Origin of the sequence: Paracidovorax wautersii (genome assembly GCF_031453675.1) — a bacterium.
Taxonomy (GTDB): Bacteria; Pseudomonadota; Gammaproteobacteria; order Burkholderiales; family Burkholderiaceae_C; genus Paracidovorax.
On the sequence record NZ_JAVIZX010000001.1, the window covers coordinates 4,316,262 to 4,423,503 of the forward strand.

122 protein-coding genes and 3 pseudogenes (2 of these 125 only partly in view) are annotated in these 107,242 nt (G+C 68.3%); 75 read left to right on the top strand and 50 right to left on the bottom strand.

The genetic code is table 11. The annotated features are described in order from the left end of the window. The 15 genes from QE399_RS19475 to QE399_RS19540 form a co-directional block, all read right to left on the bottom strand. Positions 1-290 carry the 5' portion of a hypothetical protein gene (locus tag QE399_RS19475; protein ID WP_309831405.1) on the bottom strand. It extends 94 nt beyond the left edge of the window, so the window shows 290 of its 384 coding nt (coding positions 1-290); its start codon is at positions 288-290; its stop codon lies beyond the left edge, outside the window. A gap of 294 nt (positions 291-584) precedes the next feature. Next, a complete protein-coding gene (locus QE399_RS19480) occupies positions 585-1,178 on the bottom strand; it encodes a hypothetical protein (RefSeq protein ID WP_309831407.1) in 594 nt (197 codons plus the stop codon). A 206-nt stretch (positions 1,179-1,384) separates the two neighbouring features. Continuing rightward, entirely contained in the window at positions 1,385-2,050 is a 666-nt protein-coding gene (locus QE399_RS19485; protein WP_309831409.1) for a hypothetical protein, read from the bottom strand. After that, positions 2,040-2,213, bottom strand: a complete 174-nt coding sequence (locus tag QE399_RS20820; RefSeq protein WP_473094001.1) for an NrdR family transcriptional regulator — start codon at positions 2,211-2,213, stop codon at positions 2,040-2,042. The genes QE399_RS19485 and QE399_RS20820 overlap by 11 nt, the downstream gene beginning before the upstream one ends. After that, positions 2,210-2,761 (bottom strand): recombination protein NinG, encoded by a 552-nt coding sequence (locus QE399_RS19490; protein ID WP_309831410.1) that lies wholly within the window; start codon positions 2,759-2,761, stop codon positions 2,210-2,212. The genes QE399_RS20820 and QE399_RS19490 overlap by 4 nt, the downstream gene beginning before the upstream one ends. Then, positions 2,758-3,216 carry a recombination protein NinB gene (locus tag QE399_RS19495; RefSeq protein ID WP_309831412.1) on the bottom strand — a complete coding sequence of 153 codons (459 nt, stop codon included), beginning with the start codon at positions 3,214-3,216 and terminating at the stop codon, positions 2,758-2,760. Before QE399_RS19495 ends, QE399_RS19490 begins: the two co-directional genes overlap by 4 nt. Beyond that, positions 3,209-3,340 (bottom strand): hypothetical protein, encoded by a 132-nt coding sequence (locus QE399_RS19500; RefSeq protein ID WP_309831414.1) that lies wholly within the window; start codon positions 3,338-3,340, stop codon positions 3,209-3,211. The genes QE399_RS19495 and QE399_RS19500 overlap by 8 nt, the downstream gene beginning before the upstream one ends. Then, positions 3,337-3,627: a hypothetical protein gene (locus QE399_RS19505; protein WP_309831417.1), complete on the bottom strand. Its 291-nt coding sequence runs from the start codon at positions 3,625-3,627 to the stop codon at positions 3,337-3,339. The genes QE399_RS19500 and QE399_RS19505 overlap by 4 nt, the downstream gene beginning before the upstream one ends. A 225-nt stretch (positions 3,628-3,852) precedes the next feature. Continuing rightward, positions 3,853-4,050 (bottom strand): hypothetical protein, encoded by a 198-nt coding sequence (locus QE399_RS19510; RefSeq protein ID WP_309831419.1) that lies wholly within the window; start codon positions 4,048-4,050, stop codon positions 3,853-3,855. Continuing rightward, a complete protein-coding gene (locus QE399_RS19515) occupies positions 4,047-4,184 on the bottom strand; it encodes a hypothetical protein (protein WP_309831421.1) in 138 nt (45 codons plus the stop codon). Before QE399_RS19515 ends, QE399_RS19510 begins: the two co-directional genes overlap by 4 nt. Then, on the bottom strand, positions 4,181-4,963 hold the full coding sequence (locus QE399_RS19520; RefSeq protein ID WP_309831423.1) for a hypothetical protein: 783 nt from the start codon (positions 4,961-4,963) through the stop codon (positions 4,181-4,183). Before QE399_RS19520 ends, QE399_RS19515 begins: the two co-directional genes overlap by 4 nt. Further along, positions 4,957-5,823: a helix-turn-helix domain-containing protein gene (locus QE399_RS19525; RefSeq protein ID WP_309831425.1), complete on the bottom strand. Its 867-nt coding sequence runs from the start codon at positions 5,821-5,823 to the stop codon at positions 4,957-4,959. Before QE399_RS19525 ends, QE399_RS19520 begins: the two co-directional genes overlap by 7 nt. Then, entirely contained in the window at positions 5,820-6,098 is a 279-nt protein-coding gene (locus QE399_RS19530; protein ID WP_309831427.1) for a hypothetical protein, read from the bottom strand. Before QE399_RS19530 ends, QE399_RS19525 begins: the two co-directional genes overlap by 4 nt. Further along, the gene (locus tag QE399_RS19535; protein ID WP_309831429.1) at positions 6,098-6,295 is read right to left on the bottom strand and encodes a hypothetical protein; all 198 of its coding nucleotides are present in this window, start codon (positions 6,293-6,295) and stop codon (positions 6,098-6,100) included. Before QE399_RS19535 ends, QE399_RS19530 begins: the two co-directional genes overlap by 1 nt. 58 nt (positions 6,296-6,353) lie before the next feature. After that, positions 6,354-6,563 (bottom strand): hypothetical protein, encoded by a 210-nt coding sequence (locus tag QE399_RS19540; protein WP_309831431.1) that lies wholly within the window; start codon positions 6,561-6,563, stop codon positions 6,354-6,356. Positions 6,564-6,690: 127 nt separating this feature from the next. On the opposite strand from QE399_RS19540, the gene QE399_RS19545 reads away from it, so the two are divergent. Next, on the top strand, positions 6,691-6,930 hold the full coding sequence (locus QE399_RS19545) for a hypothetical protein (protein ID WP_309831433.1): 240 nt from the start codon (positions 6,691-6,693) through the stop codon (positions 6,928-6,930). 80 nt (positions 6,931-7,010) lie between these two features. Here QE399_RS19545 and QE399_RS19550 read toward each other — a convergent pair whose 3' ends face one another. Continuing rightward, positions 7,011-7,265 carry a transcriptional regulator gene (locus QE399_RS19550; RefSeq protein ID WP_309831435.1) on the bottom strand — a complete coding sequence of 85 codons (255 nt, stop codon included), beginning with the start codon at positions 7,263-7,265 and terminating at the stop codon, positions 7,011-7,013. Here QE399_RS19550 and QE399_RS19555 point away from each other — a divergent pair. The 4 genes from QE399_RS19555 to QE399_RS19570 all read left to right on the top strand — a co-directional run bounded on the left by QE399_RS19555 (position 7,264) and on the right by QE399_RS19570 (position 9,577). Next, on the top strand, positions 7,264-8,025 hold the full coding sequence (locus QE399_RS19555) for a S24 family peptidase (protein WP_309831437.1): 762 nt from the start codon (positions 7,264-7,266) through the stop codon (positions 8,023-8,025). The two genes, QE399_RS19550 and QE399_RS19555, sit on opposite strands and share 2 nt — an antisense overlap. A gap of 65 nt (positions 8,026-8,090) precedes the next feature. Then, positions 8,091-8,657: a UDP-N-acetylglucosamine acyltransferase gene (locus QE399_RS19560; RefSeq protein WP_309831438.1), complete on the top strand. Its 567-nt coding sequence runs from the start codon at positions 8,091-8,093 to the stop codon at positions 8,655-8,657. Between the two features lie 2 nt (positions 8,658-8,659). Beyond that, positions 8,660-9,109: a glycine zipper 2TM domain-containing protein gene (locus tag QE399_RS19565; RefSeq protein WP_309831440.1), complete on the top strand. Its 450-nt coding sequence runs from the start codon at positions 8,660-8,662 to the stop codon at positions 9,107-9,109. A 39-nt stretch (positions 9,110-9,148) separates the two neighbouring features. After that, on the top strand, positions 9,149-9,577 hold the full coding sequence (locus QE399_RS19570) for a thermonuclease family protein (protein WP_309831442.1): 429 nt from the start codon (positions 9,149-9,151) through the stop codon (positions 9,575-9,577). A 7-nt stretch (positions 9,578-9,584) separates the two neighbouring features. Here the strand turns inward: QE399_RS19570 and QE399_RS19575 are convergent, their stop codons facing one another. From QE399_RS19575 to QE399_RS19585, 3 genes are read right to left on the bottom strand one after another with little or no spacing between them, the layout of a single operon-like run. Next, positions 9,585-10,232 carry a hypothetical protein gene (locus QE399_RS19575; RefSeq protein ID WP_309831445.1) on the bottom strand — a complete coding sequence of 216 codons (648 nt, stop codon included), beginning with the start codon at positions 10,230-10,232 and terminating at the stop codon, positions 9,585-9,587. Beyond that, positions 10,229-10,909 carry an SOS response-associated peptidase gene (locus QE399_RS19580; protein ID WP_405043982.1) on the bottom strand — a complete coding sequence of 227 codons (681 nt, stop codon included), beginning with the start codon at positions 10,907-10,909 and terminating at the stop codon, positions 10,229-10,231. The genes QE399_RS19575 and QE399_RS19580 overlap by 4 nt, the downstream gene beginning before the upstream one ends. A gap of 9 nt (positions 10,910-10,918) precedes the next feature. Further along, positions 10,919-11,101, bottom strand: a complete 183-nt coding sequence (locus QE399_RS19585; protein WP_309831448.1) for a DUF3606 domain-containing protein — start codon at positions 11,099-11,101, stop codon at positions 10,919-10,921. A gap of 542 nt (positions 11,102-11,643) precedes the next feature. On the opposite strand from QE399_RS19585, the gene QE399_RS19590 reads away from it, so the two are divergent. Beyond that, on the top strand, positions 11,644-11,856 hold the full coding sequence (locus QE399_RS19590; RefSeq protein ID WP_309831450.1) for a hypothetical protein: 213 nt from the start codon (positions 11,644-11,646) through the stop codon (positions 11,854-11,856). 559 nt (positions 11,857-12,415) lie between these two features. On the opposite strand, the gene QE399_RS19595 is transcribed toward QE399_RS19590, so the two are convergent. Continuing rightward, positions 12,416-12,670 carry a hypothetical protein gene (locus tag QE399_RS19595; RefSeq protein WP_309831452.1) on the bottom strand — a complete coding sequence of 85 codons (255 nt, stop codon included), beginning with the start codon at positions 12,668-12,670 and terminating at the stop codon, positions 12,416-12,418. A gap of 444 nt (positions 12,671-13,114) precedes the next feature. On the opposite strand from QE399_RS19595, the gene QE399_RS19600 reads away from it, so the two are divergent. The 12 genes from QE399_RS19600 (at position 13,115) to QE399_RS19655 (ending at position 18,931) form a co-directional block, all read left to right on the top strand. After that, positions 13,115-13,324, top strand: a complete 210-nt coding sequence (locus QE399_RS19600; protein ID WP_309831453.1) for a hypothetical protein — start codon at positions 13,115-13,117, stop codon at positions 13,322-13,324. Between the two features lie 194 nt (positions 13,325-13,518). After that, positions 13,519-13,689, top strand: coding sequence for a hypothetical protein (locus tag QE399_RS19605; RefSeq protein ID WP_309831455.1), 171 nt, complete (start codon positions 13,519-13,521; stop codon positions 13,687-13,689). 61 nt (positions 13,690-13,750) lie between these two features. Next, positions 13,751-14,239, top strand: coding sequence for a hypothetical protein (locus tag QE399_RS19610; protein WP_309831457.1), 489 nt, complete (start codon positions 13,751-13,753; stop codon positions 14,237-14,239). 8 nt (positions 14,240-14,247) lie between these two features. Then, on the top strand, positions 14,248-14,421 hold the full coding sequence (locus QE399_RS19615) for a hypothetical protein (RefSeq protein ID WP_309831458.1): 174 nt from the start codon (positions 14,248-14,250) through the stop codon (positions 14,419-14,421). After that, on the top strand, positions 14,421-14,624 hold the full coding sequence (locus QE399_RS19620) for a hypothetical protein (RefSeq protein WP_309831461.1): 204 nt from the start codon (positions 14,421-14,423) through the stop codon (positions 14,622-14,624). Before QE399_RS19615 ends, QE399_RS19620 begins: the two co-directional genes overlap by 1 nt. A 7-nt stretch (positions 14,625-14,631) precedes the next feature. Continuing rightward, positions 14,632-14,859, top strand: a complete 228-nt coding sequence (locus QE399_RS19625; RefSeq protein WP_309831463.1) for a hypothetical protein — start codon at positions 14,632-14,634, stop codon at positions 14,857-14,859. Further along, positions 14,856-15,173, top strand: coding sequence for a hypothetical protein (locus QE399_RS19630; protein ID WP_309831465.1), 318 nt, complete (start codon positions 14,856-14,858; stop codon positions 15,171-15,173). The genes QE399_RS19625 and QE399_RS19630 overlap by 4 nt, the downstream gene beginning before the upstream one ends. 115 nt (positions 15,174-15,288) lie before the next feature. Continuing rightward, the gene (locus QE399_RS19635) at positions 15,289-16,323 is read left to right on the top strand and encodes a coiled-coil domain-containing protein (RefSeq protein ID WP_309831467.1); all 1,035 of its coding nucleotides are present in this window, start codon (positions 15,289-15,291) and stop codon (positions 16,321-16,323) included. 11 nt (positions 16,324-16,334) lie between these two features. After that, a complete protein-coding gene (locus tag QE399_RS19640; RefSeq protein ID WP_309831468.1) occupies positions 16,335-17,141 on the top strand; it encodes a hypothetical protein in 807 nt (268 codons plus the stop codon). Then, positions 17,141-17,803, top strand: a complete 663-nt coding sequence (locus QE399_RS19645; protein WP_309831471.1) for a hypothetical protein — start codon at positions 17,141-17,143, stop codon at positions 17,801-17,803. The genes QE399_RS19640 and QE399_RS19645 overlap by 1 nt, the downstream gene beginning before the upstream one ends. 47 nt (positions 17,804-17,850) lie before the next feature. After that, complete coding sequence (gene ssb, locus QE399_RS19650) at positions 17,851-18,339, top strand: single-stranded DNA-binding protein (protein WP_309831473.1); 489 nt, start codon at positions 17,851-17,853, stop codon at positions 18,337-18,339. 10 nt (positions 18,340-18,349) lie between these two features. After that, a complete protein-coding gene (locus QE399_RS19655) occupies positions 18,350-18,931 on the top strand; it encodes a hypothetical protein (RefSeq protein ID WP_309831475.1) in 582 nt (193 codons plus the stop codon). Here the strand turns inward: QE399_RS19655 and QE399_RS19660 are convergent, their stop codons facing one another. After that, the gene (locus QE399_RS19660; RefSeq protein WP_309831477.1) at positions 18,932-19,144 is read right to left on the bottom strand and encodes a hypothetical protein; all 213 of its coding nucleotides are present in this window, start codon (positions 19,142-19,144) and stop codon (positions 18,932-18,934) included. A 130-nt stretch (positions 19,145-19,274) separates the two neighbouring features. Between QE399_RS19660 and QE399_RS19665 the strand changes: the two genes are divergently transcribed. Next, a complete protein-coding gene (locus QE399_RS19665; RefSeq protein ID WP_309831478.1) occupies positions 19,275-20,192 on the top strand; it encodes a DNA cytosine methyltransferase in 918 nt (305 codons plus the stop codon). Between the two features lie 7 nt (positions 20,193-20,199). Here QE399_RS19665 and QE399_RS19670 read toward each other — a convergent pair whose 3' ends face one another. After that, entirely contained in the window at positions 20,200-20,406 is a 207-nt protein-coding gene (locus tag QE399_RS19670) for a hypothetical protein (protein WP_309831480.1), read from the bottom strand. A gap of 59 nt (positions 20,407-20,465) precedes the next feature. Between QE399_RS19670 and QE399_RS19675 the strand changes: the two genes are divergently transcribed. The 10 genes from QE399_RS19675 to QE399_RS19720 all read left to right on the top strand — a co-directional run bounded on the left by QE399_RS19675 (position 20,466) and on the right by QE399_RS19720 (position 25,676). Further along, a complete protein-coding gene (locus QE399_RS19675; protein ID WP_309831482.1) occupies positions 20,466-20,720 on the top strand; it encodes a hypothetical protein in 255 nt (84 codons plus the stop codon). Next, positions 20,713-21,549: a hypothetical protein gene (locus QE399_RS19680; protein WP_309831484.1), complete on the top strand. Its 837-nt coding sequence runs from the start codon at positions 20,713-20,715 to the stop codon at positions 21,547-21,549. Before QE399_RS19675 ends, QE399_RS19680 begins: the two co-directional genes overlap by 8 nt. After that, complete coding sequence (locus tag QE399_RS19685; protein ID WP_309831486.1) at positions 21,539-21,763, top strand: hypothetical protein; 225 nt, start codon at positions 21,539-21,541, stop codon at positions 21,761-21,763. The genes QE399_RS19680 and QE399_RS19685 overlap by 11 nt, the downstream gene beginning before the upstream one ends. Then, complete coding sequence (locus QE399_RS19690; RefSeq protein WP_309831488.1) at positions 21,760-22,791, top strand: hypothetical protein; 1,032 nt, start codon at positions 21,760-21,762, stop codon at positions 22,789-22,791. The genes QE399_RS19685 and QE399_RS19690 overlap by 4 nt, the downstream gene beginning before the upstream one ends. A 107-nt stretch (positions 22,792-22,898) precedes the next feature. Continuing rightward, positions 22,899-23,201 carry a hypothetical protein gene (locus QE399_RS19695; protein ID WP_309831490.1) on the top strand — a complete coding sequence of 101 codons (303 nt, stop codon included), beginning with the start codon at positions 22,899-22,901 and terminating at the stop codon, positions 23,199-23,201. 105 nt (positions 23,202-23,306) lie between these two features. Further along, positions 23,307-23,594 carry a hypothetical protein gene (locus tag QE399_RS19700; protein ID WP_309831492.1) on the top strand — a complete coding sequence of 96 codons (288 nt, stop codon included), beginning with the start codon at positions 23,307-23,309 and terminating at the stop codon, positions 23,592-23,594. Then, the gene (locus QE399_RS19705; RefSeq protein ID WP_309831494.1) at positions 23,567-24,091 is read left to right on the top strand and encodes a hypothetical protein; all 525 of its coding nucleotides are present in this window, start codon (positions 23,567-23,569) and stop codon (positions 24,089-24,091) included. Before QE399_RS19700 ends, QE399_RS19705 begins: the two co-directional genes overlap by 28 nt. Further along, on the top strand, positions 24,088-24,375 hold the full coding sequence (locus QE399_RS19710) for a hypothetical protein (protein WP_309831496.1): 288 nt from the start codon (positions 24,088-24,090) through the stop codon (positions 24,373-24,375). The genes QE399_RS19705 and QE399_RS19710 overlap by 4 nt, the downstream gene beginning before the upstream one ends. 60 nt (positions 24,376-24,435) lie before the next feature. Beyond that, complete coding sequence (locus QE399_RS19715) at positions 24,436-24,642, top strand: DUF4224 domain-containing protein (RefSeq protein WP_309831498.1); 207 nt, start codon at positions 24,436-24,438, stop codon at positions 24,640-24,642. Between the two features lie 8 nt (positions 24,643-24,650). Continuing rightward, positions 24,651-25,676: a site-specific integrase gene (locus QE399_RS19720; RefSeq protein ID WP_309831500.1), complete on the top strand. Its 1,026-nt coding sequence runs from the start codon at positions 24,651-24,653 to the stop codon at positions 25,674-25,676. Positions 25,677-25,941: 265 nt separating this feature from the next. On the opposite strand, the gene QE399_RS19725 is transcribed toward QE399_RS19720, so the two are convergent. The 3 genes from QE399_RS19725 to QE399_RS19735 all read right to left on the bottom strand — a co-directional run bounded on the left by QE399_RS19725 (position 25,942) and on the right by QE399_RS19735 (position 28,532). Next, complete coding sequence (locus QE399_RS19725) at positions 25,942-26,289, bottom strand: hypothetical protein (RefSeq protein WP_309831502.1); 348 nt, start codon at positions 26,287-26,289, stop codon at positions 25,942-25,944. 949 nt (positions 26,290-27,238) lie between these two features. Continuing rightward, positions 27,239-27,463, bottom strand: a complete 225-nt coding sequence (locus tag QE399_RS19730; protein ID WP_309831503.1) for a hypothetical protein — start codon at positions 27,461-27,463, stop codon at positions 27,239-27,241. 145 nt (positions 27,464-27,608) lie between these two features. Further along, entirely contained in the window at positions 27,609-28,532 is a 924-nt protein-coding gene (locus QE399_RS19735; RefSeq protein WP_309831504.1) for a LysR substrate-binding domain-containing protein, read from the bottom strand. A 154-nt stretch (positions 28,533-28,686) separates the two neighbouring features. On the opposite strand from QE399_RS19735, the gene QE399_RS19740 reads away from it, so the two are divergent. The 7 genes and pseudogenes from QE399_RS19740 (at position 28,687) to QE399_RS19770 (ending at position 37,006) form a co-directional block, all read left to right on the top strand. Further along, the gene (locus QE399_RS19740) at positions 28,687-29,880 is read left to right on the top strand and encodes an acyl-CoA dehydrogenase (RefSeq protein WP_309831505.1); all 1,194 of its coding nucleotides are present in this window, start codon (positions 28,687-28,689) and stop codon (positions 29,878-29,880) included. Between the two features lie 275 nt (positions 29,881-30,155). Further along, positions 30,156-31,428, top strand: a pseudogene (locus QE399_RS19745) (CaiB/BaiF CoA transferase family protein). Positions 31,429-31,598: 170 nt separating this feature from the next. After that, the gene (locus QE399_RS19750; protein ID WP_309831507.1) at positions 31,599-34,037 is read left to right on the top strand and encodes a membrane-bound PQQ-dependent dehydrogenase, glucose/quinate/shikimate family; all 2,439 of its coding nucleotides are present in this window, start codon (positions 31,599-31,601) and stop codon (positions 34,035-34,037) included. Between the two features lie 220 nt (positions 34,038-34,257). After that, entirely contained in the window at positions 34,258-35,217 is a 960-nt protein-coding gene (locus QE399_RS19755; RefSeq protein ID WP_309831509.1) for a chemotaxis protein, read from the top strand. 119 nt (positions 35,218-35,336) lie between these two features. Continuing rightward, positions 35,337-35,657: an antibiotic biosynthesis monooxygenase family protein gene (locus tag QE399_RS19760; RefSeq protein ID WP_309831511.1), complete on the top strand. Its 321-nt coding sequence runs from the start codon at positions 35,337-35,339 to the stop codon at positions 35,655-35,657. A gap of 155 nt (positions 35,658-35,812) precedes the next feature. Further along, positions 35,813-36,286: a hypothetical protein gene (locus QE399_RS19765; protein WP_309831513.1), complete on the top strand. Its 474-nt coding sequence runs from the start codon at positions 35,813-35,815 to the stop codon at positions 36,284-36,286. Between the two features lie 27 nt (positions 36,287-36,313). Further along, entirely contained in the window at positions 36,314-37,006 is a 693-nt protein-coding gene (locus tag QE399_RS19770; RefSeq protein WP_309831515.1) for a DUF4124 domain-containing protein, read from the top strand. Between the two features lie 24 nt (positions 37,007-37,030). Here QE399_RS19770 and QE399_RS19775 read toward each other — a convergent pair whose 3' ends face one another. Continuing rightward, positions 37,031-37,984: an NAD-dependent epimerase/dehydratase family protein gene (locus QE399_RS19775; protein ID WP_309831517.1), complete on the bottom strand. Its 954-nt coding sequence runs from the start codon at positions 37,982-37,984 to the stop codon at positions 37,031-37,033. 68 nt (positions 37,985-38,052) lie between these two features. Between QE399_RS19775 and QE399_RS19780 the strand changes: the two genes are divergently transcribed. Next, positions 38,053-39,117 (top strand): CDP-6-deoxy-delta-3,4-glucoseen reductase, encoded by a 1,065-nt coding sequence (locus QE399_RS19780; protein WP_309831519.1) that lies wholly within the window; start codon positions 38,053-38,055, stop codon positions 39,115-39,117. Positions 39,118-39,191: 74 nt separating this feature from the next. Here QE399_RS19780 and QE399_RS19785 read toward each other — a convergent pair whose 3' ends face one another. Continuing rightward, a complete protein-coding gene (locus QE399_RS19785) occupies positions 39,192-39,542 on the bottom strand; it encodes a four-helix bundle copper-binding protein (RefSeq protein ID WP_309831521.1) in 351 nt (116 codons plus the stop codon). A gap of 232 nt (positions 39,543-39,774) precedes the next feature. On the opposite strand from QE399_RS19785, the pseudogene QE399_RS19790 reads away from it, so the two are divergent. After that, positions 39,775-40,748: pseudogene (locus QE399_RS19790) on the top strand (Bug family tripartite tricarboxylate transporter substrate binding protein). A gap of 203 nt (positions 40,749-40,951) precedes the next feature. On the opposite strand, the gene folK reads toward QE399_RS19790, so the two are convergent. The 4 genes from folK to hda all read right to left on the bottom strand — a co-directional run bounded on the left by folK (position 40,952) and on the right by hda (position 44,626). Further along, a complete protein-coding gene (gene folK / locus QE399_RS19795; RefSeq protein WP_309831523.1) occupies positions 40,952-41,494 on the bottom strand; it encodes a 2-amino-4-hydroxy-6-hydroxymethyldihydropteridine diphosphokinase in 543 nt (180 codons plus the stop codon). A 27-nt stretch (positions 41,495-41,521) separates the two neighbouring features. Then, entirely contained in the window at positions 41,522-43,153 is a 1,632-nt protein-coding gene (gene pcnB, locus QE399_RS19800; protein ID WP_309831525.1) for a polynucleotide adenylyltransferase PcnB, read from the bottom strand. Beyond that, positions 43,150-43,851, bottom strand: coding sequence for a histidinol-phosphatase (locus tag QE399_RS19805; RefSeq protein WP_309831526.1), 702 nt, complete (start codon positions 43,849-43,851; stop codon positions 43,150-43,152). The genes pcnB and QE399_RS19805 overlap by 4 nt, the downstream gene beginning before the upstream one ends. 76 nt (positions 43,852-43,927) lie before the next feature. Beyond that, positions 43,928-44,626, bottom strand: coding sequence for a DnaA regulatory inactivator Hda (hda, locus tag QE399_RS19810; RefSeq protein WP_309831528.1), 699 nt, complete (start codon positions 44,624-44,626; stop codon positions 43,928-43,930). A gap of 340 nt (positions 44,627-44,966) precedes the next feature. On the opposite strand from hda, the gene purM reads away from it, so the two are divergent. The 7 genes from purM (at position 44,967) to QE399_RS19845 (ending at position 50,589) form a co-directional block, all read left to right on the top strand. After that, positions 44,967-46,031: a phosphoribosylformylglycinamidine cyclo-ligase gene (gene purM / locus QE399_RS19815; RefSeq protein WP_309831529.1), complete on the top strand. Its 1,065-nt coding sequence runs from the start codon at positions 44,967-44,969 to the stop codon at positions 46,029-46,031. A 14-nt stretch (positions 46,032-46,045) separates the two neighbouring features. Further along, positions 46,046-47,131 carry an AI-2E family transporter gene (locus tag QE399_RS19820; RefSeq protein ID WP_309831532.1) on the top strand — a complete coding sequence of 362 codons (1,086 nt, stop codon included), beginning with the start codon at positions 46,046-46,048 and terminating at the stop codon, positions 47,129-47,131. Between the two features lie 288 nt (positions 47,132-47,419). After that, positions 47,420-47,980: an isochorismatase family protein gene (locus QE399_RS19825; protein ID WP_309831534.1), complete on the top strand. Its 561-nt coding sequence runs from the start codon at positions 47,420-47,422 to the stop codon at positions 47,978-47,980. Beyond that, positions 47,977-48,636, top strand: a complete 660-nt coding sequence (locus QE399_RS19830; RefSeq protein ID WP_309831536.1) for a DJ-1/PfpI family protein — start codon at positions 47,977-47,979, stop codon at positions 48,634-48,636. Before QE399_RS19825 ends, QE399_RS19830 begins: the two co-directional genes overlap by 4 nt. Beyond that, a complete protein-coding gene (locus QE399_RS19835; protein ID WP_309831538.1) occupies positions 48,609-49,610 on the top strand; it encodes a GlxA family transcriptional regulator in 1,002 nt (333 codons plus the stop codon). Before QE399_RS19830 ends, QE399_RS19835 begins: the two co-directional genes overlap by 28 nt. An 83-nt stretch (positions 49,611-49,693) precedes the next feature. Next, a complete protein-coding gene (locus QE399_RS19840) occupies positions 49,694-50,197 on the top strand; it encodes a GAF domain-containing protein (RefSeq protein ID WP_309831540.1) in 504 nt (167 codons plus the stop codon). Continuing rightward, positions 50,194-50,589: a histidine kinase gene (locus tag QE399_RS19845; protein WP_309831541.1), complete on the top strand. Its 396-nt coding sequence runs from the start codon at positions 50,194-50,196 to the stop codon at positions 50,587-50,589. The genes QE399_RS19840 and QE399_RS19845 overlap by 4 nt, the downstream gene beginning before the upstream one ends. A 49-nt stretch (positions 50,590-50,638) precedes the next feature. Here the strand turns inward: QE399_RS19845 and ppk2 are convergent, their stop codons facing one another. Next, positions 50,639-51,553 carry a polyphosphate kinase 2 gene (ppk2, locus tag QE399_RS19850; RefSeq protein WP_309831543.1) on the bottom strand — a complete coding sequence of 305 codons (915 nt, stop codon included), beginning with the start codon at positions 51,551-51,553 and terminating at the stop codon, positions 50,639-50,641. Between the two features lie 148 nt (positions 51,554-51,701). Here ppk2 and QE399_RS19855 point away from each other — a divergent pair, with 148 nt between their 5' ends. Further along, complete coding sequence (locus tag QE399_RS19855) at positions 51,702-52,760, top strand: transporter (RefSeq protein WP_309831545.1); 1,059 nt, start codon at positions 51,702-51,704, stop codon at positions 52,758-52,760. A 290-nt stretch (positions 52,761-53,050) separates the two neighbouring features. On the opposite strand, the gene QE399_RS19860 is transcribed toward QE399_RS19855, so the two are convergent. Both QE399_RS19860 and murJ read right to left on the bottom strand, forming a co-directional pair. Continuing rightward, the gene (locus tag QE399_RS19860) at positions 53,051-53,905 is read right to left on the bottom strand and encodes a SirB1 family protein (RefSeq protein WP_309832210.1); all 855 of its coding nucleotides are present in this window, start codon (positions 53,903-53,905) and stop codon (positions 53,051-53,053) included. Between the two features lie 90 nt (positions 53,906-53,995). Next, positions 53,996-55,564 carry a murein biosynthesis integral membrane protein MurJ gene (murJ, locus tag QE399_RS19865; protein ID WP_309831547.1) on the bottom strand — a complete coding sequence of 523 codons (1,569 nt, stop codon included), beginning with the start codon at positions 55,562-55,564 and terminating at the stop codon, positions 53,996-53,998. A 133-nt stretch (positions 55,565-55,697) separates the two neighbouring features. On the opposite strand from murJ, the gene rpsT reads away from it, so the two are divergent. From rpsT to QE399_RS19885, 4 genes and pseudogenes are all read left to right on the top strand, one after another. Continuing rightward, on the top strand, positions 55,698-55,997 hold the full coding sequence (gene rpsT, locus QE399_RS19870; protein WP_092940402.1) for a 30S ribosomal protein S20: 300 nt from the start codon (positions 55,698-55,700) through the stop codon (positions 55,995-55,997). Between the two features lie 418 nt (positions 55,998-56,415). Further along, positions 56,416-58,113, top strand: coding sequence for a malate dehydrogenase (quinone) (gene mqo / locus QE399_RS19875; protein ID WP_309831550.1), 1,698 nt, complete (start codon positions 56,416-56,418; stop codon positions 58,111-58,113). Between the two features lie 100 nt (positions 58,114-58,213). Then, a pseudogene (locus QE399_RS19880) lies at positions 58,214-59,155 on the top strand (MATE family efflux transporter); the annotation flags it as partial. Between the two features lie 55 nt (positions 59,156-59,210). Then, positions 59,211-59,597, top strand: a complete 387-nt coding sequence (locus tag QE399_RS19885; protein ID WP_309831552.1) for an MATE family efflux transporter — start codon at positions 59,211-59,213, stop codon at positions 59,595-59,597. Positions 59,598-59,632: 35 nt separating this feature from the next. Here QE399_RS19885 and QE399_RS19890 read toward each other — a convergent pair whose 3' ends face one another. After that, positions 59,633-59,965 (bottom strand): DUF3579 domain-containing protein, encoded by a 333-nt coding sequence (locus tag QE399_RS19890; RefSeq protein WP_309831553.1) that lies wholly within the window; start codon positions 59,963-59,965, stop codon positions 59,633-59,635. A gap of 227 nt (positions 59,966-60,192) precedes the next feature. On the opposite strand from QE399_RS19890, the gene QE399_RS19895 reads away from it, so the two are divergent. The 3 genes from QE399_RS19895 to QE399_RS19905 are packed head-to-tail and all read left to right on the top strand — an operon-like array spanning position 60,193 to position 63,026. Next, positions 60,193-61,389, top strand: coding sequence for an aspartate aminotransferase family protein (locus QE399_RS19895; protein WP_309831555.1), 1,197 nt, complete (start codon positions 60,193-60,195; stop codon positions 61,387-61,389). A 23-nt stretch (positions 61,390-61,412) separates the two neighbouring features. Beyond that, positions 61,413-62,333, top strand: a complete 921-nt coding sequence (gene argF / locus QE399_RS19900; RefSeq protein WP_309831557.1) for an ornithine carbamoyltransferase — start codon at positions 61,413-61,415, stop codon at positions 62,331-62,333. A 27-nt stretch (positions 62,334-62,360) separates the two neighbouring features. Then, positions 62,361-63,026 (top strand): HD domain-containing protein, encoded by a 666-nt coding sequence (locus tag QE399_RS19905; RefSeq protein WP_309831559.1) that lies wholly within the window; start codon positions 62,361-62,363, stop codon positions 63,024-63,026. Between the two features lie 21 nt (positions 63,027-63,047). Here QE399_RS19905 and QE399_RS19910 read toward each other — a convergent pair whose 3' ends face one another. Genes QE399_RS19910 through QE399_RS19920 form a run of 3 tightly spaced genes read right to left on the bottom strand, consistent with a single transcriptional unit; the run spans position 63,048 to position 65,551 of the window. Then, complete coding sequence (locus QE399_RS19910) at positions 63,048-63,311, bottom strand: FeoB-associated Cys-rich membrane protein (protein ID WP_309831561.1); 264 nt, start codon at positions 63,309-63,311, stop codon at positions 63,048-63,050. A 6-nt stretch (positions 63,312-63,317) separates the two neighbouring features. Then, a complete protein-coding gene (feoB, locus tag QE399_RS19915) occupies positions 63,318-65,237 on the bottom strand; it encodes a ferrous iron transporter B (RefSeq protein WP_309831562.1) in 1,920 nt (639 codons plus the stop codon). Next, the gene (locus QE399_RS19920; protein ID WP_309831564.1) at positions 65,234-65,551 is read right to left on the bottom strand and encodes a FeoA family protein; all 318 of its coding nucleotides are present in this window, start codon (positions 65,549-65,551) and stop codon (positions 65,234-65,236) included. Before QE399_RS19920 ends, feoB begins: the two co-directional genes overlap by 4 nt. Before the next feature lie 236 nt (positions 65,552-65,787). On the opposite strand from QE399_RS19920, the gene QE399_RS19925 reads away from it, so the two are divergent. Continuing rightward, the gene (locus QE399_RS19925) at positions 65,788-66,108 is read left to right on the top strand and encodes a YkgJ family cysteine cluster protein (protein WP_309831566.1); all 321 of its coding nucleotides are present in this window, start codon (positions 65,788-65,790) and stop codon (positions 66,106-66,108) included. A 20-nt stretch (positions 66,109-66,128) separates the two neighbouring features. On the opposite strand, the gene QE399_RS19930 is transcribed toward QE399_RS19925, so the two are convergent. Then, a complete protein-coding gene (locus QE399_RS19930) occupies positions 66,129-66,623 on the bottom strand; it encodes an Lrp/AsnC family transcriptional regulator (RefSeq protein ID WP_309831568.1) in 495 nt (164 codons plus the stop codon). Between the two features lie 124 nt (positions 66,624-66,747). On the opposite strand from QE399_RS19930, the gene kynB reads away from it, so the two are divergent. The 4 genes from kynB (at position 66,748) to QE399_RS19950 (ending at position 71,337) form a co-directional block, all read left to right on the top strand. Beyond that, complete coding sequence (gene kynB / locus QE399_RS19935) at positions 66,748-67,392, top strand: arylformamidase (RefSeq protein WP_309831570.1); 645 nt, start codon at positions 66,748-66,750, stop codon at positions 67,390-67,392. Positions 67,393-67,643: 251 nt separating this feature from the next. Beyond that, positions 67,644-68,924 (top strand): kynureninase, encoded by a 1,281-nt coding sequence (kynU, locus tag QE399_RS19940; protein ID WP_309831572.1) that lies wholly within the window; start codon positions 67,644-67,646, stop codon positions 68,922-68,924. A 19-nt stretch (positions 68,925-68,943) separates the two neighbouring features. Continuing rightward, entirely contained in the window at positions 68,944-69,855 is a 912-nt protein-coding gene (gene kynA, locus QE399_RS19945) for a tryptophan 2,3-dioxygenase (RefSeq protein WP_309831573.1), read from the top strand. A gap of 249 nt (positions 69,856-70,104) precedes the next feature. After that, entirely contained in the window at positions 70,105-71,337 is a 1,233-nt protein-coding gene (locus tag QE399_RS19950; RefSeq protein ID WP_309831575.1) for a glyoxalase superfamily protein, read from the top strand. 149 nt (positions 71,338-71,486) lie between these two features. Here the strand turns inward: QE399_RS19950 and QE399_RS19955 are convergent, their stop codons facing one another. Further along, a complete protein-coding gene (locus QE399_RS19955) occupies positions 71,487-72,539 on the bottom strand; it encodes an adenosine deaminase (protein WP_309831577.1) in 1,053 nt (350 codons plus the stop codon). Between the two features lie 216 nt (positions 72,540-72,755). Here QE399_RS19955 and QE399_RS19960 point away from each other — a divergent pair, with 216 nt between their 5' ends. From QE399_RS19960 to QE399_RS19970, 3 genes are all read left to right on the top strand, one after another. Further along, positions 72,756-73,262: a sigma-70 family RNA polymerase sigma factor gene (locus QE399_RS19960; RefSeq protein WP_309831578.1), complete on the top strand. Its 507-nt coding sequence runs from the start codon at positions 72,756-72,758 to the stop codon at positions 73,260-73,262. Further along, on the top strand, positions 73,241-74,230 hold the full coding sequence (locus tag QE399_RS19965; protein ID WP_309831579.1) for a FecR family protein: 990 nt from the start codon (positions 73,241-73,243) through the stop codon (positions 74,228-74,230). Before QE399_RS19960 ends, QE399_RS19965 begins: the two co-directional genes overlap by 22 nt. A gap of 112 nt (positions 74,231-74,342) precedes the next feature. Beyond that, a complete protein-coding gene (locus QE399_RS19970; RefSeq protein ID WP_309831581.1) occupies positions 74,343-76,865 on the top strand; it encodes a TonB-dependent receptor in 2,523 nt (840 codons plus the stop codon). A 79-nt stretch (positions 76,866-76,944) separates the two neighbouring features. On the opposite strand, the gene QE399_RS19975 is transcribed toward QE399_RS19970, so the two are convergent. From QE399_RS19975 to QE399_RS20000, 6 genes are all read right to left on the bottom strand, one after another. Then, positions 76,945-78,105 (bottom strand): BMP family ABC transporter substrate-binding protein, encoded by a 1,161-nt coding sequence (locus QE399_RS19975; RefSeq protein ID WP_309831583.1) that lies wholly within the window; start codon positions 78,103-78,105, stop codon positions 76,945-76,947. A 79-nt stretch (positions 78,106-78,184) separates the two neighbouring features. Then, positions 78,185-79,105, bottom strand: a complete 921-nt coding sequence (locus QE399_RS19980; RefSeq protein ID WP_309831585.1) for an ABC transporter permease — start codon at positions 79,103-79,105, stop codon at positions 78,185-78,187. Next, positions 79,105-80,184: an ABC transporter permease gene (locus QE399_RS19985; RefSeq protein WP_309831587.1), complete on the bottom strand. Its 1,080-nt coding sequence runs from the start codon at positions 80,182-80,184 to the stop codon at positions 79,105-79,107. The genes QE399_RS19980 and QE399_RS19985 overlap by 1 nt, the downstream gene beginning before the upstream one ends. Beyond that, on the bottom strand, positions 80,174-81,769 hold the full coding sequence (locus QE399_RS19990) for an ABC transporter ATP-binding protein (RefSeq protein WP_309831589.1): 1,596 nt from the start codon (positions 81,767-81,769) through the stop codon (positions 80,174-80,176). Before QE399_RS19990 ends, QE399_RS19985 begins: the two co-directional genes overlap by 11 nt. 82 nt (positions 81,770-81,851) lie before the next feature. Beyond that, positions 81,852-82,781: a LysR family transcriptional regulator gene (locus QE399_RS19995; RefSeq protein WP_309831592.1), complete on the bottom strand. Its 930-nt coding sequence runs from the start codon at positions 82,779-82,781 to the stop codon at positions 81,852-81,854. Positions 82,782-82,991: 210 nt separating this feature from the next. Then, positions 82,992-83,639 carry a flavin reductase family protein gene (locus QE399_RS20000; RefSeq protein WP_309831594.1) on the bottom strand — a complete coding sequence of 216 codons (648 nt, stop codon included), beginning with the start codon at positions 83,637-83,639 and terminating at the stop codon, positions 82,992-82,994. Positions 83,640-84,601: 962 nt separating this feature from the next. Between QE399_RS20000 and QE399_RS20005 the strand changes: the two genes are divergently transcribed. The 4 genes from QE399_RS20005 to cobJ are packed head-to-tail and all read left to right on the top strand — an operon-like array spanning position 84,602 to position 88,194. After that, positions 84,602-85,981, top strand: a complete 1,380-nt coding sequence (locus QE399_RS20005; RefSeq protein WP_309831596.1) for a precorrin-3B synthase — start codon at positions 84,602-84,604, stop codon at positions 85,979-85,981. Beyond that, a complete protein-coding gene (locus tag QE399_RS20010) occupies positions 85,981-86,610 on the top strand; it encodes a precorrin-8X methylmutase (protein WP_309831597.1) in 630 nt (209 codons plus the stop codon). Before QE399_RS20005 ends, QE399_RS20010 begins: the two co-directional genes overlap by 1 nt. Continuing rightward, positions 86,600-87,361: a precorrin-2 C(20)-methyltransferase gene (gene cobI / locus QE399_RS20015; RefSeq protein WP_309831599.1), complete on the top strand. Its 762-nt coding sequence runs from the start codon at positions 86,600-86,602 to the stop codon at positions 87,359-87,361. Before QE399_RS20010 ends, cobI begins: the two co-directional genes overlap by 11 nt. Beyond that, the gene (gene cobJ / locus QE399_RS20020; RefSeq protein WP_309831601.1) at positions 87,355-88,194 is read left to right on the top strand and encodes a precorrin-3B C(17)-methyltransferase; all 840 of its coding nucleotides are present in this window, start codon (positions 87,355-87,357) and stop codon (positions 88,192-88,194) included. The genes cobI and cobJ overlap by 7 nt, the downstream gene beginning before the upstream one ends. Here cobJ and QE399_RS20025 read toward each other — a convergent pair. Further along, entirely contained in the window at positions 88,140-88,922 is a 783-nt protein-coding gene (locus QE399_RS20025; RefSeq protein ID WP_309831603.1) for a cobalt-precorrin-6A reductase, read from the bottom strand. The genes cobJ and QE399_RS20025 overlap by 55 nt on opposite strands. Here QE399_RS20025 and cbiE point away from each other — a divergent pair. The 8 genes from cbiE (at position 88,921) to QE399_RS20065 (ending at position 99,497) form a co-directional block, all read left to right on the top strand. After that, on the top strand, positions 88,921-90,114 hold the full coding sequence (cbiE, locus tag QE399_RS20030; protein WP_309831604.1) for a precorrin-6y C5,15-methyltransferase (decarboxylating) subunit CbiE: 1,194 nt from the start codon (positions 88,921-88,923) through the stop codon (positions 90,112-90,114). The genes QE399_RS20025 and cbiE overlap by 2 nt on opposite strands. Then, positions 90,111-90,584, top strand: coding sequence for a cobalamin biosynthesis protein (locus tag QE399_RS20035; protein ID WP_309831606.1), 474 nt, complete (start codon positions 90,111-90,113; stop codon positions 90,582-90,584). Before cbiE ends, QE399_RS20035 begins: the two co-directional genes overlap by 4 nt. Continuing rightward, positions 90,581-91,429, top strand: a complete 849-nt coding sequence (gene cobM / locus QE399_RS20040) for a precorrin-4 C(11)-methyltransferase (RefSeq protein WP_309831608.1) — start codon at positions 90,581-90,583, stop codon at positions 91,427-91,429. The genes QE399_RS20035 and cobM overlap by 4 nt, the downstream gene beginning before the upstream one ends. Beyond that, a complete protein-coding gene (gene cobF / locus QE399_RS20045) occupies positions 91,426-92,241 on the top strand; it encodes a precorrin-6A synthase (deacetylating) (protein WP_309831610.1) in 816 nt (271 codons plus the stop codon). Before cobM ends, cobF begins: the two co-directional genes overlap by 4 nt. 171 nt (positions 92,242-92,412) lie before the next feature. After that, complete coding sequence (locus tag QE399_RS20050; RefSeq protein ID WP_309831613.1) at positions 92,413-94,080, top strand: xanthine dehydrogenase small subunit; 1,668 nt, start codon at positions 92,413-92,415, stop codon at positions 94,078-94,080. Next, positions 94,077-96,530, top strand: a complete 2,454-nt coding sequence (xdhB, locus tag QE399_RS20055) for a xanthine dehydrogenase molybdopterin binding subunit (protein WP_309831615.1) — start codon at positions 94,077-94,079, stop codon at positions 96,528-96,530. The genes QE399_RS20050 and xdhB overlap by 4 nt, the downstream gene beginning before the upstream one ends. Before the next feature lie 141 nt (positions 96,531-96,671). Beyond that, entirely contained in the window at positions 96,672-98,108 is a 1,437-nt protein-coding gene (locus tag QE399_RS20060; RefSeq protein WP_309831618.1) for a chloride channel protein, read from the top strand. Between the two features lie 123 nt (positions 98,109-98,231). Beyond that, complete coding sequence (locus QE399_RS20065; protein WP_309831620.1) at positions 98,232-99,497, top strand: putative Na+/H+ antiporter; 1,266 nt, start codon at positions 98,232-98,234, stop codon at positions 99,495-99,497. Between the two features lie 113 nt (positions 99,498-99,610). Here QE399_RS20065 and QE399_RS20070 read toward each other — a convergent pair whose 3' ends face one another. The 3 genes from QE399_RS20070 to QE399_RS20080 form a co-directional block, all read right to left on the bottom strand. Beyond that, the gene (locus QE399_RS20070) at positions 99,611-101,689 is read right to left on the bottom strand and encodes a sensor domain-containing diguanylate cyclase (RefSeq protein ID WP_309831621.1); all 2,079 of its coding nucleotides are present in this window, start codon (positions 101,687-101,689) and stop codon (positions 99,611-99,613) included. A gap of 288 nt (positions 101,690-101,977) precedes the next feature. Next, positions 101,978-102,601, bottom strand: a complete 624-nt coding sequence (locus tag QE399_RS20075) for a Crp/Fnr family transcriptional regulator (protein WP_309831624.1) — start codon at positions 102,599-102,601, stop codon at positions 101,978-101,980. Between the two features lie 313 nt (positions 102,602-102,914). Continuing rightward, complete coding sequence (locus QE399_RS20080; protein ID WP_309831626.1) at positions 102,915-104,270, bottom strand: glycerate kinase type-2 family protein; 1,356 nt, start codon at positions 104,268-104,270, stop codon at positions 102,915-102,917. A gap of 89 nt (positions 104,271-104,359) precedes the next feature. Here QE399_RS20080 and QE399_RS20085 point away from each other — a divergent pair, with 89 nt between their 5' ends. Then, positions 104,360-106,264, top strand: coding sequence for an EAL domain-containing protein (locus QE399_RS20085; RefSeq protein WP_309831628.1), 1,905 nt, complete (start codon positions 104,360-104,362; stop codon positions 106,262-106,264). 108 nt (positions 106,265-106,372) lie between these two features. Continuing rightward, positions 106,373-107,242 carry the 5' end (the start) of a DNA mismatch repair endonuclease MutL gene (mutL, locus tag QE399_RS20090; RefSeq protein ID WP_309831630.1) on the top strand. The gene runs 1,134 nt beyond the window's last position, so 870 of the gene's 2,004 nt are visible here — the first part of the coding sequence; it begins with the start codon at positions 106,373-106,375; its stop codon lies beyond the right edge, outside the window.

Below are 107,242 nucleotides of genomic sequence, written 5' to 3' on the forward strand. Positions count from 1 at the left end.
CCTTGGCCGATTCCTTGAATGATCAGCGCCTGCTCCAACAACGCGAGGATTGTTCTGGCAGCAGTCACAACGTCCGACTCAGAGTGGTCAGCCTGATTTGTGAGTTTCTCCCTCGCCGCAGTCCAATCTGCTTTCATTTGCGGATTGGCGCCGATCACTGCATAGGCTTGAGATTGCTCCAACTCATCCAGCGCACGAGTGGTGCTTGCATTGCTTGGAAACTGACCAGTTTCTCCGCCCTCGCTAGCCGAGACGATTACTTTTATTGCGGCAAGCATCTTTCCCCCCATTCAAAAGATGCATTTATAGCGCCCTTCGCGGCATCAGTATCTAGCCATGAGCCATGGGGATGCGGGTGGCGGCAGCGGGGATGCGGGGTGTGGTCATGTTCTGGCGCCCATCGGGCTACGGCTTGCGCCGCTGGAGCCTGCCGTCTCTGTGGTGCCAGTCTTGGCCGCAACAGCTTGCGGCGGAGAGCGCACCCGATGCCCGCAGGTGCCCAGCGCTGGCTTACTGAATGAGGCGGAAATTAAAAAGCCCGCAGGGCGAACCGTGCGGGCTGCCGCTTCTACCGACTTCGCTATCTAGGCCGTGGCTGGTAATGGGAAATCTATCTTGATGATCGTTCGCTCCGGCGGAGTTGCTCGGACATGAGCATTCAAAGCCTTCATGCTCTTGGCCAACTGCGCAGCCGTCACAGCGAACTCCGCCTCATAAAGATCGCGCGTCCGCTGCGATGCCCAAGCCAAATCTCTTTTCAGAAACTTGAGCCCATCCCACTCGTGAAGCCAATCCGCGTTCTGGTCACTACTCCTGAGTTGAACGAATGCGACTCTTCGCCCCATTCCAGCCACCGCATCCTGTGCGACTCTCGCCATCATTGAACGCAGCCTTGCGGCAAGCATGTCGTCTATATCAGTGCGCGAAGACATGTACTCTTCGCCGGCTTCTACGACAAAGTGGGCCGATGTCTCATCCTCAAAGAGGACATCAAGGATGAAAGACTCACGTCGCCATATTGGAAACGTCTCGGGGGCATGGTAGGTCGTGCCCGTAAATCGGTATGAAGAAGAACCATAGTCTTCGTCGTCATACCCGCCGGCACGCGAACTTGCGTATGCAGAATTATTAGGATTTAGCTGGTTCGAACGATTGTCACGATCGGATTTGCTGGACATGAGTCGCCTCCCCAAAAAAGAGGCAGTTTAGCCAAAGCAACAAAGCCCCGGGCATCACTGCTTCGGGGCTTTTTTTGGGCGAGTTCTCCTATCGAGGTCTTCCCACGTCGCTACAGGCGGAGCCAGGCTGTTGCGTGGTGACGTTTCGCGGAGAGTCGCCGGGCGAGAGAGGCAGCGCTCTCTGCTATCGACGGCAGCAGTTTACATCAGCTTCTCGCCATGCGCAAGCGTTTCGACATCGATGCGCGCGCGATGGCCACGGAGTCGTCCATCCAGTTCGCCAGCTTGCGGCCAGGCTCACCATGGGGAACGCGGGCCTTGCCGGTGGCGCCGCAGCACTTGCACACCTTGCTGGACAGGCGACCGGTGCCGGGGATCAGCTCGAACTTCCGCCCCTCGCACGCTCCACAGGCCGGGGCCAACCACCAGCGCAGCACGGCGATGGCCACGGCGTGGGCATCGGCCACCTTCCACTTCGACAGCTGCAGGGCCAGCTGCTCACGCACCGGCGCCAGGGTCTTGAGGTGGCCCATCAGCAGCTTGGCCTGCTGGGCGTTGGCGTGCTGAGCCAGCTGCGCGGCCGATGCCTTGACCTGGGCGGCCGTCTGCGGCGCGCGTGCGGCGTCGGGCCGGCGGGCCTGGGCGGTCTGTAGGAAATCCGCGGCCGAGGCCACGCGGGCGTGCTCGGCGCCGTCCCATTCCGTGTGCAGGCGCAGGAGCGCACCACCGACACGGGACTGGCTCCAGCCGGCGGCGATAAGCAGATCCGTGTCTGCCCGTGGCGCACCGTCGCGGGTCTCGCAGCGCAGGTCGGAGGAGTTGGCGGCCGAGGCGTAGGCCTCTTCCAGGGTGCGCGGGTTCTCATTGAGCATTCTGGGCTTCCTTCTCAGTTACTTTTTCGTGCGTGGTGAATCGGTGGAGGTTTGCGCACTCGTGGCGGCGGGCGATCACGCCGGTGTGGCGGCGGCGGGTTTCCAGCACCTCAGACCAGGCGCCGCACTCGGGGCATGGCGGTGGGCGGTACTTGGGCCTCATGCCCGCAGCTCCTTGAGCTTCTGGCGGTAGGTGTCCCGGATGGAACGCAGTTCGTCGGCGGTCCACTTGTGCGGCCGGTTGTCCGCCTCCAGTGCTTCCACGCGGGCAAGCCCGATGCGAGCGATCAGCCGCACGCGGTAGTCGATCGCGTTGCCGGCGAGAAAGCGGTTCTCCTGCTTGCTCTGGGCGTGGCAGTTGTCCTCGTTGAAGCGGAGATGGGACGCAGCGCCGGTGGATCGGTAGTGCCCAGCGTCCACCGCATTCCCGGACCAGTCGAGAGGCAGGCCGCTGGAGATGCAGGAATGGCCAGCAAGGCGGTCGCGCTCGCGAATGAAGGCGTTGAAGCAGACCTGCGCCTCACGGATCAACTGCGGGATGGTCTTGATGGCCTCTTTCCGCGTCCGGGTCTTGGCACGTTCCGCCGCCTTCTCCTGCTTGACGTGCTTCACCGCGCAACGCGGGCTGCATACGGTTTGCATGGTGGAGCGAGGGGCGAACAGTTGGCGGCAGGTCTTGCACGGGCGGGCCTTGGGCTCGAAGGGCTTCACAGGTCGCCCTCCCACGGCTTGAACTGCACGCCCTGCTCCGCACCGAAGGCATACAGCCATTCGATGAAGGCGCGGGCCAGCTTGATGGTGAAGTCGCGAGACTGGATGCCCATCAGCACCACCTCTCCGCGCAGGCCGTGGCCCATGCGGACATCGCCGAACTTGGCCCACTCGGCGGCCAGATCGGGATCGGTGCGGGTGTCGATCTTGAAAGCGGAGATCAGGATCCGCTTCGCGTCCTCAGCGTCGGCGAGCTGACCGCCCAGCTGCTCAGCGATTTGGCCGATGAGGCTGTGGAAGTGGCGGTTGTGGTTGTCGCGGCGGTTCTCCGGGCGCACCTCCAGCACCAGACGATGTCCGGCCGTCAGCCAAGCCTTGGTATGGGTCCAGGCGTGCATCAGCGCTTTGTGGGCCTGAACAGGCTCCCATAGCCGTAGGGTGATGCGTTCAGGCATTGCGCACCCCGCACCAGTCCCGGTAGGCCTGCAGGGGCGTGTAGCCGACGCCGATGCGCTTTCCGATGGCGCCGCGCACACCGCAGTGCCAGATGCCGGAGATCATGAGGATGCGGGGCTTCATGCTGTGCCGCTTGCGCGGATGGCATCAATCGCATCGCGCAACGCACGCACTGCCACGTCCTGCTTTGTGGCGTCCGAGCAGTGGTAACGCACAGCGTCGATCTGCTTCCACAGTTCAGCGCAAGACTTCTCGCGCTCGGCGTCGGCCACCAGGGCGGCGAAGCGCTCCATGCGCGTGATGCTCTGGCTACCCTGCGTGCTCAGGTTGAGTCGATTCCCAACTCCGTAATGGGATTGGAAGTCGATGCCCGCCTCCTGCGCCATGCGAATCACGTCATCGCGGGTCATTTGCGGCGCCCCTGTGTCTCTTGCTTCCACTGCGCACCGCCACGCTTACGCCCCTGATTCCAAATCGCAGGAGTAGCGTCACGAACTGGAGCTTGAGCCGCAGCCATGGTCATCGCCATCGCCGCCAGGGCAAGCAGATGGGACGACCGCAAGCGGGTGGCGATCATTACCGTAGATCGGCCGGCGATAGTCATAGAGAGCCTCCTAGTTCCATCTCGCGATGGCCTACTTGCCACCACTGGCGGGTTGTGTCGATGACCTCAACCGCGCGATCTCCGCGCGCAGCTCCCGATTGGTGAGGCCGGCCGTCGTCATCTCGCTCTCGATGTACTGGCGCCAGCCCTCCTTCGTTCCCGAGGCTTCCGCCTTCAGCACCAGGGCCGCCAGCGACTCCAGCCGGGATTGCTTGCAGTAGTCGGTCATGCATGCACTGGCTCCCCGAGAATCTGCAGCGCCAGGCGCACGTCGCGGGATGGCTGCGGGAAGCCGTCGCGCACGTCGTCCAGCACGGCATGCGCCCAGGCCTTTGAGTCGTTGAGGTTGTCGCGCAGGGTCATGCTGCTGCTCCGTTCGCAATGGCCGCATCCACGCGGCGCTGGGTTTCGGCCTTGCGGCGCTGCAGGTCTTCTTCTGCGGCGCGCTGCTCCTGCTCGCGGCTCAGGCGGCGGCGCTCGGGCGCAGCGGCCAGCTCGTCGCGCAACTTTTTCAGGCGCGCGCGCACTTCCGGCGGCGCATCGATGGCGGCCTGCACGTCGCCGGTCAGCAATGCGATGGGCTGGAACCCGGGCGTGAAGCCCAGGGCCGGCAGGTGCTCTGCGGCCTTGTCTTGCGACAGATAGCCCAACTGCACCGCCTTCTCGATGGCCACGGCGCGCTGCTCGCCATCCCAGCCGATCGACACGCTGACTTCGGGGAGGCGGCGCTCTTCGCGGGCGGTGCGCACCAAGCGCTCGTATGCACCAATGAACGCCATGCGCGCGCCTACCAGGTCACCCTCGGCGGCCACGTCGCGCGCCACGCCCCAGGCTTCGGACATCTCCACGGTCCACACAACGGTCTTGCGCTCGTCCAGCGCGTTCAGCGCCATGGCCCAGGCTTCGTTGGCGCCGGGCCGGCCCATGGCTTCATCGATGCGGTCTATGATGGATTTCGGCGTCAGGCGTCCGATGTGCTCGGTCCGCACGCGGGACAGAGCCTGCGACAGCACGTCGCGCGGGTAGCAGGACAGGTCATCGGCCAGCATGGCGGCTGCGGTGGGCGACACCTGCTGGCCCAGCAGCTCGGATGTGCCGATCAACTGCTTGATCAGCCAGTCCAGATCGTGGTCGTTCAGCATGTCGATGCCTCCGCGCGGCGCTGCCGCAGGATGGCCATGGCCTCCTCCGCGGCGTCGAAGTTGGACTGGGATTGGTCGATCTGCTGCGCACGGGTGCCGGTCATGGCGGCGCCGGCGGCCCACTGGGTGCGGTAGCCCTCGGCACCCGACAGCAGCAGGCCCACGTCGTGCACCTTGCGCACCACGAACGAATCGCTCACGCGGTCCACGTAGAACGCAGCCACCAGCGGCGATTCCTCGAAGCCGATGCGCTGCACGAACTGCTTGACCTTGCTGTTCACGGACTGGTTGCGCACGGGCTTGGCGCCGTAGCGGCGCTCGTAGGCGTTGCTGTACGCGGCCCAGGTGTGCTTGCAGGCGGCCTGCAGTGCGGTTTCCTTTTCGTCAACAGGCTCAGCTTTGACCTTCGGCGCGGTCGGCGAAGCCGGCAGCGAGTTGGTCTGTTCACTGGTCTCTTCAATGGTCTGTTCTTTGCCCCTAGCCGAATCGGCTACGGGTGGAGTAGCCCGTTCGGCTACTGCGCGTGTAGCCCGTTCGGCTACCGTAGCCGATTGGGCTACCGTAGCCCGTTCGGCTACCGTTACTTCAGGGCTGCACAAGGTGTAGCGGCTTGCTTTGGAATGACCGCCTGCGCCCACCTTCATCAGCCAGCCCAGTGTCACCAGCGCCGTGGTGGCTGCGCTGATGTTTGAGGGGTGCATGCCCGTACGCTCTGCAATCTTCGCGCGAGAGGGCCACACGGTGTCCGTGACCTTGTTGCGGAACGAGAACAGCGCGATGAGCACGCGCGTCTGCTCCAGCGTCAGGCGCTTGTCGAGGATGACCTCGATAGGCACGAGGGAGAACTGGCCTTCAGTCACACAGCCTCCCACACCCGCGCACCGCCGCGCATGAGGTCTTCGCCGTTGAACTGCACCACGCGCGCTTTTCCGTAACGGAGAAGTTCAGGCAGTCGCCGATCGATTTGCACGACGGTCAGGCCTGTGGCGCGCTGCAGCTCATGCGCCGTCGCCTGCTGGCCACGCAATGCGGCCAAGATGCGCGCGCAATGCCCGCCTGCAAACTGGGGCGCGCGCTCAGCCGCAAGCACGCTGGAAAGAGGATCGTGCGCACGCACGAGAGGGTTCGGTTGCATCAGCGATTCCTCGGAAGTTGGATGACGCGCGCCGGCTCAGGCCTGCGACGGACGTAGCGCGCGGCGATGGCCTGCTGCGCCAGCTCGGTGGCCGCTTCGTCCAGCGTGAGGCCGTGCTGCTCGGCATACGCCTGGACGGCAGCCAGCTCCGCCTCGCTGAGATCCAGCGGCGTGGTGGGTTGATGTGGTGGTTGCACGAGTGCTCATTCCGTAACGCATTTGGTGGTGTTCAGCGCCTCGAAAGACGCTCCTGTGTCACGCTTGAAGCGCTCGCATTTCGGTAGCACAACCGCCAGAATTCACGCCATGCACATGAACGTTGAGCGATTCCATGATCAGCTCCCGCAGGAAGGCGGAAGGCTGCTTCTTGTTCAAGGCGCTGATGGCTTCCACCACGCGCATTTCGTCGTCGTTCAGGCTCAGGTTCACCCTCTTGCCTCGGATGTGGGCAGGGTTCGCGTACATGGTTGGTTCCTTCTTGTGGTTGGGTTGGTGATGGGCCGCGCGTTATGCGGGGCGATGGGGATTGGTGTCCGCCCGCAGTCGCTGGAGAATGGAATTGCTACCAACCACGCCAACGAAAGGGGCGGACATGAGCCAAGAGCAGGTCGAACTCGTTTTGAACCGGTTTGCGGCACAACTGGACGAGTTGCAGATAGAAACCGCAGCACTAGGCACTGCAGTTCGCGCATTGATGGACGTATGCGAAGACAAGGAGGCCTTCAAGGCGCGCTTCAGACAGGTCATGGCGAACTCCGGCGCCCGGCTGATGACGGTCGAGCAACTGCAGGCCCACGAGGCGCGCCACGAAGCTTTGCTGCAGAGGCTTTAAGAAGCCGCAGGGATTGCACGTTGTCTGCTGCAGGGATGACCCGTTCACCCGGGTGGGCCTCGCCTTGGAATGGGCCACGCTCAGCCATGGGCCACCTCCTTGGAGGGGGAAAGCTCAGGCCAGATCAGGTGCCAGTCGTCGGGGCGGAGGTCGCGCCGGGAGACTGCGCCGGAGGTGGCAAGCTCGATCCGATGGCAGTACACAGGGCCAGGACGGCGCTTTGCATAGCCGTGCTGCCATTGGCGAATCTGTGCATCACTGGGGGCGCCAATGCTCTTGCGTAGCTCCGCGACCGTGAGTGCTCCAGGGCTTGATAGGTACTCGGACAAGTTCATGAGCACCGAATCTATAGCATTTGCTACCGATATGCAAGTAGCCAATGCTCTTGTAGCGCCTGCTACCGTCTCTCAGATGGATGAAAAAGCAATTCAGGACTGGCGCATGCGACGCTTAGAGGCCATGGTTGAGCGCGAAGGCGGGAAGGCTGCCGCAGGGAGAAAGCTCGGCTATCGCGATGGCGCCTTTGTGGGCCAGATGCTGCGCGGAGAGCGGCCAATCACTGAGAAAACCGTGTTGGCCGCCCATGCTCTGTCAGGCTACAGCGGGTGGTTTGACCTTCGACCCCCTCCACAACCCAATCGCACTGCAAACGCGCCAGAGGTCTCGACCACGATGAAGGCCGAGTTCGTTGCGGTGCGCCGCGCTGATGTGAGGTTCTCGAACGGACACGGCCAGGTGACATATGAAGAGGACGACCACCCTCCCCTAGTGTTTCGGTCGGACTTCCTGCGCCGGATGGGCATATCTTCCGGCGATGCGGTGGTGGTAGAGGCGGAGGGGATTAGCAACGAGCCGAAAATTCCAGAGGGCGCTGTCGTGCTGGTAAATAGAGGCGATCGAGAGAGACTGAATGGCGAGCTCTTTGCCTTCCGGTGCGACGGAGAGCTGCTGATCAAGCGCTTGGAGCGCGTGGACGGCGTGGGAATCCTGGCCACGGCCGACAACCCGAATTTCAAGCCAAAAACGAAGGTCTACACAACCGCTTCAGACTTTGAGGTCATAGGACGGGCCGTGTGGACCGGAGCTGTCCTGTAATTCCGGTGAAAGCTTTGAGCAAGGAGCGTGAGATAACATTCAGAAACATTATTCTGGAGTGTCGTATGCAATTCGCCCGTCTTCTGGTTGCCGTTTCATTCGCTGTTGTTGCTGCTGGCTGCGCAACTCCTCCCCCTCCTTTGAACTTCTCGGTCCCAGACGTGGGAGTCTCAAGCAAGAAGATCGACGCCGAGGTAAAGGCAATCACGGTCACTCTGGCTCGCCCGGAGGAGAAAAAGGGCGACATGCCTGTAGGCATTGAGGGCATCACGAACTTCTGGAAGGAAGCGCTACAAGAATCGCTTGATCGGATGGCGGTCTTCAAGGATGAGTCAAAAAACAAAGTCAGCATTCAGGTGAAGATCCTGGCGTTTGACGTGCCAGCCTTTGGCCTCGAGATGACATCCAAGTCGATTGCTCGCTATGAAATCATTGATCGCGCAACCGGCAGCATCATTTATACCCAGGAGATCGCTTCCACGGGTGTGGTCCCAGTAAGCCACGCGTTCGTCGGCATGGTGCGCGCACGCGAATCCATCAACAGGGCGGCGCAGAACAACATCAAACAGTTCCTCCAGGCCGTGGAGTCGGTTGATGTTGAGAAGCCCATGTTCCCTAACGAAAAGAAGTGACCATGCGTGCTGCAATTCTTTGCCTATGCCTTGCCGCTACAGGCTGTGCAAACACCACCGACCCGAGCACCTATTCGGTGGGATCGGTCGGGCAGGTGAACCGGAGCGTGCCGGGCATCATCATTAGCGCCCGTGCTGTGACGATTAATACCAACACTGGCACCGGCGGGGCAGTTGGAGGTGTAGCTGGAGCGGTGGCCGGTTCCAGTATCGGCGGCGGGGCTAGAGCAAATGCACTTGGCGCTATCGGCGGTGCAGTCGCTGGCGCTTTAGTTGGATCCGCGATTGAGCAAGGCGGCGCCAATCAGCCAGGCATGGAGTATGTGGTCTCCACCTCTAATGGCGCGCTACTAACGGTCACTCAAGGGCTCGAGCCGCGCCTCCAGGAGAACGAAAAGGTCATCATCCTCTACGGCAGCCCCGCCCGGATCATTCGAGATCCACGACCCTGACTCCGTACCCAGCTCTGTGCAGAGGATGGGCTGTAGCTTGTGATCTCGGCCGCACTGCTCTGCCTCATCGTCGGAGTTAGCGACGGCGACACCCTGACCGCGCGCTGCGGCAAGCCTGGAGCCTATGAGCAGGTGAAGGTGCGGCTGTCCGCCATCGACGCACCGGAGAAGGCCCAGCCGTTCGGCCAGCGCAGCCGGCAGCACCTGGCGGATCTGTGCTTCCAGCAGCAGGCCACCCTCACCCCTAAGACCAAGGACCGCTACGGCCGCACCGTGGCCGATGTGGAGTGCCGTGGCCAGGATGCAGGCACTGAGCAGGTGCGCGCCGGGCTCGCTTGGTACTACGTGCGATACGGCAAAGGCTACGAGCAGTTGCGTGCCTTGGAAGCGGAAGCCCGCAGTGCCGGCCGGGGGCTGTGGTCAGAGCCTGGTGCTGTTGAGCCCTGGAACTGGCGGCGCCCCCGATAACACGTGCTCAGTCGGTCGACCCTGTAGGGTTGTTGAAGCGCGCACGGGCGCCGGTCATAGCACCTTCAATGCCCCGCACCGCTGCGGCTTCAATGGCGGCCTTCCCCTTCGGTGTGATCGCCAGGACGACAGCGCTGGCTGTCTCCGGCACCTCCCCAAGGATGATTTCAGCTTCGATCAGACCGGCCTCCTGCAGTTGCCAAACGAATTCCTGCGGCTCGCCGAGCGCCGCACGAACAGGCATCGGCATTTTCGCGAGGAGCTGCAGGTACTCGTCCGCAGAAGAGGCCTCCGGCACTACAGGAACTGTGGCGGCGTCGATCTGAGCCTTCAGCCAGTGGTGCCCGCCGAGGTGCCACAGCTTCGCGTACCGCTCCCAGCTGAGCGTTGTGCGCCATGGCTCCGGCATTCGGGCTTCTGGCGGGGGCTGCGTTCCCAGAAAACTATCCTTCCAAGGTTCATCATCAAGCCTCACGTCTGGGTGGGTGCGGCATTTGGACAAGACCATCTCTCCCTTTTCAAGGTCAACGATTTGCGCCCAGTCGGCGTCAAACAATCGGACCGCCTTGATGCTCTCCATCGTGTCAGCCATCCGAAGATCCTCCCAGCCGCCGATGGTCTTTTCGTAGGTGGCAAAGAACAGTGCGTATTTCATGATGCCTCCGCAGGCGCAGCATTGAAGATATCGACGGGTGGGACGCGCAGCAATGCTTTGGCGTCCGCCACGGTGCCGGCCAGCCACTGGTCATAATCCTCTGGCGCCAGCGGGATCACGCTGCGCTTGTCCTGCCGGTCCGGAGGCAGTTTGGGATCAGGCTTGTGCATGCGGCGCATCAGCGGGTGGGCATCCGCGTTGATCGTCAGCATCGTGTAGCTCTCATGCTCCTGGCCTGTGGCTGGGTCTTTCCAGATGCTCCAGAGCCCCGCCAGCCCCCACGGCCGCCCGTCCGCACGCCGAAAGCGCCACCATACGTTCTTCCCCGTCTCCCAGTTCGGCTCGTCAAAGTCTTGGGCGGGGATGATGCAGCGCTGACCGCGCGCCCAGGGATGCTTGTAGCTCGCCTTGGCTTCCAACTCCTCCGACCTGGCGTTGTTCGTGGGGTACTTCAGGCGCGCTTCCTTCGCGAACCACGGGATCAGCCCCCACGTGCCCACCGCCAGCTCGCGCGTGTACCCCGCATCGTTGTGGGCCCGCCGGATGAATGGCCCCTGTCCCCGCGGAAACAGCACCTCGTCCCACCACCGTCCACCTTGCCCCGGGTTCTTTCCCGTGATCTCCCATTCCAACTCAATGTCTCGAATGTCTGGCGGCGGCTTGTAGCGGTTGCACACGAGACCGCCCTACTTCTTCACACCGTGCAGGTAGGCACGCACAGCGTTGGCTGAGTGGCCAACCGCCTTAACGGCTTGGCGCAGCTCTTCTTCACTGCACTTCATGGATGCGGTCCAGTCGCGCACCTCATGCGGCTGCTCCAGGCTGATTAGTTGACGGTCCTGGCCGGTCTTCTTGGGGTCATCAGACATTTTTGTTGCTCCAGTTGTGGGAGCAGCCATCGTAGGAACGGCGTGTAGCGGCAGATGTAGGACGGGTGCCGCAGCCCCGACGCCGGCCAGGCCAGGCTTCCCTAGCGTGCATTGAAACTGTATATTTGTACAGTGTTTATGCATATCTTCCGCATCCGCTCCGGTGGCTACCGCGCCTCCCGCACCTCCATTTGGCAGTCGTCGGTGGCCGGCTGGCTGGACTACCGGATGAGCCTGCCAGACGATTACGGGCCCAGATGGGAAGCCCACTTGCGCGCGGCACCGGGCGGCAGGGATCTGATCACGCCCTTGCAATGGGCTCGCATTCGGCGAATCGATGGAGTGCTGCATCTGGCTGGGCGCGAAGAATGCGGCCGGCCGAACACGAAAGCGAAATCTGATCTCCAACCGCAATCATGGCTGTGTGCGCTGACCCCGGGAGACGCTGAGCCTCTGATCGCACGAATCCGCTTCACATCCGCGACGGGGTACACAGCCGACGAAGACGATGAGTACGAACCATTCCCACCCGAGACGCGCCAATGAACAACCCACCTGACCACCCCACTCTGCTGACTATGCCGGCCTGGTGTTGGCGCGAGCCATCCACGGTGATCTTGCCGCGCCCGGCCGCCGATTACGAGCTGCGCGAGGTGCAGCCGGACTGGTTCGAAGTGCGGGAGCGGGACAGCGCAAACCTCATCTGGTCTGGCATCGGGCCCGTGAGCGTCACGGTATCCAACGCTCCCTTCTGACACGAACACTCGCAGTGTGCCTTTGCCCGGTGATGCCGGGCTTTTTTGTGCCACGATGGCGCGCATTACCGGTCAGCCATGGAGGGACTGATGGAATTTTGGTCACTGGATAACACGCCAGACGAGACAGTGCAGATCATTCGTGAAGAGCATGGCGCTTTCCAAGCGTCGATTGGAGCTCTCACTCTGAATTGGGCGGACCTGGAACGCGTGCTTAGGAGCACCCTACGTCACTATGCAGGCGTCTCTCCCGAGGTGGGGCGGGCACTTTTTTCGGGCACTCGCGCGCGAGGGGCCATGGACTTCCTGAACTCGATCGCCCATAACATTGGACTGGCGCACGAGCGCGCGCAAGATCTGAAAGATGTCTTTGAAGTAATTGGGCCGATCAACAGCATGCGCGACTTTATCGTCCACCATGTGGATGGCTCCATGATTGAGTCGGATGACGACAACCCTCGCCTTCGCAAGATTTCTGATGTAAACGCCAAGTCCCGCATAGGCAAGCGGCAAACCGTTTGGATCAGTTCCGCTCTGGTTTATGACATGTGCCACGACATCACGGAGTGCTGCTGGAGGCTGCAGGCTCACTGGGAGCCTGGCTCATTTCGTCGGGGCGTAGGCCCTTCCGGCGCGCCTTCTCCATGGCGGTATAAATCTCCTCAGCCAATCCTTCACGATCGTGGTCAATCACGTCCACCAGACAAGCAGCCCCCGCCCAAGTCATCTCGGGAGTGATCTGCTCCGCGATCGCCGCACTGTCGGCAACCAGCCCACCCACCTCGGTGGGCTTTTTTTCGTCCGCTCGCTCCATCTCTGCTCCTTCGCCCGAGGGGCGTGGAGGAATTTTAGCGATTTGAGTAGCTTTTGCTATTGACAACCATCGGTAGCGATTGCTACAGTTCACCCATCGCAGCACACAACAGCCCCGGCTGGTGCCGCGATGGGGCCAATCCATCGAGAGCAACCCGACATGCGTCTTTAAAACAGCGAGAGGATGAAGGTGGCTGCGGCCGCCCTGCCCCTGATCCCGTGCGGCAGAAGCAAAAGCACACGCGGCGCACCCTTTCATGAACGTGCGGCGACCCTCTGGCCCCGAAGCTGGAGGTGGGGAGAAAACGGCACCCGATAGTGATCGGGCACACGGCGCCAGGCCGACGCAGGAGCCCGCAGTGCGGGGAGATGCCTGCAGCCCTGACCCCAGGGCGAGAACCAAAGGCGCTTCCATTGAGGCGCTTTTGTTTTTCAGGAGAACGACATGATCCTCAACCAAGCCCAGGCCGAAGCCGTCTACAGCGCCATGTGCGCACTGAATAACGTGAGCGGCCGCTGCACCGAGTTGGCGATTGGCGACGGCGATGCCATCGTGCAGAACTACACGAGCGGCACGGTGATCGTGATCGACGGCAATGCGACCGAGCGTTACGCCGATCAAACAGCCTTCGCCACCGCCTACAGCCTGCAATAAGGTCAGGAACCACCTCCCTCCCACCCTCGTCCCCGAGGGTGTTCGCCCCGCCAGCCGGGGCTATTTCTTTTCCAGCCGCGCAGGGGGTTCCCTGAAAACCTCTACCCCCCCATTCCCCCTGCAGCCCTGATGGGGCAGCGGCCTCTCTACAACCACCGGCCCGCCGCGTGCGGGCTTTTTCTTTGGAGCGCGACATGGACCCCAAAGCAGTAGACGCCGCGCTGGCCCAAGCCCAGGCGACAGAAGCCGTCCTGCGTGCTTTTGTCGATGACATGGTCAAGCATTTCGAGGGCGGCTACGAGCCGCTTGCTGTCGCAATCGCACGGGTGTACGTCGCCAAGTTGCCTGCGCCGCAATCAGCCTGAGCGCACTACACCACCACCCAAGCCGCCCACCGAGGCGGCTTTTTCATGCCCGGAGCAATCCATGAACACTGAAACTCATCCCGGAGAATCTGCGGTGACGTGCTTTGGCTGCCATGTGCGGCAGAAGAACTTGTCCCGCGAGAAGCGGCATGCGGCCGCGCAGCATCGGAAACAGGCCAAGCTGGAGAAGCTGCAGGTTGATGCCTATGCACTACGTCAGAAGGCCAAAACGCTGACAACGGAGTCACGCATCTGCGCCGCCAGTGCCAAGGCGGCTCGCGACGAAATGCTGGAGCACGCAGAGGCGGCGCTGAAGCAACTCACAGCCCGCATGCCCCCCGAATACCAGGGGTGGGGCGCCACCAAAACCCACATCTTCGCGCAGCTGCTGCAGGTGCTGGCGGCGCAGGTCAACCGCGTCAGCCCATCGCTGCCAGTGATTGCCGAGGCGCTGCAACTGCTGCTGACGCATCACACCTGGGACGACCGCACCTTGATGCGCCTGGGAGGAGCACGCACTGCCGCGTGGCCTGCGGAGACATCGTGCTGAAAGATCCCATGAACACCCACGTCAACCCCGTGCACGGCGCAATCCTGCACCGCTGGTGGGCGCTGCCCGCCGACATAGACCACCTGGCGCGAGAGCAGGCGCTGCGCGAACGCGATCACGAGCGCCGCTTGATGGCCCACCCCGATCCGCGCGATCCAGACCATCCTGAGGATCGCGACTGATGACCGCCGACGTAACCCGCCGCGCATCGCTGATCGAGGACCGCGCACGCGAAGCCAGCGCCCGCAGCCACCGCGCCCACAAGCGTGAGGCCGCCGCCATCGGCCTCCTGATGGAGGCCCGCGAGGGCTACCGAAATCAACCCAAGGCCTGGAACCCCGAGCAGTGGATGGCTCGCGTGGAGCTGTTCCTGGCCGTGTCGTGAGGATGCCATGCCCCCCATCGAAAACCTGAAAAACGCCCTGATGCTGGTGATCATCGCCGCAGCGGCGCACCTGCTTGTCGGTGCCTTTGCCGCTGACGAATCGCTGGCCGCTGCAGAGCACGAGGAAGCTGAGGCCCTGTCCTCGCGCGAGTTCGCCGGCCGCCGGGTGTGTGGTGACCGCACGGCCAACTGGCTGGACGACAAGACGATTGAGTGCCTGAAGGAGACGCCATGAGCGCTAAGCACACGCCAGGGCCTTGGAGCCTTAACACGCAGTACGCCGACATAGAGGTGCGCGGACCGGCGGAAAGCGGGGTACTGATCGCCGTGATGAGCCCTTGGGGCATCGCCGCCGATACGGAAAGCCCGCAGGCGGCAAATGCCCACCTGATCGCCGCCGCACCCGAGCTGCTGGAGGCGCTGCAGGGCCTGGACGAAGCGTATTGCCGCGCCGGAGCGCCGCTCACTAGGGAAGAGCGCCACGAAGACCGGAAGCGGTTGATCGCGGCACGCGCCGCCATCTCAAAGGCCACGGGGGCCGCCCCATGAAGCACTTCTATTGGCTTCTGGCCTGGACCTTCATCGTCCTGCCATTCCTCGCCGCCCTCGCCCTGGTGCGAGCAAACGCCCAGTACATCGGGCACTGGATTCTTTGAAAGAGCACATGAGCAGCACAACTGAACTGATCGTTCTGCCGCCGCCGGAAACGGTGCGCGAGGTGTTCGTCAAACCACTGGGCCTGCAGCCCTACCTGGATCAAGTGCGCGAGCACCTGGACACCTTCGTGCCCGACACCAGCACCAAGAAGGGTCGCGACGCCATCGCTTCCATCGCCTACCAAGTTGCCAAGGGCAAGACCGCCGTGGACAACCTGGGCAAGGACCTCGTGGCCGAGATGAAGAAGGAGCCCGCGCTGGTTGATGCAGAGCGCAAACGATGGCGCGACCAGATGGACGCCTGGAAGGATGAGGTGCGCAAGCCTCTCACCGACTGGGAAGAAGCCGAGGCGGCGCGCGAGGCCGGCCACAAGGCGGGAATCGAATGGTTCCAGCTCCGAGCCAAGGAGCACCACGACCTGGACGCCGCCGAGATCCGCGCATCGCTGGCCGAAGTCGAAGCGAAGACCGTGGACGAGTCCTGGCAGGAATTCGAACCAGAGGCCCGCAGCGCCAAGGCGAAGGCCGTTGCCGCCCTGACCGCCGCGCTCACCGCGCGTGAGAAGTACGAGGCCGAGCAGGTGGAGCTGGCCCGCCTGCGTCAGGAAGCCGCAGCCCGCGAGCAGCGCGACCGCGAAGAGCAAATCGCGCGGGATGCTGCGGCGCGCGCGCAGCTTGAAGCTGAGGCCAAGGCCCAGGCCGACCGCGACGCCGCCACGCGCCGCGAGCAGGAGCTGCAGCAAGCGAACGAGCGTGCCGAGCGCGAGAAGGTCGAAGCCCAGCAGCGCGAGCAGCAGGCCGTGGCTGACGCTGCGCGCCGCGCCACCGAGGCCGTCGCCGCCGAGCAGCGCCGCGTAGCCGCCCAGGCCGAAGCCGACGCGCAGGAGGCCAAGCGCCGCGAGGCCAACAAGGCGCACCGACAGCGCATCAACCGCGCCGCGCTAGACGCCCTGGTGGAAGGCGGGCTCTCCGAGGCCGACGCGAAGACGGTCATCACCCTGATCGCCAAGAAGGCCATCCCGGCCGTTTCCATCACGTACTGAAAGACCGAGCCATGAACGCTGTCGTTGAAGTTGAAACAGCCAGCATGGTTCCCGCCAAGAGCGCGAACCCCACCGCTGAAGTCGTCGCCCACGCCAAGACCGTCCAGCAGGTCATGCAGGCCGTGATGAAGCAGAACGTGCACTACGGCGCGATTCCCGGCGCGGGCGACAAACCCACGCTGCTGAAATCCGGCGCAGAGGTGCTGTGCATGACCTTCCGCATTGCCGACCGCTACGAGGTCACGGACCTGTCGCGCGACGGCGTGATCCGCTACCGGGTCAACTGCATTGGCGAGCACCAGACATCCGGCGCCACGCTGGGGTCCGGGCTGGGCGAGTGCTCATCCGACGAAGAGAAGTACCGCTGGCGCAAGGCCGTCTGCGCCGAGGAATTCGAGGTGACACCCGAGACGCACCGCCGGCTGAAGTTCGGCCGCAAGCAGGGCGGCCACTACACCGTCCAGCAGGTCCGCACGGAGCCCGCAGACCTCGCAAACACCGTGCTGAAGATGGCCTGCAAGCGGGCCAAGATCGCCATGGTGCTCAACGTCACCGCCGCATCGGACATGTTCAGCCAGGACCTAGAAGACCTGGACGCCGAGCTGGTCCGCCACTTGGTGGACGAAGAGCGGCAGGCCCAGGTGCAGCTGCTGCGCGACGAGTGGTGCGCAAAGGCGAAAGCCGCCGCCGACCGGGATGCGCTGTCCAAGGTGATGAAGGAAGGCGTGAAGGTCTTCCAGGGCGCTAAGGACCGCGATGGGTACGCAACCTTTGCCGCTGCTGTGCAGGCGCGCGGCGCTGATCTGAAGGAGTCGTGATGCGCGAGATTCTTTTCCGGTGCTCCAGCATCGGCAAGCTGATGACCGAACCAAAGACGAAGGCCGAAGGCCCGCTGTCTGTGGGCGCGAAGACGTACATCCGCGAGCTGGCCCAGCAAGAAATCTTCGGAGTGGAGTTCGAGTTCTCCAGCAAGGAGACGCAGAAGGGCATCGAGGTCGAAGACCTCAGCATCGCCCTGCTGAACCGTGTGCGCGGCCTGTCGCTCACGAAGAACGCCGAGCGCAAGAACAATGGCCTCATCACCGGCGAGTGCGACCTGTTCGACGCGCCGCGCCGGCGTGGGCATGACCTCAAGTCTTCATGGTCGGCCAAGACCTTCCCCGGCTGGACGAAGGACTGCGAAGACAAGCTCTACGAGTGGCAAATGCGCGGCTACATGTGGCTGTGGGACGCCGACGAGTGGGAGGTGAACCATGCCCTCGTGGACACCCCCGAGCGCCTGATCGGCTACGAGCCGCTGCAGCTGCACGTCGTCAGTCACATCCCCGAGCACCTGCGGCTGACCACCTGGCTGATTGAGCGCGACTTCGCCAAGGAGCGCGCCATCGCCGAAAAGGTCGCGGCTGCCCGCGAGTACTACGCCGAGGTAATCGAAGAGTTCGACCACATCCACCGCCCTGCAGAACTGCAGGCCGCGTGACCACAACACCCGCCGGGCTGGCTGGCGGGCATTTTTGAAAGGCCTATATGGCATCCGTGAACAAAGTCATCATCGTCGGCAACCTAGGGCGCGACCCCGAGATCCGAACCTTCCCCAGCGGCGACCAGGTCGCCAATGTCACCATCGCCACCACCGACCGCTGGCGCGACAAGAGCACCGGCGAGAACAAGGAAGCCACCGAGTGGCACCGCGTGGTCTTCAACGGCCGTCTGGCCGAGATCGTGGGCCAGTACCTGCGCAAGGGCTCCCAGGTCTACGTGGAAGGCAGCCTGCGCACCCGCAAGTGGACCGACCAGGCGGGCGTGGAGAAGTACAGCACCGAGATTCGCGCGGACAGCATGCAGATGCTGGGAGGCCGGCAGGACGGCGGTGGGCAAGACGATGGCCAGAGCGCCCCGGCGCCAGCGCCAGCCAACCGCCGGCCTGCTCCCGCGCCACGAGCCCCAGCGCCAGCGCCGGCCCAGCGCGCCGCGTCCGGCTTCGATGACATGGACAGTGACGACATGCCTTTTTGAAGGGGGTGCTATGCACTGCAAACAATGCAACACCACCAAGGATGCCGACGAGTTCTACAAGGGAAACAAGAGCCGTTGCAAAGAGTGCATCAAAGCCAGTGCGACGGCGTACCGCCTCGCTAATCTGGAACGAGTTCGAGCGTACGACAGGCAACGCGGGTCTAATCCGCAAAGGGTCGCAGCACGCGCGAGCTACGCACAAACGGAGGGAGGTAAGGCCGCCCACGAAAGGGCAAGGCAGCGGTATTTGGCAACCAATCCAAACGCCCACGAAGCGCACCGCCGCTACGCAAAGTCGGAGCGCGGCAAGGCCAAAAAGAGGGAATGGCAAAGCAGCGAGGCAGGAAAGCTCGCAGCGAGGCGCAACACCACATCCCAACGCGCACTGCGCCCCGACAGGAGCAAGGCTCGCATCACGCTCGGCAACGCAGTGCGCGATGGCCGCGTGATCCCGTGGCCCGTGTGCGCCGTCCCCGAATGCTGCGGGCGACCGCACGGCCACCACCCCGACTACAGCCGTCCGCTGGATGTGGTCTGGCTCTGCGACAAGCACCACAAAGAGGTGCACGCCATGGCCCGCCAGGCAGCTTAGTCAGCCTAGACGGAGAGCCCTGGTCGCGATCTCTTCAGCGGCGCGCAGTGCTTCTGCCTCAGACCGATACGGCCCGCCGTCCGGTGATTCGATCGTGCGATAGGGATGAATTTCCAGATCAATTTCTTCGATCTGGAAGCCGAATCCAGCACGCGACAGAGTCACAGAAACATCGTGCCCGTTGGGCAGCTCGACAGAACGGGTGATAGACATGGGCACCTCTGAAAAGGCTCATTCGATCACGTTTCTGTCTCTGCGCCGCTGCGGTTCAATTTCGCGCCCCTAGAGGGCATCCCTTCCCAGGCCCACTGCCAACGCTGCGGGCCTTTTGCATTTCAGCCCCATGGCCGCTTACTACAACGAGTTCGACAAGTACGCGGCTCAGTGGCTGCGCAACCTCATTGCCGCCGGCCACATCGCGCCTGGCGTAGTTGACGAAAGGAGCATCGAGGATGTTCACCCAGACGACCTGCGCGGATTCACCCAGTGTCATTTCTTCGCCGGGATCGGAGTCTGGAGCTTGGCCCTGCGCCGCGCCGGCTGGCCCGACGACCGACCTGTTTGGACCGGTTCCTGTCCTTGCCAACCTTTCTCCGAGGCAGGCCAAGGCGCTGGGTTTGATGACGAGCGGCACCTTTGGCCCCACTTCCACTGGCTCATCAGCCAGCGCCGTCCAGCAGTCGTTATTGGAGAGCAAGTTGCGAGCAAAGACGCAGCACCTTGGCTCGACCTTGTGGCCCTTGACCTGGAAGCCCTGGGCTTTGCCTTCGGGGCGGTTGCTTTCCCGTCTTCGAGCGTCGGTGCGCCGCACATCCGTGACCGCACTTACTGGATGGCCAACTCCAGCAGCACGCGACTGGAAAAGCGGCTGCGATACGCCGGAGAACCGCGCGGCACGCAACGCCGGGGGCATGCTCATGCAGGAAGCCGTCCACCTAGCTGGATGGAACACGCCGGACAGCACCATGACGCAAGCGAAGTCTCGGCCGCCGGTACTGAGCGCCCGCAAGCCGACCGACCCGCAGATCAGCTTGGCAGACCAAGCGTTCCACCTGGCGCCGGGGCCGGCCCGACGAACGGCGTCTGGCGAAATGCTGACTGGCTTCTCTGCCGGGATGCCAAGTGGCGGCCAGTTGAACCCGGCACATTCCCGCTGGCTCATGGGGCTCCCGCCCGAGTGGGACGACTGCGCGCCTACGGCAATGCCATCAACGCGGAAGCCGCGCGCATCTTCATCGAATGCGTGATGGACGCCATCTGACCCCCGATTACGCATCGACGCTCACCCCAAGCTGAGCCAGCTTCGCCGCATAAGAGTCCCGCCGCTTTACCGCCTTCGCAGCGGTGTCGAGCGCCGTCTGGATCGCCTTCGGCCCCTTCGTTGAGTCGGCCTTGATCAGCGCCTGCTTGTGGGCGGCGTCTGCCGCTGCCCGCCTGTAAGTGGCGATGAGTTTGGCGTGTTCGGGATTGTTCAAGGTGGCCTCTTTTCTGAGGCGCCATTTTCGTCTACCCACCCCTATCTATTGGAGGCCGCATGGCAACCGAGATCACTGAGTTTGCGCCGTCAGCTGAAACCGTCACGGCCCACATCGATACATCAATGGAAACAGGCGAGCGCTACAGCGGCGTGTTGATCGTTGGTCACTACCCAGCGCCCAAGGGCGACCCGGTGGAGCTGTGGATAGAGCGCGGAGGCCAGCGCGTGGGATTTCAAGCTGGAGACCTGGCGGCGCTCATCAAGCAACTGAAGCGCTCCGAGCGCATTGCGAAGGAGATGGCGCATGGCTGACACCAAAGACACAGAGCGCGCCGAAGTTGCGCGCGAGATCTGGGGCATCTTGCAATGGTCTGAAGGCCGGCCGGATGCAGAGCTTGAAGACCTGCCAGAGACGCATGCGGTCTGGAAGATGTCCAATGTTGCGATTCTGGCGATGCGCAGGCTTGCCGCGAAGGCCGGGCCGGTGGCCGAAGTTTTCTCCATGTTCCCGGTGGCGCCCGGTGGCGCCGAGAAGCTGCACGTCACCCTGCTCAAGCAGGTGCCAGCCGGCACGAAGCTCTACAGCGCACCCCAGCCCGTTTCCGGCTACCAGCAGGCGCTGGACATTCGAACGGCCCAGGGCTGGACGCTGGGTGGCAAAGCGGTGCCAGTTCTCTACACGGACACGATCAACGGCGAGCAGGTGATGCGCGATGACGTGTGGCTGTGCACCACGGCTGCGCTCGCCCCACATACCAGCTATTCCATGGACGCCGACCCGCAAGGCATACGCGCCATGGTGGCCGACACGATCACCGGTGCGCTGGCGTTCGGCGCCCAGGGCGTAAACCCGCCACCAGAAGGTCACTGGCTGACGCCGTTCTGGAATGCAGCCCGCGCCGATGCCGCATCCCAGCCAGCCGATGCGGCTGATGGGTGGGTCAGCGTGCCGCGCGAAGCCACTGAGGAAATGAAGGCGGCCGCCGTGAAGTACGCGAATGGCCCGGCGGTCTACAAGAACGTCAAGGCCGAGGTGCTGCGCATTGAGGAAGGCATCTACGGCGAGGCGTATGAGGCCATGGTGGCCGCCGCCCCGCCCAGCCAGGATGCAAGCAAGGGGGGCGACCACCATGGCGAATGAACTGGCAACAGACATGGCCTTGCTGGTGGCTCGCATTGAGGCATCGCGAGATTCTTTTGATTTGGCGGACCCCATGCGGCACGTCAAAGCGGATCTGCGACGCGCGGCAGAAGCAAATATCCAACTGGCGCTGCAAGCGGCCAGCGATTTGCTGCGGGCGGCGGAAGACCTGCAGAAGAACCTTGATGACGCTTCAAAAGGAAACCAACCATGACCCCCACCCCCCACCCCGCAGCAGCGGCAGGCCTGCCGGAAGCGCTGCGCCTGGTCAATCGCTACGAACCGGAAATTTTTCGAGAAGATCGAGTCCGGATGGAATTGGATCAATCTGGCGATTGGGTTAAGTTAAACGACATAGTCGCCGCCCTGACCGCATCAGCGCCGGCCGCTAGCAGCGCGGCGCCGAAGCTGGCAGATGCCTTGCCATCGGATGTCTACGCCAAGCTGAAAGCACTTGAAGCACTTTGCGAGTGCAAGACCTGCGGCCCGCACCCAGGGTCTCACGAGCCGCGCTGCCCGTTTCGGCTGTCGTGCGAGATCCAAGATCTGCTGAACACCGCTCCGGCGCCCCAGGCAGGAGCGCCGGCCCGGCACGTTGCCTATCTGGACATTGGTTCAGGCGGCTACGTGGATATTGGCTCCAACCTGAGCGCCGGCGAACTCGCAGCGCTTCCCAGGGGGCGGCACATGTTGGTGATTGCCGGAACCTTTGGAGTCGATGGATACAAGCCGCAAGGCCAGCCCCAGGCAGGAGCAGAGAGCTGTCCGCCGAGCTACGGCGCAACCGAGTACGGCTGGGAACACTTCTTCCCGTTGCAGGAAGGCGACAAGCGATTGATGGCCTTGGTCGTCAGCCTCTATGGCAACGACCACCAGGCATTCGAGGACCTGGAAGCCCTCGTCGCCCTGCGCGCCCGTGGGGCCGTGCCGAGCGACGACGAAATTGCGGATGTGATTCGAGCAATCCCAGGGCTACACCCTTGGGGTATCGGCACAACCGTAAAAGATGCGGTTCGAGTAGGCCGCGCCGTCCTGGCCCGCTGGGGCTGTGCTGCAGTGAGCGCGCCGAGCGTGCCCCTGGTGGCGCTGTTCCGTGAAGCGCTGGCCTGGGGCATGGCTTACGGCCCAGCGATCCCGGCACACCAGTGGGACGAAATGCGCGACACCCAAGCGGCCCTGCTGGCTGACCGTGCCGCTGCGCCCCAGGCGCCGGCAGGGGGAGGGGGTGGGCGTGATGCATGACCTCTACCAATGCGTCGGCTGCGGCTGGCTCACGATCCGTATCCGGTTCTTGAAACCTACGAAAGACGGGCTGCGCTGCAAGCACAGCCTTGAAAAGGAGCCCCACCATGCCGGCTGATACCACCCTGGCGCCCTGCGGGGAGTGCGGCATGCCGTGCACCCGTGTGGAGTACCACCCCTACGCCGCGTGCCTGATGTTCAAGGCTTGCCAAAACTCGGACACGGTGCGAGCAAACCTGCAAGCCGTGCGCGCCCAGGCTGCACCACAGGGGCCGGCGCTGGTGCCGCTGAAGGATGAGGAGATCGAGCGCATGTTCTTCTCAGAAAGCGCTGAGGAAATCATCAAGTTCACACGCGCCCTTGAACGGCGCTACGGCATCACCGGAGCCCCCAATGGCAAGCCGACGTAGCCGCGAGCGCGGCGACAAGCGCGACCGGTGGCAGGAGCCACCACCACCCAACCCACAGCCCGCACCCAGCGGGCTTTTTTGCGCCTAAGGGCAAACGAGGAAAGCATGACCAATATTGACGATGCAGTTCGGCTTTTGCTGGACAACGGCTACATGGTGATGAAGGCAAGCCATCAAATGCAACGCCCAGCAGGGGAGGATGAAGAACTGGCCTTCGGCAAGTCGGCTTACTCAGTCGAAGAGTTCTGCATGCTCCATGGCATCGGCAGAACGTTTTTCTATGATCTCCTGAAGAATGGCCGAGGGCCTGAAATCATGAAGGTTGGCCGGCGCACTCTGATAAGTCGCGGCGCTGCGGAGCACTGGTGCTCGAAGATGGAGCTGGCGAGGTGAAGGTGTGTAGCAAGTGCGCGGAGGTGAAGGGGTTGGAGGGCTTTCCGTCCGACCGGCGCAACAAGGATGGAGCCGCTGGCGACTGCAAAGATTGTCGCAAGAAGCACAAACGCGCATGGGTCGAGGCCAACAGAGAGCGCATCCGCGCCTATGCAAGGACGGAGCAAGTCCTTGCCAAAAACCGGGCGTGGAAGGCAGCAAGACGCGACCAGATGTCCATCTATAGAAGGTCGTGGTACGAAAAGAACAGGGAACACTGCATCACCTATGCGTCCATGTACCTCGAAACCCATCCCGAGCGATCCGAGGTGGTGGCGAAGAAGCGCCAAACCGAGAGCGCCGAGTTGGCTGATGCATATGTGCGGAGAGTGCTATCCAACACCGGAATCCCAGCAGGCGACGCCCCCGACTGGCTCATCGCTCTCAAGCGCGAACAACTAGCCATCAGACGCATGGCCCGCGAACTCAAACAAGCAAGCAAAGGAGAACCGAAATGAAAGCAGCGCCTACCCTGATCGAATCGCTGGCAAGCATGCCTCAAGTCACCACCCAGGGCGACCTGCGGCGAATCGTCTCCAACGCCCTTCTGGCCCTGGCCCGCAAGGAGATCAGCGCCACGGATGTGGAGGCCATGTCGAAGGGCTTGGACTCCATCAGCAACAGCTTGAATGCCGAAGTGAAGGTGGCAAAGATGTCCATCGAGATGCGAGAGCGGGGTTCCGATTTTGGGAAGGTCACTCGCCTGGGTGAGCTTGTGATTGGCATGCCACCAGCCGCTTAGATCATCGGCCCCGAACAACCAACAGCCCGCCTTGAGCGGGCTTTCTTTTTAGGAGGCAGCATGTCCGAATACCTGAGCGGCCCTGAGCTGCACCAGTTGACCGGCTACGCGCGCTGTTCGCAGCAGGCCGCATGGCTCAAATTTCGTAGCATCCCGCACAAGCTGGACGGCGCCCGCGTGATTGTTTCGCGGGTGCATGTCCAGTCGTGGCTGGAAGGTAAGACAGTGATCGCGCGCGGCGGGATGAATGTCGCCGCCATTCGATAGGAGGGGCAATGCCCAAAGTCACGAAGTACCCGCGCCTTCGCACCAAGGTGTACAAGGGCAAGGGCGGGCAGGCGTATGTGTACTACGTGTACGACATGCGGCCCGATGGAAAGCCGGATGTTCGCCTGGGCAAAGACTACGCCACAGCGATCGAGCAGTGGGAGCAGCTGCACAACAAGCTGCCAGTCACCATCGGCCGGCTGGAAGAGGCATTCGCGCGCTTTGAAGAGAAGGAGCTGCCCAAGTACGACAGCAAGGAGACGCGCACCGGCTACGCGAAGAATCTGCGCATGCTACGTCCGGTGTTCGGCGGCATGGCCTGGGATGAGGTGGATCTGCCGGCGCTCCGGCTGTACCTCGACCACCGGACGGCCAAGACGCAGGGCAACCGGGAAATGTCCTTGCTCCGCATTGTGTGGGGCAAGGCTCTGCTCTGGGGAATGACCCGCCTCCCCTGGCCGGCGGCGGGCGTGCGCGGCTGGAAGAACGAAGAGCAAGCCCGCGAGGCCGAGGTGACGCCCGCCATGTTCGCTGCCGTCTATGCGCAGGCCGACCAGGTGCTGCGCGACTGCATGGACATTGCATCCGCCACGGGCATGCGGATCACCGATGCGCGCACGGTACGCATGCCGGTCGATGGCGTCATAACGCACCGCGCCAGCAAGACGAAGAAGGCGGTGCAGTTCATCGTGGCGGATTCCCCTGTTCTGTCCGCGCTGGTGACTCGGCGGGAAGCGATGCGCGCATCCAGCGTCATTCTGCTGTCCACCAGCAGCGGCCGTCAGGTGAGCGCGCGCATGCTGCGCGAGCGCTGGGACGACGCCAGGGACAGCGCCGCATACCGCGCCGAGGTCACGGGCGACGCCGAGCTGGGAAAACGCATCCGGGCCATGTACCTGCGGGACATGCGCTCGATGGCTGCAGACCTCGCGGCTGATGTCGAAACGGCATCAAAACTGCTGCAGCACAGCAGTAAGGCCGTCACGGAAAAGCACTACCGCACCAAGGCCCAACCGTTGCGCGCAGTACGTTGAATCGTTGGCGCAAAAACTCGGCTCTCCAGCGAACCAACTGGCAACTCTTTGCGCCAAAAATGAGCCGCCATCCCGCATGAAACCTCAGTTGTGTGGGGGACTCAAAATCCCCCGCCGCAAGGCGTGCCGGTTCGATTCCGGCCCCGGGCACCACACATTCCAAGCCGCAGGTTGCATTCGCACCCTGCGGCTTTTTCGTGGCCGAACGTTGCGCGACATCCCGGCGCGCAACGAGGCCGCGCCGTGCTGGACCGTCGCACGCCCCTCACCGCGAGGCAGGCACCGCCGAGCCCTGCGGAGCCCCAACGCCTTCGCGCCCCGGGGCCGTGGGCGAATCCCCTTGCTGAGGCGCGGTTCGCTGCACTGGATCGCTGCCCGAAGGGCCACCCGTCTGCTGGGCTCCCTGGCCCGCGGCGGGCGCTCCACCGGTTCCAGCGGGGGCGTCCAACCGGTCTTTCGGCGCCATCACGTTGAAGGCGATGACGATGGCGAGAGCCACCGCTGCGCCGATGGCGGCCATGCGGAAGGCCCTGAGGTTGTCCCGTACGCTGGTGGGACGCTTCGGCCCCTGGGAGGTGTTCACGGTCTCGGAAGGTCGCTGGGGATCGCTCATCGCTGACTCCTGAAGTGAGCTGGCCGAAAGGGCTCGGCTGGTGCCAGCGTCCTCATCCCATAGACATCCACGCGCTAAGGAGCGCAGCGCCTGCGGTGGTTTTACGCAGCCGGGGCGGCCCTGCTGCGCAGATAGGGAGGCTTGTCTGCTGGTTCGGGTGGCGCGCCAGGCACGTCGGGTTCCACGGGCTGGTCAGCGGGCAGGCGGGATGAAGGCAGATGCGGCTTGGCCGGCACGCTATCGGGCGTGTGCTGGTTGCAGGCTGCCGGTCGCCGGTGCGGTAGCCAGGGTGTTGTGCGCGGAAGCCTCGACGGCTTCCACAGCGGTCGGAAGGACTTGACCGTATTCCACTGCGCGCTTCCTCACAGGCTGCCCATGACCGACGCGGCCACGTAGGCGATCCCGAGACTGGAGAACAGCACGAATCCAGCCATGACAGTCAAAACTTCTTTCATATGCTCATTCCTTCAATAGGACAGACCATCGGAAGCAGGCTTTGACTGGCATCCACCGACGCTGAAGAACTGTTGCGTTGCCGGCCCTCTCACCGCAGGCTGGCCGACCCTTTCCGTCCGTGGAGCCCGCCGGCCCGAGCCGGAGTGCTGGCCCGGCCGCGTGTGCCGCCGTCGTGACCGATGGCCGCCCGTGGTGCCCAAAGGCACCCGACTGCCGCTCCGCCGCTTCCTGGCATGCGAGGTCTCCTGTGTTCGAGGTCTTGCTTTTTTCTGCGGAAGACACACCCAATGCGTGCCCTCTTGCGATGACCGATACGGTAACGGCCGTGCGTGTCAGCGCCATGTAGGACGAATGCGAAACGCGCGTACGACCGGGCCGCCATCAACACCCTGCGCACAAGGTGCGGGCCCACCAAATAAGAACGGCCGCCTCGCCCAGCGAAGCGGCCGTAGTTCAGCCCGCAATTACGGGCTGATAAACGCTGGCGCGCAGCTCAGTTGTTGCTGCGCTTGATCACCTGCCGGCCTGCATCGGTGATGGCGAGATCGCCAGCGGGCGTCTTGCCGATGAAGCCCCACTCCACCAACCGTCCGGACAGGTGGTGCTTCAGCGCCTGGGGCACGCTCATGGCCTGGCCCAGTTCGAGCTGCTTGAGGGCTTCGATTTCATCCACGGTGGGCTCGAACGTCGGTGCGTGGTAAGTGGATTCAGTGACCATGGATGTTCTCCTTCTTGGGTTGCAGAGGTCGCGAAGCCGGAGCCGCGCCGCCGGGTTGCGTTGACACACCCAGCCGGCCGTCCAGCCGCGCCCACAGGGTAGCCCCGCCCCGGCGGGGGCGCAATCGGCCGGGGGCCCGCATATCTCAAGTCGCGGCCATGTCCTGCAGCCAGTGGGCAAAGGCCGAGAGCACGGGTGGCTGCGGTTGCGCCGGGCTCACCAGGTAATAAGCGCGCTCGCCCCGCAGCGGCCGTGCACACGCAACCACCAGGTCACCCCGGGCGATCTCGGCCTCGATCAGCAGCGGCGGCATCAGCGCCACGCCCAGGCCGTGCGCGGCAGCCACGGCCAGCATCGAGAACAGCTCGTACCGCGGGCCATCGAGCGCGCGCGGCGCGTCGACTTCCATGGCCTCGAACCACTGCCGCCAGCCATACGGCCGCGTGCTCTGCTGCAGCAGCGGGAGCCTGGCGACCACCGGGGGCGCCACCGGCTGGTGGGCGCGGCCGGGGCCACGGGGGGCGGCGGCTTCCAGCAGGCGCGGACTGCACACCGGGACCACATCCTCATGCATCAGCAGCTGCGCCTGGACACCAGGCCAGTTGGCGACCTGGTCGGCCGTGCCGGCGTACAGCGCCGCGTCGAAGGAGGTGTCGGCAAACAGAAAGGGGCGGGTCTGCGTCTCGATGTGGACGACGATGTCAGGATGCCGCTGTGCCAGTTGCGGCAGGCGCGGGATCAGCCAGCGCGTGGCGAACGTGGGCACGGCGGCCAGGGACAGCGCCCCGCCCCGGCCCTGGTGCGCCATCACGTCCAGCGTATCGCGTTCCAGGCCTTGCAGCCACCGCGCCACCTGGCGGCCGTAGTGCGTGCCGGCGGGCGTCAGCACCATGCCATGGCGCGTGCGCTTGAACAGCTGAACGCCCAGAAACTCCTCCAGCGCCTGGATCTGGCGCGACACGGCGCTTTGCGTGAGCACCAGCTCCTGCGCCGCACGCGTGTAGCTCTGGTGGCGGGCGGCGGCTTCGAAACAGGCCAGCGCCTGGGTGGACGGAAGATGGCGATGCATGCGTTCATGCTAGCCCAGATATTCGTACCGAGCATGTCTGGATGAGAACAAGGCGTTTGCGGTGGGCACCAGTGCTGCGTACGATGGCTCTCATTCACGCTGACCATGCACCTTCCGCATGCAACGCCCCTTCATCTGAACCGGAGACATCTGCATGGCCCACGCCGCCTTCCAATGGGACGACCCCTTCCTGATCGAACAGCAACTCACCGACGACGAGCGCGCGATCCGCGACGCCGCCGCGGCCTATTGCCAGGACAAGCTGGCTTCCCGTGTGCTGGAACAGTTCCGCCATGAGAAGACCGACGTGTCCATCTTCCGCGAGATGGGCGAAGTGGGCCTGCTCGGCCCCACGATCCCCGAGCAGTACGGCGGCCCCGGCCTGTCGTACGTGGCCTATGGCCTGATTGCCCGGGAGGTGGAGCGTGTCGATTCGGGCTACCGCTCCATGGCCAGCGTGCAAAGCTCGCTGGTGATGGTGCCGATCAACGAGTTCGGCACCGAGGCGCAGAAGCAGAAGTACCTGCCCAAGCTGGCCAGCGGCGAATGGATCGGCTGCTTCGGCCTGACCGAGCCCGACCACGGCTCCGACCCCGGCAGCATGGCCACCCGCGCCTACAAGACGGCCGGCGGCTACAAGCTCAAGGGCAGCAAGATGTGGATCACCAACAGCCCCATCGCCGACGTGTTCGTGGTCTGGGCCAAGGAAGTGTCCGAGGGCGGCGCCGTCGGTCCGATCCGCGGCTTCGTGCTTGAAAAAGGCATGAAGGGTCTCACCGCCCCTGCCATCCACGGCAAGGTGGGCCTGCGCGCCTCCATCACCGGCGAGATCGTGATGGACGACGTTTTCGTGCCCGAAGAGAACGCCTTCCCCGAAGTGCAGGGCCTCAAGGGCCCCTTCACCTGCCTGAACAGCGCGCGCTACGGCATTGCCTGGGGCGCCATGGGCGCAGCCGAGTTCTGCTGGCACACCGCGCGCCAGTACACGCTGGACCGCAAGCAGTTCGGCCGCCCGCTGGCTGCCAACCAGCTCATCCAGAAGAAGCTGGCCGACATGCAGACCGAGATCGTGCTGGGCCTGCAGGCCGCGCTGCGCTTCGGCCGCATGAAGGACGAAGGCATCGCCTCGGTCGAAGGCACCTCCATCATCAAGCGCAACAACTGCGGCAAGGCGCTGGACATCGCCCGCATGGCCCGCGACATGATGGGCGGCAACGGCATCAGCGACGAGTTCGGCGTGGCGCGCCACCTGGTGAACCTGGAAGTGGTGAACACCTACGAAGGCACGCACGATGTGCACGCGCTGATCCTGGGCCGCGCCCAGACGGGCATCGCCGCGTTCGCGTGACATCCCCCTGAGGCGCAACCGCTCGTTGCTTCCGCCAGAGGCGGCAGCCCTTCGGACCGTCCAAGCCTGCACTGGCAGGCTTGGAGCCAAGGCCCTCAGCCCCTTCTCTCGGCTTCGCCGGGGGACGACACCGTCGCTGCGGGGCGGCCCTTGCTTGGCGTCACTGGCTTGGAGACACGCCCATCTCAAGCCGCATGCCAATTTCAGACGTTTTTGGCCTCTAGCGCTCTATATATAAGCGCTAGTAGCTATCAATTCAATAGCACACCAACCCCATGACCACCCCCATCCCGAACGCAGGCGCCCTCGCAGGCATCAAGGTGCTCGACCTCTCCCCGCGTGCTGGCCGGTCCATGGTGCACCCAGATCCTGGCCGACCTGGGCGCGGACGTGGTGAAGGTGGAGCGCCCCGGCGCCGGCGACGACACACGCCACTGGGGCCCACCCTTCCTCAAGGACGCCGACGGCAACGACACCAGCCAGGCCAGCTACTTCACCGCCTGCAACCGCAACAAGCGCTCGGTCACCATCGACATGGCCACGCCACAGGGGCAGCAGCTCATCCGGCAGATGGCGCAGCAGGCCGATGTGCTGGTGGAGAACTTCAAGGTCGGCGGCCTTCAGCAGTACGGCCTGGACCACGAGAGCCTGCGGGCCCTCAACCCGCGCCTGATCTACTGCTCGGTCACAGGATTCGGGCAGAACGGCCCATACGCCGAGCGCGCGGGCTACGACCTGATGGTGCAGGCCATGACCGGCCTGATGAGCATCACCGGCCGCGCGGATGATGCACCCGGCGGCGGCCCGCTGCGCGTGGGCGTCGCGGTGATCGACCTGTTCACCGGCCTGTACGCCAGCAACGCCATCCTGGCTGCGCTGCACGTGCGCGACAACGCCACCACCGGCACAGGCCAGGGCCAGCACATCGACATGGCCCTGCTGGACGTGGGCATGGCGGTGCTGGCCAACCAGGCGGCTGGCTTCCTCGCCACGGGCGACGCGCCCGGGCGCATGGGCAACAGCCACCCGAGCCTCGCGCCCTACCAGGACTTTCCCACGCAGGATGGCAACATGCTGCTGGCCATCGGCAACGACGGGCAGTTCCAGCGTTTCTGCGCCGCGGCCGGCCAGCCCCAGTGGGCCACCGACCCGCGCTATGCGACCAACACGCTGCGCGTGAAGCACCGCGCCGACCTCATACCCGCCATGGAGGCCGTGACCCGCACCCGCACCACGGCCGACTGGATCGCGCTGCTGGAAGACAAGGCCGTGCCCTGCGGCCCCATCAACACCGTGGCGCAGGCGTTCGACGACCCCCAGGTGCAGGCGCGCGGCCTGGCCGTGACGCTGCCCCGCTGGGGCGATGGCCCGGCGCCGGACGGCGTACAGCACATCACCGGCGTGGCCAGCCCGCTGCGTCTGTCGGCCACGCCGCCGGTGCTGCGCAACGCGCCGCCGGCCCTGGGCCAGCACACGAACGAGGTGCTGGCCGAGCTCGGCGCCGACGCCGCACAGATCGCCCGCTGGCGTGCCGCCGGCGTGGTCTGAAGGCGCCCACCCCGCCTGCCGGAATAAAAGGCTGCAAATACCACGTACCGGCCTGCGCCACAACGTGGTTATCCCAAAGAAATGTGCAAAAAGTGCGTGCAGCCACTAAACTGCCCGCCCCGCCGCTGCCACCCAGGCACTGACCGGCGCTTCTACACATAGGTTTCTTGATGGGAAAAACTCCGACCTCCATGCCCGCAGGGGCCAGGCTCTGGCTCGCCCTGCTCGGGTTGGTCATTCTGGCTGCCGGGCTGTTCCTCGCGTACTACGGCGCCCAACTGCTGTCGCTCGGCGGGAGCATCTATTTCGCCGTGGCTGGCGCCGCCTTCACGGTGGCTGGCGCGCAGATCGTGCGCGCCAAGCCGTCGGGCGCGCTCCTCTTCGGGGCCGCGCTGCTCGGCACGGCGGTCTGGGCCGTGGCCGACGTCGGCCTCGACTTCTGGCCGCTCATCTCGCGCCTGATGATCCTGGCCGCGGTCGGCATCGTGGTGGCGCTGTCGTTCCCGCTGCTGCGCCGCGCAGCCGGCCTGGCGCCCGCACGCGGCCCGGCCCACGCCACGGCCCTGGTGCTGGCTGTCGTGTGCGCCGCCGCCACCTGGGGCATGTTCCAGCCGCACGCCGTGGTCGCAGCGCAAGGCCCCGGCCCGACGCTGACGCCCGTGGCGCCAGGTGCCGAGCAGCTCAACTGGGCCCACTACGGCAACACGCCCGGCGGCAGCCGCTTCGCCGCGCTGGACCAGATCACGCGCGACAACGTGGGCCAGCTGGAAGTGGCATGGACCTACCGCACCGGCGACACCCCCGTCAGCCCCGGCGGCGGCGGTGCAGAGGACCAGCTCACGCCGCTGCAGATCGGCGACCGCGTGTTCGTCTGCACGCCGCACAACAACGTGATCGCCCTCGACGCATCCACGGGCAAGGAGCTGTGGAAGACCGAGATCAACGCCAAGCAGAAGAAATGGATGCGCTGCCGCGGTTTGGCGTACTTCGACGCCGCCGCGCCCATCGCGCAGCCGACCGTGGCCGGCGCGACGCCCGTCAAGGCCGCATCGGTGGCGACGGGCGCAGCCTGCCAGCGCCGCATCCTGATGAACAGCGTGGCGCCCGAGCTGATCGCGCTGGACGCTGACACCGGTGCCTTCTGTGCCGACTTCGGCACCAACGGCCGCGTGGACCTGCGCGCCGGCATGGGCAAGGGCGCCGACAAAGGCGAGTACTACCCCACCTCGGCCCCCACTCTGGCGGGCACGACCATCGTCATCGGCGGCCGCGTGGCCGACAACGTGAGCACCGACATGCCCGGCGGCGTGGTGCGCGGCTTCGACGTGATCACCGGCGCGCTGCGCTGGGCGTTCGACCCCGGCAACCCCGAGGTGAAAGACGCCCCCGCGGAAGGCAAGACCTACGCGCGCTCCACCCCCAATGTGTGGGCGCCCATGTCGTACGACCCGCAATCCAACACCGTCTTCATGCCGGTGGGCAGCGCGGCGGTGGATCTGTGGGGAGTGAAACACACCGCGCTGGACCGCAAGTACGGCGCATCGATGCTGGCGGTGGACGCCACCACCGGCAAGGAAAAGTGGGTTTACCAGACCGTGCACGACGACCTGTGGGACTTCGACGTCCCCATGCAGCCGTCCTTCGTGGACTTCCCCGGCGAAGGCGGCAAGACCACGCCGGCACTGGTGTTCGGCACCAAGGCCGGCCAGATCTTCGTGCTGGACCGCCAGACCGGCCAGCCGCTCACGAAGGTGGAAGAGCGCCCCGTGCCCGCCGGCAACATCCAGGGCGAGACCTACTCGCCCACGCAGCCCTTCTCGGTCGGCATGCCCAGCATCGGGGCGGACGATCTGAAGGAGTCGGACATGTGGGGCGCCACGCCCTTCGACCAGCTGCTGTGCCGCATCAAGTTCAAGTCCAAGCGCTATACCGGCCTGTTCACGCCCCCCGGCACAGACGCCTCGCTGAACCTGCCCGGCTCGCTGGGCGGCATGAACTGGGGCGGCATGTCGATCGATCCGACCAGCGGCTACCTGTTCATCAACGACATGCGCGTCGGCCTGGAAGTGCAGCTGATCGCCGCCGACCCGGCCGACGCCGGCAAGAAATCGGACGGCAACGAGGCCGCTGCCATCACCCGCCCGGTGCCGCTGGACGGAACGCCGTACGCCATCAACGCCAAGGTGCGTTTCATGTCGCCGCTGGAGATTCCCTGCCAGAAGCCGCCTTTCGGCACGCTCACGGCCGTGGACCTCAAGAGCCAGAAGATCGCCTGGCAGGTGCCCGTGGGCACGGTGAAGGACACCGGCCCGTTCGGCACGAAGATGCTGCTGCCCATACCGATCGGCATGCCCACCATCGGCGGTACGTTGGCCACGCAAGGTGGACTGGTCTTCATCGCCGCCACGCAGGACTACTACCTGCGCGCCTATGACAGCGGCACGGGCCAGGAAGTCTGGAAGGGCCGCCTGCCCGTGGGCAGTCAGGGCACGCCGATCAGCTACAAGTCGCCCACCAACGGCAAGCAGTACGTCGTAGTGTCGGCGGGCGGCGCCCGCAACTCGCCCGACCGGGGCGACTACGTGATCGCCTACGCGCTGGGCCGCTGAAGCCCTTCGCCAGTCACGGCAAGCCGTCGCAGAGCTGTCTGCGGCGGCTTTTTTTGCGCCACGGTTCCGCCGGACGGCAGGTGTCTCCGAATGACCACAGCGCACCAACCCCGCCCTGGGTGAAACCCGCATGGCGCGGAAAACGTTCCCAACGGCACGCCACAAAGCGCCCTTCGCCCCTAGAATTTACAAAGGTACACATATGCCCCAAGGAGTTGCCATGAAGGCAGTGCAGCAGGAAATCGACGAGCGGACCAATCTCACCGGCACCAACAAGTTCGAGCTGCTGCTCTTCCGCTTGGGGGTCGACAGCACGCTGGGCAATTCGGAACTGTTCGGCATCAATGTCTTCAAGATCCGCGAGATCGTGGCGATGCCGTCCATCACCACCATCGCCGGCGCCACCCCGCACTCGCTCGGCGTGGTCAACCTGCGCGGACAGGTCATTCCGGTGCTGGACCTGCCCTCCATCGTCGGCTGCAAGCCCAAAACCGGCCTGAACATCATGCTGGTGACCGAGTACGCGCGCACCACCCAGGCCTTCGCCGTCGAGTCGGTGGAAGACATCGTGCGGCTCGACTGGCAGCAGGTGCTCTCCGCCGAGTCCAGCGGCACCGGCGGCAAGCTGGTGACCAGCATCGCACGGCTGGACGGCAACACGGACGGCTCCCGGCTGGCGCAGGTGCTCGACGTCGAAGCCATCCTGCAGATGGTGTCCCCTTCGGACTCCCACCAGGTCGATCCGCAGAAGGTCGGTCCCAAGCTCAAGCTCAAGCCCGGCACCATGGTGCTGGCCGCAGACGATTCCTTCGTGGCCCGCTCGCTCATCGAGCAGGAACTGCAGGTGCTCAAGGCGCCCTACGAGATGACCAAATCGGGCAAGGAAGCCTGGGACCGGCTCAATGCCATCGCCCGCAGCGCCGAGGCCGAAGGCAAGACGGCGGCGGACCGTGTAGCCCTGGTGCTGACCGACCTCGAAATGCCCGAGATGGACGGCTTCACCCTGACGCGCAACATCAAGCAGGACCCGCGGCTGAAGAACATTCCGGTGGTGATCCACTCCTCGCTGTCGGGATCGGCCAACGAGGACCATGTGCGCAACGTCGGCGCGGATGGCTACGTCGCCAAGTTCGTGGCGGAAGACCTGGCAGACACCATCCGCCGCGTGCTACCGCAGTGAAATAGGCCCTTGGCGCCCTACCCACGGGCGCAACCAGCTATCAATAAAATAGCAAAGGAACTCGCGGTGGTGGCCACCGGCGCCGCCGCAGCGGCTGCATGCGGCCCTTCCGGCATTCCATGATCCTCGAATCCGCTACGCTCACCGTGCGCGCCGGCCAGAACGCCGCGTTCGAGGCAGCCTTCTCCCAGGCCCAGCGCATCATCGCGTCCATGCCCGGCTACCTGTCCCACGAACTGCACCATTGCATCGAAAGGCCGCAGGAATACCTGCTGCTGGTGCGCTGGCGCACGCTGGAGGACCATGAGGTGGGCTTTCGTACTTCGGCGCCTTACCAGGAATGGAAGCAGCTCCTGCACCATTTCTACGACCCGTTCCCGACGGTGCTGCACTACGCCGCAGTCCCTGGCGCGGCAGACGCAGCAGCGCCTGCGCGCTGACGCGAGGGCGGGCGGAACACCCAGACACAACCGTGAAGGCCCGGCAAAGCCTGACAAGCGGGGGTAGATACGGTCAACCAAAATGGGGCGCAGCGCGTCAGTGCGTGAAGGGTGCAGCAACTTGCCGCCCCGTTTTGGAAAGATCGAGCCCCGCCATGTCGTCCACCGCCCTCCGACTCTTCGCAGCCTGCACCGCAGCGGCCCTGGCCGCAGGCTGCGTTGCCGTGCCGGGCGATCCGTACTATGAATCCGGTTCGTACTACCCGCCCACCTCGTCCGTGACGGTGTACGAGCAACCCGGCTATGTGTATTCCAGCCCGCGCGTCTACCCCGTGCCGGTGCCGTACCCGGTCTACACCCCGCCGCCTCCACCCCGGCCTTACGGCTGGCAGCGTGACCGGGACCACTGGCAGAACCGCGAAGGCTGGCGCAGGGACGCCGATCGCCGCGAAGCGGACCGCCGCGAGGGCGAGCGGCGCCGCGAAGCCGACCGCCAGCGCGACCAGGCGGAACGGGACCGCCGGGACCAGGCAGAACGCGATCGGCGCGCCCAGCAGGACCGTGGCCGCGGCAACGCGCCCGCAGCCCCGCCTGCCATGATTCGCACCCCGCGCCCCGAGTGGCGCTGAACCCCACCGCGCCGTACGATGGCGGCCATGCAGCGCAGCACCCCCTCCTCACTCCCCGCGACCCTCCGGAATCGGCACGCCGCCAGGGGGTGGCGCCTTGCTGCCTGTTCCGTACTCATCGCCCTGTGGCCGCTGGCGTCGCCCGCGCAGGTGGTGCGCTGCACCGATGGGGCGACCGGCAAGGTCACCTATACCAACGGGGAGTGTGCCCAAGGCGCTTCCGTGAGGGAGATCGAGGCCCGCAAAACGCCTGAGCAGATCCGGCAGGAGCGCGCGCAGGCCGCGGATGCCCTGGCCGATCAGCGGGACCGGGAACGGCGCGAGTCCCAGGAGCAGCGCGAGCGCCGCGCCATAGAACGCACGGCTGCACCGACCCGCGTTCCGACGGCGCCTGATCCAGCCCAATCCGCCGAATGCCACCAGGCCCGGCGCGCGCTGCAGGATGTGAACGCCAGCCTGGGTCGCGGCATGTACGACGAGCAGGCCCGGCTGGACCAGGCACAGCGGCAAGCCGACCTGGCCTGCCTCACCCCTTCCGCCTACGCAGAGGCCGAACGCGCCCGCACCAACCGGTCGGTGGCCTACCCGGCCTCGCCCTACTATGTGCCGCCCATCGTCGTGCAGCGCCCGCCCCGGCCGCAGCCGCAACCGGCGCCGCCCATCACGAACTGCAACGTGTTCCGCTGCTACGACGGACGCGGCAACACCTACCCCCGCTAAACAGTAAAAGCCGCGCCGGCCCCCTCAGGCGGGCTGGTTGCGCAACCCGTGGGCGACGGTGGGATAGCGCAGGCGCAGGCGCAGCTCGCGCTGCATGCGCGTGGCGTCCAGCTGGCGCGACTCGCCCATGAAGCTCAGCAGCGACACCGGCAACTGCTGCTGCGCGGTGCTGCGCGGCACGCGCGGCGGCCGCGGCAGACCGTACAGATCCGCTGCCAGATCGAAGTAGTCGCCCATCTTCATTCCGCTCGCATCGCTCACGTTGTAGGTGCGCTGCGCCTGCCCGCGCCACAGCGCCGCCACGCAGGCCCGCGCCAGGTCGTCGGCGTGGATGTGGTTGGTATAGACATCGTCATCGGCCACCAGCACCGGCGTGCCGCGGCGCAGGCGTGCCTCGGGCGTTCCGCCTTCGCGGTCCGGCGCGTAGATGCCCGGAATGCGCAGGATGCTGGCACGCGTGCCAGCCCGGCCGAGGTGGCGGATGGCCCGCTCGGCGTTCACGCGGCGTTGCGCGCGCGGGGTGGCCGGCGCCACGGCGCGGGTTTCGGCCACCCGGGCGCCGCCGCAGTCGCCGTACACGCCGCTCGTGGAGGCATACACCACCGCGGCCGGCAGCGCGCGCAGGCGCAGCGTCCGCGCCAGCGCCACGGTGCGCGCATCCATCCACCAGTCGGCGCCGGCCGCCCCCTCGCCCGGCGGCGGAGCCAGGTGCAGCACGCGGTGTGCCAGGCCGGCCAGGCGGCGCAGCGAGCCGGCATGGTCCAGGTTTCCTGCTAGCGGCGTGATGCCGGCGGCGCGCAGGGCGGCCTTGCGGTCCGGGCTGGACGTGAGCGCCAGGACGCGCGGCCGGTGCGTGCCCTGCGCCGCGCCCAGTGCGCGAGCGGTCCGCAGGCCGACGTCGCCGCAGCCGATGACGAGGATGCGCTGGCGCCGGAAGCGGGCCGGGAGCGCTCCGAGGGGGTTCTGGTTTGAGGGCAAAATCGGATCCGTTGAGAAGCCGGGCATCCATCACAGCACCGGCCAGAGAAAAACCCGAGGATACCCACATGACGAGCGCAGAGACCGCCAGCGCGGCACTCCAGATCAGCGTGCAGCCCAGCGGGCGCGCCTTCACGGCACAGGGCGGCGAGTCCATCCTGGCGGCCGCCATCCGCGGTGGCGTGGGCCTGCCCTACGGCTGCAAGGACGGTGCCTGCGGATCGTGCAAATGCAAGAAGCTCAGCGGTTCGGTGGTGCATGGCGAACACCAGGAGAAAGCCCTTTCGGCCGCCGAGGCCGACGCCGGTTTCGTTCTCACCTGCTGCGCCATCCCGCTGACCGATGTGGTGCTGGAGTCGCGCCAGGTCACCGATGAAAGCGCCTTCCCCATCAAGAAGCTGCCCGTGCGCGTGTCGACGCTCTCGCGCGTCTCGCACGATGTCATGGTCGTGCGGCTGCAGCTGCCGGCCGCCGACACGTTCCGCTACCACGCGGGTCAGTACATCGAGTTCATCCTCAAGGACGGCGCGCGCCGCGCCTACTCCATGGCCAACGCGCCGCACACGCAGGCCGCAGGGCCGGGTGTGGAACTGCACATCCGCCACATGCCCGGCGGGCGCTTCACCGACCACGTCTTCCAGGGCATGAAGGAAAAAGAGATCCTGCGCGTCGAAGGGCCGTTCGGCAGCTTCTTCCTGCGCGAGGACTCCGACAGGCCCATCGTGATGCTCGCCTCCGGCACGGGCTTCGCGCCGATCAAGGCGCTCATCGAACACATGCAGTTCAAGGGCATCACCCGTACCACCACGGTGTACTGGGGCGGCCGCCGGCCTGGCGACCTGTACATGGATGCCTGGCTGCGCGAGCGGTCGGCAGAGATGCCCCACCTGCGCTACGTGCCCGTGGTGTCCGACGCCCAGCCGGACGACGGCTGGACAGGCCGCACCGGCTTCGTCCACCAGGCTGTGCTGGACGACATCGCCGACCTGTCGGGCTACCAGGTGTATGCCTGCGGCGCGCCGATCGTGGTCGATTCGGCCCGCCAGGCCTACTGCGCCGAGCGCGGCCTGCCCGCCGACGAGTTCTACGCCGACGCCTTCACCTCCGAAGCGGACAAGCACGCACCTGCCTGAGCCGGGCCGGGCCGGGCCGGCGCCAGCGCACCGGCCACCGGTTCAGCGCCAACGGTCCGTGCGCGCCGCCGCGGTCAAGCGAACATGTCTCGGCACAGTTGCGCGCAGCGGTGGCAGGCCTGGGCGCAGTCCTGGCAGTGCGGGGCCGTGTGGCTCTCGCACTCGTGCGCGCAGCTCTCGCAGATGCGCGCGCACAGCTCGCAGACATGCGCCACGTGGGCGCTGTCGCGCGCCATGCAGGCAGCGGCCAGGCGGCACACGGCAGCGCAGTCCATGTCCAGTGCGATGCACTTGGCCATGTGGCGCGGGTCGGGCTCGCGCAGGCAGGCGGCCGAGCAGAAGTCGCAGGCGTTCGCACAGTCCGTGCAGGCCGCGATGCAGTCCAGGTAGCGGGAACGGGCCAGGGTGTGGGGGGCTTCAAGCATGCGGGTTCCTCAACGTTCGTGGAAGAAAGCCGCCCGCCCCCGGCACCACCCACCCCCACCGCACCTCGCTGGGCGGGTGCGGTGCAGCGGGCAGCAGCAGCGGGGGTGATGCAACCTGCAGCGGCGGCGGCAGCCTGCGCCATTGTCGGCAGTGGCCGCGGTTTGATCCTGTAGGACTGGACTGCGAGCTTTCCTTGCTTGCGGCGCCTTCTTTTTTGCACAATGGCGGGCTATGAACCGCAGAAACCTCCTCCTCACCGCCACGGCCCTGGCCGCAGCCATTGCATCCCCCCTGGCCCATGCCCAGGACGGCCCCATCCGACTGATCGTGCCGTATGCTCCGGGCGGCCCGCTGGACGTGACCTCGCGCGCGCTGGCGGAGCGGGTGCGCGACACGCTGGGGGTGGTGGTGATCGACAACAAGGCGGGTGCCGGCGGCAACATCGGGGCCGACGCCATCGCCAAGGCCGCGCCGGACGGCCTGACCATCGGCCTGGCTGCCACCGCCACGCATGCGGTCAATCCCTGGCTGTACAGCCGCATGCCCTACGACGCGGGCAAGGACTTCGCGGGCATCACGCAGATGGTGCGCGTGCCCAACGTGCTGGTGGTCAACGCCGCACGTGCCGAGCAGCTCAAGATCCACACCGTGGCGGACCTCATCGCCTACGCCAAGTCGCATCCCGCCAAGCTCAACTACGGCAGCGGCGGCAACGGCAGCGCAGGCCACCTGGCCGGCGAGATGTTCAAGCAACGCGCCGGCATCTTCGCGCTGCACATTCCCTACCGCGGTGCCAGCCCGGCGCAACTGGCCCTGCTGGCGGGCGAGGTGGACTACAACATCGACAACCTGGCCGCCGCGGCGCCCAACATCCGCTCGGGCAAGCTGAAGGCGCTGGCCGTGACCTCGCTGGAACCCAGCCCCATGCTGCCGGGCGTGCCGCCGCTGTCTGCCACGTTCAAGGGCTTCTCGATCGACACCTGGTGGGGCCTGGTGGCCCCGGCCGGCACGCCCAAGCCCGTGATTGCCCGGCTCAACAAGGCCTTCACGGACGCGCTGAAGGCGCCCGAAACCAAGACCCGCTTCACCGCCCTGCTGGCCGAGCCCGTGCCCACCACGCCGGAGCAGTTCGATGCCTTCATGGCGTCCGAACGCGCCAAGTACCGCGACGTGGTGTGAAGGCCTCGGGCGCGCAGGTCGACTGAGCGCCGGACGCGCAGGGTCCATCGCTACAAAAACCGTAGCACCCTGCGCTTGCCCGACCTGGGCTAGAAGTCAAAAATGCCATGAAGAAGCCCCGGAAGGCCGCCCAGGCCGCCCGGGGCTTTTCTGTTTCTTCAGAAGGCCGGCGGGGCCGTGGCCGCTGCTGCCACGGAGACGCCGCAGGCGGATCTGGCCGGAGAACGCTTCAGCCCGGCAGCGGTGGCCAGGCTGCGTCCCGCAGGCGTTCGATGCGCTGCCCTGCCACGGCGGCCAACGGCGCGGCCGGCACCTGCTGCGGCGCGATTTCGGCCAGCGGCATCAGCACGAAGGCGCGCTCGGCCATGCGCGGGTGCGGCACGGTCAGTTCCGGTGTGGCGATGCGTTCGTCGGCGTGCAGCAGCAGGTCCAGATCCAGGGTGCGGGGCGCGTTGCGGTAGGGCCGCTCGCGGCCGGCGGCCTGTTCGATCGCCTGCAGCGTGTGCAGCAGCACCAGCGCGGGCAGCGTGGTGCGCAGCTGGGCCACGGCATTCAGATAGTCCGGCCCGCCCGCGTCCACCGGGGCACTGCGGTAGAGCGACGACACGCGCACCACCTCCACGCCCGGCACGGCGGCCAGGGCCCGCACGGCCTGGGCCAGCGCGGCGCGGGCGTCACCCAGATTGGCCCCGAGGCCGACCCAGCTGTTCACGCCTGCCTGCGGCGGCGCACTCTCCTGCGCTACGGAAGGAAGGGGCGGCACGGCCGTCATGCCGCACAGGCTCCGCACACCATCGGGTCAGGCGTCGGAGGCAGGCGCCGCAGCGGCGGGCGCCGCGCCGTCTCCGCCACCGGCGGGCTTGCGGCGACGGCGGCGGCGCTTCTTGGGCGCAGCCGTGCCATCGCCCTGCGCGGTTTCGTCCGGGCCGTCATCGTCCGCGCCCACGGCGTGGGCGGCGTCTTCTTCGGCCCGCGCAGCAGCGCGGCGCGGCTGCGCGGGTGCTGCGTCGGCGGCCTTGGACACGCGGCGCACGACGGGCTGGGCCTTGCGCTGGCGGGCCTTCTGTTCCTCGCGGGCCTGGTCGATCATGTCCTCGCGGCGGGCGTCGTCCGCCTGCTGGAACTCCTGCCACCATTCGGCCAGCGCCTCCTCGACCTCGCCCACGTCCGCGCGCAGGCGCAGGAAGTCGAAGCCTGCGCGGAAGCGCGCCTGCGCCACCATGCTGTAGGGCGTGGTGCCGGCGCGCTTGTCGAAGCGCGGCTGCATCACCCAGATCTCGCGCATGTCGGCGGCCAGCTTGCCGCGGCCCGAGACGTCGCCGATGCGCTGGTTGAACACTTCGTCGATGGCGTCCTGCAGCGCGGGGAACGGGTGCTGGCGCTCCGCCAGGCGCAGATCCCAGCCCGTCTTGACGTCCTGCCACAGCACACAGGCCAGCAGGAAGCTGGGCGCCACGGGCTTGCCCTCGCCCACGCGGCGGTCGGTGTCGGCCAGCGCGGCGTGCACGAACGGCAGCTCGGCGCGCTCCACCACCACGTCCAGCAGCGGGTAGATGCCCTTGGACATGCCCAGCTTCTTGAGCTGCGCGATGGTGGCCAGCGCATGGCCGGTCTGCAGCAGCTTGAGCATCTCGTCGAACATGCGGCTTTGCGGCACATCGGCCAGCAGCGCCTGCGAAGCGACCAGCGGCGCCGCCGTCTTGGGCTCCAGGCTGAAGCCCAGGCCCGACAGCTTGGCGGCAAAGCGCACGGCACGGATGAGGCGCACCGGGTCTTCGCGGTAGCGCGTGGCCGGGTCGCCGATCATGCGCAGCAGCTTCTTCTTCGCGTCCTGGATGCCCTTGTGGTAGTCCACCACCACCTGGGTCTCGGGGTCGTAGTACATCGCATTGACGGTGAAGTCGCGGCGCGTGGCATCTTCGTCCTGCGGCCCCCAGACGTTGTCGCGCAGCACGCGGCCGCTCGCATCCACGGCATGCTGCATGCCCGACAGCTGCTGCTTGCTGGTCTTCTCGTTGCCGCTCACCTGCTGCTCGATGGCGGTGTTGTCCAGGTAGGCGCGGAAGGTGGACACCTCGATCACCTCGTGCTCGCGGCCCCGACCGTGCACCACGTGCACGATGCGGAAGCGCTTGCCGATGATGAAGGCGCGCCGGAACAGGCCTTTGACCTGCTCGGGCGTGGCGTTGGTGGCCACGTCGAAGTCCTTGGGCTTGAGGCCCAGCAGCAGGTCGCGCACGGCGCCGCCCACGATGTAGGCCTCGTACCCAGCCTGCTTGAGCGTGCGCACCACATCCGAGGCGCGGCGGTCCACCAGGTCGGGGTTGATGCCGTGCACGGACGCAGGGACCTCTTCGCGCTTGCCGAAGCGGTGCTTGCCGGTGCCGGTGGCGCCTTTGCCCAGCAGCTTGTCGATGAACTTCTTGATCATGGTTTGGGGGGGAACAGGTCCAGTATGCGCCAGCCACGGTGCTGGGCGAGTGCGCGCAGGCGCGGGTCGGGGTTGGTGGCCACCGGAAGATCGACTCGCTCGAGCAGGGGCACGTCGTTCATGGAGTCGCTGTAGAACGTGCTGTGCACGTCGCTCCACGTCCAGCCGCGCTCGGCCAGCCATTGTTCCATGCGCTGCACCTTGCCTTCGCGCATGGAGGGAACGCCGCGGATGGCGCCGGTGATCCAGCCCTCCGCGTCGCGCTCCAGTTCCACCGCCAGCAGTTGCTCCACGCCCAGCGCCTCGGCGATGGGGCGGGTGACGAACTCGTTGGTGGCGGTGATGATGACCACTTCGTCGCCGGCGTCGCGGTGGCTGCGCAGCAGGTCCAGAGCCTCCTGGCGGATGGCCGGCTGGATCACCTCGCGCATGAAGCGTTCGTGCGCCTGCGCCGACTCGGCCGCGCCGCGCAGGCGTGCGGCCTCGGTGGCGAACTGCACGTATTCATGCACGTCCAGGGTGCCGGCGATGTACTGGTCGTAGAAGGCCTGGTTGCGCCGGCCGAAGGCGTCCCGGTCGGCCCAGCCGATGCGGATGCTGAACTCGCCCCATTCGAAGTCGGAGTCCAGCGGCAGCAACGTGTGGTCCAGATCGAACAAGGCCAGCCGGGAGCGTGGCGCGGAAAGTTCAGTGGTCATTCAAGTAAGAGAGTCGCCAAGGCGGACAAGGAGCGGAGCGGCAGACGGATCACAAGGGCCCGGAGCGCAGCCACCGCTACTCGGTCTCCAGCATGGTCTTGAGCAAGGGAATGGTGATGGCCCGCTGCGTGCGCAGGGCAAAGCTGTCGAGCTGGTCGAGCAGCTCCATCAGGCTGCCCAGGTCGCGCGAGAAGCGGCCCAGCATGTAGTTCATCACCTCGTCGGACAGGAAGATGCCGCGCGCATCCGCCTCCTGGCGCAGCACGGCGCGGCGCGCCGCCTCGTCCAGCAGGTGGAGCTGGAACACATGGCCCCAACCCAGGCGGCTGCGCAGGTCGTCGCGCAGGGGCAGGTCGGCGGGGGGCAGGTCGCCGGCGGCCAGCACCCAGCGCGGGGATCCGACGGCGGGGCTGATGGCGTTGACGAACCAGTTGAAGGCCGCCGCCTGCTGGGCCGTGTTGTACAGGTGCACTTCGTCGAGCAATACCGCCGTCCAGCGCTCATCGAAGGCCGTGGGGTCGGAAACGGAGGCGTCGAGCCAGCCCACCGACGAGCCTTGCTCGCGCAGGGCCTCGCGCACGGCCTTGAGCAGGTGCGACTTGCCCACGCCGGACTCGCCCCAGAGATAGGTCGGCACCGGAGAGCGGGGCACGGGGCTGCCGCCATCGCCGACCGCCAGGCGCAGGTGCTGCAGCGCGGCCTCGTTGGCGCCGGCGAAGAAGCGGTCCAGGGTGGGGCCGGTGGCCAGCCCGATGTCGAGCGCCAGCTGCTTCATGCCGCCGTCCGTGGTGCGCCCAGGCGCGCTGCCGATGCAGACGGCAGCCGCCCCGGCGTCCGCAGGCAGAAGGCGGCGGGCGCGGCAAGGGGATGGAACAGGACAGCGAGGGGCATCGGGAGGTTCGGGAAAGCCGTACAGCACGGCCGCAATGAAAGGCAGGCCAGGATTTTAGTCTGCCGGCACCCGCCGCCGGAACCTGTTTGCACACACGCCGCAGGCGCGGCCGGCCGTGGAAGGAGGCCGGGGCGCGCGGGAATTGCGGCCGGGGCGGGCGCGCCGCTTAAAATCCCGGGTTCCGGTCCGCCGTGCGGGCCACCCCCAGCACCACTCCATTCCCATGAGCTCTTCTGCCTCCTCCACCCCCATCTCCTACAAAGACGCCGGCGTCGACATCGACGCAGGCGACGCGCTGGTCGAGCGCATCAAGCCGCTCGCCAAGAAGACCATGCGCGAAGGCGTGCTGGCGGGCATCGGCGGCTTCGGCGCCCTGTTCGAGGTGCCCAAGCGCTACAAGGAGCCGGTGCTGGTGAGCGGCACCGACGGCGTGGGCACCAAGCTCAAGCTGGCATTCGAGTGGAACATGCACGACACCGTGGGCATCGATCTGGTGGCCATGAGCGTCAACGACGTGCTGGTGCAAGGTGCCGAGCCACTGTTCTTCCTGGATTACTTCGCCTGCGGCAAGCTGCACGTGGACACTGCTGCGGCCGTGGTCGGCGGCATCGCCCGCGGCTGCGAGCTGTCGGGCTGCGCGCTGATCGGCGGCGAAACGGCCGAGATGCCCGGCATGTACCCCGACGGCGAATACGACCTGGCCGGCTTTGCCGTCGGCGCGGTGGAAAAGAGCAAGATCCTGACCGGCAAGGACGTGGCTGTCGGCGACGTGGTGCTGGGCCTGGCGTCGGCCGGCGTGCATTCCAACGGCTTCAGCCTGGTGCGCAAGTGCATCGAGCGCGCGGGCGACAGCGCCCCCGCCACGCTGGACGGCAAGCCTTTCAAGCAGGCCATCATGGAACCCACGCGCCTGTACGTGAAGAACGTGCTGGCCGCGCTGGCGCAGCACCCGCATTTGGAAGAGGCAGGCGGCATCAAGGCGCTGGCCCACATCACCGGTGGCGGCCTGCTGGAAAACATTCCGCGCGTGCTGCCCGACGGCCTGGCAGCACACCTCAAAGCCGGCAGCTGGCCGCAGACGGAACTCTTCGCCTGGCTGCAGAAGACCGCCGGCATCGACGACATCGAGATGAACCGCACATTCAACAACGGCATCGGCATGGTGGTGGTGGTGGCTGCCGCCGCGGCCGAAGCGGTGGCCGCGACGCTGCGCGCCTCCGGCGAGACGGTCTACACCATCGGCGCCATCGCCGAGCGGGCCGCCGGCGCACCGGTCGTGGTGGCCTGACCCGGCCGCACGCCATGCAGCCGCCGGCACCGCAGGACCGCACGCCCCCTCCTCCTGCCCTGCAGGTCGCAGCGCCTTTTCAGCCCGCGACACGCGGCGTGCGCATCGCCAGCCATGTGCTGGTGGCCTGCGCCCTGCTGCTGGTGATGTGGCGCGGGCTGCTGCCCGGGCTGCTGTGCGTGTGCCTGGGCTTTCTGCTCACCCGCTGGCTGGCCCCGCGCTTCGTGGCGCTGCGCCGCCGCCTGCCCGGACGGGCCGGGATGCAGGCCGGCCAGGCGCTGGCTGCCGCGGTCGTGATGCTGGCGCCTCTGCTGCTCGTGGTGCTGGCGCTGTCGCAATCGCGCAGCTATATCGTCGAGGCGCCCCAGCAGTACCGGGAACTGCTCGACTTCCTGGCGCGCACCGTGCTGGAGCTGCGGCTGAAGCTGCCCACCGACATCGCGGCGCAGTTGCCCGAGGGCGCCGCCGAGATCCAGCGCATCATCGCCGGCTACCTGGGCGCGCAGGCCGGCGCCCTGGCCATGGCGGGCCGCGCCTGGCTCACCGGCCTGCTGTATGCCTACGTGGGTCTGCTCATCGGGGCCCTGGCCGCCGTGCGCACGGTGAGCGCGCAGCGCGGGCCGCTGGCGCAGGCGCTGGTGCTGCGCGTGGCCTATTTCGGCGACGCGTTCCGGCAGATCGTGGCCGCGCAATTCTGGATCGCCGCCTTCAACACGGCACTGACGGCCCTCTTCCTGCTGCTGGTCCTGCCCCTGTGGGACCTGCGCCTGCCGTACACGCCGGCCCTCATCACGCTCACCTTCGTGGCCGGGCTGGTGCCCATCGTGGGCAATCTGCTGTGCAACGTGGTCATCACCCTGGTGGGCCTGTCGGTCTCGCCCATGGCGGCGCTGGGCTGTTTGGCCTTCTTGATCCTGATCCACAAGGCGGAGTACGTGATCAACGCCAAGGTGGTGGGCCAGCGCACCCACATGGGCGTGTGGGAACTGCTGTCGGTGATGTTCGTGGCCGAGGCGGTGTTCGGCCCCGCGGGCCTGGTGGCGGCGCCCCTCTTCTACGCCTACCTGAAGAAAGAACTGGAAGCCGCACGGCTGGTGTGAGGCGCGCGGGCGCCTCGCAACCGGAGCGCAGCGCCAGCCGGGGCCGCCTGCGGCACCGGCCGATCCGGCCGCCCTCTTCCCACGGATGACAACGCTGCTGCGCCGGCTGCTGGCCCGGTGCGCCAGCGCCCGGCGGCAATGCATGCCGGACCCCGTCAGGCACGCCCCGCCCTCATCACCCGACCATCATGTCTGAAAATGATGGATACTTGTCTCTTCCCGGCGCGACACCGGCCTACGGCGCTTTTAGCATAAGCGCTACCAACCATCCTCTTATGGAGCCGCGCCGTGAAAACATGTCTGATAGTGATCGACGTTCAAGAATCGTTCCGCCACCGCCCCTACTCGACCGAGCGCGACATGCCGGCCTATCTTCAAGCCCAGAACGCCCTGATCGCGGGCTGCGTGGCCCGCGGCGTGCCCGTGGTGCGCGTGCTGCACACCGACGGGCCGGCTGACGCTGGCAACCCCTTTGCGCTGGAGTCGGGCCATGTCCGGCCGCTGGACGGCCTGGCCCCGTTCACGGAAGCCGCCCGCTTTCTCAAGAAGCGCCACAGCGCGCTGGTGGGCACCGGCCTGGATGTGTGGCTCACCGAGCACGGCATCCAGCGCCTCATCGTCAGCGGGATCCGCACCGAGCAATGCTGCGAGACCACCACGCGCCATGCCTCCGACCTGGGCTGGCAGGTCGACTACGTGACCGACGCCACGCTCACCTTCGACATGCAGCAGCCCGACGGCGCACCCCTGCCGGCCGCCGACATCAAAGCCCGCACGGCCACCGTGCTGGCCGGCCGCTTCGCCACGCTGTGCACTGTGCAGCAGGCACTGGACCGGGTGGACGCATGAACGCCGCGCCGATGCAAGACGCCCCTGCGGCCGCGCCGCTGGACATCGCCATCCTGGTGTTCGACGAGGTGGAAGCGCTCGACCTGGGTGGCCCGTACGAGGTTTTCACCACGGCCACGCGCATGCAACAGCGCCTGCAGCCCGGGGCCGCCGACCCCTTCCGCGTGCGCTGCGTGGCACGCACGGCCGAACCCATCCGGGCCCGGGCCGGCCTGCGCATCCTGCCGGACGCCGACTTCGCCCACTGCCCCGCACCCGATGTGCTCATCGTGCCCGGCGGCGTGGTGGACGGGCCCCGCGCCTGCGCAGCCACGCTCGCCTGGATTGCGCAGGCCGCCGCCCACGCCCGGCTCACCGCCTCGGTCTGCACCGGCGCCTTCCTGCTGGCCGATGCCGGGCTGCTTGCCGCAGGCGCGCCGGTCACCACGCACTGGGAGGACATCGCCGATCTGCGCGCGCAGTTCCCCACGCTGGACGTGCAAGACCATGTGCGCTGGGTGGAGCAGGCGGGTGGGCGCATCGTCAGCTCCGCCGGCATCAGCGCCGGCATCGACATGAGCCTGCACCTCGTCGCCCGCCTCGCCGGACAGCCGCTGGCCGAACGCACGGCGCGGCAGATGGACTACGCATGGAATCCACATCCCACGACGGCGTGATCCGCGTCGTCTTCGTCCTGCTGGACGACAGCCTGGTGCTGGACTGGGCCGGCCCCGCGGAGGCGCTGCGCATCGCCAACCGCTGCCTGGTGGCGGCCGGCCGGCCGGAGCGCTTTCGCATCGAGTTCGCCGGACCGCAGGCCAGCACCCAGGGTTCGGTGGGCGTGCAGATGAGCGGCCTGGCGCCGCTGCCTGCGCATTGGACGGAAGAGCCCACCTGGATCGTGCTGCCAGGGCAGACGGGGCAAACCATCGATGTCTCCAGCGACGCGAGCCGCGCCCTGCTCCATTGGCTGCGCGGCCAGCGGCTGGCGGCAGGCCGGCTGGAGGTGGTCAGCATCTGCGCCGGCGCCCTGCTGGCCGCCCACGCGGGCCTGCTGGCGGGCCGCCGGGCGACCACGCACCACCAGCATTTGCAGGAGCTGAAGGCGGCCGAGCCGCGCTGCGACGTGGTGGCCAACCGCGTGTTCGTGGCGGACGGCCCCGTGCACAGCAGCGCCGGGGTGACGGCCGGCATCGACCTGACGCTGGCACGCATCGTGGACAGCTGCGACGCCGCCATCGCAGCGCAGGTGGCGCAGACCATGGTGGTCGCCGTGCGCCGCGGCCCGCACGACCCGGAACTGTCTCCCTTCCTGCACTACCGCAACCACATGCACGCCGCCCTGCACCGCGTGCAGGACGCCGTCAGCCTGCAGCCGCAGACGCCCTGGAACGTGCCCGCGATGGCCGCGCTGGCACACACCTCGCCGCGCCACCTCACCCGCCTGTTCCTGGAGCATGCCGGCATCGGCCCGCAGCAATATTTGCGGCGCATCCGCCTGGCCAAGGCCGAGGCCGCCCTGGAAGCCGGCAGCAGCGTGGGCCAGGCCGCCGCCCTGGCCGGCTTCACATCGGACACGCAGCTGCGCCGCGCCTGGCACCAGTTCGGCCGCGCGGGCACGCCGTCCGGCGCAGGGCGCGACGTGCACTGATCTAGCCGGCCGCCACTTCGATCCGGGCGCCACCATCGCGCAGGCGGTTGCCGGCCCCGCCCGCTTGCGGTTACAAACCGGGCATGCAGGAGCCCGCCATCCCCCACGACGAAGACGACCGCCTGCGCGCACTGCGCGCACTGCTCATCCTGGATACGCCGCCTGAAGAACGCTTCGACCGCATCGTCGCGTTCGCCGCCGAGGAATTCGACATGCCGATGGCCTTCGTCACCCTGGTGGACGCGGAACGGCAATGGTTCAAGGCCCGCATCGGCTCCGATGTGCAGGAGACGCCTCGCAACATTTCCTTCTGCGCGCATGCGATCCTGCAGCACGAGCCCCTGGTGGTGCAGGATGCGCAGCAGGACTGGCGCTTCCAGGACAACCCGCTGGTCACCGGCGATCCGGGCATCCGTTTCTATGCCGGTGCGCCGCTCGCCCTGCCGGGTGGCCAGAGCGTGGGCACGCTGTGCATCATCGACCGCCAGCCCCGCACGCTCGACCGCGTCGGGCTGGCCATCCTGCAGTCCCTGCGCGATCTGGCGGTGGAAGAGCTGGAGCGCCAGGCGGAAGGCAAGGCGCCATGAGCGCGGCGTTCCAGCCCCTGCGCCAGGACATCCTGCTGGTGGAGCCCAGCTCGATGACCGGCGGCATCATCGTCTCCACCGCCCGCCAACTCGCTCTGCCCCCCGTGCGGCAGGTCAACAGCGTGCGCAGCGCCCACGCGCAGCTGAACAGCCGCCCCATCACCGGCATGATCGTGTCGCTGGAGGAGGAAGCCGAAGCCGTGGAACTGCTGCGCAAGGTGCGTGCCGCGGAATTTCCGGTCCGGCCCGACATGCCGATCGCCATCACCACGGCCCAGGTCGACAGCGGCACAGCCGAGCAGCTCAAGGCGCTGCGCGTGCGCCGCATCCTGCTCAAGCCGTTCAAGGTGCACAACGTCATCACTACCATCGAGATGCTGGTGGCCAGCTAAGGCAACCCACCGCAGCGGACGGCGTATACGGCAGCGTGCGCAGCGGGCTTCAGTAGATCTCGGGCACGTACATGCTGGCCGGCACGGGCTGGCGCAGGTATTCGGGATGGCGCACCCGCTCGGGCAGCACCACCGTGGGATGCGGCACCTCGGCATAGGGCAGCTGGCCCAGCAGGTGGGCGATGCAGTTCAGGCGCGCCTTCTTCTTGTCCACCGCCTGCACGATCCACCAAGGCGCCTCGGGAATGTGCGTGCGCTCCAGCATGGTTTCCTTGGCCTTGGTGTACTCCTCCCAGCGCACCCGGCTCTCCAGGTCCATGGGGCTGAGCTTCCACTGCTTGAGCGGGTCGTGGATGCGGCCGAGGAAGCGCAGATGCTGCTCTTCGTCGGTGATCGAGAACCAGTACTTGATGAGCCGGATGCCCGAGCGCACGAGCATCTTCTCGAACTCCGGCACCGTGCGGAAGAACTCCTCGTACTCGTCGTCGGTGCAAAAGCCCATCACCCGCTCGACGCCGGCGCGGTTGTACCAGCTGCGATCGAACAGCACGATCTCACCGGCCGCGGGCAGGTGCGCCACATAGCGCTGGAAGTACCACTGCGTGCGCTCGCGGTCGTTGGGCGCCGGGAGTGCCGCCACGCGCGCCACGCGGGGGTTCAGCCGCTGGGTGATGCGCTTGATGACGCCGCCCTTGCCGGCGGCATCGCGCCCCTCGAAGAGGATGACCACCTTCTCGCGCGAGTGCTGCACCCAGTCCTGCAGCTTCACCAGTTCGCCCTGCAGCCGGAACAGCTCGCGGAAGTAGCGCTGCCGCGCCGCCTTGTCCACCACCGCCATGCCACCGGCCTCGTCCACGTAGCGGTCCTCAATCTCCAGTTCCAGCTCTTCGTCGTAGCCGTCGGCAAGCTCATTGGCGATGCGCTGCATGAGGTCCTGCGCGTCGAAGGAAGTGTTGTGCAACATGGAAAAGCCCGGAAAAACGAGGCATCCATGGTGACCCGTGCCGATGACAAAGCGATGACATTTTTCAGATCGTCACGAATCTGTCATGCCGGCGGCGCACCATGGCGGGCTTCGCTGCCCGCCTTCCTCCCGCCACCGCCCACCTGCCATGACCGCCCCTGCCGACGTCCTGCACCACTCCTACGGCGGGGACGCGGCCGGCCTGATCTGCGGCTACCGCATGCAACCCGGCCAGCCTGCCCAGGCCATCGACACCACGCAGGCCTGGGCCTGGCTGCAGGCGCGGGCGGTGTCCAGCCCCGTTGCGGACGGCGCGCCGGTGGACGCACAGCCCTTCCTGTGGCTGCACTTCAATCTCAGCCACGCGCAGGCCGTGCGGTGGATCGAGCGGCACGCAGGCCTACCCGACACATTCTTCGAGGCGCTGCGTGAGGGCTCGCACTCCACCCGCATCGAGCGCGACGACGACACCCTGGTCGCCGTGCTCAACGACGTGCACTTCGACTTCGCCTTCGAGCCGCTGGACTCCGCCACGCTGTGGATCGGCGTGACGCCGCACCTGGTGGTGACGGCGCGCACCCAGCCGCTGCGCTCGGTGGATGCACTGCGCACCGCCGTGCGGGGCGGCCAGTGCCCGCACTCCAGCGCCGCCCTGCTGGAGCAGCTCATGCGCACACAGGCGGACGGCCTGGTGCGCATCGTGCGCGAGGCCACCCAGCGCGTGGACCGCATCGAGGATGAACTGCTCGCCAACCGCCTCAACCATCGGCGCGCCAGGCTCGGCGTGCTGCGGCGGCTGCTGGTGCGCCTGCAGCGCCTGCTGGCACCCGAGCCGGCCGCCCTCTTCCGGCTGCTGCAGCGGCCGCCGGGATGGATGACGGAGGAAGACGCGCAGGAGCTGAGGGACGCGTCGGAAGAATTCTCCGTGGTGCTGCGCGACATGCAGGGCCTGCAGGAACGCATCAAGCTGCTGCAGGAAGAGATCGCTGCCAACGTGCAGGAGGCCAACAGCCGCACCCTGTTCGTCCTCACGGTCGTGACCGTGCTCGCCCTGCCCATCAACATCCTGACCGGGCTGTTCGGCATGAACGTGGGCGGCATTCCCCTGGCCGACAGCGCACACGGCTTCTGGGTCATCGTCGCCCTGCTGACGGGCTTCACACTGGCAGCGGCGTGGCTGGCGCTGCGCTGGGGCCGGGACCAGTAGGCGGCTGCGACGCGGTAACGGTGCTGGGCCTGTTCACACTATTTTGGCCAGATGCGTTGCGATGCCCATGGGCCAGGCGATAGGCGCCAAACGAAGCTGGGATGCGGCCCCAGCGAGGCTTGGCAACGCCGCGGATGGCCCGTGGGCATCGCAACCCGAAGGGAAGGCCGCCCCCGCCAGGCCACTCGTCGTTGCGTCCCTAGCCAAGGCCCCGACCTTAGCGTCGTCACGCGCCTCGATTGGCGTGGCGGGGGAGGCCTTCGCACTGGCAAAAATAGTGTGAACAGGCCCTACTCGCCCCTCGCCAGCCGCAGCTGGCGCACCCGTTGGGCCACCGCTTCCGTGTCGGGCGCGTCTTCCGCCCCGGCCAGGTAGGTCTCCAGATCGGCCACTGCAGCCGCCGTGTGTCCCTGCTCGGCGTGCGTCAGGCCGCGGTCGCGCCATTCGGCCCAGGCATCGGGCGAGAGGATGATCAGCCGGTCCAGCACGCCGATGAGCCGGGGCCCGTCCTGCTGCGCGCGGTGGATTTCCTTCAGGTTGCGCAGCATGCGCGCCAGGATGTCGCGCGCCGGCGCCGCCTGCAAATACAGGCCCAGCGGCACGTCGTAGTCGCCCACCAGGCCCTGGGTGCGCTGGAAGGGCTCCAGCCGCTCGCTGAGCTCCTCGCGCGAGAGCGACTGCCCGGTCAACGGGTCAATCACCACCTGCCCCTTGGGCAGCAACACCTTGATGAGGAAGTGGCCCGGGAACGACACGCCGTGCGCCTTCAGGCCGATACCCTGGGCCAGCTCCAGCCACAGGATCGCCAGCGAGATGGGAAGGCCCCGGCGCGTGCGCAGCACGGCGTTCAGGTAGCTGTTGTCGGTGTCGTAGTAATTGTTGAGGTTGCCGCCAAAGCCCAGGTCGCCGAAGAAGAACTGGTTGAGCGAACGCAGGCGCTGCAGCGACGAGGCGTCCGTGGGCAGGCGCCGCCGCAGCCGGGCCTGCAGCTGATCCACATCGCCGAGCAGCTGCTGCACGTCCAGCTCGGGGTAATCATCGTGGGCGATGGCGGCGGCCGCTTCGAGCAGCGGCAGCGGCTCGTCGCCCTGCACCAGGGCGGCGAAGTACTCAAGCGGCGTCGGGACGGAATAGCTCAGCGGCATGGAGGGGTGGCGCGGCAGGCGCGTGAAACCTGGCCAGCGGCCAGGCAAGGTCATGCACCAAGAAATAACATGGATGCACTGCCGCCCATGTCAGAGACGGCGAAACAGCTGGCGCAGCTGAAGGCCCGAAGCCCACAGCGCGCCGAAGTAGATCACTGCCGATGCGACAAGCAGACCCGCCATCAGCGCAGCGCGCTGGCCGCTGGCGGCGCGCAGCGCGAGCCAGTCGAAATGCAGGGACGCCCACACCAGGAACAGCGACAGCAGGGCGCTGGCCGCCACCACCTGTAGCGCCATGCGCCCCCAGCCGGGGCGGGGCTTGAAACTGCCCCGCCGCAGCAGGCCGATCAGCAGCCACAGGGCGTTGACCAAGGCCCCGATACCGATTGAAAGGGCCAGACCGGCGTGCGCCAGCCAGGGAACCAGGACCAGGTTGAGCAATTGGGTCACCACCAGCACGAAGATGGCAATGCGCACCGGGGTGCGGATATCCTGGCTTGCGTAATACCCGGGTGCCAAGACCTTGATGGCCACCAGCCCCACCAGCCCCGCACCGTATCCAGCCAGCGCGAGCGCGATCTGCCCTACGTCACGGTCCTGCAGCGCGCCATGGTGGAACAGCGTCGCTACGAGCGGTTGGGCGAAGGTCAGCAGTCCCACGGCGCATGGCACGGACAGCACCACGACGATGCGCAGCCCCCAGTCCAGCATGCTGGAATAGCGCTCCGTGTCGCCGGCCGCCCGCGCGGCCGACAGCTGCGGCGTGAGCACCACGCCCAGCGCCACGCCCAGCAGCGAGGTCGGGAACTCCATGAGCCGGTCCGCATAGAAAAGCCAGGTGACGCTGCCCGGCGCCAGGTAGGACGCGATCTGCGTATTGATCATGAGCGAGATCTGCGCCACACCCACGCCCAGCAGCGCCGGCCCCATCAGGCGCAGGATCTGGCGCACCTGCGCGTCCTGGGCGGCCCTGCGCACGGCACCCCAGGTCACGCCGATGCGCGGCAGCAGACCCAGGCGGTGCAGCGCCGGTATTTGCACCGCCAGTTGCAGCACGCCGCCCAGCATCACCCCTGCAGCCATGGCGAAGATGGGCTCGATGCCCCGCGCCGCCAACTGCGGCGCGCCCAGCCAGGCCGCGGCGATCATCGCCATGTTCAGCAGCACCGGTGTCGCGGCGGAAACGACGAACCGCTTCCAGGTATTGAGCACGCCGGCGGACAGCGCCACCAGCGACATGAAACCGATGTAGGGGAACATCCACCGGGTCATGAGCACGGCGGCGTCGAAGCCCGCGGGGCTTTGCCGCATGCCGCTGGCCAACGCCCAAACCAGCACCGGCGCGCCGACCACGCCCAGCACGCAGGTCAGCAGCAGCACCCAGAACAGCACCGTCGCCACGTGCGAGACGAGCACGCGCGTTGCCTCATCGCCGTGCCGGGCCTTGTGGCCCGCCAGCACCGGAACGAACGCCTGGCTGAAGGCGCCTTCGGCGAACAGCCGGCGGAAGAGGTTGGGAATGCGGAACGCGACATTGAAGGCGTCGGTCAGTGCATTGGCGCCGAACATCGACGCCATGAGCAGATCGCGCACCAGCCCCGTCACGCGGGAGGCCAGGGTCAGCAGGGAAACGGTGGAGGCGGCTTTGAACAGTGACACCGGCGGGAGTGTATGCGCTCATGCAGAAGCGCCGGGCGGCGTCCGCAAGCGGGAGCACTGCCGTGCCGCGCGGTCTGGTCTATAATCGCCGGCTTTGCTGACAACATCCGCAGACACTTAAGGAACCGACATCATGGCATCTGCCAAGCCCAAGAAAAAGAACCCCCGTCTGGCGTCCGGCCGCAAGCGCGCCCGCCAAGACGTCAAGCTGAACGCTGCGAACACCTCGCTGCGCTCCAAGTACCGTACCGCGGTCAAGAACGTCGAGAAGGCCGTCGTGGCCGGCGACAAGACCAAGGCCACCGAACTGTTTGCGAAGATGCAAGCCGTCGTCGACACCATCGCCGACAAGGGCATCTTCCACAAGAACAAGGCTGCTCGTGACAAGAGCCGCCTGTCCGCCAAGGTGAAAGCCCTGGCCCTGGCCGCCTGACCTTTCAGGCAAACAGCCCGGGCGGCCACAGACCTGTGACCGCCCGCCGTTTGTAACGGGTGCGCTGCCAGCAAAAAACGAGAAACCGCCTTCGGGCGGTTTTTTCGTTGGGGCGCCCGATCCTGCGCACCCCGACTTCGCCAGCCCCGCTGCCCTCCTGGAACTTTCAGCACCGCAAGCTGACTCCCGCTCCGCGGCTCGGGCCGCCCGGACAGCAAGCCCCTCCCTTCACAGCCACCACCTGGTCAAGTGCAAAGTGGTGCACCGCCCCATAGCAGAGTCCGCACTAACACCAATTGACTATCGTCAAAAAAACAGCAGACGGGGACAATCCACACGATCAAGAAGGCCCCTTGCGAAGGGCCTCCGAAGCCCGCACGCGCCTGCGGGCTTTTTTCACTCCCGTCTGGAAGAAGTCATGAAGAAATCGATCAAAGCAGGACTGGGTGCCCTTGTGGTGCTGGTCCTGGCCTCGGTACTGTTTTTATTTTGGCCGCTGTTTCCCCGCTCGGTGCCGCCCGCGGAGAACGACAAGCCCGTGGACGTGGTGATGGTCGGCGCCGGGGTGATGAGCACGACCCTGGCCACCTACCTGCAGGAACTGCAGCCCGACTGGAAGATCGAGGTGTTCGAGCGGCTTGACGGCGTGGCCCTGGAGAGCTCCAACGGCTGGAACAACGCCGGTACCGGCCACTCCGGTTTCGCCGAGCTGAACTACACGCCCGAGCTGCCTGACGGCTCCATCGAAACCAAGCGCGCCGTCGGCATTGCCGAGCAGTTCGAGGTGTCCCGCCAGTTCTGGGCGCACCAGATCGGCCGCGGCCACATGCAAAAGCCCCAGAGCTTCGTGAACGCCACGCCGCACATGAGCTTCGTGTGGGGCGACGCGAACATCGAGTACCTGCGCAAGCGCCACGCCGCACTCACCAAGAACCCGCTCTTCTACGGCATGGAGTTCTCCGAAGACCAGGCCAAGATCAAGGAATGGGCGCCCCTCGTGATCGAAGGGCGTGATCCGCAACAGAAGGTGGCCGCCACCTACATGCCCCTCGGCACGGACGTCGATTACGGCAGCGTCACCAACCAGCTGATGCAGAGCCTGAAGAGCAGCCCCAACTTCCAGCTGAACCTCCGCCACGAAGTGCGCGCCCTGCGCCAGAACGACGACAAGACCTGGAACGTCACGGTCGCCAACCTGGCCGACGGTGCGAAGGAAAAGACCATCAAGGCGAAGTTCGTCTTCGTCGGCGCCGGCGGCGCAGCCCTGAAGATGCTGCAGGCCTCCGGCATTCCCGAGGCACGCAACTACGCGGGCTTCCCCGTGGGCGGCGAATTCCTGGCCATCGAGAACCCTGCCATCACTTCGCGCCACGGCGTAAAGGCCTACGGCAAGGCCGCCGAAGGCTCGCCTCCGATGTCGGTGCCCCACATCGACGCCCGCAAGCTCGACGGCAAGGATGTGGTGCTCTTCGGCCCCTTCGCGCTGCAGTCCACGAAGTTTCTCAAGCAGGGCTCCTGGTTCGACCTCTTCTCGTCGATCAACCACGACAACCTGGGCGGCATGCTGCGCGTGGGCATCCACAACCTGGATCTGGTGCGCTACCTGGTGCAGCAGGCGGCATTGACGGATGACGACCGGCAGCGCGCATTGCAGGAGTACTTCCCCAACGCCAAGCGTGAAGACTGGCGCCTGGCCGTAGCCGGCCAGCGCGTGCAGGTCATCAAGCGCGATCCCAAGGAAGGCGCCGTGCTGCAGTTCGGCACCGAGATCGTGACCGACAAGGACGGCACCATCGCCGCGCTGCTGGGGGCGTCGCCAGGTGCGTCCACCGCGCCGCACATCATGATCAACCTCATGACCAAGGCCTTCCCCCAGCAGATGACCGACGCCGGCTGGAAGCCTCGCCTGCAGCAGATCGTGCCTTCCTATGGCCGCAAGCTGAACGAAGACGCCGCGCTGACCAACGAGATCCGCCGCATGACCAGCACCGCGCTGCAACTGCCCTACCTCGACGTGCCCGTGAGCCTGACCGGCACGACCGCGCCCGCCGCGCTGCCCAAGGCCGCCCCGCAGGCACCGGTTCGACAGCAGAACAAGGAAATGCAGGCCCTCTGAGCTCCGCCAACGACGGCCTCCGAGGCCGCCGTGCCCAGCACGCCCCGCCGCTGCCCGATGAGGCAGCCCGGGGCGTTTTCCATGGCGCCGCCGCCTTCTCATGCACAACGCTTCCCCGAATCCGCTCACACACGGCCCCGTGGCGACCACGCTGGTGCGGTTTGCCCTGCCCGTGCTCGGCGGTTACGTGCTGCAGTCGCTGGGCCATTCCCTGCATGCCGCCTGGATCGGGGGAACACTCGGGCCCGCCGCGCTGGCCGCTGCGACACAAGCGAACAACCTGTTGTTCGTGCTGATCGCCATCGTGTTCGGCATCAGCCAGGCAGCCGGCATCCTGGTGGCACAGGCGATGGGCGCTGGGGACAGGGAACGGGCGCGGCGGGTCGCCGGCACCGGCGCCAGCCTCTTCGCGCTGGGCGCGGTCGTGATGGGTGCGGCCGCGTGGCTGCTGGCGCCCGCACTGCTGAGGGCCCTCCGCACGCCACCGGACATCGCCCCGCTGGCGCAGTCTTACCTGCGCTGGCTGCTGCCCGCGCTGCCGGTGCAGATGCTCTTCATCTTCGCCAGCGCCGTGCTGCGCGGCGCCGGTGACGCGCGCCGGCCGTTTCTCTGTCTGCTCGGCGGCATCGCACTCGATGCGCTGCTGGCTCCGGCCCTCATCCGCGGCATCGGGCCCCTACCGCCGCTGGGCATGGCCGGCTCCGCCGTGGCACTGTTGCTGTCACAGGCCGCGGCCCTGGCAGCCCTGCTCGTGTGGGTACGGAGACAAAACCACCCCCTGTGGATCGGCGGAGAGGCCCGCGAATGGCTGCGCCCTGACGTGCGCACCGCGGCGGCCCTGCTGCGCACCGGTCTTCCGATGGGTCTGCAGATGATGGCGGCGGCAGCCAGCCTGGTGGCGCTGCTGGCCGTGGTGAACCGACAGGGCGCGCTGGCTACGTCGGCCTACAGCGCGGCGCTGCAGCTATGGACCTACGTGCAGATGCCTGCGATGGCCATCGGCGCTGCCTGCACCAGCATGGCGGCGCAGTGCGCGGGCGCAGGCGAGTGGCACCGCATCGGCCGCGTCGCCCGCGCCGGACTGGTCTGGATGGCGCTTGCGACGGGGCGCGCTCATCGCCCTGACCCTGCTGCTGGATGCGCCATTGCTGTCACTGTTCCTACCGCAGGGCGGCCCCGCATTGGCCGCCGCGCAGGCGATCAACCGCCAGGTGATCGGATCGTTCCTGCTTCTGGGTGTCGGCATGGTGTTGTCCGGCGTCGTGCGTTCGACCGGGGCCGTCTGGGCGCCGCTGGCCCTGTGGGCCTTCGCCCTCTGGGGCATTCGCTTGCCCGCGGCGCTGTGGCTGCCCACTTGGTGGGGGCCCGGCGCGCTGTGGTGGAGCTTTGCCGCCAGTGCGCTGGGCTTCGCGGTGCTGTCGCTGGCGTACTACCGCTCCGGCCACTGGAAGCGCGCATGCAGGCTGCCCTGGCTGGATGTCTGAGATGCGGAAGGCGCCCGCCGCGGCGGAGCGAACGCTCAGGCCTTGGGGGGCTGCGCGGGGCTGCCGTCCGGCAGCAGGCAGGCCTCGGCCACCTGAAGGTTGTTGTCGCGCGCGAAGTTCAGCACAAAGTCCCAGGCCATGGGCTCGTGCGACTGCAGGTCGCGCTGGACGACCACGCACTTGACGCCATTCATGGTGGTGGGAACACACCAGGGCGAATAGCTCAGATGGCTGCCGGGCCGCGCGCCGCCGGGGCGGAACTGGCTCATGACCCCGGCCAGGCGCTCGGCCCAGTCGCTGGGGCGAAAGGTTCTCCCGTCGTGGGTGACGCCTTGTATGAAGACTTCTTTGGAGGAGGGGGAAACCATCGGGGTCGGGGTCGTTGGAAGGCGCGCGGCATGGGCTGACGCGATCCGCGCATTCTAACTCTTATATAAGAGCTGACCCCCTCAAAGACCCCGCGCACCGGGTCTGGCGCGCATGGCTGTGATGCGGATTCCTCAACAGCGCGCCGTGGCGCTGCGCCTAGAATCGTGCTTCGTTTTCCGGTTCACCGCGACCGGTGTACCCCACGCCTTGCCAGGAGATGTACCGCATGACCGCTGCCACCCCAGCCACCTCGCCCCACGTGATGAACACCTACGGCCGCCTACCGATCGCGCTGGCCCGTGGTCAGGGCTGCCGAGTCTGGGACGTCAACGGCAAGGAGTATCTGGATGGCCTGGGCGGCATCGCCGTGAACACGCTGGGCCACAACCACCCGCAGCTGGTGCCTGCCCTGCAGGAACAGATCACCCAGCTAATCCACACCTCCAACTACTACCACATCCCCCTGCAGGAGCAACTGGCCGCCAAGCTGGTGGAGCTCTCGGGCATGCAGAACGCGTTCTTCTGCAACTCCGGGCTGGAGGCCAATGAGGCGGCGATCAAGATCGCACGCAAATACGGCGTGGACAAGGGCATCGCCAAGCCCGAGATCGTGGTCTACGAGAAGGCCTTCCACGGCCGCTCCATCGCCACCATGTCGGCCACCGGCAACCCCAAGATCTACAGCGGCTTCGGCCCGCTGGTCGAAGGCTTCATCCGCGTGCCCCTGAATGACATCGAGGCGATCAAGCAGGCCACCGAGGGCAATCCCAACGTGGTGGCCGTGTTCTTCGAAACCATCCAGGGCGAAGGCGGCATCAATCCGATGCGCGTGGAGTACCTGCAGCAACTGCGCCAGCTGTGCGATGAGCGCGGCTGGCTGATGATGATCGACGAGGTGCAGTGCGGTGTCGGCCGCACCGGCAAGTGGTTCGCCCACCAATGGGCCGGTATCGTGCCCGACGTGATGCCCCTGGCCAAGGGCCTGGGCTCGGGCGTGCCGATCGGCGCGGTCGTGGCCGGCCCCAAGGCCGCCAACGTGCTGCAGCCGGGCAACCACGGCACCACCTTCGGCGGCAACCCGCTGGCCATGCGTGCCGGCGTGGAGACGCTGCGGATCATGGAGCAGGACCAGCTCATCGACAACGCCGCCAAGGTGGGTGCGCACCTGCGTGCCGCGCTGCAGCAAGCGCTGGGCAGCCTGCCGGGCGTGAAGGAAATCCGCGGCCAGGGCCTGATGCTGGGCATCGAGCTGGACAAGCCCTGCGGCGCGCTGATCGGCCGCGCGGCCGAAGCCGGCCTGCTGCTGTCCGTCACCGCAGACAGCGTGATCCGCCTCGTGCCGCCGCTGATCCTCACCACCGCCGAGGCGGACGAGATCGTCGCCAAGCTGACCCCGCTGGTCCAGGCCATCCTGGCCGAATAGAACGGCCGCACGCCATCGCACCCATGAAACATTACCTGCAGTTCAACGACCTCAGCGCCGACGAGTACGCCTACCTGTTCAGCCGTGCCGCGCTCATCAAGGGCAAGTTCAAGAGCTACGAAAAGTACCACCCGCTGTCCGACCGCACGCTGGCCATGATCTTCGAGAAGGCCAGCACGCGCACGCGCGTGAGCTTCGAGGCCGGCATGTACCAGCTCGGCGGCAGCGTGGTGCACCTGACCACGGGCGACAGCCAGCTGGGCCGTGCCGAACCCATCGAGGACAGTGCCAAGGTCATCAGCCGCATGACCGACCTGGTGATGATCCGCACCTACGAGCAGGCCAAGATCGCGCGCTTCGCCGCCAACTCGCGCGTGCCCGTCATCAACGGCCTCACCAACGAGTTCCACCCCTGCCAGATCCTGGCGGACATCTTCACTTTCATCGAGCACCGCGGCGACATCAAGGGCAAGGTGGTCGCCTGGGTGGGTGACGGCAACAACATGGCCAACACCTGGCTGCAGGCCGCCGACCTGCTGGGCTTCACCGTCCATGTGAGCACGCCCGGCGGCTACGAGATCGACGAGAAGCTGGCCTTCGGCGAGCGCACGCCGCGCAGCGGCTGCTACAAGGTCTTCAAGGACCCCATGGATGCCTGCCGCGGCGCCGATCTGGTCACCACCGACGTGTGGACCAGCATGGGCTACGAGGCCGAGAACGAGGCCCGCCGCCTGGCCTTTGCCGACTGGTGCGTTGACCCGGAGATGATGGCCGCCGCGCAGCCCCAGGCCCTGTTCATGCACTGCCTTCCGGCCCACCGCGGCGAGGAAGTGGAGGCCGATGTGATCGACGGCCCCCAATCGGTGGTCTGGGACGAGGCCGAGAACCGCATGCACGTGCAGAAGGCGCTCATGGAGTACCTGCTGCTGGGCCGCGTGGGCTGACCCCAGCCTCTTGCAGGGGCCTGCTCCATGACCCGGTCACAGGAGCTGTCGCACCGCTGGCAATCGCTCGGCGCTGCCCTCGGTCGCGGCGGCGCCGCCTGGGACGCCGAAGGCGCCCGCCTGCTACGCAGCTGGGGCCGCTGGCCCCGGGCGTACCACGACACCACGCACCTGGCCGCCTGCCTGCGCCACCTCGACACGGTGCAGGCTTTGCAGCCAACACCACTGCACGATGCGCCGGCCGTGGCCGCGGCGCTGTGGTTCCACGACGCGATCTACTGGCCCTGGAGCTCGCGCAACGAAGAACGCAGCGCCGACTGGGCCCGCCGCTTTCTCACGGTCGAGCAGCTGCCCGCAACCTGGATAGCGGCGGTCGTGCAGCACATCCTGGACACGCGCCACGGGCCAAACACCCCGACGACAGGCGATGCAGCGTGGTTGGTGGATATCGACCTGGCGATCCTGGGGCAGGACACCTCCATCTACCAGGCGTTCGAGCGCAACGTCCGCCGCGAGTACTTCTTCGTGCGCAGGGCCCGCTACGTCGCAGGACGCGGGGCCGTGCTGCAGTCGTTCCTGGAGCGCCCCCACATCTACGCCACCGAATGGTTCCGCAGCCGCTATGAGGCAGCGGCTCGCCGCAACCTGGCGTGGGCGCTGGAGACCCTGCGCAGCGGCCAGCGGCCGGCGTAGTCCCGACGTTCGGCCACCGCCCTACCGCTTGTCCAGCTCGCGCGGCGCCGATCGCGCTGGCATCGCGACGGGCCTCTCGCTTCCGGACGCCGCGGAGCCCTCCCCGGAACCGCAGGTGCCGCAGCTGCTGCAGCCGCCATCGCTGCCGCTCCCGCAACCCGGCGCCTGGGCCAGGCCGGGATGTACGCGGCCGAGGGGCTGTCGCCAGCGCTGCGGCAGGTAGCGCCAGGCCACGTAGAGCACGGCTGCGGCGACGATCAGGCCGACGATGATGTTCTGGACCATGGCGGTTCAACCTCCCCCGAGTGCCAACGCGATGCGGTAGGTGACGAAGCTGGCGGCATACGCCAGTGCGAACAGGTAGCCCGTCATGATGAGCGGATAGCGCCAGCTGTTGGTCTCGCGCCGCACGGCGGCGATGGTGGAGATGCACTGCGGCGCGAAGATGAACCACACCAGCAGCGACAGTGCCGTCGCCAGCGACCAGTTGCCGGCGATCAGTGGCCCCAGCTGCGCCGCGGCATCGTCGCCCGTCGCAGACAGGGCATACACCGTGCCCAGGGCGCCCACGGCCACCTCGCGGGCCGCCATGCCCGGCACCAGCGCGATGCTGATCTGCCAGTTGAAGCCGATGGGCGCGAAGAGCACGGCGAGGACGCTGCCGATGCGGCCGGCAAAACTGTACTCGATGGCTGGTCCCGTGGCGCCTTCGGGAGCGCCCGGGAACGACGACAGGAACCACAGCAGGATGGTGACGGCCAGGATGATGCCGCCCACGCGGCGCAGGAAGATCAGCGCCCGCTCCCACAGGCCGATCGCCAGACCGCGCAGGCTGGGCCAGCGGTAGGCGGGCAGCTCCATCAGCAGCGGCGTGGCGCCGGCGTTGCGGCGTGCCAGCTTGGCCACGGCCGCCACGGCCATGGCGCTGACGATGCCGCCGATGTAGAGGCCGAACAGCACCAGCCCCTGCAGGTTGAACACGCCGGCCACGGTCTGCTCGGGAATGAAGGCGGCGATCAGCAGCGCATAGACCGGCAGCCGGGCGGAGCAGGTCATGAGCGGGGCGATCATGATGGTCACCAGCCGGTCGCGCCAGTTGGGGATGGAGCGCGTGGCCATCACGCCCGGGATGGCGCAGGCAAAGCTCGACAGCAGCGGAATGAACGAACGGCCCGACAGCCCCACGGAGCCCATCACACGGTCCAGCAGGAAGGCGGCCCGCGGCAGGTAGCCCGAATCCTCCAACACTAGGATGAAGAAGAACAGGATCAGGATCTGCGGCAGGAACACGACCACCCCACCGGCGCCAGCGATGACACCATCCGTGAGCAGGCTGCGCAGCGTGCCTTCGGCCATGTGGGCGTTGATCCAGGCGCCCGCCCAGGCCGTGGCACCCTCGATCCAGCCCATGGGCGCCTCGGCCCAGCTGAACACGGCCTGGAACATCAGGAACAGGGTGGCGGCCAGCAGCAGCATGCCCCAGACGGGGTGCAGCACGATGGCATCGATGCGGTCGTCGCGGCGCAGGCTCACCTGGGGCTCGCGCACGGCCAGGTCCATGATGCGGCGCACTTCCTGGTGCAGTTGCATCACCTGCTGCTGCGCAGGGACTTCGGACTCGGAAGCAGGTGCGGCGGCCTGCGCACGCGAGGCGGCCAGCGCGGCCGGCTGCACCTGGTCAAGCCATTGCACCAGCTCACGCGCGCCGCCGGCACGCACGCCGACGGTGGCGATCACGGGCATGCCCAACTCGCGCGCCAGCACCTCGCGGTCGATGGCGATGCCCTGGCGCTCGGCCATGTCGCTCATGTTGAGTACCAGCACCATGGGCAGGCCCAGCGCGCGCGACTCCAGCACCAGGCGCAGGTTCAGGCGCAGGTGGGTGGCGTCGGTGACGCAGACCAGCAGCTCGGGCGCCGGTTCACCGGCACGGCGGCCGGTGACGATGTCCCGCGTGACGGCCTCGTCCACGCTCTGCGCATGCAGGCTGTAGGCGCCCGGCAGATCGAGCACGCGCACGCGGCGCCCGCCGGTGGTGACCAGGGTGCCCTCCTTGCGCTCGACGGTCACGCCGGCGTAGTTGGCGACCTTCTGGCGGGCGCCCGTCAGCAGGTTGAACAGCGCCGTCTTGCCGCAGTTGGGGTTGCCCAGCAGGGCAATACGCAGGGGTGCCACGGCGGCGGACAGGGTGGGGTTGGTGGCCTGGCTCATGCCACAGCGCCTTCCGGTTGGACTTCGACCAGGGCGGCCTCGTGGCGGCGCAGGGCGAAGGTGGCCTGCCCCACACGCACGGCGATCGGCTCGCCGCCGAAGAAACCCCGGGACACCACACGCACCGGCTCGCCCGGCAGGAAGCCGATCTCCATGAGCCGCAGCACCACATCCTGCTGGGCCGGCGATTCGGCGGCGCGCAGTGCAGTCACAGTGGCGGGGGTGTGGCGGGGCAAGGTGTCGAGCCCGATGGCCGGCGTCGACGCGGCGGCCCGGGCCAGGGCGGGCGCAGCGCCTTCCTGGTTCACTTTCATGGCGGAGATGTTTGTAATGATATTAATTCTCATTTTAAGACCCGATCGCTCTGGCCGCTTGATCTGCGTCAGAGACCCCAGGCTGCATGCGCCGCTGCCGGCGATGCCATAGGCCCCTTGGCCCGCACAGGGCGGTATTCCACCATGGCCGTGCAATGGCACCGGTCTGCACTGACTCCGCGGCACAATCGCGAGTTCCCCATGCCTGCCGACGCCGAGCATCAGATTCCGCCGCCATGACCCATCCCTGCCTCAGCTGCGGCGCCTGCTGCGCCAGCTTCCGCGTCGACTTCTCGGTGGAGGAGTTGCAGGAGTGCGGCGGCAGCGTGCCCGACGGGCTGGCCGTGCCGGTGACAGCCTTCACCGCCCGCATGCGCGGCACCGACCACGTGCCCGCGCGCTGCGCCGCGCTCACCGGCCAGCTGGGCACGCGGGCGGCCTGCGGCATTTACGAATGGCGCCCCTCGCCCTGCCGTGAATTCGAGGCTGGCAGCGATGCCTGCAACCGCGCCCGCCAGCGCCACCAGTTGCCGGCGCTGGCCGATCCGCTGTACTGAACACCGGTCGCGGCCTTGCTTCATGCGCCGCTCGCCGGGCCTGCAGCCCCCACGGGCAACCCGCCCATCTGGCCCTTGAACTCCTGCAGCGAAAAATAGGTGTGCGCATGCCGCACCCCGGGCAGGCGGTGGAGCTTGCGCTGCAAGAGGTCGGAATAGGCGTCCAGGTCCTTGGCCACCACCACCAGCAGAAAGTCTTCCGGCCCCGAGATGCCGTGGAACATCACCACCTCGGGAATGGCGCACACGGCTTCCTCGAAGGCGCGCGAGGCGATCTCGTTCTGGTGGTCGATGCCGACCATCACGAACGCCATCACGCCGAAGCCCAGCGCCCGCCGGTTGAGCAGCGCATGGTAGCCGCTGATCACGCCGTCATCTTCCAGGCGCTTGACGCGGCGCCAGCAGGGCGACTGCGAGAGATGGGCGCGTTGCGCCAGCTCGCCGGAGGTCAGCCGGGCGTTGTCCTGCAGCGCCTCCACCAATTGCAGATCGATGCGATCGAGTTCGCCGTGCATAGAAATTCCTCAAAAGCGCTCATACAGAATCAATTATCTAATCTTTAGACGCTTCATGGATAACCTAGTGACCGCGCCATGAGATAGCGAATAGGATCGCCCCAACACAGCCTTCTGTCCGTCCATGCCCCCACCCTCTCGTCTCTGGGACATCTCCGCTCCCGTGCATGCCGCCAGCCCGGTCTTTCCGGGCGACACGGCCTATTCGCAGCAGTGGTGCGCCGCCATCGGGCCGGGCTGCCCGGTGAACGTCAGCGCCATCACGCTGTCCCCGCACGTCGGCTCCCATGCCGATGCCCCGCTGCATTACGACGCGGATGGCGCCAGCATCGGCCATGTGCCGCTGGAGGCCTTCATCGGGCCCTGCCGCGTGGTCCACGCCATCGGCTGCGGCCCGTTGATCACCTGGGCACACATCGCCCACGCGGTAGAGGACGGCGCCCTGCCCTCCCGCGTGCTGGTGCGCACCTACGACCGCATGCCCGTGGACCGCTGGGACGGCCAACTCACCGCCTACGCGCCCGAAACCATCGAACGCCTGGCCGACCGCGGTGTGGTGCTGGTGGGCATCGACACGGCCAGCATCGACCCGGCCGACAGCAAGACGCTCGCCAGCCACCAGGTGATCCGCCGCCGCGGGCTGCGCGTGCTGGAAAACCTGGTGCTGGACGACGTGCCGCCCGGCGACTACGAGCTGATCGCCCTGCCGCTCAAGCTCACCACGGCCGACGCATCGCCTGTGCGCGCCGTGCTGCGTGGGTTGAAGTGAGACACCCCCCTGTGGCGCTGCGCGCCTTCCCCCCGCTCTCGCCCCGCTGCGCGTGGCGGGCAGGGGGACGCAGCCTTCGCTGCGGGGCGGCCCTTGCTCGGCTGCCCTGGCTCGGGCCGCGCCAGTCTCACGCGCTGCGGGTTGCACGCAGCGCACTAGCAAGCGGGCACCTTTAGATATCAAGCATTTTTGACCTCCAGCGCTTACTGCATAAGCGCCAGCAGCTATCAATTTCAAAGTACCACACCACCATGACCACCCTGAACGATTGCCGCGCGCTCGACGCCGCCGACCCTCTGCGCCCGCTGCGCAGCCACTTCGCCCTGCCCGATGGCGTGATCTACCTGGACGGCAACTCGCTGGGCGTGCTGCCCAAGGCCGCCGCCGCGCGGGTCGCCGATGTGGTGGCGCGCGAATGGGGCACGGACCTCATCCGTTCGTGGAACACCGCCCGCTGGTTCGACCTGCCGCAGCGACTGGGCGACCAGCTGGCGCCGCTGGTCGGCGCCGGTCCCGGCGAGGTGGTGTGCACCGACAGCACCTCCATCAACCTCTACAAGGTGCTGAGCGCTGCGCTGAACATGGCCCGCGAAGACAGCCCCGGCCGCACGCGCATCGTGAGCGAGCGCAGCAATTTCCCCACCGACCTGTACATCGCCGAAGGCCTGTGCAAGGAACGCGGCCTGGAGCTGGTGCTGGTGGAGCCCGAAGACATCGCCGCCGCGCTGACGAGTGACGTGGCCGTGCTGATGCTCACGCATGTGAACTACCGCACCGGCGCCATGCACGACATGGAGGCCCTCACGACCGCGGCGCATGCGCAAGGCATTCTGTGCGTCTGGGATCTGGCCCACAGCGCGGGCGCCGTGCCCGTCGATCTGCACGGCGCGGGCGCCGACTTCTCCATCGGCTGCGGCTACAAGTACCTGAACGGCGGCCCCGGCGCGCCCGCCTTCGTGTGGGTGCACCCGCGCCATGCCGACCGCTTCTGGCAGCCCCTGTCGGGCTGGTGGGGCCATGCGGCGCCCTTCCAGTTCACGCCGGACTACCAGCCCGCGCCGGGCATCACACGCTACCTGTGCGGCACGCAACCCATCATCAGCCTGTCGGCCCTGCAATGCGGGCTGGACGTGTTCACGGCGGCGCAGGCGCTGGGCGGCATGGCGGCGCTGCGCCAGAAGTCGCTGGCGCTCACCGACACCTTCATCGACCTGGTGGAGGCGCGCTGCGCCGGCCACGGCCTGGGCCTGGCCACGCCGCGCGAACACGCACAGCGCGGCTCGCAGGTCTGCCTCACCAAGGACACCGGCGCCTACGCCATCGTGCAGGCCCTCATCGCGCGCAACGTGATCGGTGACTTCCGCAAGGGCGACGGCGGCACCGGCCGGCACAAGGACATCCTGCGCTTCGGCTTCACGCCGCTGTACATCGGCTTCGAAGATGTGTGGAATGCCGTCGAGCACCTGCGCGAGGTACTGGAGACGGGCGAATGGCAGCGCCCGGAATTCAACCAGAACAACGCCGTGACCTGACCCGCAAGGCAACCCCACCATGTGCCCCCACGCCCAGAACGCCCACGCCACGCCCTCTGCACCCCAGAGTGCGGAACCCACCGCCGCTGCCAGCGGCACGCCCGAATCCATCGTCCACGCCGAGCGGGCGCAGCTCGACTTCAGCCGCGACATGAGCTACGGCGACTACCTGCAGCTCGACGCCATCCTCACGGCGCAAAAACCGTTGTCGTCCGCGCACGACGAGATGCTCTTCATCGTCCAGCACCAGACCAGCGAGCTGTGGATGAAGCTCATGCTGCACGAGCTGCGCGCGGCCATGGGCCACGTGGCGCGCGACGAGCTGCAGATGGCCTTCAAGATGCTGGCGCGCGTCTCCAAGATCATGGAGCAGCTGGTGCACGCCTGGGACGTGCTGGCCACCATGACGCCGCCCGAGTACAGCGCCATGCGCCCTTCGCTGGGCCAGTCCAGCGGCTTCCAGAGCTACCAGTACCGCAGCATCGAGTTCTCGCTGGGCAACAAGAACCGCGCCATGCTGCGCCCGCACGAACACCGCGCCGACCTGCTCGCCCAGGTGCAGGCCGCCTTCGAGGCCCCCTCGCTGTACGACGAGGCCCTGCGCCTGCTGGCGCGGCGCGGCATCGCCGTGCCGGCCGACCACCTGGAGCGCGACTGGACCCAGCCGTACCAGGAGAGCGAAGGCGTCACGCAGGCCTGGCTCACCGTGTACCGCGACCCGCAGCGCTACTGGGACCTCTACCAGCTGGGCGAAGAGCTGACCGATCTGGAAGACGCCTTCCGCCTCTGGCGCTTTCGCCACGTGACCACGGTGGAGCGCGTGATCGGCTTCAAACGCGGCACCGGCGGAACGGGCGGCGTGAGCTATCTGCGCAAGATGCTCGACGTGGTGCTGTTCCCCGAGATCTGGCAGCTGCGCACCTCGCTGTAGCCGCGCGCCACCGGTCAGAGAGGAACGCCCCGCATGGCTTCGATGCGGGGCGTTTTGCTTGGGACCCGGGCGGCGAACCACCTCCATACCGGCACGGCTGCCGCCGGGCCCTGCCCACAGGGGCGGATACCGCTGTGCTGTCCGTCGTTTCGCGCACGCGGGTATTCTTCGGCGCTCTGGCATTCCGCCGGTTCCATTCCCTGTCCGCCAGCCCCGGCCTCGCTTGCCGCGTCCCTTCACCTCTCACGCATGCCAGCCTCCTCCCATCCTCCGCTGCCGACCAAGGAGCAGATCGCACTGCTGCCGCTGTTCGAGGGCCTGGACCTCGACCGCATCCGGCTCATCCGCACCGATGCCGACGCGGCTGCCGCGCTGCAGGCGCTGATCGATCTGCCCGTGCTGGGCTTCGACACCGAATCCAAGCCCACCTTCGTACAGGGAGATGTGTCGGACGGCCCGCACCTGGTGCAATTCGCCACGCCGGAGCACGGCTGGCTGTTCCAGCTGACCACACCCGGCTGCCGCCGCGCCGTGCAGGCGCTGCTGGCCGCGCCGCGCCTGGTCAAGGCGGGCTTCGGCCTGGACAACGACCGCAGCCAGCTGGCGCGTTCGCTGGGCGGCCCGGTCCACGCGCTGCTCGACCTCGACACCGTGCTGCGGCGCCTGGGCTACCCGCGGTCGATGGGCGTGAAGACGGCGATCGCGGTGCTGTTCGGCCAGCGCTTCGTCAAGTCCAAGAAGACCGGCACGTCGAACTGGGCGCGGCCGCAGCTCACCGATGCGCAGCAGCGCTACGCCGCGAACGACGCCTATGCCGCGCTGCGGGTGTACGAGGCGCTGCACGCCGCGCCGACTTCGCGTGCGCTGCTGGAGCAGTTGGGATCGGGTGATCAAGCCGCCGCCGCGCGGGCCGTCGCCCCCAGCGAGCGCCAGGCCCGGCCGGTGCGCCAGGCAGGCAGCGATGCCAGGCCGGCGGCCACCATCGCTGCCAACAAACAGACCCGCGCCTCTGCGGGGCAGGCGCCTGAGGCCGATGCGCGGACCGCTGCTGCCGCCCCGTCCTCCGGCGCGCAAGGTCTGCACGTCCGCCAAAGCGTGCCGGTGCTGCGCGTCGATGGCGTGGACGAAGCCCTGCGCTTCTACGTCGGGCTGCTGGGTTTTTCGGTGGACTGGCAATGGGTCGATGCGCATGCTGCCGTCGAACCGGCGGCAGCGCCCCGCCCGGCCGACATGCCCGACACACCCCGCTACCTGCAGGTATCGCGCGCAGGCTGCGTGCTGCACCTCTCGGAACACGAGCGCGACGGCGCGGCCGGCGCCACCGTGGTGCTGCGCTGCGAGGGGCTGGTGGCTTTTCACGCGGAACTCACTGCGCGCGGCTACGCGACCCGCCGGCCGGGCGTGGAGAAGGTGCCGTGGGGCGGCGACCTGATGACGCTGACCGACCCGTTCGGCAACCGGCTCCGGTTCGTACAGGAGTGAAGGGGCGGCCTCCACAGCCCTGCGTGCGCCATCGCCCATCGGTCAGCGCCCGGTCAACGCCGCCTGCCGCCCGCGCCCTCGTTTGCTATATTATTTATAGCTAATGGCGATTGATCCATGGGCGCCAGAGAACGATTGGGCTTGAATCCTCAGCCCTGGTGGTCGGCAAAGCGCTCGAAGCAGGCCTTCAGCTGGTGCTGCCAGGCGTTCTTGTCGGCCTGCGGCACGAAGCTCGCCTCCAGGCTGTTGAACGCCAGCTGGTAGGCGTGCTTGGCGTTCAGCGCCGGCACGGCGGCGAACAGCTGCGTGAAGTTGTCGTTGAGGTAGCCGCCGAAGTACGCCGGGTCGTCCGAATTGACGGTGACGGCCAGCCCCGCTTCCAGCAGCTGCAGCAGGTTGTGGTCCGCCAGATCGGGAAAGACGCACAGCTTCTGGTTGGACAGCGGGCAGACGGTGAGCGCAACGCGCTCGGCGGCCAGGCGCTGCATCAGCTGGGCGTCGTGCACGGCCTGCACGCCGTGGTCGATGCGCTCGACCTTCAGCACATCCAGCGCGCTCCAGATATAGGCCGGGGGCCCTTCCTCGCCGGCATGGGCCACCAGGTGCAGGCCCAGGTCACGGCAGCGCGCAAAGACGCGGGCGAACTTCTCGGGCGGGTGGCCCACCTCGCTGCTGTCCAGCCCCACGCCGATGAATTTGTCCTGCAAGGGCAGCGCCTGCTCCAGGGTGGCGAAGGCGTCGTCTTCGCTGAGGTGGCGCAGGAAGCACAGAATTAGCGATGCGGAGATGCCCAGTTCGGTGCGCGCATCGGCGCAGGCGCGGTACAGGCCGTTGACCACCACCTCGATGGGCACGCCGCGCGCGGTGTGCGTCTGCGGGTCGAAGAAGATTTCGGCATGCACCACGTTGTCGGCCGCGGCGCGCACCAGGTAGGCGCGGGCCATGTCGTAGAAGTCCTGCTCGTGCAGGAGCACGCTGGCACCGGCGTAGTAGATGTCCAGAAAGCTCTGCAGGTCGGTGAAGGCGTAGGCATCGCGCAGCGCCTCCACGCTGGCATAGGGCAGCGTGAGGTGGTTGCGCTCGGCCAGCGCGAAGATCAGTTCGGGCTCCAGCGAGCCCTCGATATGGATGTGCAGCTCGGCCTTGGGCATGGCGCGCAGCAGCTCGGGCAGCCGCTGGTGGGGAATGACGGGAACCTTCATCGTGGACCTCCGGGGTGATGCCGCTTGCGATGGCCAAGGCGGCGGTATGCGGATGATGCCCGTCAATCAGGGTCCGCACCGCCATCCGACCCTGGATTTGGCCTGCGCACGGCATTCCCGGCGTCCGCATGCCTCAAAAGGCCGCGCGATTGAGAATTACTACCATTTATACTTTTGCCTTTCGGTTGTTCCGTGCCGCTGTACGCCCCAGCCTCCATGCCGTCCGCACCCTCTTCTGGCCACCCCGATCTGGAAACCCTCTTCCGCCAACACCATGCGTGGCTGTTCGGCCGGTTGCTGCGCCGCGCGTCCAACCATGGCGATGCGGAAGACGTGGCGTCAGAGACCTTCCTGCAGATCGGCCAGGACCCGGCGCGCACGGACCTGCGCGATCCGCGGGCCTTTCTCACCACGGTGGCCAAGCGGCTGCTGTTCCAGCTGTGGCGGCGCCAGGATCTGGAGCGGGCGTATCTGGACACCCTGCGCGGGCGCCCCGAGGCGGCCGCGCTCTCGCAGGAAGACCACGCCATGTGGATCGAAGCCATCGCGCAGATCGACCGCGTGCTGGCCGCCTTGCCATCCCCGGTCAGGACCGCCTTTCTGCTGTCACGTCTGGACGGGCTGAGCTACCCCGAGATCGCCGCGCAGCTGGGCGTTTCGCTCGCCACCGTCGAGCGCCACATGCAGCGGGCGCTGCTGCAATGCCTGCGCCACGCGCCGTGAACGACGAGGCGCTGCAGGCCGCCGTGCAATGGCGTGTGCGGCAGGAAGCCGGCCGTTTCGATGCGCAGGCGCAGCGCCGCTTCGAGCAATGGCTGCAGGCCGATGCACTGAACCGCCAGGCCTGGGAGCGCGTGGGCGCCACGGTGCTGGAGGGGCCCCTGGCCACCGTGCGCGCCTGGCACGGCCGGGGGGACGCCGGCAGCGGTGCCAGCGCCGCACAGGCCGTGGAGCAGACCCTTTTCCGGGCCCGGCGGCGGCGCACGCTGCGCGGTGCGCTGGCCGTCGCCGGCATGGCCGGCACCGCCGGCCTGATCGCGCAGCGGCAGGTGCCGCTGGACGAACTCTGGGCCGACGTGCACACCCGCACGGCAGAGCGCCGCACGTTCGCCTGGTCCGACGGGGCTGCGGCCCTGCTGGATGCGCGCTCCGCCGCGGACACCTCCCACACGGCCGAAGGCCGGCGGTTCATCCTACGGGCCGGGGCACTGGTGGCCACGCCAGCACGCGGGCAGTCCGTGACGGTGGAGACGGCCTACGGCACGGCCGTGGCCCACGCCGGCCGCCTGGCCTGCCGGCTGCAGGGCGACGGGCTGGAAGTCGTTGCGCAGGAACAGGGCGCGCTGCTGCGCACCCCGGCCGGCCAGACCGCCCGCCTGCAAGCCGGCGACGGCGCGCATCTCTCAGCGCGCGGGATCGAGCGCATCGCAGGGCCTGCGCTGGCGCGCACGGCCTGGCAGCGCGGCATGCTGGCGGCCGAGGACTGGTCCGTGGGCGAGGTCATCGACGCCGTGCGGCCGTACACGGCCGGCTTCCTCCAGGTGTCCGCCGCCGCCGCCCGCCTGCGCGTGTTCGGTGTCTTCCGGCTGGATGCCGACGAGGTGCTCGACGGCCTGGCCTACCTCCTGCCCCTGAAGATCGTGCACCTGGGGCCGTGGCTGCGGCGCGTGGACGTCGCCGCACCGGCCTGACGGCTGCGCGTATTTGCGGACCTGCGGAAGTGCGGGCACAGCAAAAAACATGAGGGGATTGGCCGCCGTCGCGCCACAAGCATGAACGAACCGATCACCAAGGAAGCCGTTCATGCCCCTGACCTCCCTCCATCGCACGCGCCTGCAGCCGCTGGTCTGCGCCCTGCTGCTGACCTGCGCCGCCTGGCCCGCCTTCGCCCAGCCGACCCCCTCGCCTGCCGCCAGCGCGCCGGGCGCTCTCGACATTCCCGCCGGTCCGCTCACGGACACGCTCACCCGCATCGGCCAGCAGACCGGTCGCACCATCGTCGCCGACCCCGCGCTGCTGGCCGGCCAGCGCGCGCCCGCCGTCCGAGGCGCACTGGCCCCGCGGCAGGCCGTGGGACAAGCGCTGGCTGGCTCCGGCCTGGCGGTCGACGAAGGCCCGAGCGGCGCCCTGCGCATCCGGCTGCGGACGCCGGCAGACGGGGCCGACCGCCCCGCCCCCGCTGCAGCCACGCCCATCGCCGGCGATGCCACCACCGCCGCCCCTGCGGGGGCTGAAACGGCGGCCACGCTCGCCCCGGTGGTCGTGGCCGACCGGCGGCTCGGCGGCTCGCTGATGCAGCCCACCCGCCAGGTCACCGTGATCGAAGCGCAAGAGCTCGACGACCTGCGGGCCAGCGCGCCCAACCTGGGCGCCCTGCTGACCAAGGCCGTTCCGGGCCTGTCCGACTCCAGCCGCAACCTGACCGACTTCGGCCAGACCCTGCGAGGGCGCAACGCGCTGGTCATCGTGGACGGCATCCCGCTCAACACCAACCGCGACAGCTCGCGCAACCTGGTCAACATCGACCCCAGCCGCATCGAACGGGTGGAAGTGGTGCGCGGCAGCAGCGCCATCTACGGCAGTGGCGCGACGGGCGGCGTGATCTCCGTGACCACGCGCCCGGTCGGCGGGGAGCCGGTGGCGCAGACCACGGTAGGCCTGGATGCCGCGCTGTCCCATCTGGACCGCCATGGCCTGGGAGGGCAAGTCCAGCACTACTTCTCGGGCCGCGGCGATGTCGTCGATTACGAGCTGGACCTGTCCGGGCGCCGCATCGGTGGGGCCTATGACGGCCACGGCGACCGCGTGGCGCCGGACGCCAGCCAGGGCGACCTGTTCGACTCCAACCACTACAGCGTGGGCGGCAAGCTGGGCCTGCGCATCGATGCGGACCAGCGCATTCAGATCGCGGCGAGCTATCTGCGGGCGCACCAGCACTCCGACTACGCCAGCGACCCTGCCGTCAACAGCGCCCCGCTGGGCAGCGCGGCGGCCCGGGCGCTGCGCGGGCTGTCGCTGGCAGACCAGAACCAGGTGGAGAACACGCTGCTGAGCGTGGGCTACGACCACAAGGACCTGGGGGGCAGCAGCTTGTCGGCGCTGCTCTATGGCCGGGACAACTTCACCCGGTTTGCACCGGCCGATCTGCGCACCAACGTGAACCGTGGCAACAACGTGGACCAGGTGATGCAGAACAACAAGGTCTTCGGCGGGCGGCTCACCATCGACACCCCGCTGGATGCACAGCAGGCCACTCGCCTGGTGTGGGGCGCGGACTTCATCGAAGAGCGCAGCAACATGCCGCTGGACGTGTTCGATCCGGCGGCCTACGACGCCAGCGGCGGCCTGGTGTTCCGGCCCATCCGCCGGCTGACGTACATGCCCTGGACGACGACGCGCAGCCTGGGCGCCTTCGGCCAGCTGCAGCACCGCTTCAGCGACCGCTGGTCCGCCGAGGGCGGCCTGCGCTACGAGCGTGCGCAGGCTAGCTTCGACGACTTCCAGCCGCTGTCCCAGTCGCGCCGCCCGAACCCGGCCACGGTGAGCGGCAGCAAGGTCAGCTACGACGCCCTGCTCTACAACGCGGGCGTGTCCTTCAAGCCCGTGCGCAACCACGAGGTGTACGCCTCGTTCAGCCAGGGCTTCGATCTGCCGGACATCGGCCTGCAGGTGCGCAATGCCGGCGCGGCGTTCGACATCAATGCGTCCGACCTCGAACCGGTGGAGACGGACAACTTCGAACTGGGCTGGCGTGGCAGCGTGGGCGATACGGCCGCCACGCTGGCGGCGTTCCACTCCCGCTCGGACCTGGGCGCCATCCAGTCCTTCAACAACGGCCTGCGCCTGCAGCGCACGCGCGAGCGCATCCGCGGCATCGAAGCGACCATCGACCACTACGGCACGGACTGGTCGACCGGCGGCACGCTGACCTGGATGCAGGGCCGTGAGACGCCGCAGGGCGCGGCGCAAGACCAGATCATGACCGGCTACCGCATCCCGCCGCTGAAGGTCACCGCCTATGTGCAGTACCAGTCCGGCGAACGCTGGAGCGTGCGCACGCAGCTGACCTGGTTCGGCGCACGCGACTACCGCCTGCCCGACGGGCGCACCCAGTTCGCCCGCGCCGACGTGCACAGCTACTACACGGTGGACATCGTCGGACGCTGGCGCATCGACCCCAAGAACTCGGTGACCGTGGGGGTGCAGAACCTGTTCAACCGCTACTACCTGCCGCTGTACAGCCAGCTCATGCGCAGTGGCCGCAACGACAGCCGCCTGCCCGCGGCGGGCGCGGTGCTGACGGCCAGCTACACGCACCGCTGGTGAATCGGCGCAAAAAAAGGGCTGCCTTGTGGCAGCCCTTTTTGATCCCACGCCGTGCGTCCAGCGCACGGCACGCAGCGGCTTACTTCTTGTCGCCGCCGGGCACGCTGCCTTCCACGCCCTTGACGTAGAAGTTCACGCCGCCCAGGAACTTGTCGTCCGCCACGGCGTCCTTGGCCAGGATTTCCTTGCCGTCCTGGCCGACGATCGGGCCCTTCCAGATCACGAAGCTGCCGTCCTGCAGGCCCTTCTTCACTTCGTCGACCTTGGCCTTGGTTTCGGCCGGCACGTCTTCGGCGATGGACACCATGTCGATCGCGCCTTCCTTCACGCCCCACCAGCTCTGGCCGGTCGTCCAGGTGCCTTCCAGCGCATCCTTGGTGGCCTTGATGTAGTACGGGCCCCAGTTGATCACGGCCGAGCCCAGGTGGGCCTTGGGGCCGTAGGCGGTCATGTCGGAGTCCCAGCCGAAGGCGCGCTTGCCCTTTTCCTGCGCCGTCTTCAGCACGGCGGGGGAGTCGGTGTTCTGGAACAGCACGTCGGCGCCGCCGTTGATCAGCGAGGTGGCGGCTTCCGTTTCCTTCGGCGGGCTGAACCATTCGTTCACCCACACCACCTTGGTCTTGATCTTGGGATTGACCGACTGCGCGCCCAGCGTGAAGCTGTTGATGTTGCGGATCACCTCGGGAATCGGCACCGAGCCCACCACGCCCAGCGTGTTGGTCTTGGTCATGGCACCGGCGATCACACCGGCCATGTAGGCGCCTTCGTAGGTGCGGCTGTCGTAGGTGCGCACGTTCTCGGCCGTCTTGTAGCCGGTGGCGTGCTCGAACTTCACATCCTTGAAGTCGGGCGCGATCTTCTGGATGGTTTCCATGTAGCCGAAGGTCGTGCCGAAGATCAGCTTGTTGCCCTGGCCGGCCATGTCGCGCAGCACGCGCTCGGCGTCGGCAGATTCCGGGACACTTTCCACGAAGCTCGTCACGACCTTGTCGCCGAATTCCTTCTCGATCGCCTTGCGGCCGTTGTCGTGGGCGAACGACCAGCCGCCGTCGCCCACCGGGCCGACGTAGGCGAACGCGATCTTCAAAGGCTCGGCCTTGGGTGCCGGCGCGGCCGCGGCAGGTGCGGCGGCGGGCGCCGGTGCGGGCTCTTCCTTCTTGCCGCAGCCGGCCAGCGCGGCAGCCGCCACGGCGGAGAGCGCAGCCACCTTGAGCAGGGAGCGCTTGGAGATGTCGTTCATGTCGATTCCTCTTTAGGGGTGTGTTGAAAGCGGGGAGAGCGTAACAAAAACAGGTGGCGAACGGCCGGCAAACCGGCCATCAGGACCCGGGATAGAACGGCTTGCCCAGCGAGGCCGGCATGTTCACGCGGATCCAGGTCGGATTGCGCGAGATCAGTGCCAGCACCACGATGGTCGCCAGGTAGGGCAGCATGCTCAGCAACTGGCTCGCTACCTCCACCCCCGTGGCCTGCAGGTGGAACTGCAGCATCGTCACGCCACCGAACAGATAAGCCCCAAGCAACACCCGTGCCGGGCGCCAGGTGGCGAAGGTGGTGAGCGCCAGCGCGATCCAGCCGCGCCCGGCCACCATGCCCTCCACCCACAGCGGCGTGTACACCGTGGAGATGTAGGCACCCGACAGCCCGCACAGCGCCCCGCCCACCATCACCGCCGCCAGGCGGATGCGGCGCACCGGGTAGCCCAGGGCATGGGCCGACTCGGGCGACTCGCCCACCGAGCGCAGCACCAGGCCGGCGCGCGAGCGGTACAGGAACCAGATCAGCGCAGCCACCAGCACCATGGTCAGGTACACGATGGGATGCTGGCGAAACAGCGCGGGCCCCGCCAGCGGAATGTCGGACAGCACGGGAATGGCGTACTTGGGCAGCTCCGGCAGCTTGGCCTGGACGTAGTTGATGCCGACGAAGGCGGAAAAGCCCACGCCGAACAGGCTCAGCGCCAGGCCGGTGGCGTACTGGTTGGTGTTGAGCCAGATCACCAGCACGCCGAAGACGCCCGCCAGCAACGCGCCGGCCGCCATGCCGGCCGCAAAGCCCAGCCAGGTGTTGCCCGTGTGGACCACGGTGGCAAAGCCCGCGATGGCGGCGCACAGCATCATGCCCTCGGCGCCCAGGTTCACGATGCCGGACTTTTCGTTGATCAGCAGGCCCAGCGCCGCGATGGCGAGGACGGTGCCGGCGCTGAGCGTGGAGCCCAGCAGCAGTGCGTAGGACTCCATCAGCGGGCTCCCTGGCTGGTGCGGCCCACCCAGCGGATCCGGTAGGCGATCAGCGTGTCGCACGCCAGCAGCGTGAACAGCAACAGCCCCTGGAATACGCCGGTGAGCGATTTGGGCAGGCCCAGGCGCGACTGCGCCAGTTCGCCGCCGATATAGAACATGCTCATCAGGAGGGCCGAGAAGACCATGCCCACGGGATGCAGCCGCCCGACGAAAGCCACGATGATGGCCGCGAAGCCGTAGCCCGCCGGCACATAGGGCGTGAGCTGGCCGATGGGCCCGGCCACCTCCAGCGCGCCCGCCAGCCCTGCGGCGCCGCCCGAGACCAGCAGCGCCGTCCACAGCGCGCGGCGCGAAGAGAACCCCGCATACCGCGCCGCCGCCGGCGCCAGGCCGCCCACCTGCAGGGCGAAGCCGGCCCGCGTGCGGAACAGGAACACCCACAGCGCGGCTGCCCCGGCCAGGGCCAGCAGCAGGCCGATGGTCACGCGCGAGCCCTGCATGAGCTTGGGGATCTGCGTCACACGCTCGAAGGTCTTGGTCTGCGGGAAGTTGTAGCCCATCGGGTCTTTCCACGGCCCGTAGACCAGGTAACCCAGCACCAGCGTGGCCACGTAGACCAGCATCAGGCTCACCAGGATCTCATTGGCGTTGAACTTGTCGCGCAGCAGCGCCGTGATGCCGGCCCACGCCATGCCGCCCAGCACGCCGGCCAGCAGGATGGCGGGCACGATCCACGGCCCGGTGGTCTTGTCGGCCAGCAGCGCCATGCCGCCTGCCGCCACCGCGCCGATCACGAACTGCCCTTCGGCGCCGATGTTCCACACGTTGGAGCGGAAGCACACGGCCAGCCCCAGCGCGATGAGCAGCAGCGGCGTGGCCTTGACCATGAGCTCGCCGATGGCGTACTGCGACTTGATGGGCTCCCAGAAGAACACCTGCAGGCCGCGCACCGGATCCTTGCCCAGCGCGGCGAACAGGGCCACGCCGATGAGCACCGTCACCGCCAGGGCGAGCAGCGGCGAGCCGTACGTCCACAGCCGCGAGGCCTGGGGACGTGGTTCCAGCTTAATGGACATGGGCGGCCCCTCCCGGTGCGGCGGCGCCGTCCATGCGGGCCAAGTGCGACTGCACGTCCGCATGCCACAGGCCGCTCATCCATTCGCCGATGCGCTCGACCGTGGCGTCGGCGCGGTCCACCGACGGCGACAGGTGGCCCTTGGCCACCACGTGCAGCCGGTCGCAGATCTCGAACAGCTCGTCCAGCTCCTCGCTGACCACCAGCACGGCGCAGCCGGCGTCGCGCAGGGCCAGGATTTCGCCGCGGATCTGCGCGGCCGCCCCCACGTCCACACCCCAGGTGGGCTGGGACACGATGAGCAGCTTGGGGTTCGCGTCGATCTCGCGCCCCACGATGAACTTCTGCAGGTTGCCGCCGGACAGCGACTTGGCCGCGGCATGCGGCCCGCCCGCCTTGACATGGAAGCGCTCGATGATGGCGCGGGCATGCGCGGCCAGCGCGCCGGTGCGGATCCAGCCGCCCCCGCCGACGCAGTTGCTGCGCGTGAGCAGCAGGTTGTGCGCCAGGCCCATGGTGGGCACGGCGCCGCGGCCCAGCCGCTCCTCGGGCACGAAATGCAGGCCCAGGGCGCGGCGCTGGCGCGGGTTCATGCGGCCCACGGGCCGGCCGCCGACCTGCACCGTGGCCTCTGCGGCGCGCGTGTCTTCGCCCGACAGCGCGTACATCAGTTCCTTCTGGCCGTTGCCGGAGACGCCGGCGATGCCGACGACCTCGCCCGCGCGCACTTCGAACTCCATGTCGATCAGGTCCACGCCGAACTGGTCCGCCCGCGGCAGGCTCAGCGACTGCACGCGCAGCACCGCTGCGCCCGCCTGCACCGGCCGGTGGGTGAGCGCCGGCGGCTCGGCACCGATCATCATGCGCGACAGCGAGGCGTTGGTTTCCTCCGCCGGGTTGCAGACGCCTGTCACCTTGCCGCCGCGCAGCACCGTGCAGGCCGTGCACAGCGCGCGGATCTCGTGCAGCTTGTGGCTGATGTACAGGATGCTGCAGCCTTCGCTGGCCAGCTTGCGCAGCACCACGAAGAGCTTCTCGACCGCCTGGGGCGTGAGCACCGACGTGGGCTCGTCCAGGATCAGCAACTTGGGATTGGTGAGCAGCGCGCGGATGATCTCCACCCGCTGCATCTCGCCCACCGACAGCGTGTGCACCGGGCGGTGGGGATCGATGTCCAGGCCGTACTCCGCGGCGGTGGCCGTGATGCGGCGCGTGACCTCGGCCAGTTGCAGGCTCTTGTCCAGGCCCAGCCAGACGTTCTCGGCCACGGTGAGCGTGTCGAACAGGCTGAAATGCTGGAACACCATGGCGATGCCCAGCGCCCGCGCCTCCTGCGGGTTGCGGATCTGCACGGGCCGGCCGTCGAAGTGCATCTGGCCTTCGTCGGGCTTGACGGCGCCGTAGATGATCTTCATCAGGGTGGACTTGCCGGCGCCGTTCTCACCCAGCACGGCATGCACCTCGCCGGGCTGCACGGTGAGCGACACGCCGCTGTTGGCGACGACCGCCGGGTAGCGCTTGGTGATGCCCGTCAGCTGCAGACGCGGCACCACGGCACCCGGCGGCGGGGTGGGGGAAGAATTCATGCGGGCGATTGTCTCTTAGTTTGGCGGGGGCCCCATGCAGTGAAAACCGCAGTGGGGCAAGCGCCTGGGGCGCCAAAAGCTATCATTTTCGGAGCGTCGAGGCCACCGCCTTCACGCCTTCGCGCAGCCAGGCCGCTGCCGCCGAATGGTGCGAGCGGGCATGCCAGAGCTGGTAGTACATGAGGCGGGGAAAGGGCACGGGGCACGGCAGGATGGCCAGCGGCAGCTGGCGCGTGTAGCGCTCGCAGAACTGCCGGCCGGTGGTGAGCACAAGCAAGCTCGATGCCACCATCTCCGGGATCAGGCTGAAATGCGCGCAGCGCGCGGTGATGTGGCGGCGCAGCCCCAGCGCATCCAGGTGGGCGTCGATGACCCCGCGGGCGCCGGGATGGGTGGGCGTGGGCGCGATGTGCTCGGCCGCCAGCCAGCCATCGGCATCCCAGCCCCGGCGCACGGCCGGATGGGACTGGCTGACCAGGCTCACCACCTCGTCGCCGAACAGCCGGGCCATGTGCAGGTCTTCGGGCGGCTGGGGCCAGTTGCCGATGACGACGTCGACGTCGCCCTGCGCCAGGTGCGCGTGGTAGTGGGCGTCGGGCGACAGGGGCAGGATCTCCACCGGGCACAGCGGCGCCTCGGTCTTCAGGTGGGCCATCAGCCGGGGCAGGAAGAGCGGGTCCAGGTAGTCGCTGGCGGCAATGCGGAAGGTGCGCGTGGCCGTGCGCGGGTCGAAGCCGCGGGCGTCCGAGAACAGCCCTTCCGCCGCACGCAGGATGCTGGCCGCCGGCTCCACCATGCGCAGCCCGGCCTCGGTGGGCAGCATGGCCGCGCCCGAGCGCACCAGCAGCGGGTCGCCCGCCAGGTCGCGCAGGCGGCGCAGCGCGGCCGACACGGCGGGCTGGTGCATGCCCAGGCGCACGGCGGCACGCGAAACGCTTCGTTCAGTGAGCACGGTATGCAGCACCCGGATGAGATGGAGGTCGATCTTGTCGAAAAGGATGTGGTCTCTCATACGCGGTGGGGCATGCGTCTCATAGGGCAACGCGTATGCCGCGCTGCAGAAGCTTCTGCACGGCGGTGCCGGCGTGCGGTGCAGGGGCCAGTGGGCTGGCGCAAAAAGCCAATGTACACGCCGCCCGCAGGTTGAATGACAGGAGCCGTGCACCTGCAGGCCAGGCCAGATGCTGTACCTCGACCCCGGGCGGGCGTCCGTCGCCTTGGCTTACATCTCATCGATCGGGGTGGACCGGGCGTCCACGCCGGTTGCGGCCTTCCCCGCCGATGCGATGGCGAAGCGGTCGCCCGTGCGGAGGTAGAAGCTCGCGCCGAACCGCCCCACCGGATGGAAGTTTTGCAGCCGCACGCGCCAGAGTTCGGTATCTACCAGCCCATCGCGCACGGCCAGCCACTGGACGCGGCCGATGAACACATAGCGGCTGGGCGTCTCCAGCGTCTCGTGCAGCACGCATTCGAACGCCACGGGCGCCTCGGCGATGCGCGGCGGCGCCACGCTGCGCGACGGCACGGCAGTCAGCCCCGCGTGCAGCAGCTCGCTCTGGTCGGGCGGCAGGCTGTCGCCACAGGCATGCATGCGCTCGGCCATGGCCTCGTCAGTGATGTGGACGACGAACTCGCCGGTGCGCAGGATGTGCGCGGCGGTGTCCTTGAGCGCGCCGTCCTGCAGGCGGTTGATGCTGACCATGACGATGGGCGGGTCCTCGCCCACCATATTGAACATGCTGAACGGGGCGGCGTTGACGGTGCCGTCGGGGCCGAGGGTGGTGATCAGCGCGATCGGGCGGGGGACGATCAGGCTGGCCATCAGCTTGTAGCGCTGGTGGGGGGTGAGGGGGGAGAAGTCGATGTCCATGGGGTGGTGGGAAGCAGAAAGCTTGCCTGAGGCTTTCTCTTTGGGTCAAATTGGCTTCTGGCGCTTATCTGGTAAGCGCTTGTAGCTATCATTTTGAATAGTGCTGGGTGATTACTTCTCGGGGCCGGGTCTCGCCCCGGCGGGCGAGGTGCTTTTCTTTGCTTCGCCAAAGAAAAGTACCCAAAAGAAAGGCGACCCTGCTGTCTGCGTCCCTCCGCTGCGCTACGGGCAACCTGCGGTGCTCGGTCGCGGGGCGGCGCCGTGGAACTCGCTGCGCGCTGGCGCGCTTCGCTCGGACAGCCACGGCGAGTCAGATCACGAAGCGGGTGTGTCCTGCGGCACCCCCGCCCGCCCCGCGCCCTGTGCTCCTCGGCGCATACAGAAGGGCGTTGGGAGTCCGCACGGGCCATCGCTGCGCTCGGCCCTTGTGGGGCGGCGTGCGTGTGCTCTGCGATTGCGCAGGCGCGCAGCGCCGCTAACGCCAGGCCGAGCGCAGCGACGGCCCGCGTGGGGCGTTCGGGTTCCCTTCTGCCCGTGCCGAGAAGCGGAGCGCAGGCAGGGCGCATGCGCGTCGGAGCGCGCATGCCTCGTGAACTGACTCGCCGTGGCTGTCCGAACGGAGCGCTGCAAGCGCGCAGTGAGTTCCACGGCGGCCCTGCCTGCGCGAGCATCGCAGGCTGCCCCGTAGCGCAGCGCAGGGGACACGGGCAGCAGGGTCGCCCTTTCTTTGCTTACTTTCTTTCGGCGAAGCGAAAGAAAGTGAGTGCGCCGCCGGGCGCACATCCCGGCCCCGGGCAGCAAACGCCCCCTAATAACTAAATAGGAACCCGCCTTTGCTCTGCCACAGGCCATCCACGCCCCACCAAAAGGTACATTCCACCTCCATGCCCCCAGCAGGCCCCCTCCCCCCGGAGCCCCACCCGCCCGACATCAAAGGCTGGTGCCCCGGCGCTCTCCAGCCCATGCCCTCGGGCGATGGCCTGGTCGTGCGCGTGCGCCCGCCCCTGGGCCGGCTCACGCTGCGCCAGGCCGGGCGGCTGGCCCGGCTGGCACGCACCCACGCGTCGGGCGTGCTGGAGCTGTCCAGCCGCGCCAACGTGCAGCTGCGCGGCGTGGCGGAGGCGCGGCATGCCGGCGTGCTGCGCGCCCTCGCGGGGTGCGGTCTGCTGGATGCCGACGTGCAGCGCGAGCGGCGCCGCAACCTGGTGGTGGACCCGCTCCACCGGCCCGGTGACGGCGTGACGGAGCTGGCCCAGGCGCTCTGGCAGGCCCTTGCCACCCCGGACGACACCCTGGACGCCCTGCCGGCCAAGTTCGGCTGGTCCATCGACGGCGGGCACGGGGCCGGGCTGCAGGCGGTCTCGGCAGACATTCGCTTCGAGCGGGTGCCGCAACACCCCGCTGCCCAGGGAAGTCCCCATGGCGATGGCAGCAGCGCAGCCACCGCCTGGCGCGTACGGCCGGATGGGCTGCCCTGGGCCATGGTCGCCCCCAATGCCGTACAGGCCGTGGCGGCGGGCTTGGCGCTGGCGTGCTGGTTTGCCCGGCGTTGCCAACAGCAACAGCAACAGAAGAAGATTGAAGGGCGCCGGCCGGGACGCCTGGCCGCCTGCGCGCCCGAGATCGAACGCCTCGTGGCAGCAGACGACGGCGCCCCCGCCTGGCCGCCTGGGCGGCCCCCCGGAGTTGCTTGGCAAGCGGTGGAGCAGCCAACGCCGTCCACCCCAGACACAACCCACGCGGCCCCCCCCACACCGGGCCGCGTGCCCAGCGTCGGCTGGCTGGCAGGCGCCCCGCTGGGCCGGCTGCAGGCCACCGCATTGGCCCGTTTGGTCAGGGCATTGCAGGCGGCCGGCGGCGCGGCAGAGGGCTACGGCCTGCGCGCGACCCCCTGGCGCATGCTGCTGATCGAATGGCCGCGGGCACCGGACAGCGACGGGGGCGCTGGCGGCGGCAACGGCATGCGCCAGCCACCGCAGCTTCCGCCAAGCACCGGGCTGGACCACGCAGCCGACTGGATCACCCAAGCGGCGGATGCACGGCTGCGCGTGTCGGCCTGCACCGGCGCGCCCGGTTGCCCCCAGGCGCAGGCGCCCACGCAGGCCCTGGCGCTGGCCCTGGCGCCGCACGTGCCCGCAGGCGCGCACCTGCACGTGAGCGGCTGCGCCAAGGGCTGCGCACGGCAAGCCCCGGCCACCGTCACGCTGCGGGCCGAGCCATCGCCTTGCGGCAGTCTGTTTGCCGTGGTGCGCGACGGCAATGCCAACGGTGAGGCCCGGGAGCGGCTGCAGGCGGCCGCTGTGCAAGACAATCCCGGGTTGCTGTTCGAAAACCAGAATTGATGCTGCACCGCTACGAAACCGATGGCGCCGAGATCTACCGGCAGTCCTTTGCCACCATCCGCCGCGAGGCCGACCTGGCCCGCTTCACCTCCGTGGAAGAGCGGGTGGTCGTCCGCATGATCCACGCGGCCGGCATGGTCGAGCTGGCGCCCCACGTCCACTTTTCCACCGGCATGGCCGAAGCCGCGCAGCAGGCGCTGCAGAACGGCGCGCCCGTGCTGTGCGACGTGCGCATGGTCAGCGAAGGCATTACCCGCTCGCGCCTGCCGGCCCACAACCCCGTCATCTGCACGCTGCACGACCCCGAGGTCGCAGCGCTGGCGCAGCGCATGGGCAATACCCGGAGCGCCGCCGCGCTGGAGCTGTGGCGCCCCCACCTGGCGGGCGCCGTGGTCGCCATCGGCAACGCGCCCACGGCCTTGTTCCACCTGCTCAATCTGCTGCAGGACCCGGACTGCCCGCGCCCGGCGGCCATCGTCGGCTGCCCCGTGGGCTTCATCGGCGCGGCGGAATCGAAGGAGGCCCTGATGCAGGATCTGCCCGTGCCGGCCATGATCGTGCGCGGGCGCCTGGGCGGCTCGGCCATGACGGTCGCCGCCATCAACGCGCTGGCCAGCCATGCCGAATAGCGTGGTGACACCCGCAGCGGGCGTCGTCTGCGTGGGCCTGGGCCCGGGCGACCCGGAACTGATGTCCGTGAAGGCCGACCGGCTAGTGCGCGGCGCGCGCCACGTGGCGTTCTTCCGCAAGAAGGGCCGGCCCGGCAAGGCGCGGCAACTGGTCGACGGCCTGCTGGCGCCCGGCACGGCCGAGTACCCGATGGAATACCCCATGACCACCGAGATGCCGGTGGACAGCCCCGACTACGTGGCCCAGCTTGCCGCGTTCTACGACGACTGGTGCGCGCGCCTGGAGACGCTGGCCCGCACCGAGCAGGTCGTTGTGCTGTGCGAGGGCGATCCGTTCCTCTACGGCTCCTTCATGCACCTGTACACCCGCTTGCGCGAGCGCGCGGCCGTGCGGCTGGAAGTCGTGCCCGGCATTCCCGGCATGGTGGGCTGCTGGCACGCCACGGGAGAGCCCATCACCTGGGGCGACGACGTACTGAGCGTGATGACCGGCACCCTGCCGGAGGACGAACTGGTGCGCCGCATGCAGTCGGCCGAAGCGCTGGTGGTGATGAAGGTGGGCCGCAACCTGCCACGCATCCGCCGCGCGCTGGAGCGCACGGGCCGGCTCGATGCCGCCTGGCTGGTGCAGAACGGCACCACGGCGCAGCAGCAGGTCGCACGCCTGACCGAGGTGGAGGGCGACGCCTGCCCCTACTTCGCCATCGTGCTGGTGCACGGCCAGGGCCGCCGGCCGGAGGCCGCATGGTGACGACGAATGCCCCCGCGCGCACCGGCCGCCTGGCCATTGCGGGCCTGGGCCCTGGCGCCCTGGATCAGATCACCCCGGAAGTGGCCGCTGCCTTGCAGGGCGCCACCGATGTCGTCGGCTACCTGCCCTACGTCGCCCGCGCCAGAGCGCTGGTGGAACAGGCCGGCGGCAGCCCCGCCGTGGCCTGGCATGCCTCCGACAACCGCGTGGAACTGGAACGCGCCCAGCACGCCCTGGCGCTGGCCGCTGAGGGCCGGCAGGTGGTGGTCGTATCGTCCGGCGACCCCGGCGTGTTCGCCATGGCCGCAGCAGTGTTCGAGGCCATTGAGCACGCCCCGGCGGAGCAGTCCGCGGCATGGCAGATGCTCGACGTACAGGTGCTACCCGGCATCACCGCCATGCTCGCCGCAGCGGCCCGTGCCGGCGCACCGCTGGGCCATGACTTCTGCTGCATCAATCTGTCGGACAACCTCAAGCCCTGGGCCGTGATCGCGCGGCGCGTGCAGCTGGCAGCCGAGGCCGACTTCGCCATGGCCTTCTACAACCCGCGCTCGCGCAGCCGGCCCGAAGGGTTTGTGCGCCTGCTGGAGCTGCTGCGCGCGCAGTGCGAGCCCACGCGCCTGATGGTCTTCGCGCGGGCCGTGTCCACGCCCGAGGAACACCTCCACGTCTGCACGCTGGCCGAGGCCACGCCCGAGATGGCCGACATGCGCACCGTGGTGCTCGTGGGCAACAGCACCACACGGCAGGTGGGGCGCTGGGTCTACACCCCGCGCTTCTATGCGCCGGAAGCGGCCGAGATCGCTGCACCCGCCCCAGGCAGCGCGCCATGAGCGATCCAGTGCAGCACGGCAGCCACGTCTTCGGTACGGGCGCGCTCGGGCAACACCGGGCGCTGCACCATCACGATCGGCAGGCCCAGCGCGCGCGCAGCCTCCAGCTTGCCGCGCGTGGCCTCGCCGCCGGCGTTCTTGGCCACCAGCCAGCCGATGCGGTGCGTGCGCAGCAGCGCCTCATCGTCATGCGCGCTGAAGGGGCCGCGCCCCAGCACCACCGTGGTGTCGGGCAAGGGCAGACTGCCCGGCTCGGGCGCATCCACCAGGCGCAGCAGATAGTGGTGCGCGGGCCGCTCCGCGAAGGCCGCGAGCTGCTTGCGCCCCACGGCCAGGAACACGCGGGCGGCCTCTTGTGGCAGCGCCGCAGCGGCGCCAGCCATGTCGGGCACTTCGATCCAGCGGTCGCCGGCCTGCGGTTGCCAGGGCGCGCGCTCCAGAGCCAGCAACGGCGTGCCGGTCGCATCGCAGGCCGCGCAGGCATTGCGGCTCATCTGTGCGGCGAACGGGTGCGTGGCGTCCACCACATGGGTGATGCGCTCGCTCCGAATGAATTGCGCCAGCCCTTCCGCACCGCCGAAGCCGCCGATGCGCGTGGGCAGCAGCTGTGCCACGGGCGACTGGGTCACGCCGGCGTACGAGAAGACCGCGGGCACGCCGCCGCGGTGCAGCGCCTGGGCCAACTGGCTGGCGCCGCTGGTACCGCCCAGCAGGAGAACATGCGTCATGGCTGATCCGTGGTTGACATTGGTGGGCCTGAACGAGGACGGGCTGGACGGCCTGACGCCCGCCGCCCGCCACGCGCTGGACCAGGCCGAGGTCGTCTTCGGCGGGCCGCGCCATCTGGCACTGGCCCGGGTGGGCGAGCGCGGCAAGCCCTGGCCCGTGCCGTTCGACATCGCTCCCGTGGTGGCGCTGCGCGGGCAGCGCGTGGTGGTGCTGGCGTCCGGTGATCCGTTCTGGTTCGGCGCGGGCGGCAGCCTCGCCGCGCACCTGGCACCGCACGAGTGGCGCTGCCACGCCCAACCCTCGACATTCTCGCTGGTCGCCGCCCGCCTGGGCTGGCGGCTGGAGGCCACCGACTGCCTGGGCCTGCACGCCAGCCCCGTGCAGCAACTGCTGCCGCGCCTGGCACCCGGCGGGCAAGCCATCGTGCTGCTGCGCGATGGCCCCGCCGTCGCCGCCCTGGCCGACTGGCTGGTGCGCGAAGGCTGGGGCGACAGCGCCCTGTGGGTGATGGAATCCGTCGGCGGCCCGCGCGAGCGCTGCCGCACCATGGCGGCGGCCGAAGCGGCCGCGCAGCTCTCGCAAGACCCGGCACACGCTCCCGTCGCCGTCGCGCTGCGGGCCCAAGGCGGCACAGCCCTGCCCCAGGCCGCCGGCCGGGCCACCGACTGGTTTGCACACGACGGCCAGATCACCAAGGCCCCGGCCCGCGCGCTCACGCTGGCGGCCCTGGCGCCCCGGCGCGGCGAGCGGCTGTGGGACATCGGCGGCGGCTCCGGCTCGGTGGCGGTGGAATGGTGCCTGGCCGGTGGTGCGGCCATCAGCGTGGAGCAGCACGCGGCGCGGGTGGACAACATCCGCACCAATGCCCAACGCTTCGGGCTGCACCACCAAATGCAGGTCGTGCACGGCCTGGCGCCCGAGGCGTTGGCGGGCTTGCCCCCGCCGCAGGCCGTGTTCGTGGGCGGCGGCTTCGACGACGCTGTCTTCGCCGCACTGCAGACTCTGATGCCCGCCGGCTGCCGCCTGGTCGTCAACGCCGTCACGCTGGAGACCGAAGCACTGCTGGCGCAACTGCACGCCGCGCACGGCGGCCAATTGCTGCGGCTGGAACTTGCCAGCGCCGAGCCGCTGGGCCGCATGCGCAGCTGGCAGGCCGCCCGCCCGCTGGTGCAATGGAGCTGGCAGCGATGAACCCGGCCGGCGGCCACCATGCCTGCGTGGTGCTGGGCATCGGCCTGCGCGCGCAGGCGGACGCTGCCGCCCTGCAGGCGCTGTGGCAACAGGCGCAGGCCGAGGGCCGTGACGCCTTCTGCGCCGTCGCATTGCTGGACACCAAGGCCGCACACCCCGCGCTGGCCGAGTGGCTGCGCGGCGCAGCGCCCGGCGCCGCCGTCATCGCCGTGCCCGCTGATGCCTTGCCCGTACAGCCCGTCCACACCCAATCCCCCCGCCTGCACGCCCGCTACGGCACCGGCAGCGTGGCCGAGGCCGCCGCCCTGTCCGCCGCCGGGCCCGGTGCGCAGCTGCTGCAGCCGCGCCGCGTGGCCGATGACGGCAGCGCCACGCTGGCCGTCGCCCTGCGCCAGGCCGGTCCCCTGCACTGTTGTCTTGCAGCGCGCGCCCCCTGTGCCGCTGCATCCGAACCAGGAACCCCTCCATGACCGTCCATTTCATCGGCGCCGGCCCCGGCGCTGCCGACCTCATTACCGTGCGCGGGCGCGACCTCATGGCCGCCTGCCCGGTCTGTCTGTATGCAGGCTCGCTGATTCCGCGCGATCTGCTCGCGCACTGCCCGCCCGGTGCGCGCATCGTCAACACCGCGGCCATGAGCCTGGACGACATCGTGGCCGAGATCGAGACCGCGCATGCGCAAGGCCACGACGTGGCACGGCTGCACTCGGGTGACCTATCGGTCTGGTCCGCCATGGGCGAGCAGCTGCGCCGCCTGCGTGCGCTCGGCATTCCGTACACCGTCACGCCCGGCGTGCCGTCGTTCGCCGCTGCGGCGGCCACGCTGGGGGCCGAGCTGACGCTGCCCGGCCTGTGCCAGTCGGTGGTGCTCACGCGCACCTCGGGCCGCGCCACCTCCATGCCCGAGGGCGAGAACCTCGCAGCGTTTGCCGCCACCGGCGCGGTGCTGGCCATCCACCTGTCCATCCATGTGGCCGAAAAGGTGCAGGCCGAGCTGCTGCCGCACTACGGAGCCGACTGCCCCGCCGCCATCGTCTGGCGCGCGAGCTGGCCTGACGAAACCGTGGTGCGCACCACAGTCGGCGCACTCGCCCAGGCTGTGGCCGCCAGCATGGAACGCACCGCGCTCATCCTGGTGGGCCGCAGCCTGCAGGCCGAGGATTTCGCCGAAAGCCGCCTGTACGCTGCCGACTACGACCGCCGCTACCGCCCGCTGGGCACCGAGCCGCGCTTTCCCGCCACCGATGTGCAGAACAACCCAGCGCTGGACACGGCCCGCGATGAGCCGTTGAACGACGGCGCCCCCCGCGCATGACCGCTGTACACCCCTTGCCGCCCGTCGCCCTCACGCTGATCGGCATCGGCACCGGCAACCCGGACCACCTCACGCGCCAGGCCGTCACGGCCATGCACGCGGCCGACCTGATCCTGCTGCCCCACAAGGGCGAAGACAAGGCCGAGCTGGCCGCCCTGCGCCAATCGCTGTGCAATGCGGTGCTGACAGCGCCCGCCCCGCTGGGCCCCGTGGTGGCCGGCTTCGACATGCCCGTGCGCCGCAGCGAAGGCGACGACTACCTGGCGCAGGTGGACGAATGGCATGCCGCCATCACGCGCTGCTGGCAGGCCAGCATCGCCCAGGCCGTGGCGTCGGGCCTGAGTGCAGGAACCGATGGCGCGCCCCTGCGCGTGGCCCTGCTGGTGTGGGGCGACCCCGCCCTGTACGACAGCACGCTGCGCATCGCCGCGCGCATGCAGCCCGCACCGGTCAGCGTGGAGGTGGTGGCCGGCATCACATCGGTGCAGGCCCTGGCGGCCGCGCACGCCATCGCCCTCAACGAGATCGGCCAGCCTTTCGTGGTGACCACCGGCCGTCAGCTGCGCGACCACGGCTGGCCCGCAGGCGTGGACACCGCCGTGGTCATGCTGGACGGGCTGTGCAGCTTCACCACCCTGCCACCCGACGGCCTGCACCTCTGGTGGGGTGCCTACCTGGGCATGCCGCAGCAGATGCTCGACAGCGGCCCCCTGGCCGAGGCCGGCCCGCGCATCCAGGCCCGCCGCGCCCAGGCACGCGCGCAGCACGGCTGGATCATGGATATCTACCTGCTGCGCCGCACGCCCGGCTGACGCGGCCCCGCCCTGCCGCACGTGAGGGCGCGCGGGCATTCTCCTTGCATGCCCCATAGCGCAGCAGGCATCCCCGCTATACGCTCACGCGGATGGACTTGCCTCGCAATGCGCGTACCCTCTTGCCTAGAAACCATTGAACCACCCGCCCGCCCCACGGGCCGCCCCTGCATGACCACGCCTTCCCGTCCGCTTCGCTTCATCCGCCGTGGCCAACCCGTCACCCTGCACGGCGTGCCGCCCGACCGCACGCTGCTGGAAGTGCTGCGCGAAGACCTCGGCTCCACCGGCACCAAGGAAGGCTGCGGCGAAGGCGACTGCGGGGCCTGCACCGTGGTGCTGGGCGAGGCGCGCGGTGGCCAGGTGCACTACCAGGCGGTCAACAGCTGCATCCGGCTGGCGCATTCGGTGGACGGCATGGCCCTGTGGACCGTGGAGGACTTGGCCGAAGACCCGCTCATCCAGCCCGCGGCGCAGGCCGCCGCGGCGGATGCCCAAGGCGCAGCGCAGGGCGGCACTCCCATCCACCTGCACCCCGCGCAGGAGGCCATGGTGCAGTGCCATGGCTCGCAGTGCGGCTTCTGCACGCCCGGCTTCGTGATGAGCCTGTTCGGGATGTACCAGAAGTACGTGGCCCCCACGCTCCCCGCTGTGCGTGGTTCGCTGCCCCCCGAGGGGGCGCAACCCGCCTTGGGGCGGCCCGGCGGCGGGTTGACTGCAGCCCCCACGCTCACTGCTGCCGGCACAGACGCGCCGCGGGCCTGCCCGCCCCAGGCCATCACCCGCGCGCTGGCCGCCGAGGAGCTGTCGGGCAACCTGTGCCGCTGCACCGGCTACCGGCCCATTCTGGACGCCGCGCAGCAGATGCAGCACCTGCCGCCCATGCAGGTGCAGGAAGAAATTCTGCTACAACAAATGGAGCTACTCGCGCTTACCCCGCAAGCGCCAGAGGCCGATTTGGCTTATATCGCACCCACCACCCTGCCGGCGCTGCTGGCGGCCCGCAGCGCCTTCCCGGATGCGCAGATCGTCGCCGGCGCCACCGACGTGGGCCTGTGGATCACCAAGCAGCACCGCCGCTTCGCCCGCATGCTTGACGTCACCCGCGCGCAGGAGCTGCGCCGCGTGCGCGAAGCCGACGGCGCGCTGGTCATCGGCGCGGCAGTGTCGCTCAGCGATGCCTTCGCCGCCCTGCGCCAGCACTGGCCGCAGCTGCACCGCTTCCACGCACGGTTCGCTGGGCTGCCGGTGCGCAATTCGGGCACGCTGGGCGGCAACGTGGCCAATGGCTCGCCGATCGGCGATTCCATGCCGCTCCTGATCGCGCTGGGTGCCAGCGTGGTGCTGGCCAGCGTGCGCGGCGAACGCGCGCTGCCGCTGGAAGACCTCTACACCGGCTACCGCCAGAACGTGATGGCGGCCGACGAACTGCTGGTGCGCATCGCCGTCCCCCTGCCCGGCGCGGGCGAGACGATGGCGGCGTACAAGGTGTCCAAGCGCACGGACGATGACATCTCGGCCGTCTGCCTGGTGCTCAACCTCGCCATCGACGGCGGCACCGTGCAACGCGCACGCATCGGCGCAGGCGGGGTGGCCGCCACGCCGGCCCGCGCCCGGCAGGCCGAAGCCGCTCTCGTCGGCCAGCCCTGGACGGCGGCTACCGTGGAGCGCGCCGCTGCCGCGCTGCAGGCCGAGTTCCAGCCCATCAGCGACATGCGCGCCAGCGGCGCCTACCGCCGCACGGTGCTCGGCAGCCTGATGCAGCGCTTCTGGCTGGAGAGCCAGGGCGGGCCGCAGCCGGCGTCGCTTGACCAGTTTGCGCTGGAGGTGGTGGCATGAACCAGCGCGACACCCTGCCCGGCGCCGCTTCCACGCCGCCCGCCCCCTTGAGCCGCGATGCGGGCGACGACCCGGTGGCCGCCCGCGCCGACGCCCACGGCGCCATGGGCCGGCATGCCCCGGCCCCAGCCTCAGCCCACGTGGACCGTGCCCCGGTGCGCGAGCAATCCATGGGCCGCTCGCAGTTCCACGAAAGCTCACGCGCCCAGGTCGCCGGGGCGGCGCACTACATCGACGACCAGCCCGAAGTGAAGGGCACGCTGTACGCGGCACCCATCCTCTCCACCGTGGCCCACGGCCGTCTCAACGGCGTGGACCCGGCCGCCGCACTGGCCCTGCCCGGCGTGCGGGGCCTGGTGCTGGCGGGCGACGTGCCGGGCGACCGCATGCTGGCCGCCTTCGCGCACGACGAACCCGTGTTTGCCGAAGGCACGGTGCAGCACATCGGCCAGGTCATCGGTCTGGTGGTGGCCGACTCGGTGATGGCCGCACGCCGGGCTGCGCGCCTGGTGCAGCTCGACATCACGCCGCTGCCTGCCGTGCTGACGGTGCAGCAAGCGCTGAAGGAAGAGCACTTCGTGCTGCCCCCCGTGTTCGTGCGGCGCGGCGACGCGCAGGCGGCGCTCGCCAGTGCCCCGCACCGCCTGCAGGGCACGCTGGAGGTGGGTGGGCAGGAGCACTTCTACCTAGAAGGCCAGATCGCCTACGCCATTCCGTTGGAGCAGCGCCAGTGGTGCATCCACTCCAGCACCCAGCACCCGGGCGAGGTGCAGCACTGGGTGGCGCACGCGCTCGGCATCGACAACCACGCCGTGCGCGTGGAGTGCCGGCGCCTGGGCGGCGGCTTCGGCGGCAAGGAGACGCAGGCCGGCCACCTGGCCGTGTGGGCCGCCGTGGCGGCGCACAAGTTCGGCCGCGCCGTCAAGCTGCGCCTGGACCGCGACGACGACTTCATGGTCACCGGCAAGCGGCACCCGTTCGCCTATGAATGGGACGTGGGCTTCGACGGCACCGGCCGCATCACGGGCTTGAAGCTCACGATGGCGGCCAACTGCGGCTTCAGCGCCGACCTGTCCGGCCCCGTGGCCGACCGCGCGGTGTTCCACAGCGACAACGCGTACTTTCTTGAACACGTGGATATCGCCTCGTACCGCTGCAAGACGCACACGCAGAGCCACACGGCCTTCCGCGGCTTCGGTGGCCCGCAGGGCGTGATCGCCATCGAGACCATCGTGGGCGACATCGCCCGCACGCTGGGGCTGGACGCCTTCGACGTGCGCATGCGCAACCTGTACGGCACCACCGAGCGCAACGTCACCCACTACCAGATGCCGGTGGAGGACAACATCCTGCATGAGATGCTCCCGCAATTGGAGCAGTCCTCCCAGTACCGGCAACGGCAAGCGGCCATTGCGGCATGGAATGCGGCCAACCCGATCCTGAAGCGTGGCATCGCCATCACGCCGGTCAAGTTCGGCATCAGCTTCACGGCCACGCTGTTCAACCAGGCCGGCGCGCTGGTACACGTGTACACCGACGGGAGTGTGCAGGTGAACCACGGCGGCACGGAGATGGGCCAGGGCCTGCACACCAAGGTGGCGCAGATCGTGGCCGACGAGCTGGGCGTGCCGTTCGAGCGCGTGCTGGTCACCGCCAGCGACACCAGCAAGGTGCCCAACGCCAGCGCCACGGCCGCATCGAGCGGCACCGACTTGAACGGCCGCGCGGCGCAATTCGCTGCACGCAACGTGCGCGACAACATTGCGTCGTTCGTCTGCGGGCAGGACGGCTGCGGCGCCGGCTCCATCCAGTTCGTGGGCGGCAAGGTCATCTCGCCCCACCGCGAGCGCGACTGGGCCGACGTGGTGAAGGAGGCCTACGCCAACCGCATCCAGCTGTGGAGCGACGGCTTCTACCGCACGCCCAAGATCCACTACGACAAGGCCACGCTCACCGGCCGGCCGTTCTACTACTTCGCCTACGGCGCGGCCTGCACCGAGGTGGCCATCGACACCCTGACGGGCGAGAACCGCGTGGTGGCCGTGGACATCCTCCACGACGTGGGCCGAAGCCTGAACCCCGCCATCGACATCGGCCAGATCGAGGGCGGCTTCGTGCAGGGCATGGGCTGGCTCACCACCGAGCAGCTGGTGTGGAACGACAAGGGCCACCTGGCCACGCACGCGCCCAGCACGTACAAGATCCCGGCCACAGGCGACATTCCCGAGCACCTGCGGGTGCAGCTCTGGCACGAGCCCAACCGCGAGGACAACGTGGGCGGCAGCAAGGCCGTGGGCGAGCCGCCGTTCATGCTGGCCATCAGCGTGTACGAGGCCCTGCGCAATGCGGTGGCGGCCGGGCGCGGGGGCGCGGCGGATGCGCCCGTGCAGCTCGTGGCGCCAGCCACGGCCGAGAACGTGCTGCGCGCGCTGGGCCGCCTGGCCGGCTGAGCGGCCGAGCGCGGCGCACGGGGCGGCGGCCCCGCGCCAAGGGGGCTGGCCGGCCCGCTGGGCCCGGCCTTGTCCTGCGCGGCGCCCGCCAGCGCAGCGGGCAGAATCGGGCAGGTTGCCGCCTGCCTGCCCTCCACGCCCATGCACCAAGAACCCGACTTCGCCCACAACCTGCGCCAGGAGCTGCGCGACGGCCGGCGCTGGCTGGACCGCAGCATCGTGCTGGCCTATGCCGTGGCGGCCGGGCTGTGCGTGGTGGCCTTCACGCTCATGGCCGATGCGGCCTTCGAGGCCTTCATGCACCTCTTCCACTGGCAGGGCGGCTGGGCCGTGCTGCTGTGGATGCCGGCCGTCACCGCTGGCACGGTCTGGCTCACGCGGCGCTGGGCGCCGGGCGCCGCCGGCTCAGGCATTCCGCAGGTGATGGTGGCGCTGGAGCCGTCACTCGCGCCGTCGCTGCGCAGCCGCTTCGTCTCGCTGTGGCTGTCGGTGTGCAAGATGGTGCTGGCCACGGCCGGCTTTGCGGCGGGGCTGTCGATCGGGCGCGAAGGGCCGTCCGTGCAGGTGGCGGCGGGTGTCATGCACCATGCGCGCCGCTGGCTGGGCCCGCAGTCGGGCATCAGCAGCCACGCGCTGCTGGTGGCGGGCGGCGCGGCCGGCATCGCCGCGGCCTTCAATGCGCCGCTGGCCGGCGTGGTGTTCGCCATCGAGGAGCTGTCGCGCAAGCTGGAGTCGCGCTCCAGCGGCCTCATCATCGCGGCCATCGTGCTGGCCGGGTTGATGGGCGTGTCGGCCTTCGGCAACCTGAGCTACTTTGGCCGTATCCAGGTGCCGCGCCTGTCGTGGGATGCGCTGCTGCCCGGCCTGTGCGTCACCCTCGCCTGCGGCGTGCTGGGCGGCGTGTTCGCCAAGCTGCTGGCCGCGTCGCTCACGCAGGCCCCCGAGCGGCTGAACCGGCTGCGCGCACGCTTTCCCATCCGCTTCGCAGCGGCCGGCGCGCTGGTGATCGCCGTCATCGGACTGGTCACCGGCGGGGCCACGTTCGGCTCGGGCTCCGAGGCGGTCAAGCACATGCTGGCCGGCGAGGCCGACACCCCGGCGCTGTACGTCACGCTCAAGTTCGTGGCGACCTGGCTGTCGGCCTGGGTGGGCGTGCCGGGCGGCATCTTTGCGCCGTCGCTGTCCATCGGCGCGGGCGTGGGCCACAACGTGGCGGCGGTGGTGGGCGGCGACATCGGCCCGGCGCTCATCGCCATGGGCATGGCGGCGTTTCTGGCCGCGGTGACGCAGGCGCCGCTCACCGCCTTCATCATCGTGATGGAGATGGTGGACGGCCACGCCATGGTGCTGAGCCTGATGGCATCGGCCATGCTGGCGAGCCTGGTGTCGCGCATGCTGGCCCGGCCGCTGTACGAGACGCTGGCGCTGTACATGCTCAGCACCGTGCAGCCGGCGGCAGCGGAGCCGGCGCAGCCACAGACCGCGCCGCCGCAAACCGAGGCCGATCCCGCGCCCGCGACAGCCCCCGCTTCTGGCGCTGGCGTGCCTGGGGAGCCGCAAGACACCGGCCACCGCTGAACCGGCCGGGCGCACAGGGGCATTCCAGCGCCCCGTAAAATTCGCCCCGGGTGCAGCACATATGGGGTGCGGCAGGTACAGCGAAGGTCGGGCCGCCTCGCGGCCTCTTACTGCCTTATTCCCATGCACCTGTCCATGGAGCCCGTCGCGGCTCTTCTCTTCGCCCTCGCGCTCGTCCACACCTTCACTGCCCCGCACTTCGAGCGGCTGGCCCATCGCTTTCCGCGCCACGCCGGCGCCCTGCACTTCCTGGGCGAGGTGGAGGCGGTCTTCGGCCTCTGGGCCATCGTGCTCATCGCTGCCATGGCCGTGGTCGAGGGCGGCCCGCAGGCCGTGGCCTACGCCGAATCGCGCAACTACACGGAGCCGCTGTTCGTCTTCGTGGTGATGGTGATCGCGGCCTCCCGCCCCATCCTGCACACGGTGGAGGCCGCCGTGCGGCAGGCCGCACGGTGGCTGCCCCTGCCCCGCCCCATCGCTGCCGCCTGGCTCGGGCTGGCCGCAGTGCCGCTGCTGGGCTCGCTCATCACCGAGCCCGCGGCCATGACCATCGCCGCGCTGATGCTGGCGCCGCAGATCTTCCGCCCCGCCGTGCCCGAACGCCTCAAGTACTTTGCGCTGGGCGTGCTGCTGGTGAACGTGTCCATCGGCGGCACGCTCACCGCGTATGCGGCACCGCCGGTGTTGATGGTGGCCAAGACCTGGGGCTGGGACAGCGCCTTCATGCTGGCCCACTTCGGCTGGAAGGCCGCGCTGGCGGTGTTGGTGAACGCCACGCTGGCGACCTGGGCCCTGCGCCGGCACCTGCCGCATGCAGACGCGCCCGCCACCGCCGCGGCGGCTGCAACGCGCCCGCCCGTGTCCTGGCCGCTCACGCTGCTGCACATCGCGCTGCTGGCGGGCGTGATCGCTGCGGCCCACCACCCGGTCCTCTTCCTCGCGCTGTTCCTGCTGTTCCTGGGCCTGGCGCACGCCTACCGCCCTCACCAGGACCGGCTGGTGCTGCGCGAGGGGCTGATGGTGGGCTTTTTCCTCGCCGGTTTGGTGGTGCTGGGCGGCCTGCAGCAGTGGTGGCTGCGGCCCCTGGTGGAAGGCATGGAGCCGCTCGCCCTGTTCTTCGGCGCGCTGGCGCTGACGGCGGTGACCGACAACGCGGCACTCACCTACCTGGGCTCGCTGATCGAGGGGCTTTCCGCCGACGCCCGCTACCTGCTGGTGGCCGGCGCCGTGGCGGGCGGCGGCCTCACGGTGATCGCCAATGCGCCCAACCCGGCCGGCGTGGCGCTGCTCAAGGGCGGCTTCCGCGGTCAGTCCGTGGGAGCGGCTGCACTGCTGGGTGGAGCGGCCGTGCCGACCGCGGTGGCGGCTGCGGCCCTGTGGCTGCTGTGAAGGCCGCCTTCCAGCGCAATTTGAGGCAAAAGAGGCCTCCAGCCCAGTCAGTGAAAGCGCTACCAGCTATATTTTTTTATAGCACAACGATTCCTGGGCTCGGAGGGGAGCGCTCAGGCGGAGCGGCTCTGGAACACCTGGTTGCGCCCGCGCCGCTTGGCTTCGTAGCAGGCCATGTCGGCGGCGCGCAGCAGCTGCATGACGTCGTCCTGCCCCGGCGCCATCACCACCATGCCGATGCTGGCGCTGACGAGGAAGCTGCGCCCCTGGTAGGACGGCTGCCAGCCCGACAGCGTGCTGCGGATCAGCTCGGCGATCTCCGCGCCGCGGCTGGGCGAGCAGCTGGGCAGCACCACGGCGAACTCGTCCCCCCCGAGCCTGGCCGCCCAGCCCACATTGCGCACCAGCTCTTCGACCATGCGCGCGACATGGCGCAGCACGTCGTCGCCCGCGTCGTGCCCCGCGATGTCGTTGACCACGGTGAGGTGGTCCAGGTCCATGAAGAGCACCACCAACGCATGGTCCTCGGCGCTGCCAGCGCCTGCCGGCACCGCCCGGGACCGCTCGGCGCGGTCGGTCATCAGTTCCTGCAGCCGCCCGCAGAAGGCGCCGCGGTTGAGCAGTTGCGTCAGAGGATCGTGCCCGGCAAGCCACCCCTGCAGCTGGCGCGCCTCCCGCGCGGCCGTGATGTCTTCCAGAATCCACACCGTGCCGGCCACGCCACCCTGCTTCGGCGTCCTGCGGCCCAGCACATGGGCCCAGACGGCGCTGCCATCCTTGCGCAGGAACCGCAGCTCTCCGTCGAAGGCGCCATGGGCCGCGAACTCCTGCCGCACGCGGCGGGCGGCCCGTGCGTGCTCCTCCTCCGAGGCATAGACCACCCGGGCGCTGCGGCCGATCAGCTCCTGCGGCCCGTAGCCCAGCATGCGGCTGGCCTGCAGGCCCATCACCTCCAGCCGCCCGCCGCGCGTGACGGCGATGCCCACCGGCGCGTGGTCCAGGATGGACTGCAGCTGCCCGGCCATGGCGGCGGCTTCGTCGCGCTGCAGCGACTGCTGCGCCAGCATGTGCGTGCAGACCTGCACCAGCGCATCCACCTCACCCACGGCGCTCGGCCAGGGCTCGCCCGCCTGCGCGGACTGGCCTGCCACGATCTGCTGCGCCCGCGCCCGCAGCTGCGCCAGGGACCGGGCCATCCAACCCATGCCGGCGGCCGTGAGCAGGCCGATCAGCGCCACGCCAGCGGCCGCGGCCCACCAGGCGCGGCGCTGTGCGCCCTGCAGCGGCGCGAGCATGGCCTGCGAGTCGCTCACCCGCGCCACCATCCATTGCGGCAGCGGCATCCCGGCGATGCTGACCACATGCCCGGAGACCGTCTCGGTGAAGCTGCGCCCCGTCAGCGGCTGCTCCTGGCGCCGCCACCGTTCATAGACCTCGGCCAGGCCGGGCTCGTCGCGCACGTGGCCCGTCACGCGCTCCTGGCGCGGGTGCGACAGGATGGTGCCGTCGCGGGTAAAGACGATGAGGCGTGACTCCTCGCGGGCCGGCAGCGCCATGGACTGCGGCAGCAGCCCCTGCGACTGCAGGCGCAGCACGCCGGCCACGGCGCCCATGACGCCGCCGCCGTCGCTGCGGTGCAGCGGCATGGTGAACATCACCCGCGCATCGTTGAAGCGCGATCCGATCAGACCGGACACCAGGGGCTTGCCATCCACCAGCGTGCGCAGCAGGTACTCGCGCTCGGCAGGGTCCAGGCCCGAGGCTTTTTCGAGCCGGCCGAACTGCAGGTTGACGCTGAGGTGGCCATCGTGCCGCGCGACCTGCATCGCATCGAAGAAGCGCACGGCGGGCAGCCCCTGCTGCAAAAGCCATTCGAGCGACGCCGGAGAGTCGAGCATGCCGGGCGTGATGCCTTCGACCACCGATCCGAGCACCCGCTGGCTCTGCTCGATCTTGCTGGCCAGCAGACGGGCAACCACCTCCACTTCATCGCTCTGCTGGTTCACCAGCCGGTGCATGGCCTCTTCGCCGGAGGCGCGCGAGACCAGCCACGCCGCGGCGGCGCCGGCCAGCACCACGGCCAGCAGCGCCACCAGCATCAGCTTGCGCACGAGCGGGCCTGGCGCAAGCCATTCGGGCAGGTCGTCGGGTTCGCTCTCGAGCGCCAGGTCGGCGTGCGCTGGCGGACTCATGGCGCCGCCTCCACGGTGCCGCGCTGCAGGGCCGGGGCCGCGCAGCGGGCACCGCCGCTGGCGCCTGCCGGCCGGCACTGTCCCGGCGCAGCCTGCGGGCGGAATCGGGCGGGGCGGGCGGGCAAGGCGCGGTGCATGGAGGGCGTATCGGGCCGAGTGGTCTTGCGGCCAATATACGCAGCGCACCCCGATGGGGAGTTGGGTGGAACCCTCAATCAGGCCAAGGAAAACCCTGACCGTGAAGCCACGCGCAAGGGAGGCGCAAAGCCGGCCGCGGCAACGCGCCGCTCAGCCGCTGGCGACCATCTGCAGGGCGCGCGGCTCCGGCAGGTTGAGCACGTTGCCGGTGCCGGCAATCAGGCCGTGCTCGCGCAGATGGCGCAGCACGCGGGACAGGGTTTCGGGCGCGATGCCCAGCTGCGCGGCGATCAGGCGCTTGCGCTGGTGCAGCGTCACGCACAGGCTGCCGTCCGCACCGCGCTGCGCGTGGCGCAGCAGCCACTGGGCGCAGCGCGACTCGGCGTCCTGCGCCAGGCGGCTCACCGCCAGTTCGGTCTGCTGGCAATAGCCCGCCGCCATGTCGCGCACCAGGCTGCGGGCCAGCGGCGGCAGCGTGTCGATGCCGCGCCGGAACTCCTCGACGGGGATGCGGCGCAACTGCACGCGGGTGTCGGCCACCATGTCGACCGCGCAGGGCTGGTCAAGCAAGGCCGATGCGGCGTCGAGCCAAAAGGGGCCCTCCACCACGCCCAGCTGGTGGCGCATCTGGCCGTCCTCGCGGACCCCCAGCAGCACCCGCCCGCTATCGAGATACAGCACCGACACGGGCTGCTGGTGGCGTTGGCGCAGCACCTCGCCGGCAGCAGCCACCTCGGTCTGGGCAGGTTGTTCAAGAGAGGGCATGGGGAACATGGGCTCGACTGTGCCGCCCCGCGGCCCCCGCGGCATTGAGCGAAATCAAATCCCATGCAGGGTTTGCATAGCCCCCTGGCGCGGGGGAGCCGGCGACGTGACGGCGGCACGCAGCAGGGGCCGCCTTGGTGGCTGCGGCAACGCCACCAAGGCACGTGGGCGCCCTCTTCCCAAGCGCCGCATGGCACGGCCGGCGCCTTCGCCCAACGACCCGAACGGAGCCGCTGGGGCGGGGGCAGCCCGTCGCGCGGATCCGGCGGCTCCATCATGAAGCCAAAACACCCTCCAACCCCCTACCATCAAGCGCATGCAGCTACAAAATCAATAGCGCACGGAAGTCATTGACGTTGGTGTGCGTCGGGCCGGTCACGACCAGGTCGCCCAGCGCCTCGAAATAGCCGTAGGCGTCGTTACGGTCCAGGTGGTCTGCCAGCGCACGCTGTGCGGCTGCGGCGCGCGCCAGCGTGTCGGGCGCGACGAAGGCGCCGGCGTTGTCCTCCACGCCGTCGATGCCGTCGGTATCGGCCGCCAGGCCCCACACATCCGCCACGCCCTGCAGCCCCTGGGCCAGCCCCAGGCAGAACTCCCCGGCGCGCCCGCCGCGGCCGCGCGGGGCCCCTTCGGCCCGCGCACGCACCGTCACCGTGGTCTCGCCGCCGCTGAGGATGACGCAGGGCCGCGCGAAGGGCTGCCCCCGCAGCGCCACGGCCCGCGCCAGCGCGGCGTGCACGCGGCCCACCTCGCGCGACTCGCCTTCCATCTCGTCGCTGAGGATGTGCGCGTCGATGCCGCAGGCCTGCGCGGCGCGGGCGGCAGCCTGCAGCGACTGCTGCGGCGTGGCGATCATGTGCACGGCATGGCCGGCCAGGCGCGCATCGCCGGGCTTGGGCGTCTCCAGCGCGCCGGATTGCAACTGCTGCCGCACGGAATCGGGCACCTCGATGCCGTAGCGCTGCAGGATGCGCAGCGCTTCCTCGCAGGTCCCCGGGTCGGCCACGGTCGGGCCGCTGGCGATCACGGAAGGGTCGTCGCCCGGCACATCGCTGATGGTGAGCGTGACCACGCGCGCCGGCGCGCAGGCCGCGGCCAGGCGCCCGCCCTTGATGCGCGAGAGGTGCTTGCGCACGCAGTTCATCTCGGCAATGCCTGCGCCGCTTTCCAGCAGCTGGCGGTTGATGCGCTGCTTGTCGGCCAGCGACAGGCCTTCGGCCGGCAGCGTGAGCAGGGCGGAGCCGCCGCCGGAGATCAGGCACAGCACCAGGTCGTCCGGGCCCAGGCCCTGCACCGACTGCAGGATGCGCTCGGCCGCCTGCAGCCCGGCGGCATCGGGCACGGGATGGGCCGCTTCGACCACCTCGATGCGCTGCGCCAGGCCCGCAGGACGCGGCGGCACGTGGCCGTAGCGCGTGACCACCAGGCCGCTGAGCGGCGCATCGGCAGGCCACAGCGCCTCCACGGCCTGGGCCATGGCGCCGCCCGCCTTGCCCGCACCGATGACCACGGTGCGGCCGGGCGGCGGCGCGGGCAGGTGCGGGGCCAGGGTGTGCAGCGGCTGGGCGCTGTGCACGGCCACGCGGAACAGGGCCTGCAGGAACGCGCGCGGCTGGCTGCGCCAGTCAGGCAGGTCGGCGCTCACAGGCGCGGCAAGGGGGTTCGGGGTATCGGACATGCGTACATTGTGCGATGCCCGCGGCACCGTCACAGTGCCGTCACCAAGCCCGCCTACAGTGCCGGCTGTCACGTTGACGGATGCATGGGATGGATGATTTGAAGCGCCGACGGTTCGATGCCGTCGTGGCGACCCTTTCGCCGGCGGCGCGCGAGGGCCGCGGGCCCCTGGCCCACCTGATGCGCGAAGGCCGGCTGCACTGCGTCTTCCAGCCGCTGGCCGACCTGCGCACCGGCGCCATCTATGCGCACGAGGCGCTCATCCGCGGCCCGGAGGACTCCCCCTTGCACACCCCCGATGCGCTGCTGGACGGCGCCCGGCGCGAGCACCTCCTGCAGGACTTCGAGCTGCTGTGCGTGGCGACCGCGCTGCTGCAATGGAGCGCGCAGGGCCGCGGTGGACGCATCTTCGTGAACATCAGCGCCGACGCGCTGGTGAGCGCCGTGGCCCTGTGCGGCGCCGGGGTGGGCGAGGCCCTGCGCAGCCTGGGCGTGCCCGCGCGCATGGTGGTGCTGGAGATCACCGAACACGAGCGCGTGAGCGACATGGCCCTGCTGCGCAGCGCGCTCAAGCAGGTGCACGCGGCGGGCGCCCGTCTGGCGCTGGACGATTTCGGCGACGGCCATTCCAGCCTGCGCCTGTGGGCCGAGGTGAAGCCCGACTTCGTGAAGATCGACAAATACTTCATCCGCGACATCGCCGCGCATTCCGAGAAGCTGCAGATGCTGCAGGCCATCAAGGGCATCGCCGACGTGTTCGGCACCACACTGGTGGCCGAGGGCATCGAGACGCAGGAAGAGCTGCTCGCCCTGCGCGATCTGGACATTCCCTACGGCCAGGGCTACCTGCTGGGCCGGCCGGCGCGCGCGCCGCATGCCGCCATCGCCGAGCCCGCGCTGAGGGCCCTGAGCGACCGGCGCGTGGCCGTGCTGCCCACGCTGGGCCAGAGCGTGCGCCCGGGCATCCTGCGCAGCCTGCCGGTGGTGCCGGCGCCGGCCGTGGCGCCGGACACGCCCAACGACACCGTCGCCGGGCTGTTCAAGAGCCACGCCGATCTGCACGCCGTGGCCGTGCTGGAAGATGCGCGCCCGGTGGCGCTCATCAACCGCCAGCAGTTCATGAACCACTACGCCACGCTGTACTTCCGCGAGGTGCACGGCCGCAAGCCCTGCGCGGGCTTCGCCAACCACGCGCCGCGTGTGGTGGAACTGGACTGCGACGTGGAGCAGCTGGTGGGCATCCTCACCTCCCAGGACCAGCGCTACCTGAACGACGGCTTCATCGTCACCGACAACGGCCGCTACGTGGGCCTGGGCACGGGCGACCAGCTGGTGCGCAGCGTGACCGAAGCGCGCGTGGAGGCGGCGCGCCACGCCAACCCGCTGACCTTCCTGCCCGGCAACATTCCGATCAGCCTGCACATGCAGCGGCTGCTGGACAGCGGGACCGAGTTCGTGGCCTGCTATGCCGACCTGAACCACTTCAAGCCGTTCAACGACTACTACGGCTACTGGCGCGGGGACCAGATGATCCGCCTGGTGGCGCGGCTCGCCGTCACGCACTGCGATGCGCAGCGCGACTTCGTGGGCCACGTGGGCGGCGACGACTTCATGCTGCTGTTCCAGAGCGACGACTGGCTGCAGCGCTGCCAGCGCATCGTGGGCGAGTTCGCCCAGGAAGCCCTGGCGCTGTTCGACGACGGCGCGCGCAAGGCCGGCGGCATCTGGGCCGAGGACCGGCACGGCGTGAAGCGCTTCTTCAGCTGCACGACGCTGTCGATCGGCGCCGTGCGCATCGCGCCGGGCAGCATCCACCACGCCGAAGAGGTGGCCAACCTGGCGGCGCTCGCCAAGCACGACGCCAAGCAGTCGCCGCAGGGCATAGCCTGGCATGCTACCGGCCGGGCTGCGCCCCGCGCTGCCGGTCTGCCCCTGCCGCACGCACCGCAGCACGCACAGCCCGCCACGCAGGCCGGCCGCGCCGTGGCGGTCTGACGGTCCGAGCGCGCGCCCGCACACGCTCCCACCGCAAAGACATTGCGGCGGGCAGGCCCACGCCGCGCCCGGCACGGGCGCAGGGCCGCGCTGCATAGAATCCTCCGCGTGACCGCCGAACTTTCCTCTTCCCCGCCCGCCCCCGCCCGCCGCCCCATCCGCGACCTGCCCGACGAACTCATCAGCCAGATCGCCGCGGGTGAAGTGGTCGAGCGCCCCGCTTCCGCCGTGCGCGAGCTGGTGGACAACGCCCTCGACTCCGGCGCCACCCAGATCACCGTGCGCCTGCTGGCCGGCGGCGTGCGCCTGATCGCCGTGGAGGACGACGGCTGCGGCATTCCGCAGGAAGAGCTGCCCGTGGCGCTGCGCCGCCACGCCACCAGCAAGATCACCAACCTGCACGACCTCGAATCGGTGGCCACCATGGGCTTTCGCGGCGAGGCGCTGGCGGCCATCGCCTCGGTGTCCGAGACCGCCCTGCTCTCGCGCCCGGCGCACCAGGCCAGCGCGTTCCTGCTGGATGCCCGCAGCGGCGAGCTGCGCCCTGCCGCCCGCAGCCAGGGCACGACGGTGGAGGTGAAGGAACTGTTCTTCTCCACCCCCGCGCGCCGCAAGTTCCTCAAGACCGACGCCACCGAGCTGGCCCACTGCGTGGAGGCCGTGCGCCGCCACGCGCTGTCCCGGCCCGACGTGGGCTTCGCGATCTGGCACGAGGGCAAGCTGGTCGAGCAGTGGCGCGCCACGTTGGCCCCCGGCACCGAGCCCTCGGACGAGGCGCTGCAGGAGGCGCTGGCACGCCGGCTGGCCGACGTGCTGGGCGAGGACTTCATCCGCGAGTCGGTGCCCGTGCGGCACCGCTCCGGCGCCGTCACCGTGACGGGCCGCGCCGGCCTGCCCGATGCCGCCCGATCGCGCCCCGACCAGCAGTTCTGCTACGTGAACGGCCGCTTCGTGCGCGACAAGGTGCTCACCCACGCC

What these genes read in the sequence shown, in the direction of transcription:
- QE399_RS19480 (WP_309831407.1), bottom strand. Translation starts at nt 1,178, where the DNA reads ATGTCCAGCAAATCCGATCGTGACAATCGTTCGAACCAGCTAAATCCT.
- QE399_RS19485 (WP_309831409.1), bottom strand. Translation starts at nt 2,050, where the DNA reads ATGCTCAATGAGAACCCGCGCACCCTGGAAGAGGCCTACGCCTCGGCC.
- QE399_RS20820 (WP_473094001.1), bottom strand. Translation starts at nt 2,213, where the DNA reads ATGAGGCCCAAGTACCGCCCACCGCCATGCCCCGAGTGCGGCGCCTGG.
- QE399_RS19495 (WP_309831412.1), bottom strand. Translation starts at nt 3,216, where the DNA reads ATGCCTGAACGCATCACCCTACGGCTATGGGAGCCTGTTCAGGCCCAC.
- QE399_RS19500 (WP_309831414.1), bottom strand. Translation starts at nt 3,340, where the DNA reads ATGAAGCCCCGCATCCTCATGATCTCCGGCATCTGGCACTGCGGTGTG.
- QE399_RS19505 (WP_309831417.1), bottom strand. Translation starts at nt 3,627, where the DNA reads ATGACCCGCGATGACGTGATTCGCATGGCGCAGGAGGCGGGCATCGAC.
- QE399_RS19510 (WP_309831419.1), bottom strand. Translation starts at nt 4,050, where the DNA reads ATGACCGACTACTGCAAGCAATCCCGGCTGGAGTCGCTGGCGGCCCTG.
- QE399_RS19515 (WP_309831421.1), bottom strand. Translation starts at nt 4,184, where the DNA reads ATGACCCTGCGCGACAACCTCAACGACTCAAAGGCCTGGGCGCATGCC.
- QE399_RS19520 (WP_309831423.1), bottom strand. Translation starts at nt 4,963, where the DNA reads ATGCTGAACGACCACGATCTGGACTGGCTGATCAAGCAGTTGATCGGC.
- QE399_RS19530 (WP_309831427.1), bottom strand. Translation starts at nt 6,098, where the DNA reads ATGCAACCGAACCCTCTCGTGCGTGCGCACGATCCTCTTTCCAGCGTG.
- QE399_RS19540 (WP_309831431.1), bottom strand. Translation starts at nt 6,563, where the DNA reads ATGTACGCGAACCCTGCCCACATCCGAGGCAAGAGGGTGAACCTGAGC.
- QE399_RS19545 (WP_309831433.1), top strand. Translation starts at nt 6,691, where the DNA reads ATGAGCCAAGAGCAGGTCGAACTCGTTTTGAACCGGTTTGCGGCACAA.
- QE399_RS19555 (WP_309831437.1), top strand. Translation starts at nt 7,264, where the DNA reads ATGAGCACCGAATCTATAGCATTTGCTACCGATATGCAAGTAGCCAAT.
- QE399_RS19550 (WP_309831435.1), bottom strand. Translation starts at nt 7,265, where the DNA reads ATGAACTTGTCCGAGTACCTATCAAGCCCTGGAGCACTCACGGTCGCG.
- QE399_RS19560 (WP_309831438.1), top strand. Translation starts at nt 8,091, where the DNA reads ATGCAATTCGCCCGTCTTCTGGTTGCCGTTTCATTCGCTGTTGTTGCT.
- QE399_RS19565 (WP_309831440.1), top strand. Translation starts at nt 8,660, where the DNA reads ATGCGTGCTGCAATTCTTTGCCTATGCCTTGCCGCTACAGGCTGTGCA.
- QE399_RS19575 (WP_309831445.1), bottom strand. Translation starts at nt 10,232, where the DNA reads ATGAAATACGCACTGTTCTTTGCCACCTACGAAAAGACCATCGGCGGC.
- QE399_RS19585 (WP_309831448.1), bottom strand. Translation starts at nt 11,101, where the DNA reads ATGTCTGATGACCCCAAGAAGACCGGCCAGGACCGTCAACTAATCAGC.
- QE399_RS19590 (WP_309831450.1), top strand. Translation starts at nt 11,644, where the DNA reads ATGAACAACCCACCTGACCACCCCACTCTGCTGACTATGCCGGCCTGG.
- QE399_RS19595 (WP_309831452.1), bottom strand. Translation starts at nt 12,670, where the DNA reads ATGGAGCGAGCGGACGAAAAAAAGCCCACCGAGGTGGGTGGGCTGGTT.
- QE399_RS19600 (WP_309831453.1), top strand. Translation starts at nt 13,115, where the DNA reads ATGATCCTCAACCAAGCCCAGGCCGAAGCCGTCTACAGCGCCATGTGC.
- QE399_RS19605 (WP_309831455.1), top strand. Translation starts at nt 13,519, where the DNA reads ATGGACCCCAAAGCAGTAGACGCCGCGCTGGCCCAAGCCCAGGCGACA.
- QE399_RS19610 (WP_309831457.1), top strand. Translation starts at nt 13,751, where the DNA reads ATGAACACTGAAACTCATCCCGGAGAATCTGCGGTGACGTGCTTTGGC.
- QE399_RS19615 (WP_309831458.1), top strand. Translation starts at nt 14,248, where the DNA reads ATGAACACCCACGTCAACCCCGTGCACGGCGCAATCCTGCACCGCTGG.
- QE399_RS19620 (WP_309831461.1), top strand. Translation starts at nt 14,421, where the DNA reads ATGACCGCCGACGTAACCCGCCGCGCATCGCTGATCGAGGACCGCGCA.
- QE399_RS19625 (WP_309831463.1), top strand. Translation starts at nt 14,632, where the DNA reads ATGCCCCCCATCGAAAACCTGAAAAACGCCCTGATGCTGGTGATCATC.
- QE399_RS19630 (WP_309831465.1), top strand. Translation starts at nt 14,856, where the DNA reads ATGAGCGCTAAGCACACGCCAGGGCCTTGGAGCCTTAACACGCAGTAC.
- QE399_RS19635 (WP_309831467.1), top strand. Translation starts at nt 15,289, where the DNA reads ATGAGCAGCACAACTGAACTGATCGTTCTGCCGCCGCCGGAAACGGTG.
- QE399_RS19640 (WP_309831468.1), top strand. Translation starts at nt 16,335, where the DNA reads ATGAACGCTGTCGTTGAAGTTGAAACAGCCAGCATGGTTCCCGCCAAG.
- QE399_RS19645 (WP_309831471.1), top strand. Translation starts at nt 17,141, where the DNA reads ATGCGCGAGATTCTTTTCCGGTGCTCCAGCATCGGCAAGCTGATGACC.
- ssb (WP_309831473.1), top strand. Translation starts at nt 17,851, where the DNA reads ATGGCATCCGTGAACAAAGTCATCATCGTCGGCAACCTAGGGCGCGAC.
- QE399_RS19655 (WP_309831475.1), top strand. Translation starts at nt 18,350, where the DNA reads ATGCACTGCAAACAATGCAACACCACCAAGGATGCCGACGAGTTCTAC.
- QE399_RS19660 (WP_309831477.1), bottom strand. Translation starts at nt 19,144, where the DNA reads ATGTCTATCACCCGTTCTGTCGAGCTGCCCAACGGGCACGATGTTTCT.
- QE399_RS19665 (WP_309831478.1), top strand. Translation starts at nt 19,275, where the DNA reads ATGGCCGCTTACTACAACGAGTTCGACAAGTACGCGGCTCAGTGGCTG.
- QE399_RS19675 (WP_309831482.1), top strand. Translation starts at nt 20,466, where the DNA reads ATGGCAACCGAGATCACTGAGTTTGCGCCGTCAGCTGAAACCGTCACG.
- QE399_RS19680 (WP_309831484.1), top strand. Translation starts at nt 20,713, where the DNA reads ATGGCTGACACCAAAGACACAGAGCGCGCCGAAGTTGCGCGCGAGATC.
- QE399_RS19685 (WP_309831486.1), top strand. Translation starts at nt 21,539, where the DNA reads ATGGCGAATGAACTGGCAACAGACATGGCCTTGCTGGTGGCTCGCATT.
- QE399_RS19690 (WP_309831488.1), top strand. Translation starts at nt 21,760, where the DNA reads ATGACCCCCACCCCCCACCCCGCAGCAGCGGCAGGCCTGCCGGAAGCG.
- QE399_RS19695 (WP_309831490.1), top strand. Translation starts at nt 22,899, where the DNA reads ATGCCGGCTGATACCACCCTGGCGCCCTGCGGGGAGTGCGGCATGCCG.
- QE399_RS19700 (WP_309831492.1), top strand. Translation starts at nt 23,307, where the DNA reads ATGACCAATATTGACGATGCAGTTCGGCTTTTGCTGGACAACGGCTAC.
- QE399_RS19710 (WP_309831496.1), top strand. Translation starts at nt 24,088, where the DNA reads ATGAAAGCAGCGCCTACCCTGATCGAATCGCTGGCAAGCATGCCTCAA.
- QE399_RS19715 (WP_309831498.1), top strand. Translation starts at nt 24,436, where the DNA reads ATGTCCGAATACCTGAGCGGCCCTGAGCTGCACCAGTTGACCGGCTAC.
- QE399_RS19720 (WP_309831500.1), top strand. Translation starts at nt 24,651, where the DNA reads ATGCCCAAAGTCACGAAGTACCCGCGCCTTCGCACCAAGGTGTACAAG.
- QE399_RS19725 (WP_309831502.1), bottom strand. Translation starts at nt 26,289, where the DNA reads ATGAGCGATCCCCAGCGACCTTCCGAGACCGTGAACACCTCCCAGGGG.
- QE399_RS19730 (WP_309831503.1), bottom strand. Translation starts at nt 27,463, where the DNA reads ATGGTCACTGAATCCACTTACCACGCACCGACGTTCGAGCCCACCGTG.
- QE399_RS19735 (WP_309831504.1), bottom strand. Translation starts at nt 28,532, where the DNA reads ATGCATCGCCATCTTCCGTCCACCCAGGCGCTGGCCTGTTTCGAAGCC.
- QE399_RS19740 (WP_309831505.1), top strand. Translation starts at nt 28,687, where the DNA reads ATGGCCCACGCCGCCTTCCAATGGGACGACCCCTTCCTGATCGAACAG.
- QE399_RS19750 (WP_309831507.1), top strand. Translation starts at nt 31,599, where the DNA reads ATGGGAAAAACTCCGACCTCCATGCCCGCAGGGGCCAGGCTCTGGCTC.
- QE399_RS19755 (WP_309831509.1), top strand. Translation starts at nt 34,258, where the DNA reads ATGAAGGCAGTGCAGCAGGAAATCGACGAGCGGACCAATCTCACCGGC.
- QE399_RS19760 (WP_309831511.1), top strand. Translation starts at nt 35,337, where the DNA reads ATGATCCTCGAATCCGCTACGCTCACCGTGCGCGCCGGCCAGAACGCC.
- QE399_RS19765 (WP_309831513.1), top strand. Translation starts at nt 35,813, where the DNA reads ATGTCGTCCACCGCCCTCCGACTCTTCGCAGCCTGCACCGCAGCGGCC.
- QE399_RS19770 (WP_309831515.1), top strand. Translation starts at nt 36,314, where the DNA reads ATGCAGCGCAGCACCCCCTCCTCACTCCCCGCGACCCTCCGGAATCGG.
- QE399_RS19780 (WP_309831519.1), top strand. Translation starts at nt 38,053, where the DNA reads ATGACGAGCGCAGAGACCGCCAGCGCGGCACTCCAGATCAGCGTGCAG.
- QE399_RS19785 (WP_309831521.1), bottom strand. Translation starts at nt 39,542, where the DNA reads ATGCTTGAAGCCCCCCACACCCTGGCCCGTTCCCGCTACCTGGACTGC.
- folK (WP_309831523.1), bottom strand. Translation starts at nt 41,494, where the DNA reads ATGACGGCCGTGCCGCCCCTTCCTTCCGTAGCGCAGGAGAGTGCGCCG.
- pcnB (WP_309831525.1), bottom strand. Translation starts at nt 43,153, where the DNA reads ATGATCAAGAAGTTCATCGACAAGCTGCTGGGCAAAGGCGCCACCGGC.
- QE399_RS19805 (WP_309831526.1), bottom strand. Translation starts at nt 43,851, where the DNA reads ATGACCACTGAACTTTCCGCGCCACGCTCCCGGCTGGCCTTGTTCGAT.
- hda (WP_309831528.1), bottom strand. Translation starts at nt 44,626, where the DNA reads ATGAAGCAGCTGGCGCTCGACATCGGGCTGGCCACCGGCCCCACCCTG.
- purM (WP_309831529.1), top strand. Translation starts at nt 44,967, where the DNA reads ATGAGCTCTTCTGCCTCCTCCACCCCCATCTCCTACAAAGACGCCGGC.
- QE399_RS19820 (WP_309831532.1), top strand. Translation starts at nt 46,046, where the DNA reads ATGCAGCCGCCGGCACCGCAGGACCGCACGCCCCCTCCTCCTGCCCTG.
- QE399_RS19830 (WP_309831536.1), top strand. Translation starts at nt 47,977, where the DNA reads ATGAACGCCGCGCCGATGCAAGACGCCCCTGCGGCCGCGCCGCTGGAC.
- QE399_RS19835 (WP_309831538.1), top strand. Translation starts at nt 48,609, where the DNA reads ATGGAATCCACATCCCACGACGGCGTGATCCGCGTCGTCTTCGTCCTG.
- QE399_RS19840 (WP_309831540.1), top strand. Translation starts at nt 49,694, where the DNA reads ATGCAGGAGCCCGCCATCCCCCACGACGAAGACGACCGCCTGCGCGCA.
- QE399_RS19845 (WP_309831541.1), top strand. Translation starts at nt 50,194, where the DNA reads ATGAGCGCGGCGTTCCAGCCCCTGCGCCAGGACATCCTGCTGGTGGAG.
- ppk2 (WP_309831543.1), bottom strand. Translation starts at nt 51,553, where the DNA reads ATGTTGCACAACACTTCCTTCGACGCGCAGGACCTCATGCAGCGCATC.
- QE399_RS19855 (WP_309831545.1), top strand. Translation starts at nt 51,702, where the DNA reads ATGACCGCCCCTGCCGACGTCCTGCACCACTCCTACGGCGGGGACGCG.
- QE399_RS19860 (WP_309832210.1), bottom strand. Translation starts at nt 53,905, where the DNA reads ATGCCGCTGAGCTATTCCGTCCCGACGCCGCTTGAGTACTTCGCCGCC.
- rpsT (WP_092940402.1), top strand. Translation starts at nt 55,698, where the DNA reads ATGGCATCTGCCAAGCCCAAGAAAAAGAACCCCCGTCTGGCGTCCGGC.
- mqo (WP_309831550.1), top strand. Translation starts at nt 56,416, where the DNA reads ATGAAGAAATCGATCAAAGCAGGACTGGGTGCCCTTGTGGTGCTGGTC.
- QE399_RS19890 (WP_309831553.1), bottom strand. Translation starts at nt 59,965, where the DNA reads ATGGTTTCCCCCTCCTCCAAAGAAGTCTTCATACAAGGCGTCACCCAC.
- QE399_RS19895 (WP_309831555.1), top strand. Translation starts at nt 60,193, where the DNA reads ATGACCGCTGCCACCCCAGCCACCTCGCCCCACGTGATGAACACCTAC.
- argF (WP_309831557.1), top strand. Translation starts at nt 61,413, where the DNA reads ATGAAACATTACCTGCAGTTCAACGACCTCAGCGCCGACGAGTACGCC.
- QE399_RS19905 (WP_309831559.1), top strand. Translation starts at nt 62,361, where the DNA reads ATGACCCGGTCACAGGAGCTGTCGCACCGCTGGCAATCGCTCGGCGCT.
- QE399_RS19910 (WP_309831561.1), bottom strand. Translation starts at nt 63,311, where the DNA reads ATGGTCCAGAACATCATCGTCGGCCTGATCGTCGCCGCAGCCGTGCTC.
- feoB (WP_309831562.1), bottom strand. Translation starts at nt 65,237, where the DNA reads ATGAGCCAGGCCACCAACCCCACCCTGTCCGCCGCCGTGGCACCCCTG.
- QE399_RS19920 (WP_309831564.1), bottom strand. Translation starts at nt 65,551, where the DNA reads ATGAAAGTGAACCAGGAAGGCGCTGCGCCCGCCCTGGCCCGGGCCGCC.
- QE399_RS19925 (WP_309831566.1), top strand. Translation starts at nt 65,788, where the DNA reads ATGACCCATCCCTGCCTCAGCTGCGGCGCCTGCTGCGCCAGCTTCCGC.
- QE399_RS19930 (WP_309831568.1), bottom strand. Translation starts at nt 66,623, where the DNA reads ATGCACGGCGAACTCGATCGCATCGATCTGCAATTGGTGGAGGCGCTG.
- kynB (WP_309831570.1), top strand. Translation starts at nt 66,748, where the DNA reads ATGCCCCCACCCTCTCGTCTCTGGGACATCTCCGCTCCCGTGCATGCC.
- kynU (WP_309831572.1), top strand. Translation starts at nt 67,644, where the DNA reads ATGACCACCCTGAACGATTGCCGCGCGCTCGACGCCGCCGACCCTCTG.
- kynA (WP_309831573.1), top strand. Translation starts at nt 68,944, where the DNA reads ATGTGCCCCCACGCCCAGAACGCCCACGCCACGCCCTCTGCACCCCAG.
- QE399_RS19950 (WP_309831575.1), top strand. Translation starts at nt 70,105, where the DNA reads ATGCCAGCCTCCTCCCATCCTCCGCTGCCGACCAAGGAGCAGATCGCA.
- QE399_RS19955 (WP_309831577.1), bottom strand. Translation starts at nt 72,539, where the DNA reads ATGAAGGTTCCCGTCATTCCCCACCAGCGGCTGCCCGAGCTGCTGCGC.
- QE399_RS19960 (WP_309831578.1), top strand. Translation starts at nt 72,756, where the DNA reads ATGCCGTCCGCACCCTCTTCTGGCCACCCCGATCTGGAAACCCTCTTC.
- QE399_RS19965 (WP_309831579.1), top strand. Translation starts at nt 73,241, where the DNA reads ATGCCTGCGCCACGCGCCGTGAACGACGAGGCGCTGCAGGCCGCCGTG.
- QE399_RS19970 (WP_309831581.1), top strand. Translation starts at nt 74,343, where the DNA reads ATGCCCCTGACCTCCCTCCATCGCACGCGCCTGCAGCCGCTGGTCTGC.
- QE399_RS19975 (WP_309831583.1), bottom strand. Translation starts at nt 78,105, where the DNA reads ATGAACGACATCTCCAAGCGCTCCCTGCTCAAGGTGGCTGCGCTCTCC.
- QE399_RS19980 (WP_309831585.1), bottom strand. Translation starts at nt 79,105, where the DNA reads ATGGAGTCCTACGCACTGCTGCTGGGCTCCACGCTCAGCGCCGGCACC.
- QE399_RS19985 (WP_309831587.1), bottom strand. Translation starts at nt 80,184, where the DNA reads ATGTCCATTAAGCTGGAACCACGTCCCCAGGCCTCGCGGCTGTGGACG.
- QE399_RS19990 (WP_309831589.1), bottom strand. Translation starts at nt 81,769, where the DNA reads ATGAATTCTTCCCCCACCCCGCCGCCGGGTGCCGTGGTGCCGCGTCTG.
- QE399_RS19995 (WP_309831592.1), bottom strand. Translation starts at nt 82,781, where the DNA reads ATGAGAGACCACATCCTTTTCGACAAGATCGACCTCCATCTCATCCGG.
- QE399_RS20000 (WP_309831594.1), bottom strand. Translation starts at nt 83,639, where the DNA reads ATGGACATCGACTTCTCCCCCCTCACCCCCCACCAGCGCTACAAGCTG.
- QE399_RS20005 (WP_309831596.1), top strand. Translation starts at nt 84,602, where the DNA reads ATGCCCTCGGGCGATGGCCTGGTCGTGCGCGTGCGCCCGCCCCTGGGC.
- QE399_RS20010 (WP_309831597.1), top strand. Translation starts at nt 85,981, where the DNA reads ATGCTGCACCGCTACGAAACCGATGGCGCCGAGATCTACCGGCAGTCC.
- cobI (WP_309831599.1), top strand. Translation starts at nt 86,600, where the DNA reads ATGCCGAATAGCGTGGTGACACCCGCAGCGGGCGTCGTCTGCGTGGGC.
- cobJ (WP_309831601.1), top strand. Translation starts at nt 87,355, where the DNA reads ATGGTGACGACGAATGCCCCCGCGCGCACCGGCCGCCTGGCCATTGCG.
- cbiE (WP_309831604.1), top strand. Translation starts at nt 88,921, where the DNA reads ATGGCTGATCCGTGGTTGACATTGGTGGGCCTGAACGAGGACGGGCTG.
- QE399_RS20025 (WP_309831603.1), bottom strand. Translation starts at nt 88,922, where the DNA reads ATGACGCATGTTCTCCTGCTGGGCGGTACCAGCGGCGCCAGCCAGTTG.
- QE399_RS20035 (WP_309831606.1), top strand. Translation starts at nt 90,111, where the DNA reads ATGAACCCGGCCGGCGGCCACCATGCCTGCGTGGTGCTGGGCATCGGC.
- cobM (WP_309831608.1), top strand. Translation starts at nt 90,581, where the DNA reads ATGACCGTCCATTTCATCGGCGCCGGCCCCGGCGCTGCCGACCTCATT.
- cobF (WP_309831610.1), top strand. Translation starts at nt 91,426, where the DNA reads ATGACCGCTGTACACCCCTTGCCGCCCGTCGCCCTCACGCTGATCGGC.
- QE399_RS20050 (WP_309831613.1), top strand. Translation starts at nt 92,413, where the DNA reads ATGACCACGCCTTCCCGTCCGCTTCGCTTCATCCGCCGTGGCCAACCC.
- xdhB (WP_309831615.1), top strand. Translation starts at nt 94,077, where the DNA reads ATGAACCAGCGCGACACCCTGCCCGGCGCCGCTTCCACGCCGCCCGCC.
- QE399_RS20060 (WP_309831618.1), top strand. Translation starts at nt 96,672, where the DNA reads ATGCACCAAGAACCCGACTTCGCCCACAACCTGCGCCAGGAGCTGCGC.
- QE399_RS20065 (WP_309831620.1), top strand. Translation starts at nt 98,232, where the DNA reads ATGCACCTGTCCATGGAGCCCGTCGCGGCTCTTCTCTTCGCCCTCGCG.
- QE399_RS20070 (WP_309831621.1), bottom strand. Translation starts at nt 101,689, where the DNA reads ATGAGTCCGCCAGCGCACGCCGACCTGGCGCTCGAGAGCGAACCCGAC.
- QE399_RS20075 (WP_309831624.1), bottom strand. Translation starts at nt 102,601, where the DNA reads ATGTTCCCCATGCCCTCTCTTGAACAACCTGCCCAGACCGAGGTGGCT.
- QE399_RS20080 (WP_309831626.1), bottom strand. Translation starts at nt 104,270, where the DNA reads ATGTCCGATACCCCGAACCCCCTTGCCGCGCCTGTGAGCGCCGACCTG.
- QE399_RS20085 (WP_309831628.1), top strand. Translation starts at nt 104,360, where the DNA reads ATGGATGATTTGAAGCGCCGACGGTTCGATGCCGTCGTGGCGACCCTT.